The 113,424-nt window shown below is 72.7% G+C and carries 99 protein-coding genes and 2 pseudogenes (1 of these 101 cut by a window edge); 52 read left to right on the forward strand and 49 right to left on the reverse strand.

What is annotated here, in order from left to right; translation table 11 throughout:
• Positions 1-226: 226 nt before the first annotated feature.
• On the forward strand, positions 227-1,945 hold the full coding sequence (locus tag ACA514_RS03640; protein WP_375039535.1) for an amidohydrolase family protein: 1,719 nt from the start codon (positions 227-229) through the stop codon (positions 1,943-1,945).
• Positions 1,942-3,519 carry an AMP-binding protein gene (locus tag ACA514_RS03645; protein WP_375039536.1) on the forward strand — a complete coding sequence of 526 codons (1,578 nt, stop codon included), beginning with the start codon at positions 1,942-1,944 and terminating at the stop codon, positions 3,517-3,519. Before ACA514_RS03640 ends, ACA514_RS03645 begins: the two co-directional genes overlap by 4 nt.
• Here the strand turns inward: ACA514_RS03645 and ACA514_RS03650 are convergent.
• The 3 genes from ACA514_RS03650 to ACA514_RS03660 all read right to left on the reverse strand — a co-directional run bounded on the left by ACA514_RS03650 (position 3,506) and on the right by ACA514_RS03660 (position 5,697).
• Positions 3,506-4,120 carry a TMEM175 family protein gene (locus ACA514_RS03650; protein WP_375039537.1) on the reverse strand — a complete coding sequence of 205 codons (615 nt, stop codon included), beginning with the start codon at positions 4,118-4,120 and terminating at the stop codon, positions 3,506-3,508. The two genes, ACA514_RS03645 and ACA514_RS03650, sit on opposite strands and share 14 nt — an antisense overlap.
• A gap of 93 nt (positions 4,121-4,213) precedes the next feature.
• Complete coding sequence (locus tag ACA514_RS03655; RefSeq protein WP_375039538.1) at positions 4,214-4,762, reverse strand: RNA polymerase sigma factor; 549 nt, start codon at positions 4,760-4,762, stop codon at positions 4,214-4,216.
• A 98-nt stretch (positions 4,763-4,860) separates the two neighbouring features.
• Positions 4,861-5,697 carry a hypothetical protein gene (locus ACA514_RS03660; protein WP_375039539.1) on the reverse strand — a complete coding sequence of 279 codons (837 nt, stop codon included), beginning with the start codon at positions 5,695-5,697 and terminating at the stop codon, positions 4,861-4,863.
• Positions 5,698-6,032: 335 nt separating this feature from the next.
• Here ACA514_RS03660 and ACA514_RS03665 point away from each other — a divergent pair, with 335 nt between their 5' ends.
• From ACA514_RS03665 to ACA514_RS03685, 5 genes are all read left to right on the forward strand, one after another.
• On the forward strand, positions 6,033-6,404 hold the full coding sequence (locus ACA514_RS03665) for a hypothetical protein (RefSeq protein WP_375039540.1): 372 nt from the start codon (positions 6,033-6,035) through the stop codon (positions 6,402-6,404).
• Between the two features lie 8 nt (positions 6,405-6,412).
• Positions 6,413-7,447: a peptidoglycan-binding protein gene (locus ACA514_RS03670; RefSeq protein ID WP_375039541.1), complete on the forward strand. Its 1,035-nt coding sequence runs from the start codon at positions 6,413-6,415 to the stop codon at positions 7,445-7,447.
• The gene (locus ACA514_RS03675) at positions 7,444-8,142 is read left to right on the forward strand and encodes an ABC transporter ATP-binding protein (protein WP_375039542.1); all 699 of its coding nucleotides are present in this window, start codon (positions 7,444-7,446) and stop codon (positions 8,140-8,142) included. The genes ACA514_RS03670 and ACA514_RS03675 overlap by 4 nt, the downstream gene beginning before the upstream one ends.
• Positions 8,139-9,329 carry an ABC transporter permease gene (locus tag ACA514_RS03680; RefSeq protein WP_375039543.1) on the forward strand — a complete coding sequence of 397 codons (1,191 nt, stop codon included), beginning with the start codon at positions 8,139-8,141 and terminating at the stop codon, positions 9,327-9,329. Before ACA514_RS03675 ends, ACA514_RS03680 begins: the two co-directional genes overlap by 4 nt.
• 81 nt (positions 9,330-9,410) lie before the next feature.
• Positions 9,411-9,773, forward strand: a complete 363-nt coding sequence (locus ACA514_RS03685) for a hypothetical protein (protein WP_375039544.1) — start codon at positions 9,411-9,413, stop codon at positions 9,771-9,773.
• 3 nt (positions 9,774-9,776) lie between these two features.
• Here ACA514_RS03685 and efeU read toward each other — a convergent pair whose 3' ends face one another.
• The 4 genes from efeU to ACA514_RS03705 all read right to left on the reverse strand — a co-directional run bounded on the left by efeU (position 9,777) and on the right by ACA514_RS03705 (position 13,516).
• A complete protein-coding gene (efeU, locus tag ACA514_RS03690) occupies positions 9,777-10,646 on the reverse strand; it encodes an iron uptake transporter permease EfeU (RefSeq protein ID WP_375039545.1) in 870 nt (289 codons plus the stop codon).
• A gap of 244 nt (positions 10,647-10,890) precedes the next feature.
• Complete coding sequence (locus ACA514_RS03695; RefSeq protein WP_375039832.1) at positions 10,891-12,126, reverse strand: HRDC domain-containing protein; 1,236 nt, start codon at positions 12,124-12,126, stop codon at positions 10,891-10,893.
• A 480-nt stretch (positions 12,127-12,606) separates the two neighbouring features.
• The gene (locus ACA514_RS03700) at positions 12,607-13,173 is read right to left on the reverse strand and encodes a DUF3000 domain-containing protein (protein WP_375039546.1); all 567 of its coding nucleotides are present in this window, start codon (positions 13,171-13,173) and stop codon (positions 12,607-12,609) included.
• A 133-nt stretch (positions 13,174-13,306) separates the two neighbouring features.
• A complete protein-coding gene (locus ACA514_RS03705; RefSeq protein ID WP_375039547.1) occupies positions 13,307-13,516 on the reverse strand; it encodes a hypothetical protein in 210 nt (69 codons plus the stop codon).
• 272 nt (positions 13,517-13,788) lie between these two features.
• On the opposite strand from ACA514_RS03705, the gene hemE reads away from it, so the two are divergent.
• A complete protein-coding gene (gene hemE, locus ACA514_RS03710) occupies positions 13,789-14,796 on the forward strand; it encodes a uroporphyrinogen decarboxylase (RefSeq protein ID WP_375039833.1) in 1,008 nt (335 codons plus the stop codon).
• An 8-nt stretch (positions 14,797-14,804) separates the two neighbouring features.
• Here the strand turns inward: hemE and ACA514_RS03715 are convergent, their stop codons facing one another.
• On the reverse strand, positions 14,805-15,851 hold the full coding sequence (locus ACA514_RS03715) for a DUF4349 domain-containing protein (protein ID WP_375039548.1): 1,047 nt from the start codon (positions 15,849-15,851) through the stop codon (positions 14,805-14,807).
• 129 nt (positions 15,852-15,980) lie between these two features.
• Positions 15,981-17,090 carry a hypothetical protein gene (locus ACA514_RS03720; protein ID WP_375039549.1) on the reverse strand — a complete coding sequence of 370 codons (1,110 nt, stop codon included), beginning with the start codon at positions 17,088-17,090 and terminating at the stop codon, positions 15,981-15,983.
• Positions 17,091-17,206: 116 nt separating this feature from the next.
• Between ACA514_RS03720 and hemG the strand changes: the two genes are divergently transcribed.
• The 3 genes from hemG to ACA514_RS03735 all read left to right on the forward strand — a co-directional run bounded on the left by hemG (position 17,207) and on the right by ACA514_RS03735 (position 20,034).
• On the forward strand, positions 17,207-18,697 hold the full coding sequence (hemG, locus tag ACA514_RS03725; RefSeq protein ID WP_375039550.1) for a protoporphyrinogen oxidase: 1,491 nt from the start codon (positions 17,207-17,209) through the stop codon (positions 18,695-18,697).
• Positions 18,648-19,352 carry a hydrogen peroxide-dependent heme synthase gene (hemQ, locus tag ACA514_RS03730; RefSeq protein WP_375039551.1) on the forward strand — a complete coding sequence of 235 codons (705 nt, stop codon included), beginning with the start codon at positions 18,648-18,650 and terminating at the stop codon, positions 19,350-19,352. Before hemG ends, hemQ begins: the two co-directional genes overlap by 50 nt.
• 88 nt (positions 19,353-19,440) lie before the next feature.
• Positions 19,441-20,034 (forward strand): hypothetical protein, encoded by a 594-nt coding sequence (locus ACA514_RS03735; RefSeq protein WP_375039552.1) that lies wholly within the window; start codon positions 19,441-19,443, stop codon positions 20,032-20,034.
• A 13-nt stretch (positions 20,035-20,047) separates the two neighbouring features.
• On the opposite strand, the gene ACA514_RS03740 is transcribed toward ACA514_RS03735, so the two are convergent.
• Both ACA514_RS03740 and msrB read right to left on the reverse strand, forming a co-directional pair.
• Entirely contained in the window at positions 20,048-20,608 is a 561-nt protein-coding gene (locus tag ACA514_RS03740; RefSeq protein ID WP_375039553.1) for a TIGR04222 domain-containing membrane protein, read from the reverse strand.
• A 31-nt stretch (positions 20,609-20,639) separates the two neighbouring features.
• On the reverse strand, positions 20,640-21,041 hold the full coding sequence (msrB, locus tag ACA514_RS03745; protein WP_375039554.1) for a peptide-methionine (R)-S-oxide reductase MsrB: 402 nt from the start codon (positions 21,039-21,041) through the stop codon (positions 20,640-20,642).
• A gap of 64 nt (positions 21,042-21,105) precedes the next feature.
• Here msrB and ACA514_RS03750 point away from each other — a divergent pair, with 64 nt between their 5' ends.
• The 3 genes from ACA514_RS03750 (at position 21,106) to ACA514_RS03760 (ending at position 25,009) form a co-directional block, all read left to right on the forward strand.
• Positions 21,106-22,191, forward strand: coding sequence for a DNA polymerase domain-containing protein (locus ACA514_RS03750; protein WP_375039555.1), 1,086 nt, complete (start codon positions 21,106-21,108; stop codon positions 22,189-22,191).
• Positions 22,192-22,260: 69 nt separating this feature from the next.
• Complete coding sequence (locus tag ACA514_RS03755; protein WP_375039556.1) at positions 22,261-23,043, forward strand: MBL fold metallo-hydrolase; 783 nt, start codon at positions 22,261-22,263, stop codon at positions 23,041-23,043.
• 43 nt (positions 23,044-23,086) lie between these two features.
• Positions 23,087-25,009 carry a sensor histidine kinase gene (locus ACA514_RS03760; protein ID WP_375039557.1) on the forward strand — a complete coding sequence of 641 codons (1,923 nt, stop codon included), beginning with the start codon at positions 23,087-23,089 and terminating at the stop codon, positions 25,007-25,009.
• Between the two features lie 44 nt (positions 25,010-25,053).
• On the opposite strand, the gene ACA514_RS03765 is transcribed toward ACA514_RS03760, so the two are convergent.
• A complete protein-coding gene (locus tag ACA514_RS03765; protein ID WP_375039558.1) occupies positions 25,054-27,027 on the reverse strand; it encodes a Xaa-Pro dipeptidyl-peptidase in 1,974 nt (657 codons plus the stop codon).
• A 151-nt stretch (positions 27,028-27,178) separates the two neighbouring features.
• Entirely contained in the window at positions 27,179-28,864 is a 1,686-nt protein-coding gene (gene leuA / locus ACA514_RS03770; protein ID WP_375039834.1) for a 2-isopropylmalate synthase, read from the reverse strand.
• Between the two features lie 305 nt (positions 28,865-29,169).
• On the opposite strand from leuA, the gene ACA514_RS03775 reads away from it, so the two are divergent.
• Entirely contained in the window at positions 29,170-29,865 is a 696-nt protein-coding gene (locus tag ACA514_RS03775; protein WP_375039559.1) for a FadR/GntR family transcriptional regulator, read from the forward strand.
• Here the strand turns inward: ACA514_RS03775 and ACA514_RS03780 are convergent.
• Positions 29,840-32,242, reverse strand: a complete 2,403-nt coding sequence (locus ACA514_RS03780) for a HelD family protein (RefSeq protein ID WP_375039561.1) — start codon at positions 32,240-32,242, stop codon at positions 29,840-29,842. The genes ACA514_RS03775 and ACA514_RS03780 overlap by 26 nt on opposite strands.
• Positions 32,243-32,450: 208 nt before the next feature.
• Here ACA514_RS03780 and ACA514_RS03785 point away from each other — a divergent pair, with 208 nt between their 5' ends.
• The gene (locus ACA514_RS03785; protein WP_375039562.1) at positions 32,451-34,127 is read left to right on the forward strand and encodes an alkaline phosphatase D family protein; all 1,677 of its coding nucleotides are present in this window, start codon (positions 32,451-32,453) and stop codon (positions 34,125-34,127) included.
• Positions 34,128-34,151: 24 nt separating this feature from the next.
• On the opposite strand, the gene ACA514_RS03790 is transcribed toward ACA514_RS03785, so the two are convergent.
• Positions 34,152-35,243 carry an ATP-dependent DNA ligase gene (locus ACA514_RS03790; RefSeq protein ID WP_375039563.1) on the reverse strand — a complete coding sequence of 364 codons (1,092 nt, stop codon included), beginning with the start codon at positions 35,241-35,243 and terminating at the stop codon, positions 34,152-34,154.
• A 62-nt stretch (positions 35,244-35,305) separates the two neighbouring features.
• Here ACA514_RS03790 and ACA514_RS03795 point away from each other — a divergent pair, with 62 nt between their 5' ends.
• On the forward strand, positions 35,306-36,007 hold the full coding sequence (locus ACA514_RS03795) for a dihydrofolate reductase family protein (protein ID WP_375039564.1): 702 nt from the start codon (positions 35,306-35,308) through the stop codon (positions 36,005-36,007).
• On the opposite strand, the gene ACA514_RS03800 is transcribed toward ACA514_RS03795, so the two are convergent.
• Positions 35,989-36,711, reverse strand: coding sequence for a pyrimidine reductase family protein (locus ACA514_RS03800; RefSeq protein ID WP_375039565.1), 723 nt, complete (start codon positions 36,709-36,711; stop codon positions 35,989-35,991). The genes ACA514_RS03795 and ACA514_RS03800 overlap by 19 nt on opposite strands.
• Before the next feature lie 156 nt (positions 36,712-36,867).
• Here ACA514_RS03800 and ACA514_RS03805 point away from each other — a divergent pair, with 156 nt between their 5' ends.
• Positions 36,868-37,269 (forward strand): hypothetical protein, encoded by a 402-nt coding sequence (locus ACA514_RS03805; protein WP_344282159.1) that lies wholly within the window; start codon positions 36,868-36,870, stop codon positions 37,267-37,269.
• 3 nt (positions 37,270-37,272) lie between these two features.
• Here the strand turns inward: ACA514_RS03805 and glgX are convergent, their stop codons facing one another.
• The 4 genes from glgX to ACA514_RS03825 all read right to left on the reverse strand — a co-directional run bounded on the left by glgX (position 37,273) and on the right by ACA514_RS03825 (position 42,427).
• On the reverse strand, positions 37,273-39,363 hold the full coding sequence (gene glgX / locus ACA514_RS03810; protein ID WP_375039566.1) for a glycogen debranching protein GlgX: 2,091 nt from the start codon (positions 39,361-39,363) through the stop codon (positions 37,273-37,275).
• Positions 39,364-39,470: 107 nt separating this feature from the next.
• Positions 39,471-40,001, reverse strand: a complete 531-nt coding sequence (locus tag ACA514_RS03815; protein ID WP_375039567.1) for a GNAT family N-acetyltransferase — start codon at positions 39,999-40,001, stop codon at positions 39,471-39,473.
• 39 nt (positions 40,002-40,040) lie between these two features.
• Positions 40,041-40,604, reverse strand: a complete 564-nt coding sequence (locus ACA514_RS03820; protein WP_375039568.1) for a DUF4262 domain-containing protein — start codon at positions 40,602-40,604, stop codon at positions 40,041-40,043.
• A 74-nt stretch (positions 40,605-40,678) separates the two neighbouring features.
• A complete protein-coding gene (locus ACA514_RS03825; RefSeq protein ID WP_375039569.1) occupies positions 40,679-42,427 on the reverse strand; it encodes a CocE/NonD family hydrolase in 1,749 nt (582 codons plus the stop codon).
• A 351-nt stretch (positions 42,428-42,778) separates the two neighbouring features.
• Between ACA514_RS03825 and ACA514_RS03830 the strand changes: the two genes are divergently transcribed.
• Positions 42,779-43,102, forward strand: coding sequence for an Lsr2 family protein (locus ACA514_RS03830; RefSeq protein WP_375039570.1), 324 nt, complete (start codon positions 42,779-42,781; stop codon positions 43,100-43,102).
• 322 nt (positions 43,103-43,424) lie between these two features.
• On the opposite strand, the gene ACA514_RS03835 is transcribed toward ACA514_RS03830, so the two are convergent.
• A complete protein-coding gene (locus tag ACA514_RS03835) occupies positions 43,425-43,883 on the reverse strand; it encodes a CBS domain-containing protein (RefSeq protein ID WP_375039571.1) in 459 nt (152 codons plus the stop codon).
• A 181-nt stretch (positions 43,884-44,064) separates the two neighbouring features.
• Here ACA514_RS03835 and ACA514_RS03840 point away from each other — a divergent pair, with 181 nt between their 5' ends.
• From ACA514_RS03840 to ACA514_RS03855, 4 genes are all read left to right on the forward strand, one after another.
• Positions 44,065-45,345, forward strand: coding sequence for an ArsB/NhaD family transporter (locus ACA514_RS03840; RefSeq protein ID WP_375039572.1), 1,281 nt, complete (start codon positions 44,065-44,067; stop codon positions 45,343-45,345).
• A 106-nt stretch (positions 45,346-45,451) separates the two neighbouring features.
• Positions 45,452-46,072: an RNA polymerase sigma factor gene (locus ACA514_RS03845; protein WP_375039573.1), complete on the forward strand. Its 621-nt coding sequence runs from the start codon at positions 45,452-45,454 to the stop codon at positions 46,070-46,072.
• The gene (locus ACA514_RS03850; protein WP_375039574.1) at positions 46,065-47,003 is read left to right on the forward strand and encodes a CU044_5270 family protein; all 939 of its coding nucleotides are present in this window, start codon (positions 46,065-46,067) and stop codon (positions 47,001-47,003) included. The genes ACA514_RS03845 and ACA514_RS03850 overlap by 8 nt, the downstream gene beginning before the upstream one ends.
• A 142-nt stretch (positions 47,004-47,145) precedes the next feature.
• Entirely contained in the window at positions 47,146-48,015 is an 870-nt protein-coding gene (locus ACA514_RS03855; protein WP_375039575.1) for a hypothetical protein, read from the forward strand.
• Here ACA514_RS03855 and ACA514_RS03860 read toward each other — a convergent pair.
• Positions 48,012-49,214 carry an MFS transporter gene (locus ACA514_RS03860; protein WP_375039576.1) on the reverse strand — a complete coding sequence of 401 codons (1,203 nt, stop codon included), beginning with the start codon at positions 49,212-49,214 and terminating at the stop codon, positions 48,012-48,014. The genes ACA514_RS03855 and ACA514_RS03860 overlap by 4 nt on opposite strands.
• Before the next feature lie 73 nt (positions 49,215-49,287).
• Between ACA514_RS03860 and ACA514_RS03865 the strand changes: the two genes are divergently transcribed.
• Positions 49,288-50,046 carry a DeoR/GlpR family DNA-binding transcription regulator gene (locus ACA514_RS03865; protein ID WP_375039577.1) on the forward strand — a complete coding sequence of 253 codons (759 nt, stop codon included), beginning with the start codon at positions 49,288-49,290 and terminating at the stop codon, positions 50,044-50,046.
• 58 nt (positions 50,047-50,104) lie between these two features.
• Here ACA514_RS03865 and ACA514_RS03870 read toward each other — a convergent pair whose 3' ends face one another.
• The 8 genes from ACA514_RS03870 to ACA514_RS03905 all read right to left on the reverse strand — a co-directional run bounded on the left by ACA514_RS03870 (position 50,105) and on the right by ACA514_RS03905 (position 59,597).
• The gene (locus ACA514_RS03870; RefSeq protein WP_375039578.1) at positions 50,105-51,688 is read right to left on the reverse strand and encodes a carbohydrate-binding protein; all 1,584 of its coding nucleotides are present in this window, start codon (positions 51,686-51,688) and stop codon (positions 50,105-50,107) included.
• 185 nt (positions 51,689-51,873) lie between these two features.
• Positions 51,874-52,929: a dienelactone hydrolase family protein gene (locus ACA514_RS03875; protein ID WP_375039579.1), complete on the reverse strand. Its 1,056-nt coding sequence runs from the start codon at positions 52,927-52,929 to the stop codon at positions 51,874-51,876.
• Positions 52,929-54,212 (reverse strand): Gfo/Idh/MocA family protein, encoded by a 1,284-nt coding sequence (locus ACA514_RS03880; RefSeq protein ID WP_375039580.1) that lies wholly within the window; start codon positions 54,210-54,212, stop codon positions 52,929-52,931. The genes ACA514_RS03875 and ACA514_RS03880 overlap by 1 nt, the downstream gene beginning before the upstream one ends.
• A 118-nt stretch (positions 54,213-54,330) precedes the next feature.
• Positions 54,331-55,593, reverse strand: coding sequence for an ABC transporter substrate-binding protein (locus ACA514_RS03885; protein WP_375039581.1), 1,263 nt, complete (start codon positions 55,591-55,593; stop codon positions 54,331-54,333).
• A gap of 42 nt (positions 55,594-55,635) precedes the next feature.
• A complete protein-coding gene (locus tag ACA514_RS03890) occupies positions 55,636-56,496 on the reverse strand; it encodes a carbohydrate ABC transporter permease (protein WP_375039582.1) in 861 nt (286 codons plus the stop codon).
• Entirely contained in the window at positions 56,480-57,472 is a 993-nt protein-coding gene (locus ACA514_RS03895) for a carbohydrate ABC transporter permease (RefSeq protein ID WP_375039583.1), read from the reverse strand. The genes ACA514_RS03890 and ACA514_RS03895 overlap by 17 nt, the downstream gene beginning before the upstream one ends.
• A 185-nt stretch (positions 57,473-57,657) precedes the next feature.
• Positions 57,658-58,638, reverse strand: a complete 981-nt coding sequence (locus ACA514_RS03900) for an aldose epimerase family protein (RefSeq protein WP_375039584.1) — start codon at positions 58,636-58,638, stop codon at positions 57,658-57,660.
• The gene (locus ACA514_RS03905) at positions 58,635-59,597 is read right to left on the reverse strand and encodes a LacI family DNA-binding transcriptional regulator (RefSeq protein ID WP_375039585.1); all 963 of its coding nucleotides are present in this window, start codon (positions 59,595-59,597) and stop codon (positions 58,635-58,637) included. The genes ACA514_RS03900 and ACA514_RS03905 overlap by 4 nt, the downstream gene beginning before the upstream one ends.
• A 145-nt stretch (positions 59,598-59,742) precedes the next feature.
• Here ACA514_RS03905 and ACA514_RS03910 point away from each other — a divergent pair, with 145 nt between their 5' ends.
• The 4 genes from ACA514_RS03910 to ACA514_RS03925 are packed head-to-tail and all read left to right on the forward strand — an operon-like array spanning position 59,743 to position 65,777.
• Positions 59,743-60,633 carry an NAD-dependent epimerase/dehydratase family protein gene (locus tag ACA514_RS03910; protein WP_375039586.1) on the forward strand — a complete coding sequence of 297 codons (891 nt, stop codon included), beginning with the start codon at positions 59,743-59,745 and terminating at the stop codon, positions 60,631-60,633.
• A gap of 10 nt (positions 60,634-60,643) precedes the next feature.
• On the forward strand, positions 60,644-61,699 hold the full coding sequence (locus ACA514_RS03915) for a mandelate racemase/muconate lactonizing enzyme family protein (RefSeq protein WP_375039587.1): 1,056 nt from the start codon (positions 60,644-60,646) through the stop codon (positions 61,697-61,699).
• Complete coding sequence (locus ACA514_RS03920) at positions 61,696-63,600, forward strand: DUF6807 family protein (protein WP_375039588.1); 1,905 nt, start codon at positions 61,696-61,698, stop codon at positions 63,598-63,600. The genes ACA514_RS03915 and ACA514_RS03920 overlap by 4 nt, the downstream gene beginning before the upstream one ends.
• Positions 63,597-65,777 (forward strand): aldehyde dehydrogenase family protein, encoded by a 2,181-nt coding sequence (locus tag ACA514_RS03925; RefSeq protein ID WP_375039589.1) that lies wholly within the window; start codon positions 63,597-63,599, stop codon positions 65,775-65,777. The genes ACA514_RS03920 and ACA514_RS03925 overlap by 4 nt, the downstream gene beginning before the upstream one ends.
• Before the next feature lie 9 nt (positions 65,778-65,786).
• Here the strand turns inward: ACA514_RS03925 and ACA514_RS03930 are convergent, their stop codons facing one another.
• Entirely contained in the window at positions 65,787-66,695 is a 909-nt protein-coding gene (locus ACA514_RS03930) for a LysR family transcriptional regulator (protein WP_375039590.1), read from the reverse strand.
• A 124-nt stretch (positions 66,696-66,819) separates the two neighbouring features.
• On the opposite strand from ACA514_RS03930, the gene ACA514_RS03935 reads away from it, so the two are divergent.
• Positions 66,820-67,230, forward strand: coding sequence for a tautomerase family protein (locus ACA514_RS03935; protein WP_375039591.1), 411 nt, complete (start codon positions 66,820-66,822; stop codon positions 67,228-67,230).
• A gap of 33 nt (positions 67,231-67,263) precedes the next feature.
• Here the strand turns inward: ACA514_RS03935 and ACA514_RS03940 are convergent, their stop codons facing one another.
• A complete protein-coding gene (locus ACA514_RS03940) occupies positions 67,264-68,130 on the reverse strand; it encodes a mycofactocin-coupled SDR family oxidoreductase (RefSeq protein ID WP_375039592.1) in 867 nt (288 codons plus the stop codon).
• A gap of 114 nt (positions 68,131-68,244) precedes the next feature.
• Here ACA514_RS03940 and ACA514_RS03945 point away from each other — a divergent pair, with 114 nt between their 5' ends.
• A complete protein-coding gene (locus tag ACA514_RS03945) occupies positions 68,245-68,796 on the forward strand; it encodes a TetR/AcrR family transcriptional regulator (protein ID WP_375039593.1) in 552 nt (183 codons plus the stop codon).
• 19 nt (positions 68,797-68,815) lie between these two features.
• Here the strand turns inward: ACA514_RS03945 and ACA514_RS03950 are convergent, their stop codons facing one another.
• On the reverse strand, positions 68,816-69,661 hold the full coding sequence (locus ACA514_RS03950; protein ID WP_375039835.1) for a helix-turn-helix transcriptional regulator: 846 nt from the start codon (positions 69,659-69,661) through the stop codon (positions 68,816-68,818).
• Between the two features lie 179 nt (positions 69,662-69,840).
• On the opposite strand from ACA514_RS03950, the gene ACA514_RS03955 reads away from it, so the two are divergent.
• A complete protein-coding gene (locus ACA514_RS03955) occupies positions 69,841-70,785 on the forward strand; it encodes an SDR family oxidoreductase (protein ID WP_375039594.1) in 945 nt (314 codons plus the stop codon).
• A gap of 84 nt (positions 70,786-70,869) precedes the next feature.
• Here ACA514_RS03955 and ACA514_RS03960 read toward each other — a convergent pair whose 3' ends face one another.
• Positions 70,870-71,772 (reverse strand): AraC family transcriptional regulator, encoded by a 903-nt coding sequence (locus ACA514_RS03960; protein WP_375039595.1) that lies wholly within the window; start codon positions 71,770-71,772, stop codon positions 70,870-70,872.
• A gap of 130 nt (positions 71,773-71,902) precedes the next feature.
• Here ACA514_RS03960 and ACA514_RS03965 point away from each other — a divergent pair, with 130 nt between their 5' ends.
• The 3 genes from ACA514_RS03965 to ACA514_RS03975 all read left to right on the forward strand — a co-directional run bounded on the left by ACA514_RS03965 (position 71,903) and on the right by ACA514_RS03975 (position 74,888).
• Complete coding sequence (locus ACA514_RS03965; RefSeq protein WP_375039596.1) at positions 71,903-72,895, forward strand: zinc-dependent alcohol dehydrogenase family protein; 993 nt, start codon at positions 71,903-71,905, stop codon at positions 72,893-72,895.
• A gap of 91 nt (positions 72,896-72,986) precedes the next feature.
• Positions 72,987-73,733, forward strand: a complete 747-nt coding sequence (locus tag ACA514_RS03970) for an SDR family oxidoreductase (RefSeq protein WP_375039597.1) — start codon at positions 72,987-72,989, stop codon at positions 73,731-73,733.
• Positions 73,734-73,832: 99 nt separating this feature from the next.
• Positions 73,833-74,888, forward strand: a complete 1,056-nt coding sequence (locus ACA514_RS03975) for a sigma-70 family RNA polymerase sigma factor (protein ID WP_375039598.1) — start codon at positions 73,833-73,835, stop codon at positions 74,886-74,888.
• Here the strand turns inward: ACA514_RS03975 and ACA514_RS03980 are convergent.
• From ACA514_RS03980 to ACA514_RS04000, 5 genes are all read right to left on the reverse strand, one after another.
• Complete coding sequence (locus ACA514_RS03980; protein WP_375039599.1) at positions 74,878-77,073, reverse strand: glycoside hydrolase family 3 C-terminal domain-containing protein; 2,196 nt, start codon at positions 77,071-77,073, stop codon at positions 74,878-74,880. The two genes, ACA514_RS03975 and ACA514_RS03980, sit on opposite strands and share 11 nt — an antisense overlap.
• A 152-nt stretch (positions 77,074-77,225) precedes the next feature.
• The gene (locus ACA514_RS03985; protein ID WP_375039600.1) at positions 77,226-78,494 is read right to left on the reverse strand and encodes an extracellular solute-binding protein; all 1,269 of its coding nucleotides are present in this window, start codon (positions 78,492-78,494) and stop codon (positions 77,226-77,228) included.
• A gap of 9 nt (positions 78,495-78,503) precedes the next feature.
• Entirely contained in the window at positions 78,504-81,278 is a 2,775-nt protein-coding gene (locus tag ACA514_RS03990) for a family 78 glycoside hydrolase catalytic domain (protein ID WP_375039601.1), read from the reverse strand.
• Between the two features lie 11 nt (positions 81,279-81,289).
• Positions 81,290-82,111, reverse strand: coding sequence for a carbohydrate ABC transporter permease (locus tag ACA514_RS03995; protein WP_375039602.1), 822 nt, complete (start codon positions 82,109-82,111; stop codon positions 81,290-81,292).
• Positions 82,108-83,034, reverse strand: coding sequence for a carbohydrate ABC transporter permease (locus ACA514_RS04000; RefSeq protein WP_375039603.1), 927 nt, complete (start codon positions 83,032-83,034; stop codon positions 82,108-82,110). Before ACA514_RS04000 ends, ACA514_RS03995 begins: the two co-directional genes overlap by 4 nt.
• Positions 83,035-83,225: 191 nt before the next feature.
• On the opposite strand from ACA514_RS04000, the gene ACA514_RS04005 reads away from it, so the two are divergent.
• The 5 genes from ACA514_RS04005 to ACA514_RS04025 all read left to right on the forward strand — a co-directional run bounded on the left by ACA514_RS04005 (position 83,226) and on the right by ACA514_RS04025 (position 87,861).
• Positions 83,226-84,149: a helix-turn-helix domain-containing protein gene (locus ACA514_RS04005; RefSeq protein ID WP_375039604.1), complete on the forward strand. Its 924-nt coding sequence runs from the start codon at positions 83,226-83,228 to the stop codon at positions 84,147-84,149.
• A gap of 112 nt (positions 84,150-84,261) precedes the next feature.
• Positions 84,262-85,266 (forward strand): PDR/VanB family oxidoreductase, encoded by a 1,005-nt coding sequence (locus tag ACA514_RS04010; protein WP_375039605.1) that lies wholly within the window; start codon positions 84,262-84,264, stop codon positions 85,264-85,266.
• A 17-nt stretch (positions 85,267-85,283) separates the two neighbouring features.
• Positions 85,284-86,480 (forward strand): cytochrome P450, encoded by a 1,197-nt coding sequence (locus tag ACA514_RS04015; RefSeq protein WP_375039606.1) that lies wholly within the window; start codon positions 85,284-85,286, stop codon positions 86,478-86,480.
• Between the two features lie 46 nt (positions 86,481-86,526).
• Positions 86,527-87,609 carry an S-(hydroxymethyl)mycothiol dehydrogenase gene (locus ACA514_RS04020; protein ID WP_375039607.1) on the forward strand — a complete coding sequence of 361 codons (1,083 nt, stop codon included), beginning with the start codon at positions 86,527-86,529 and terminating at the stop codon, positions 87,607-87,609.
• A gap of 24 nt (positions 87,610-87,633) precedes the next feature.
• Positions 87,634-87,861, forward strand: a complete 228-nt coding sequence (locus tag ACA514_RS04025; protein WP_375039608.1) for a hypothetical protein — start codon at positions 87,634-87,636, stop codon at positions 87,859-87,861.
• Positions 87,862-87,874: 13 nt separating this feature from the next.
• Here the strand turns inward: ACA514_RS04025 and ACA514_RS04030 are convergent, their stop codons facing one another.
• Entirely contained in the window at positions 87,875-88,345 is a 471-nt protein-coding gene (locus tag ACA514_RS04030) for a MarR family winged helix-turn-helix transcriptional regulator (RefSeq protein ID WP_375039609.1), read from the reverse strand.
• 203 nt (positions 88,346-88,548) lie between these two features.
• On the opposite strand from ACA514_RS04030, the gene ACA514_RS04035 reads away from it, so the two are divergent.
• The 5 genes from ACA514_RS04035 (at position 88,549) to ACA514_RS04055 (ending at position 92,980) form a co-directional block, all read left to right on the forward strand.
• The gene (locus ACA514_RS04035; RefSeq protein WP_375039610.1) at positions 88,549-89,658 is read left to right on the forward strand and encodes a homogentisate 1,2-dioxygenase; all 1,110 of its coding nucleotides are present in this window, start codon (positions 88,549-88,551) and stop codon (positions 89,656-89,658) included.
• A 37-nt stretch (positions 89,659-89,695) separates the two neighbouring features.
• Positions 89,696-90,667, forward strand: coding sequence for a hypothetical protein (locus ACA514_RS04040; RefSeq protein ID WP_375039611.1), 972 nt, complete (start codon positions 89,696-89,698; stop codon positions 90,665-90,667).
• Positions 90,664-91,548, forward strand: coding sequence for an LLM class flavin-dependent oxidoreductase (locus tag ACA514_RS04045; RefSeq protein ID WP_375039612.1), 885 nt, complete (start codon positions 90,664-90,666; stop codon positions 91,546-91,548). The genes ACA514_RS04040 and ACA514_RS04045 overlap by 4 nt, the downstream gene beginning before the upstream one ends.
• A 62-nt stretch (positions 91,549-91,610) precedes the next feature.
• On the forward strand, positions 91,611-92,327 hold the full coding sequence (locus ACA514_RS04050; protein WP_375039613.1) for a class II aldolase/adducin family protein: 717 nt from the start codon (positions 91,611-91,613) through the stop codon (positions 92,325-92,327).
• Positions 92,328-92,341: 14 nt separating this feature from the next.
• Positions 92,342-92,980: an MBL fold metallo-hydrolase gene (locus ACA514_RS04055; protein ID WP_375039614.1), complete on the forward strand. Its 639-nt coding sequence runs from the start codon at positions 92,342-92,344 to the stop codon at positions 92,978-92,980.
• A 576-nt stretch (positions 92,981-93,556) separates the two neighbouring features.
• Here the strand turns inward: ACA514_RS04055 and ACA514_RS04060 are convergent.
• Positions 93,557-93,958 (reverse strand): hypothetical protein, encoded by a 402-nt coding sequence (locus ACA514_RS04060; protein ID WP_375039615.1) that lies wholly within the window; start codon positions 93,956-93,958, stop codon positions 93,557-93,559.
• 249 nt (positions 93,959-94,207) lie between these two features.
• The gene (locus ACA514_RS04065) at positions 94,208-94,810 is read right to left on the reverse strand and encodes a TetR/AcrR family transcriptional regulator (RefSeq protein WP_375039616.1); all 603 of its coding nucleotides are present in this window, start codon (positions 94,808-94,810) and stop codon (positions 94,208-94,210) included.
• Positions 94,811-94,927: 117 nt separating this feature from the next.
• Here ACA514_RS04065 and ACA514_RS04070 point away from each other — a divergent pair, with 117 nt between their 5' ends.
• The 5 genes from ACA514_RS04070 to ACA514_RS04090 all read left to right on the forward strand — a co-directional run bounded on the left by ACA514_RS04070 (position 94,928) and on the right by ACA514_RS04090 (position 98,612).
• Complete coding sequence (locus tag ACA514_RS04070) at positions 94,928-95,830, forward strand: SDR family oxidoreductase (RefSeq protein WP_375039617.1); 903 nt, start codon at positions 94,928-94,930, stop codon at positions 95,828-95,830.
• Positions 95,827-97,014: an MFS transporter gene (locus ACA514_RS04075; RefSeq protein WP_375039618.1), complete on the forward strand. Its 1,188-nt coding sequence runs from the start codon at positions 95,827-95,829 to the stop codon at positions 97,012-97,014. The genes ACA514_RS04070 and ACA514_RS04075 overlap by 4 nt, the downstream gene beginning before the upstream one ends.
• 221 nt (positions 97,015-97,235) lie before the next feature.
• Positions 97,236-97,712, forward strand: a complete 477-nt coding sequence (locus ACA514_RS04080; protein WP_375039619.1) for an STAS domain-containing protein — start codon at positions 97,236-97,238, stop codon at positions 97,710-97,712.
• Entirely contained in the window at positions 97,709-98,089 is a 381-nt protein-coding gene (locus ACA514_RS04085) for a TetR family transcriptional regulator C-terminal domain-containing protein (RefSeq protein WP_375039620.1), read from the forward strand. The genes ACA514_RS04080 and ACA514_RS04085 overlap by 4 nt, the downstream gene beginning before the upstream one ends.
• Before the next feature lie 121 nt (positions 98,090-98,210).
• On the forward strand, positions 98,211-98,612 hold the full coding sequence (locus ACA514_RS04090) for a hypothetical protein (protein WP_375039621.1): 402 nt from the start codon (positions 98,211-98,213) through the stop codon (positions 98,610-98,612).
• Between the two features lie 21 nt (positions 98,613-98,633).
• Here the strand turns inward: ACA514_RS04090 and ACA514_RS04095 are convergent, their stop codons facing one another.
• The 3 genes from ACA514_RS04095 to ACA514_RS04105 form a co-directional block, all read right to left on the reverse strand.
• A complete protein-coding gene (locus ACA514_RS04095; RefSeq protein ID WP_375039622.1) occupies positions 98,634-100,070 on the reverse strand; it encodes a hypothetical protein in 1,437 nt (478 codons plus the stop codon).
• Positions 100,067-101,797: an NAD(P)/FAD-dependent oxidoreductase gene (locus ACA514_RS04100; protein ID WP_375039623.1), complete on the reverse strand. Its 1,731-nt coding sequence runs from the start codon at positions 101,795-101,797 to the stop codon at positions 100,067-100,069. The genes ACA514_RS04095 and ACA514_RS04100 overlap by 4 nt, the downstream gene beginning before the upstream one ends.
• Before the next feature lie 404 nt (positions 101,798-102,201).
• Positions 102,202-102,942 carry an amidase family protein gene (locus ACA514_RS04105; protein WP_375039624.1) on the reverse strand — a complete coding sequence of 247 codons (741 nt, stop codon included), beginning with the start codon at positions 102,940-102,942 and terminating at the stop codon, positions 102,202-102,204.
• Between the two features lie 107 nt (positions 102,943-103,049).
• Here ACA514_RS04105 and ACA514_RS04110 point away from each other — a divergent pair, with 107 nt between their 5' ends.
• The 3 genes and pseudogenes from ACA514_RS04110 to ACA514_RS04120 form a co-directional block, all read left to right on the forward strand.
• Positions 103,050-103,430 carry a Tn3 family transposase gene (locus ACA514_RS04110; RefSeq protein ID WP_375039625.1) on the forward strand — a complete coding sequence of 127 codons (381 nt, stop codon included), beginning with the start codon at positions 103,050-103,052 and terminating at the stop codon, positions 103,428-103,430.
• 123 nt (positions 103,431-103,553) lie between these two features.
• Positions 103,554-103,985, forward strand: a pseudogene (locus ACA514_RS04115) (alpha/beta fold hydrolase); the annotation flags it as partial.
• A gap of 469 nt (positions 103,986-104,454) precedes the next feature.
• A pseudogene (locus ACA514_RS04120) lies at positions 104,455-104,827 on the forward strand (IS5/IS1182 family transposase); the annotation flags it as partial.
• A 75-nt stretch (positions 104,828-104,902) separates the two neighbouring features.
• On the opposite strand, the gene ACA514_RS04125 reads toward ACA514_RS04120, so the two are convergent.
• The 4 genes in view from ACA514_RS04125 to ACA514_RS04140 are tightly spaced (at most 2 nt apart) and all read right to left on the reverse strand, a layout consistent with a single transcriptional unit that may run on beyond the window.
• Positions 104,903-105,673 carry an ABC transporter permease gene (locus ACA514_RS04125; protein ID WP_375039626.1) on the reverse strand — a complete coding sequence of 257 codons (771 nt, stop codon included), beginning with the start codon at positions 105,671-105,673 and terminating at the stop codon, positions 104,903-104,905.
• Complete coding sequence (locus tag ACA514_RS04130; RefSeq protein WP_375039627.1) at positions 105,673-106,629, reverse strand: ABC transporter ATP-binding protein; 957 nt, start codon at positions 106,627-106,629, stop codon at positions 105,673-105,675. The genes ACA514_RS04125 and ACA514_RS04130 overlap by 1 nt, the downstream gene beginning before the upstream one ends.
• A gap of 2 nt (positions 106,630-106,631) precedes the next feature.
• Complete coding sequence (locus ACA514_RS04135; RefSeq protein WP_375039628.1) at positions 106,632-109,700, reverse strand: beta-ketoacyl synthase N-terminal-like domain-containing protein; 3,069 nt, start codon at positions 109,698-109,700, stop codon at positions 106,632-106,634.
• On the reverse strand, positions 109,697-113,424 hold the 3' portion of the coding sequence (locus ACA514_RS04140; RefSeq protein ID WP_375039629.1) for a type I polyketide synthase. Its footprint extends 1,813 nt past the window's final position; the window shows 3,728 of its 5,541 coding nt (coding positions 1,814-5,541); the start codon falls outside the window, past its right edge — the gene reads right to left on this strand; its stop codon occupies positions 109,697-109,699. Before ACA514_RS04140 ends, ACA514_RS04135 begins: the two co-directional genes overlap by 4 nt.

Below are 113,424 nucleotides of genomic sequence, written 5' to 3' on the forward strand. Positions count from 1 at the left end.
TCCTTGTCGGCGTACCCGCCCATCTGGCCTGAAACCGGGCATATCGGGCAAAGATCGGGTCATGTCCCGCGGAACCCAACGGGAGGCCCTCTTGCCGCCGGTCCCCGGCGCCGTCACGATGGCAGGAAACGGCCAATCGCTTGTTTGGGTTGAGACGCTCGTCTAGGCATAAGTCTCAGAGGATTCCGCCGGTTCGGTGCGCAGGCGCCGGGAGGAGTGGCCCCGCATGGATGATCTGGTGATCAGGAACGCCCGGGTCGTGGACGGCACCGGAGCGGCCCCCTACCACGCGGACGTCGCCGTCACCGGCGACCGGATCACCGCCGTCGGCCGCGACACGGGCCCCGGCCGCCGCACGGTCGACGCCGACGGCGCCCTGCTCACCCCCGGCTTCGTCGACATCCACACCCACTACGACGGGCAGGCCACCTGGGACCCGATCCTGGCCCCGTCGTCCTGGCACGGCGTCACCACGGTCGTCATGGGCAACTGCGGCGTCGGGTTCGCCCCGGCCCGGCGCGACCGGCACGACTGGCTGATCGGCCTGATGGAGGGCGTCGAGGACATCCCCGGCAGCGCCCTCGCCGAAGGCATCACCTGGGAGTGGGAGAGCTTCCCCGAGTTCCTCGACGCGCTCGGCCGGACGACCCGCACCATGGACATCGGCACGCAGGTCCCGCACGGCGCCGTCCGCGCGTACGTCATGGGCGAGCGCGGCGCCCGCAACGAACCCGCCACCGCCGACGACATCGCCGCGATGAAGGCGATCGTCAAGGAGGGCGTCGCCGCCGGCGCGCTCGGCTTCTCCACCTCCCGCACCCTCGCCCACCGGGCCATCGACGGCGAGCCGGTGCCCGGCACGTTCGCCGCCGAGGACGAGCTGTTCGGGATCGGCGAGGCGCTGCGCGAACTCGGCACCGGGGTCTACGAGATCGCGCCCGTCGGCGCCGCCGGCGAGGACATCGACTCACCGCCGGACGAGGTCCGCTGGATGCGGCGGCTGTCGGAGGCGATCGACCGGCCGGTGTCCTTCGCGCTGCTGCAGGTGGACGCCGCGCCCGACCTGTGGCGCGAGCTGATGGAGCTGTCGGCCGGCACCGACGCCCGGCTGCACCCGCAGGTCGCGGGCCGCCCGTTCGGGATGCTGATCGGGCTGGAGACGCTGCACGCGTTCGGCGACCACCCGACGTACGTGTCCGAACTGTCGCTGCTGCCGCTGCCGGAGCGGGTGGCCCGGATGCGCGACCCCGCCGTCCGGGCGCGGATCCTCGCCGAGCGTCCGGACGAGGAGAACCTGCTGGCCGGGATGGTCCGCGGCTGCCTGGACCGGCTGTTCCCGCTGGACGACGACCGTCCCGACTACGAGCCGGCGCCGCAGGACTCGGTGGCCGCCCGCGCCGCCGCCACCGGACGCGACCCGCTGGAAATGCTGTACGACCTGCTGCTGGAGGACGACGGCCGCAACCTGATGCTGCTGCCGCTGCTGAACTACTCCGAGCGCAGCCTCGACGCCGTCCGCGAGATGCTCACCCATCCGCGGGCCGTGCTCGGCCTCGGCGACGGCGGCGCGCACTGCGGCTTCATCTGCGACGCGTCCCTGCCCACCACCATGCTCAGCCACTGGGCGCGCGACCGGCGGCGCGGCGAGACGCTGCCGCTGGAGCACGTGGTGCGGCTGATGACCCGCGACACCGCCCGGCTGTACGGGCTGGCCGACCGCGGCGTCATCGCCGAGGGCATGAAGGCCGACCTCAACCTCATCGACTTCGACCGCGTCGCCAACCGCCGCCCGGAGATGCTGTACGACCTGCCCGCGGGCGGGCGGCGCCTCGTCCAGCGCGCCGACGGGTACCTCGCCACCTTCGTCTCCGGCACGCAGGTCTTCGCCGACGGCGAGCACACCGGCGAACTGCCGGGCCGGCTGGTGCGGGGAGCGCGCTCGTGACGCGGCGCTCGTTCAACCTCGCGGACCTCTTCGAGGTGGTGGCCGGCGCCTGCCCCGACCGCACCGCGCTGGTCGCGGGCCCGGTGCGGCTGACCTACGCGGAACTCGACGCGCGCGCGAACCGGGTGGCGCACCACCTGGCCGGCGCGGGCGTGGAACCGGGCGACCGCGTCGGGATCCTGTCCTACAACCGGGCCGAGTGGGCCGAGACGATGCTCGGCTGCTTCAAGCTCCGCGCCGCCCCCGTCAACGTCAACTACCGGTACGTCGCCGGCGAGCTCGCGCACCTGCTCGGCGACGCCGGATGCGTCGCGCTGGTCGCCGAACGCACGCTGCTCGGCAATGTCGACCGCGCTCGGCTGCCCGCGCTGCGGCACGTCGTCGCCATCGACGACGGCTCCGGCCCGTCCGCCGACGCCGAGTACGAGAAGGCGCTGGCCGCCGCGTCCCCCGAACCGGACTTCGGGCCGCGCTCGTCCGACGACCCCTACCTCCTCTACACCGGCGGCACCACCGGCCTCCCCAAGGGCGTCCTGTGGAGGTCGGAGGACATCTTCTTCGCGGCCCTCGGCGGCGGCACCTACGGCGGCGGCTCGACCATCGCGTCCCCGGAGGAACTGGCCGGATGCGCCGAACGTGAACCGATGCGCGTCCAGGTGCACGCCCCGCTCATGCACGGCGGCGGCCAGTGGATGACGCTGATCGCGCTCACCACGGGCGGCACGGCGATCCTGTGGACCGGACGGCACTTCGACGCGCGCTCCGCGCTGGAGCTCGCCGCCCGCGAGCGCAGCCAGGTCTTCATGCTGGTCGGCAACGGGATGGCCGGTCCGGTCGCGGACGAGCTGGCCACCGGCCGGCACCGCGACCTGGAGATCTTCGGGTTCGGGTCGGGCGGCGCGCCGCTGTCGTCCGCCGTCAAGGAGCGGCTGGAGGCCGCGCTGCCCGGCGTCTACATCTCCGACAACCTCGGCGGCACCGAGACCGGCGCGATGGGCGTCAGCGAAGGCGACGGCCGCTTCCGGCTCGCCTCCGACTTCGCGATCCTCGACGCGGACCTGCGCCCGGTGCCGCCCGGCGGCGAGGGACTGGTGGCCCGCACCGGCCACATCCCCCTCGCCTACTGGGGCGACGAGGAGAAGACGGCCGCGACCTTCGTCCGCGACCCGGACGGGCGGCGGTGGGCCCTGCAGGGCGACCACGCCCGCGTCGAGGACGACGGCACCGTCACCCTGCTGGGCCGCGGCTCGCTGGTCATCAACACCGGCGGCGAGAAGGTGTTCGCCGAGGAGGTCGAGACGGTCCTGCGCGGCCACCCCGCCGTCGCGGACGCCGTCGTCGTCGGCGCCGCCGACCCGAGATTCGGCCACCGCGTCGCCGCCGTCCTCACCTGGGCGGACGGGGCGCCCGCCGACGAGGAGGCCCTCACCGCGCACTGCCGGGCCCGCCTCGCCGGCTACAAGGTGCCGCGCCTCTACCGGTTCGTGGACGCCGTGCGCCGCACCCCCGTCGGCAAACCCGACTACGCCTGGGCCCGCTCCCTCGTCGCCGAGGACGAGGTCAGACCCCGATGAGCCGCCAGCCCCTCGTCACCACCGGCTCCAGGAACAGCAGCAGGAACCCGTAGTAGGACACGTCGGGGAACAGCACGGCCAGCACGAGCGCCACGAGCAGCAGCAGCACGGTGGAGAGCCCGCCGCGGACCGCGCCGATCGTCGGTGGATCGTCCTCGGACGCGACGTCGGAGTCCCGGTAGGAGATCACCGTGATCACCGTCTGGCACACCGCGGCGGCGAGGACGTTGCCGATGTAGACCGCGATGGTGAAGCGGTCGTGCGAGGAGTAGGAGGCGACCATCTCGGTCGTGAACGGCAGCAGGACGATGGCCAGCACCCAGCCCGCGTTCCAAAGGATCAGCGGGCGCGTGTAGCCGCGGACGTGCTCGAACGCCCCGTGGTGCACGAGCCACAACCGGATGATCACGGCGAAGCTGAGCAGGAAGCTGTAGATCTGCGCCTTGTGGTCGGTGAAGACCTCGCTGGACGCCCCGTGCGCGTGGACCGTCTCCGGGACCACGTCGACCAGGGGCAGCACCAGCAGGGTCACGGCGATCGCCACGACCGCGTCGGTGAACAGGACCAGCCGGTCGGGGTCCCGGGAGATCGCTCGCGACATGGAGCGTGATCCTACTAGCGGCGCAGGCACGTGGAGGACGCGGTCCTGACCCGCCGCGGAGACCGGACGAGGCGGCCCGGCCTCCGCGCCGGATCAGGAACGGGCGCCCGGCCCGCTCACCCGGCCGGCCGCGACCAGGCTGCCCCACCCGGTGACCTGGCCCTTCTTCACCGCCGGCGCACCGGCGTGATCGCGGACGGCGATGAACCGGAACCCCAGCCGCGAGCGGACGGTGCCCACCGGCACCCCCAGCGCCAGCGGGGCCTGTAGCCGTTCGGCGGACACCCGCTCGGCGGAGCGCTCCTCGAACCCCTCGCCCGCGTCCCCCCGCTCCGCGGCGCGCGCGGCCAGCCGGTTCCGCCGGACCTCGGCCCGCCGGTGCGCGCCGACCGCCCGCGTCGCGATCCCGTACAGCCACGGCCGCGCGTCCGGCCGGGTCCCGTCGTAGCGTCCGCGCTTGCGGAACGCCGTCAGGAACGTCTCGGCGACGACGTCCTCGGCCATCCCGGAACCGAGCCGCCGTGCCACGTACCGGTGGATCTCGTCGCCGTGCCGGTCGAACAGCACCGCGAACCGCTCGGGACTGCCCACCGACTCCGCCAGCAGCTCGGCGTCCGTCTCCGCGTCCGGTGGCCCGGTCAACTTCGACCACGTCCGTTCATGGGCGAACTTCCTTTCGGGAGTGAACTCACCCCTACTCGTCCGCCCGCCCCGACCCGGTTCCCCCCTTTTCCGGCCGTCTAGCGCCGCCAGCACGTATAGGAGACGGTCGCGGTCCCGCCGGGCGAGAAGGACACCGACCCGCCGCCGCCCCCGCCGATGTAGCACAGCACTGTGGGCCGCACCACCACGTTCACCGTCGTCGACCGCCCGGCCGTGAGCGTCCCTCCACCGGACGCGCTGACTCGCCCGCCCCGCGAACGGACCGACGTCACCGCCCAGTGCACCGTCCCGCCCACCGCCGTCAGCCGCACCGGGCACGACCTCGGCAACCCCGCCACGCCGATGCCATGGCACCCGCCGTCGCCCACCGCCAGCCGCCCAGGCCCGGCCTTACGGTGCTTCTTCGGCTTCGCCACGGCAGGCTTGTCGTGCTTCTTCCCGTCCCGCTTCTTCTGCTCGTCCCTCTGCGCCGGCGAGACCGTCACCGAGGGAAGGCTCGGCTCCGGCGTGGCCACCGCCACCGGCGGCGCCGGCTCGGGCTTCCCGCCGCCCCCCGACTCCAGCACCGCGGCGATCCCCGCGACCAGCACCACCGCGGCCGCCGCCCCGATCACCACGATCCGCCGGCGTCCCCGCCGCGCTGGCGCGCGGCACTCGTCCCGCACCAGCTCGTACAGCCAGTCCCGAAACGTTCCCGCGTCCGGGACCTCCACGCCCTTCACCCGCAGCGCGAGCAGGGCCGACCGAACGGCCTCCACCGCCCGCCCATGGTCGCCGAGCAGCCCCTCCGCGTACTCGACGAGCTCGGGCCCGTACACGTTGTAGACATGGCCGACCGCCCCGGGCCGCTGCCCCCGGAGCCCCTCGACCAGCCGGAAGTCCTCGTTCAGCGGGGGAGCGGCATTGCTGGGCACGAGCGGATTATGTCCGACCGACCTCGTTCGGTAATGCTCCTCGAACGCACGCTCTGCACTCCCTCTTTATCACCGAACGAAGAACCGCCCCCCACACTCAGCTACGCCCGACCCCTCACCTCCGGCTAATGCGGGTTTAACCCTGGGGTGGGTTTGGTGGGGTGGCTGGCCCGTGGGGGCGGCGGAGAGGGAGGTGTGCGATGCGGGGTTTTGCCGTTGTTCTTGGGGTCGTTGTTCTTGGGGTTGCTGGATGTGGTGGCGGGAGTAGCGGGGACGGGGTGGCGAGTGTTGGGGGAAGCGCGAAGGCTTCGGCTTCGGCGTCGCCGAGTCGGTCGTTGAGTGCGGAGGACGCGCAGCTGAAGTTCGCGCAGTGCATGCGGCAGAACGGGGTGGACGTGCCGGACCCCGGGAGCGGGCACGCGGAGACGATGCGGATCGAGAAAGGGGTCGGGAAGGAGAAGTTGCAGGCCGCGTTGAAGAAGTGCCAGCCGTGGTTGCAGGCGGGCGGGAAGATGCCCGATCTGAAGGACCCGAAAGTGCGCGACCAGTACGTGAAGTTCGCGCAGTGCATGCGCGAGCACGGGATCGACATGAAGGATCCGGATCCCGACGGGACCATTCAGATTCCGGCGGGGAAGGCGGACCCGGGCACCGTGAACAAGGCGCGGGAGGCGTGCAAGGGGCTCGCGCCGGGGGCCGGGAAGTGAGGCGGGCCGTGGCGGCGGGCGGGGTCGCCGCCGTTGTGGTGGCGGCCGGCGGGGGGGTGCTCGCCTGGACGTCGGGCGGCGGGCGGGACGCGGAGCCGCGCCAGGTGCGGCTCGGGACGGCGGCCGTGACGCGGGGGGATCTCGTGGACACCGAGAAGGTGGACGGGAAACTCACCTACGACGACGAGCGCGAGGTGTGGGCCGGGGCGTCCGGGGTCGTGACGTGGGCGCCGCAGCAGGGGGCGACGGTGAAGCGGGGCGGGACCCTGCTGAAGGTCGCGGGTGATCCGGTCACGTTGATGTACGGGGGCGTGCCGATGTACCGGGTCCTGCGGGACGGTGATTCGGGCAAGGACGTCCGGGAGCTGGAGGAGAACCTGCGGGCTCTGGGGTACGGCGGGATGACCGTGGACGACGAGTTCACGGGTGCGACCGGGACCGCGGTCGAGGAGTGGCAGGACGACCGGGGGCTCGAAGAGACCGGGACGGTCTCGCCGGGCCAGGTGGTGTTCCTCGACGGCGCCGTACGGGTGAAGGACGTGAAGGCGCCCGAGGGGAAGCGGGCCGTGCAGGGGCAGCCGGTGCTGACCGTGGCCGGGACGCGGCGGGTCGTGCACATCGACCTGGACGCCGACAAGCAGGACATGGCACGCAAGGGAGAGAAGGTGCAGGTCGAGCTGCCCGGCGGGACGACCGTGAAGGGGATGGTCAGCAAGGTCGGCAGTGTCGCCGAGACGACGGGGTCGGGGCAGGACCAGAAGACCACCGTGGGCGTCGACGTGTCGCTGAGCGGCAAGAGCACGGGCCGGCTGGACGAGGCGCCGGTCAGCGTGGAGCTGGAGAGCGAGCGGCGGAGGAACGTGTTGTCGGTGCCGGTGGAGGCGCTGCTGGCGCTCAAGGAGGGCGGCTTCGGGCTGGAGGTCGTGGACGGGGCGCGGCGGCGGCTCGTCCCGGTGCGGACGGGGGCGTTCGGCGGCGGGCGGGTCGAGGTCGAGGGCGATGGTGTCCGCGAGGGCGTCCAGGTGGGGGTGCCGGCCGAATGAGGCTCGGAGAGCAGGCCATCGTCGAGCTGGCCGGGGTGACGAAGGAGTACGCGAGCGTCGCGGCCCTGCGGGGCGTGGACCTGGTGATCGGGACGGGGGAGCTGGTCGCGATCGTCGGGCCGTCCGGGTCGGGGAAGTCGACGCTGCTGCACATGATCGGGACGCTGGACCGGCCGACGGCGGGCGGGGTGAGGGTGGCGGGCCACGACGTGGCCGGATTGAGCGACCGGGAGCTGTCGGCGCTGCGGGCCCGGCACATCGGGTTCGTCTTCCAGCAGTTCCATCTCGCGCCGGGCGTCAGCGCTCTCGACAACGTGGCCGACGGCCTGCTTTACAGCGGCAGGGCCCTGAAGGAGCGGAGGAGGCAGGCGGGGGAGGCGCTGGAACGGGTGGGGCTCGCGGACCGGGCCGGGCACCGGCCCCACGAGCTGTCGGGCGGCGAGCAGCAGCGGGTCGCGGTGGCGCGCGCGGTCGCGGGCGGGCCGGACCTGCTGCTGGCCGACGAGCCGACCGGCAACCTCGACACGGCGGCCGGGGCCGGGGTGCTGGCCCTGCTGGACGAGCTGAACCGGTCCGGCACCACCGTCACGGTCATCACGCACGACCTCGACGTGGCGGCCCGCGCGCCGCGGCGGATCAGGGTCCGGGACGGGCTGGTCGTGGCGGACGAGCGGGCGGGGGCGACGAGCCGATGAGCGGGCTCGCTCCGGCGCGGCTCGGGCCGCGGGACGTGGTGCGGGTCGGGCTCGGCGGGCTGCGGGCGCGCCCGGCCCGGGTGGTGCTGTCGGCGCTCGGCATCGCGATCGGGATCGCGACGATGGTCGCGGTCATCGGCATCTCGTCGTCCAGCAAGGAGGACCTGCTGCGGCGGCTGGACCGGCTCGGCACGAACCTGCTGACGGCCAAGCCGGGCAAGACGCTGTTCGGCGACGAGGCGGAACTGCCGGAGACGGCGCCGGAGATGGTCCGCCGGATCGGACCGGTCACCGGCGTCGGCGCGACCGGGTCGGTGGACGCGACGGTGCGCCGCACCGACCGGATCCCGGTGGAGGTCACGCAGGGCATCGCGGTGCAGGCGGCGTCGCCGGACCTGCTCGCGACGCTCGGCACCGGCGTCGCGAGCGGCCGGTGGCCGAACGGCGCGACCGAGCGGTATCCGGGCGTGGTGCTCGGCGCGGAGGCGGCGCGGCGGCTCGGCGTGGACGCGGCGGGCGGCCGGGTGTACGTCGGCGGCCGGTGGTTCGTCGTGCTGGGGGTGCTGCGGCCGGCGGAGCTGGCGCCGGAGATCGACCGGTCCGCGCTGGTCGGCTGGGACGCGGCGGAGCGCTACCTCGGCTTCGACGGCCATCCGACGACGGTCTACGAGCGGTCGGCGGACGCGGCGGTGGACGGCGTCCGGGACGTCCTGGCGCGGACCGTGAACCCGGAGAACCCCGAGGAGGTCGAGGTCAGCCGGCCGTCGGACGCGCTGCAGGCGAAGGCGGAGGCGGCCGGCGCGTTCACCGGGCTGCTGCTCGGGCTGGGCGCGGTGGCGCTGCTGGTCGGCGGCGTCGGGGTGGCGAACACGATGGTGATCTCGGTGCTGGAGCGGCGCCGCGAGATCGGGCTGCGCCGCTCGCTCGGCGCGACGCGCGGCCAGGTCCGCGTCCAGTTCCTGGCCGAGTCGCTGCTGCTGTCGGCGTTCGGCGGGGCGGTGGGGGTGCTGCTCGGCGCGGCGGTGACCGCCGGGTTCGCGGCGGCGAAGGGCTGGCCGCCGGTGGTGCCGGCGTGGGCGCCCGCGGGCGCGCTGGGCGCGACGCTGCTGATCGGGACGGTCGCCGGCCTCTACCCGGCGATGCGGGCGGCGCGGCTGTCGCCGACGGCCGCGCTGGCCACGGTGTGACACGTCCCTGGCCATGATCGGGCGGGCCGGTGCATGATGGGGGCACCGACGACGTCCCTCCCGGGAGGTGCCCGCACAGCCATGCCCGTGCCACGTCCGCTGCGCGAGCGCTGCCGCGAGTTCCTCGGTGCCGACGGAGAGATCCGCTACATCTTCCCCGCGACGGCCTACGGCGGCGGGGCGGGCTACATCTTCGTCGTCACCGACGACCAGGTCGCGGTGATCTCGACCGGTTCGCTGAGCCGCAGCACGCCGAAGAGCATCTGGGGCGCCTACCCGCGCGAGACCCGGATCGGCCCGGTGGAGACGGGCGGCGGCGCGTCGTTCGAGTTCGCCGGCGCCGCGTTCGAGGTGGACGACGAGTACGTCCCGGTCGTCAACGCGGCCGACAGCGAGATCTTCGCCCGCGACAGCCTGCCCCGCGACCCGCTGCCCGATCTCTGACGGTCAGGAGCTCGGCGCCGGCTCGGCGGTCTTCTGCGCGGCGGGCGCCGGCCGGGACGGCCCGGTCTTGCGCAGGAACAGCGCCATCACCGGCACCAGGTACGCCGCCCACATGACCAGCTGCAGCCAGGTGATCTGCGGGGTGACGTTCAGGACGCCCTGCAGGACGGTCTGCAGCCAGTCGCCGGGGGTGCCGAGCTTGTCGAAGAACACGTGCGGTTCGAGCGCGACCGAGTTCAGGCCGGGCAGCACGTCGGCCTCCTGCAGGTCGTGGAAGCCGTAGCCGAACACGCCCGCCGCGACGACGATCAGCGCGCCGCCCGTCCAGGTGAAGAACCGGCCCAGGTTGATCTTGAGGCCGCCGCGGTACAGCAGGTAGCCGAGCACGATCGCGACGACCAGGCCGAGGGCCGCGCCGATGATCGGCTGGGTGGAGCCGCCGGAGGAGCTCTGGATGTTGGTCCACAGGAACAGCACGGTCTCGATGCCCTCGCGGCCGACCGACAGCAGCGCGACGGCGGCGAGCGCGAGCGGCCCGACGTTCAGCGCGCCCTCGAGCCTTCCCTCCAGCTCCGACTTCATGAACCGGGCGGTCTTGCGCATCCAGAAGACCATCCAGGTGACCAGCCCGACCGCGACGATCGACAGGATGCCGCCGAACAGCTCCTGCGTCTTGAACTGCATCTCCGAGGACGCGGCGGTGAGCGCGATGCCGAAGCCGACGGCGAGCGCGACCGCGATCGCGATGCCCGTCCAGACCGGGACGAGGGCCCGGCGGTTGCCGGTCTTCACCAGATAGGCGATGAGGATGCTGACGACCAGGGCGGCCTCCAGTCCTTCGCGCATTCCGATGAGGAAGTTGCCCAGGAGCATCGCTGCCCTCCTCGAGAAACACGGATGGTTTAGGCAAAGCTAACCTAAACCAGTCTGTGCCTCGGCGGCGGCCCCCGCAAGACCCGATCGCCTTACCCGGCCCGGCGGGACGCGCCTGACCGGCCGGAACCCCCGCGCCGGAACCCCCGCGCCGGAACCCCCGCGCCGGAACCCCCGCGCCGGAACCCCCGCGCCGGAACCCCCGCGCCGGGACGCGCGGGGGCGGATCACCGCGTCGGGCGGATCACTGCGCCGGGAAGTCCAGCCGCAGGAACGCGCGCGCGATCGGCTGCGCCGTCAGCTCCACCTGCCAGCGCCGCGCGCCGAGGCCGCGCAGCGCAGCGCCGATCGCCGACGCGGACGGCTCGTCCGGCGGCGTCCACGCCAGCCGTCGGACGAAGTCGGGCTGGATCAGGTTCTCCGACGGCATCGCGTGCTCGTCGGCGAGCGCGGCGACGACGGCGCGGGCGGCGGTCAGCCGCTTGGCGGCCTCCGGGTCGCGGTCGGCCCAGCGGTGCGCGGGCGGCGGCCCGTCGCCGGGCAGGTTCGACTCGGGCAGCTGCCGCTCGGGCACCGCGCGGGCCCGCGACACCGCGCGCAGCCACGCCGACTGGTGCCGGCGGGCGCCGCGGCCCCGCATGGTGGGCAGCGCCTGGAGGTCGGCGGGGGTCTTCGGCGGGTTCAGCGCCAGCTCGACGATCGCCGCGTCCTGCAGCACCCGGCCGGGGGACAGGTCGCGCTCGCGGGCGATCTTGTCGCGGGCCTCCCACACCTCCCGGACGGTCGCCAGGGCGCGCCGGTTGCGGATCCGGTGGATCCCGGACGTGCGGCGCCACGGGTCGGCGCGCGGCGGCTTCGGCGGCGTGGTCAGGATCGCCTCGAACTCCTCCAACGCCCACTCCAGCTTGCCGGCCTCCCGCAGCTCGGCCTCCAGCGCGTCGCGCAGCTCCACCAGCAGCTCGACGTCCAGCGCCGCGTAGCGCAGCCAGTCCTCCGGGAGGGGGCGGGTGGACCAGTCGGCGGCGGAGTGCCCCTTCTCCAGCAGGAACCCGAGCACGTTCTCGACCATGGAGCCGAGGCCGACGCGCGGGTAGCCGAGCAGCCGCCCGGCCAGCTCGGTGTCGAACAGCCGCTTCGGGACGAGGCCGACCTCCGACAGGCAGGGCAGGTCCTGGTTGGCGGCGTGCAGCACCATCTCGGCGTCGGCGAGCGCCGCGTCCAGCGCGGACAGGTCGGGGCACGCGATCGGGTCGATCAGCGCGGTGCCCGCGCCCGCGCGGCGCAGCTGGATCAGGTAGGCGCGCTGCCCGTACCGGTAGCCGGACGCCCGCTCGGCGTCGACGGCGACCGGGCCGGTGCCGGCGGCGAACGCGGCGATGACGCGTTCCAACTCGTCCTGGTCGACCACGACCGCGGGGACGCCCTCGCGCGGCTCCAGCAGCAGGACGGCCGGGGGCCGCTCCTCGCCGTCAGGCTCCACGCCGTCCGCCTTCTCGCCGTCCGGCCGCGCGCCGGCCGTCTTCGCGGGCGCCTGCGCGCCGGGGGCGGGGCCCGGCGCCGCGGCGCCGTTCCCGCCGCCCGGGCCGGGCTCCTCCGCCGGGCCGGACTCCGCGGGCACCGCCTTGCGCGGCCCGCCCGCCTTCTTCCCACCGGCCGGCCGAGCGGCGGCCTCCTCGCCACCGGGGTCCCGGTCGGGACCGGTGGCATGTGTTTCGGACACTCCCACTTTTCCCGTGTTCTCCCCCGCCGCCTCGGTTCCGGACGCTGTGCTCACGTCCCCTACCGTACGTCGCTCCCAGTGCTTCCCGAGGGGGGACGACCCCCCACGCCCCCTGTCGGCTTCGCCGGAGTCTGTGTTGCTCGAGGGGGGACGACCCCCCGCACCCCCCGCCGGCTTCGCCGGGGTCTGTGTTGCTCGAGGGGGGACGACCCCCCGCACCCCCCGCCGGCTTCGCCGGGTTCAGGGGCCCGTGCCGCCCGGCCGGTCCGGCAGCGCGGCGACACCGGCCGGGGGCAGGCCCGCGGTGGTGCACATCACCTCGCACCAGGCCGTGACGTGCCCGGCCAGGTCGTCGCCGGTCGGCGACCAGGAGGCGCGCAGCTCCAGCTCCGTGGTGGACGGTTCGTCGCGCTTGTCGCCGAAGCTCTCCGACACCGCGCGGGTGATCGTCCCGGAGACGCCCGCGTAGCCGGCCGGCTCGAGCGCCTCGAGCAGCCAGTCCCAGGCGACGGAGCCGATCAGCTCGTCGGCGGCGATCTCCGGTTCGAGGTCGGCGCGGATGTAGGCGACGATCCGGAAGCCGTTCGTCCAGCCCTTGGCGCCCTCGGGGTCGTACAGCACGATCAGCCGGCCCATCGCGACCTCGGTGTCGTCGTCGCGGTAGACCGACCCGGACATGGCCGCCGCGTACGGGGCGAGGCTCTGCGGGGCGGGCATGTCCTCCAGGTCGAGCTCGGGGCGGACGCCGGGGCCGTCGAGGATCTCGCGCAGCGTGTCCAGGGCCCGCTGGAAGGCGGGAGGGTTCATGGGCGGACCGGCCTCGGTGCGGGGGCGGGACTCGTGTCGGTGGTGCCGGGACGGGGTGCCGCCGCGTGCGACGGGAGGGTACGGGGGGGATGCAGGCACAGCACAGTGGGTTTCGTCTCGGGGGCCGGGGCGCTCAGGCCACGGCCCGCGTGGATGCGGCCGGCGGTGAGCCGGCGCGGCCGGGCTCCGCGGCGCCGGAGGACCCGGCGGTGGCGGGCCGGGCGGAGGACGCCCGGGGGGCCGTCAGCGGCGGGTCGACCAGGACGGCCGCCCCGCACTCGACGCAGGCCCGCTCGGGGCACTCCGCGCCGTGCCCGTCCGGACACGGCGGCAGCTCGAACATACGTTCATCACCGCAGGTGGAGCAGTACAAGGGGGAACCTCCCTCGGCTATGACACGCATCACGTTCGCACGCGCCGGTGACAGAATGCGGGACTTCGCTCGGCGTGTCCGGAACTTCATGGGTCACCGCCGTCACTTCGGTGTCACCCCGGTGCGTCCGGTACGGGGTTTCGTGGGACCATCGCAACGTGACCGCAGACGCCGCCCATTCCAACGACGCCGCCCCGCATCCCGCTGACAAAAGCGGCCCGCTCGCCGGGAGCCCGTTCCTGCTGGCGTGCCGCCGCCGTCCCGTGCCGCGCACCCCGGTGTGGTTCATGCGCCAGGCGGGCCGGGCGCTGCCAGAGTATCTGCGGATCCGCGAGGGCGTGCCGATGCTGGAGTCGTGCGCCCGCCCGGACATGATCGTGGAGATCACGATGCAGCCGGTGCGGCGGTACGGGGTGGACGCGGCGATCTTCTTCAGCGACATCGTGGTGCCGCTCAAGGCCATCGGCGTCGACCTCGACCTCAAGCCCGGCGTCGGCCCGGTGATCGCCGACCCGATCCGGGACGCGGCGGGACTGGACGCGCTGCGCCCGCTGGAGCCCGGCGACGTGCCCTACGTCACCGAGGCCGTCGAGGGCCTGGTCGGCGAGCTGGGGAGCACGCCGCTGATCGGCTTCGCGGGCGCCCCGTTCACGCTCGCGGCCTACCTCATCGAGGGCGGGCCGTCCAAGAACCACGAGCGCACCAAGGCGATGATGTACGGCGAGCCCGAGCTGTGGGACCGGCTCATGGGCCGGCTCGCCGACATCACGATCGCGTTCCTGAAGGTGCAGGTCGAGGCGGGCGCGAGCGCGATCCAGGTGTTCGACTCCTGGGTCGGCTCGGTCGCGCCGGAGGACTACCGCGCCTCGGTGCTGCCGCACACGAGCCGGATCTTCGCCGAGATCGAGCCGCTCGGCGTGCCGCGCATCCACTTCGGCGTCGGCACCGGCGAGCTGCTCGGCCTGATGGGGGAGGCGGGCGCGGACGTCGTCGGCGTCGACTGGCGCGTCCCGCTGGACGAGGCGGTCCGCCGCGTCGAGCCGGGCAAGGCGCTGCAGGGCAACCTCGACCCGGCGGTGCTGTTCGCGCCGTGGGAGACGGTCGAGCGGCGGGCGCTGGACGTGCTGGCCCGGGGCCGGACGGCCGAGGGCCACATCTTCAACCTCGGCCACGGCGTGCTGCCGTCCACGAACCCGGACGTGCTGACCCGCCTCGTCGACCTGGTCCACGAGGCGAGCTCCGGGGACTGACCGGACGGCTACCCGGCGGGCGGCGCCTCGTCCGGCGCGCGCTCGCCCTCGGAGCCGCCCGCGCCGCCCGGGCCGTTCGCACCCACCGCGGCGGGCTCCCTGGCGGGCTCGCCGGCGGCCTGCTCCGCGGGCCTGCGGACGCGGCGGCGGTTGCGGTAAGCGAGCACCGGCGCGGCGATGATCGCGGCCGCGGCCAGGAAGGGCAGCAGCCAGCCGAGCACGACGGCGACGCCGCCGAGGAAGCCGGTGAAGGCGTGCCATCCGTCGCCGAGCGCGCCGATGAACCCGCCCCGGTCCTCGTGCCGCCGCACGGGCTGGGCCGCGGCCTCCAGCGTGACCGTCACCGTGGCGTACTGGGTGCTCTGGCCCAGCGCCTTCTGGCGCGCCTGCAGCGACTCCAGGTCGGCCTCCCGGGAGGCGATCTCCTGCTCGACGTCGATGACCTCGCCGACCGTCGTGGCCTTGTCCAGGAGCTTGCGGAACGAGGCGAGCGCGGCCTGCGCGGACCGGACCCGGCTGTCGACGTCGGCGACCTCGCCGGTCACGTCGTCGGCCTGCTGGCTCAGCGACAGCTTGGTGCCGAGCTGCTTCGACAGCTGGTCCAGCACGCCCGCGTACCGGTCGGACGGGATCTTCAGCGTGATCGTCGAGCCGGGCGGGTCGCTCGAGCCGGACTCGTGCTCGACGTAACCGCCGGCCGCGGCCGTCAACTGCTTGGCCGTGGACGCGGACGCGTCCACGTTCTTGGCGCGGACCCGCAGCGTCGCCGTGTAGACGACCGCGCGTCCGGCCGGCAGTCGCGGCTGCGCCGAGGCGTTCCCGTTCGTCCCCGCGCCGGGCCTGCCGGCGCCGTTGCGCTCGTCGAGCGCTCCGGCCGCGGCCTTCTGCCCGGCCGACGGGGCCGCCGGGTTGCGGCTCAGGCCGCTCGCCGACGAATCGGATGATCGGGACGACCCGCCGCCTCCGCACGCGGCCAGCGTCCCGGCCAGGACCCCGACCAGCGCGAGGACGATCAGTGCGTACGGGACCCGCCTGACGCTTCTGACGTTCAGCATGAGTCTTGGACGGAGTGGCGCAGATCACCGTTCCGGCGGCCGGGTCGCGATCCGGCCACGGCCCGGGCACACCGGGGTCACGGCCGCCCCGCGCGGCCGTGACCCGGGTGCATCCCGCGCCGGGGCGCGTCAGCCGTCGGCGAGGACGACCGGGCCGCCGATGTTGACGCTGCCGAGCGTCCACAGGGCGCCGGTGCCGGGCACGACCGCCAGCGACGTCGCGTAGATGTTGCTCCGGTTCGGGACGGCGGTGGTCGGCACTCGCGTCCACGTCCCGTCGCTGTAGCGGAGCAGGCCCGGCTTGGCGGGCTCGTCGAGGGAGTGCCCGACGGCCCACAGGGTCCCGTCGTCGCCCTTGGCGATCCGGGTGAGCGCGTTGAGCCCGGCGGGGACCGTGACGTTCGTCCAAGCGGTCCCGTTCCAGTGCATCAGGATGGGCGCGGTCGGTGATGTCGTGTAGCTGATGCCGGTGGCCCACGCGTCGGTGGGGGAGAGGGCGATCATGTCGGTGAAGCTCGTGCCGGGGACGGTCGCGTTCACCGGGACGCTGTGCCAGGACCGTCCGTCCCAGTGCTGTGCCACGGGTGTCCGGTCGTACTGGGAGGCGGTGCCGAGGGTCCAGATGTCGTCGTCGATCCGGATGTAGGACGCGCTGAGGTAGATGTCGGGGAGGGTCGTGATGTGCGCCCATGTGTCGCCGCTCCGGCGGTACACGTCGGTGGCGGTGCTGACCCAGACCCCGGACGCGTCGGCCTGCAGCGACGCGGCGCTAGCCCCGGCGGGCAGAGCCACCTGGGCGAACGCGGAGCCGGTGAAGTGCGCCAGGTAGGGGGTCGTCGAGTTGTCGTCGGCGTACTTGGGGCCGTTGATCCACACGTCCTCGGGACCGGCGGCGTCGACGTCGACGATCGTGCCGTGGTTCGGCAGGCCCTGGAGGTCGTACTCCACCCAGCCGCCGTTCTTCCAGCGGCGCACGACCGGGTTGCCGGGGATGGTCCTGCCCGTCCCCGGGATGGGGCCGGGGACGAGCAGCTCGCCCTGGTTCCCGGCGATCCAGACGCTGTCGGGCGACGCGGCGGCGACGTCGTAGAGGGAGTTGTTCGGCCAGAAGAAGGGCAGCGGCACGGGGGTGAAGCCGCCGCGGGTCGCGGCGGACGCGGGGGCGGCCGGTCCGGCGGTCAGGCCGGCGGCCAGGACCGCCGCGGCCGCGGCGGCGAGAGGGGTCTTCCAGGACATCATGCTTGCCAGTATTCACTGGCGAGGTCATTCGGATCTTGTCATTCCGGGATAGAAACGGCGCCGCGCCGCGGCCGCCCCGGTGCGCGACCTCGCGAAGCGTCTGGGAGGCTGGGCGCATGACCCCGTCTCGACCCGCCGCGCACGCCGTCGTCGTCGGGGGCGGCATCGCGGGCCTCACCGCCGCGCGCGCGCTCGGCCGCGCCGGCGTGCGGGTGACCGTGCTGGAGGGCTCCCCGCGGATCGGCGGCAAGCTGCAGGTCAGCGAGGTCGCCGGCGTCCCGGTGGACGAGGGCGCCGAGGCGATGCTCGCCCGCCGCCCCGAGGGGCTCGGCCTGGTCCGCGACCTCGGCCGCGGCGGCGACCTGGTGCACCCCGGCACGACGTCCTCGGCGATCCTCAGCCGCGGCGCGCTGCGGCCGATCCCGTCCGGCCAGGTGATGGGCGTCCCGTCCGACGTGAAGGCGCTCGCCGCGTCCCAGGTGCTGTCGCCGGCCGGGCTGGCCCGCGTGCCGCTGGACCTGGTGCTGCCCGAGACGCCGCGCGGCGACGACGTGTCGGTCGCCGACTACATCGGCGCGCGGATGGGCCGCGAAGTCGTCGACCGGCTCGTCGAGCCGCTGCTCGGCGGCGTCTACGCCGGACGCGCCGAGCGGCTGTCGTTCGACTCCACGCTGCCCGCCGTCGCCGCCGCAGCGCGCGCCCACCGCTCGCTGATCAACGCCGTCCAGGGCATCCGGGAGTCGGCGCCGAAGGACCCCGGCCCGGTCTTCGCGACCCTGCCCGGCGGGCTCGGCACGCTGCCGCCGCTGGTCGCGGCCGACGTCGAGGCGGCCGGCGGGACGGTCCGGGTGAACGCGACGGTCCGCGAGCTGCGGCGCCGCCCCGGCGGCTGGCGGCTCACCGTCGGGTCCGCGCGCGCCCCCGAGTACGTCGACGCCGACGCCGTCGTGATCGCGGTGCCCGCGGCGCCCGCGTCCCGGCTGCTGAGCTTCGAGGTGCCCGCCGCCGGACGCGCGCTCGCCGGCATCGAGTACGCGAGCATGGCGATCGTCACCCTGGTCTACCAGGCCTCGGCGTTCCCGAAGCCGCCGGAGGGCAGCGGATACCTCGTCCCGGGCGTGGAGAGCGACACCGAGGCGGGCGGCCGGGGCGTCAAGGCCGTCACCTTCAGCTCGGTAAAATGGCCCCATCTGCGCGACCGCGACCCGGGCGTGATCGCCGTCCGGTGCTCCATCGGCCGGTTCGGCGAGGAGCACGTGCTCCAGCGGCCCGACGGCGAGCTGAAGGCCGCCGCGATGGCGGAGCTGGCCGCCACCGCCGGCGTCACCGAGCTGCCCGTCGAGGGCCGGGTGACCCGCTGGGGCGGGGGCCTGCCGCAGTACAACGTGGGCCACGCCGACCGCGTGGCCGGGGTCCGCGCCGCGGTCGCCCGCGAGCCGGGGCTCGCCGTCGCCGGCGCGGCCTACGACGGCCTGGGGATCCCCGCGTGCATCGCCTCGGCGACCGCGGCGGCCGACCGGGTGCTGGACCATCTGCGCAGTCGAGGAGGAACCAACGATGTCAGGCACGGAGCCGGCGGCGAGGCCGAAGGCACGCGAACTCAATAACGTCATCCGCTACACGATGTGGTCGGTGTTCAAGGTGCGCGACACCGGCGCCCTCGGCGAGCAGCACGCCGCCGAGGTGCAGGACCTTCTCGACCAGATGGCCGAGAAGGACGTCACCACCCGCGGCTGCTACGACGTCGCGGGCCTGCGCGCGGACGCCGACTACATGTTCTGGTGGCACGCGCCCAGCTCCGACGACCTCCAGGAGGTCTACACCCGGTTCCGCCGCACCGCCGTGGGCCGGGCGAGCGAGCCCGTGTGGTCGCAGATGGCGCTGCACCGGCCCGCCGAGTTCAACAAGAGCCACATCCCGGCGTTCCTCGCCGACGAGGAGCCGCGCGGCTACGTGTGCGTGTACCCGTTCGTCCGGTCCTTCGAGTGGTACCTGCTGCCGGACGAGGAGCGCCGCGCGATGCTCGCCGAGCACGGCAAGATGGCGCGCGACTACCCCGACGTCCGCGCCAACACGGTGTCGGCGTTCGCGCTGGGCGACTACGAGTGGATGCTGGCGTTCGAGGCCGACGAGCTGCACCGCATCGTCGACCTGATGCGGCACCTGCGCGGCGCGCGCGCCCGGCTGCACACGCGGGAGGAGATCCCCTTCTACACCGGCAGGCGCAAGCCTCTCGCCGAACTCGTTTCCCACCTCCCGTAACGGCGCATCCGGGATCTTGCCCAACGGGAACGTACAGATCCCTAGGATCCGCCCAGAATCCGGACGCAACGGCAGTAAAGTGCCGCCCGTGAACGAGACTCCCGCCGATCCCTCGCGCGGGCGGCACGCCAAGCCGCCGTCCGAGCTGTCCGCCCGCTGGAACCGGATGCTCGCGGCGGCGGCGCGCCGGCACGGGCGGCGCCGGCTGGTCGCGGCCGGCGCCGGGACCGCGGTCGCGGCGGTCGCGGCCTCGCTCGCCGCGCTCGCGCTGACCGGCGGCGGCTCCTCGCCCGCGCCCCGGGCGGCCGCCGCCGCGCACACCTCCCGCCCGGCGCCGTCCTCCGCCGGGGCGACGCTCGCCGCGGCCGGGGACCCCGACGAACTCTCCTCCGACGCGCTGCCGTACCTGCGGTCCAAGGACCCGGGCGGCGAGATCGTCAAGCACGTCACCGACATCCGGCGCAGCGGGACGTTCGTCCGCGTCTACACCGACCTCGGCGAGGACGACGAGAACTCCAAGCCCGCGGTCTCGCTGTGCGAATGGACCACGAGCTACCTGGAGGACGGCGGCGACGACGAGCCGCGCGTGTTCGTGCACGGCAAGAGCAGCGACAACGGCAGCGTCGTCCTCGCCAACAAGCAGAGCGACGACGACGACTGCGAGGTGCCGGACACGCCCTAGACGGGCCGCCGCGTCAGGGACCGTACTGGGTGTCCGAGAGGTTGCTGGACTCGAGGTCGTGGCCGCGCCGCCGGCCCTGGTCCAGCTTCAGGGGCTTCGGGTCCTTGGTCAGCAGGATCTCGCGGAGCCTGGCCTCCTCGACGCCGTCCGGGCCGAGCGCGGCGCACCGCCCCGGGGCGTCCGGCGGGAGGTCCTCGACGGCGCGGCGCCGCGCGGCCCGCCCGGCGCGGGTGGGCCGGAGCGCGCCGCGCAGGCCGGCCCGGAGCAGCCCCGCCTCCTTGAGCGCGTCCGCGATCGCGAGCACCTCGTCCGACGCGGCCGCCGCCCGGAGGAGGTCCCCCAGCACGATGCCCGCGTTGGGGACGCGTGCCAGGAGCGCGGCCTGGACCGGGTCGCCCGCCTCCCGGTCGACGGCCTGCACCCGGTGCGTCCCCCGGGAGACCCGGACGTGGCGCCCCTCGTGCAGGGCGACCAGGGCGGTCTGGACGACCCGGACGGCGCCGCCGGTCAGGAAGGCGGTCTCGTAGGGACCGTGCTCGCCCATGGTGGCCTCCCGCGGGGCGTCGTCGTCCATTGGGACGCGCGAGGCGGCCCCGCGGTTGCGGTCATTCCGCGGGTTCGAGCGTCAGCGAGACCGAGTTGATGCAGTACCGGTCGTCGGTCGGGGTGCCGTACCCCTCGCCGTGGAAGACGTGGCCGAGGTGGGAGTCGCAGGTCGCGCAGCGCACCTCGGTCCGGACCATGCCGAGGGTGCGGTCCTCGATCAGGGTGACCGCGTCGGAGTCGGACGGCGCGTAGAACGACGGCCAGCCGCAGTGGCTCTCGAACTTGGTCTCCGACCGGAACAGCTCCGTCCCGCAGGCGCGGCACCGGTACACGCCGACCGTCTTCGTGTCGGTGTACTCGCCGGTGAAGGGCTTCTCGGTGCCCGCCTCGCGGAGCACGCGGAACTCCTCCGGGCTGAGCCGGGCCCGCCATTCTTCCTCGCTCTTGCGGATCTTCTCCATGCTTCGAAGGTACCCGGCGGGGCCGTCCCCGGAGACTGTCGCATCCCTGGGTTAACGTGCAGTCATGGCCTCGCCCTTCATCGAGATCCCGGTAGGGGATCGGCTCGTCAAGGTGACCAATCCCGACAAGGTCTACTTCCCCGAGCACGGCTACACCAAGCGGCAGCTCGTGGAGTACTACATCGCCGTGGGGGAGGGCATCCTGCGGGCCACCCGCGACCGGCCCACCACGCTCGAACGCTGGCCGGCCGGCGTCTTCGAGGGCGCCAAGATGGCCACCCGCGAGGACTACGCGCGCGGCCAGGCCGGCTTCGGCGCCGGCAAGTCCGACGCCTTCTACCAGAAGCGCGTCCCCAAGGGCGCGCCCGAGTGGGTGCGGACGTCCCGGATCGCGTTCCCGAGCGGCCGGTCCGCCGACGAGGTCCGGCCCACCGAGGTCGCCGTGATCGCCTGGGCCGCCAACCTCGGCACGCTGACCTTCCATCCGTGGCCGGTCCGCGACGGCGATGTCGACCACCCCGACGAGCTGCGCATCGACCTCGACCCGCAGCCGGGGACCGACTTCTCCGACGCCGTCCGGGTGGCGCTCGGCCCGGCCCGCGACCTGCTGTCCGAGCTGGGCATGACGGGGTTCGTGAAGACCTCCGGCAAGGGCGGCGTGCACATCTACGTGCGGATCGAGCCGCGCTGGACGTTCACCGAGGTCCGCCGGGCCGCGCTGGCGTTCGGCCGCGAGGTGGAGCGCCGCGTCCCCGACGAGGTCACCACGCGGTGGTGGAAGGAGGAGCGGGGCGAGCAGATCTTCATCGACTTCAACCAGAACGCGCGCGACCGGACGATCGCGTCGGCCTACAGCGTCCGGCCCGCGCCGCACGCTCCCGTCTCCGCGCCGGTGACGTGGGACGAGCTGGCCGACGCCGACCCGCACGACTTCACGATCGCCACCATGCCCGACCGCTTCGCCAAGGTCGGCGACCTGCACGCGGCCATCGACGACGAGGCGTTCGCCCTCGACCCGCTGCTGGAGCTGGCCGACCGTGACGAGCGCGACCACGGGCTCGGTGACATGCCGTATCCGCCCAACTACCCTAAGATGCCGGGCGAGCCCAAGCGGGTGCAGCCCAGCAAGGACACCGGCAAGCCCTCCTGACCGGGAATTTCCGGCCCCGCCGTGGGCTTGCGTGATCGACACGTCCGCGACGACCGGAAGGCGACCCCCATGCCCGAGCACTCCCCAGCAGGCCGGGCGCTGACCGTCCGCTACCTCGGCGGGCCGACGGCGCTCCTGGAGATCGGCGGTGTGCGGCTGCTGGTCGACCCGACGTTCGACGCGCCCGGCGAGCACCCGATCGGCGACCGGGCGCTGACCAAGACGATGGACGCGGTCGCCGGCCCGGACGAGATCGGCCCGGTCGACGCGGTGCTGCTCTCGCACGACCAGCACCCCGACAACCTCGACGACGGCGGCCGCGCCTACGTGGAGCGGGCGCCGCTGACCCTGTCCACGGAGGCCGCCGCCGAGCGGCTCGGCGGGACCGTCCGGGCGCTGCCGAACTGGGAGCACGCCGAGCTGCCCCGTCCCGGCGGCGGCACGCTGCGGATCACCGGCGTGCCCGCGCGGCACGGGCCGGACGGCACCGAGCACCTGACCGGGCCCGTCACGGGGTTCGTGCTGACCGGCGACGGGCTGCCCACCACCTACGTGAGCGGCGACAACGCGTCCCTGGACGTGGTCCGCGAGATCGCCGGCCGGTTCGCGCCGTTCGACGTGGCGCTGCTGTTCGCCGGCGCCGCCCGGACGCCGCTGGTGGACGGCGACCTGACGCTGGGCAGCGCCGCGGCGGCGGAGGCCGCGGCGATCCTGCGCGCCCGGGAGGTCGTCCCGCTGCACTTCGAGGGCTGGACGCACTTCTCGCAGGGCCGCGACACCCTGACCGGGCCGTTCGCGTCCTTCCCCGGCGGGTTCCATCTCCTCGACCCGGGCCAGGAGATCGCCCTGTAGCGCCCTATCTGGACATTTCCCCAGGTAAGGGTAGATTTCCGCCATGCAGCGTGTGGCGGCGGTCGTCCCGCGGGTGGCGCAGGCCGTCATCGCGATCGTGACGATCGGATTCTTCTTCGGCGGTTTCGTCGGGATCATGACGTCGGACCAGCCGCCGTCCCGGCGCGTCGTGCCGCTGGTGCTGCTCGCCGCGCTGCTCGTGCTGCACCTGCGCAACTGCGTGCGGCGGCTGGACGGCGGCCGGCCCGCCGGGTGGCCGTGGACGCTGGCCGCGCAGGCCGTCCTGACGTTCGTCCCGATGATCTGGTACTCGTCGACCTGGTACGGCAACGTCGGGTTCCTGTGCGGCGCGGTGCTGCTGCTCGTCCGCCCCGGACGGCTCGCCTGGGCCGGGTTCGCCGCGGTGCTCGCCGCCGACCTGCCGCTCTCGCTGGCCGAGCGCCCCACGGTCGCCGAGGCCCTGTACTTCCTCATCGGGCAGGCCGCGTTCGTCGGCGTCGCCGTCTACGGCATGGCGCGGCTGGCCGACCTGGTCGCCGCGCTGGAGGAGACCCTCCCGGCGCTGCCCGCGGCGCGGGTCACGCAGGAGCGGCTGGCGTTCACCCGGCGGCTGCAGGAGAACATCGGCGTCGCGCTTGCCGGGACGATCGAGCGGGGCGAGCACGCCCTCACCCTGATCGGGGACCGCCCGGACGAGGCGCGCGCCCTCCTGGACGACGGGGTGCGCGGTGCGCGGACGGCCCTCGCCACGACCCGCCGCGTCGCCCACGAGTACCTCGCCCGGCTGGACGATCCGGCCGAGCCGGCGCGGGCGCGGACCGTCGCCGGGGACCTGACCACCCGCAGGGTCGCGGTGCTCGGCGCCGCGACGCTCGGGCTGATGATCGTCCCGTACCCGCTGCGGTTCCTGGCGCGCGGCGATCACGCCGCCCGGTCGTCGGCGCTGTTCGTCCTGCTGCTCGCCGCGTACATCGTGCTGTACGTGTACGGGTGCCTGCGGGCGTACGGGCGTCCGCTGGGCGCGGTGCGGCGGTACGGGGTCCTCGGCGGGCTGGTCGTCCTGACGTTCGCGCCGATGCCGTTCTACGGGCCGACGACCTGGGCCGTCCTGCCGTTCCTGCCGGGCGCGGCGGCGGTGCTGCTGGGCCGGCGGTCGCGGTGGCCGGTGGTCGCCGTGCTGGTCTGCCAGGACGTCCCGTTCGGCATCTGGGGCACCGCCCATTGGGGCACCGTCTACTTCATGGTCTGGACGGCCGAACGCGCGGCCCTGGTGTACGGCATCGCGCGGATGGCCGGATTCACCGCGACGCTTCAGGACGCGCGCGAGGAGATGGCCGCCGCGGCGGTCGTGCGGGAGCGGCTGCGGTTCTCCCGGGACCTGCACGACCTGCTCGGCTACAGCCTGTCGACGGTCGTGGTGAAGAACGAGGTGGCCGCGCGGCTGCTCGCGGACCGGCCGGACGAGGCGCGCGCCCAGCTTGCCGAGGCGATCGGGATGTCCCGCCAGGCACTGGACGACCTGACCGGCGTCACCAGCGGCTTCCGGGACATGTCGGTCGCCGCGGAGGCCGGGGCGGCGCGGACGACGCTCGCCGCGGTCGGCATCGAGGTAACGCACGCGGTGGACGTCCCGGACCTGCCGGCGGACCTGGACACCGTCCTCGCCACCGTGCTGCGCGAGGGGGTCACGAACATCCTGCGGCACAGCCGGGCGACCCGCTGCTCGATCGAGGCGGCCGTCATCGACGGCGTCGCGCGGCTGCGGCTCACCAACGACGGGGTGGACGGCCCACCCGTCCCCGCCCCGGAGCGGGCGGCCCCGGGCGGTATCGGGCTGCCCAGCCTGGGCGAGCGGGTGGCGGCCCGGGGCGGCGTGCTGACGGCGGAGCGGACCGGCGGCGGCTTCGTCCTGAGCGTGGAGGCGCCGGTGCGCGCGGAGCTGACGGCCGAGGTCGCCGCACGCTGAAGCCGCCGCCCCCGGGGATGCGGGGCGGCGGCCTCGTTCTCGCGTCAGTACAGGTTGCGCTCCTGCCGCGGCAGGGTCACGTTCGACGGGCCGGTCCACGCGGCCTTCGGCGCGGGGACGTCCAGCGCGCTCATCCCGTCCTGCCCGGCGACGACCGGGAAGCGGATCGAGCTCGCCGACAGGTCGACGGTGACCGCGGCGCCGGTCGGCGTCTCGGTGGTGTTGTCGGCGTCGGTGCCGGCCAGGACCAGCGCGAGGCGGTGCCCCTTCTTCAGCTGGTACTCCTGGCTGAGCGTCTGCCAGCGGACGCTGTAGTACCGGCCCGGCTCGGCCGGCTTCGGGTCGCCGAGCGACGCGGCGTTCTGCACGTCCAGCCAGCCGCGCCCCACGACGTTCACCGGCGAGGCCACCGTGTTGACCTGCGTCTGCCTGTAGCAGGCGTCGTCGGCGGCGGTGCTCTCACCGTGGCAGTCCTCGGTGGTCAGCGTCCTGATCCCGGACCCGGCGCCGAGGTAGTCGACGCGGGTGTCGGTGCCGTAGTCGACCAGCAGCGCGGTCAGGTTCGCGGTCGGCTTGTCCAGCTTGACCGACAGCCGCACGTCCGGCGTGCCGGACAGCCGCCCGGTCTGCGGGAGCGGGCCCGACACGTACGCGAGCCGGAACGGCTTCGCGGTGGTCGGGTCGGACACCATGTCGCCCTCGGTGTAGCCGGCGTTCTGCGGACCGGCGGCGTCGGTGAACGACGCGGTCGTGCCCGCCGGGGCGCGCTGGTCGCCGAGCGAGCCGTCGGCGCGGGGCCGCAGGACGACGCTCTTCGCGCCGGCCGCCGGCCAGTCCGGCTGCGTGATCCACTGGTCCGGGCCGACCTCGATGTCGGCGCGCGGCTCCGTCAGCACGTCGTTCGGGATCTTCATCAGCTCGTGGTCGAACCACTTGTGCAGCGTGTTCACCCAGTCGTCGCGGCGGATGTCGAACGGGTCGACGTGGCCGCGCTGGTGCAGCCACACCTTGCGGGTGATGCCGCGCTGCGCGAGCGCCTGCCACCACTGCGCGAACTGGTTGTCCTTGACGTTCAGGTCGTTGACGCCGTGGACGGCGAAGATGCTCGCGTGGACGGCGCCGACGTGCGTCACCGAACCGCGCAGGTAGTTCGCCGTCTTCCAATAGGCGTTGTAGTCGCCGGTCGCGTCGTCCTCGCCCTTGTCGAGGCCGGCGTTGACGGCGGCGCACTTGGCGGGCGGGTCGGTGTCGACCACGTCGGCCAGGCCCGGCTGCTCGTCCGTCCAGTACTTCACGCCGTTCATCCGGCTGTAGTCGTACCAGCTGCTGATCGCGGAGATCGGGACGATCGTGTCGAGGCCCTGCACGCCGGTCGCGGCGACGCCGTTGGCCAGCGTCCCGTCGTACGACTTGCCGATCATGCCGGTGTGGCCGGTGGTCCAGGTCGCCTTGACCGGCGTGCCGTCCGGCTTGAACGCCTCGGCGCGGCCGTTGAGCCAGTCGACGACGGCCTTGCCGCCGAGGACGTCGGACGGGCCGCCGCTGACCGGGCAGCCGTCGGAGCGGGTCGTCCCGTCCATGTCGACGGCGAGGAACGCGTAGCCGCGCGGCACGAAGTAGTTGTCGTAGAACAGCGGGAACTTCACCGGGTTCCCGTTGGCGTCGTAGGTCTTCTTCTCGCTCTCGTTGCCGCGCCCGAGGTTGTCGTAGTACGGGCTCTCGTCCATGACGACCGGCACCTTGAGGCCCTGCTCGGTCTCCTTGGGCCGGACGATGTCGACGTTGACGCGGTCGGGCTTGCCGTCCTGGTCGCCGTCCACGCTGGACTGGACGTACACGTGCTCGCGGATCGCGTCCTTGTAGGAGAAGACCGGCTGCGTGACGCCGTCCTTCACCACGATCTTGGGGACGGTCCGGGCCATCGCCGTCGCGCCGCCGCCCGCGACGGCGACGGCCGCCGCGGTGAGCGCGGCGAGCGCCGCCGTCCGCCGGGTCCGTCTCAGGGATCGCCTGGCCAACCCGCACCTCCGGGAAGTGAGCAAATGATCTCTACGGGGGCACAGGCTCCTCGCGGATCGGCGCCGGGTAAACGGCGCCGATCCGGCGAACTCGACCCTCATTTGGTCACAAACTGCCCTTGCGGCGCGGCGGCCCGCGCGCCGGTCGCGCTCAGCCGGCCTTGGCCCGGTTCACCGCGGACAGCACGGCCTGCACCGACGCGGTGAGCACCGACGTGTCGCGGCCCGCGCCCCAGCAGGTCACGCCGTCGACGCGGCACTCGGCGTAGGCCACGGCGGGGGAGTCGTGGCCTGATTCGGTCGAGTGCTCGACGTACTGCAGCACGTCCACCTTCACCCCGGCGGCGGCCAGCGCGTCGGCGAGCGCCGCCAACGGCCCGTTGCCCGCACCGGTGTACTCGCGCTCGCGGCCGTCCACCCGCAGCACGCCCGTGAAGTCGTGCCGCGCCGGGCCGGTGTGGGACGTCCGCCACTCGGCGAGCGCGACGGGGCCCGTCCGGTCGACGTACTCGGCGCGGAACAGCTCCCACAGCTCCCCGGCGGTGATCTCCTCGCCGCTGCCGTCCGTCGCCCGCTGGACGATCCGCGAGAACTCGATCTGCAGGCGGCGCGGCAGCTCCAGCCCGTAACCGGTGTGCAGCAGGTAGGCGATGCCGCCCTTGCCCGACTGGCTGTTGACCCGGATGACCGCCTCGTAGCCGCGTCCCACGTCGGCGGGGTCGATCGGCAGGTACGGGACCTCCCACGGCGCCCGCTCCGCCGGGACGCCCAGCTCGGCGGCGCGCGCCGCGTGGTGCGCCATGCCCTTGGAGATCGCGTCCTGGTGCGTGCCGGAGAACGCGGTGTACACCAGGTCGCCGCCGTACGGGTGCCGCTCGTGGACGGGCAGCCGGTTGCAGTGCTCGACCGTGCGCCGGATCTCGTCGATGTCGGCGAAGTCGACCCGCGGGTCGACGCCCTGCGCGTGCAGGTTCAGCGCGAGCGTGACCAGGTCGACGTTCCCGGTCCGCTCGCCGTTGCCGAACAGGCAGCCCTCGACCCGCTGCGCGCCGGCCAGCACCGCCAGCTCCGCGCAGGCCACGCCCGTCCCGCGGTCGTTGTGCGGATGGACCGACAGGATCACCGCGTCCCGCCGGGCCAGGTTCCGGTGCATGAACTCGATCTGGTCGGCGTACACGTTCGGCGTCGCGATCTCCACGGTCGCCGGCAGGTTCAGGATCACCGGGCGGTCGTGCGAGGCGTCCCACAGCGCCGTGACCGCGTCGCACACCTCCAGCGCGTACTCCGGCTCGGTGACGTTGAACGTCTCGGGCGAGAACTCGAACCGCACGCCCGGCCGGCCCTCCGCGAGGCGCGCCACGTCGGCCGCGCCGTCCAGGATCAGCGTGCGGACGCCGTCGCGGTCCTGCCTGAGCACGACGTCGCGCCACGTCGGCCCGGTCGCGGTGTACAGGTGGACGACTGCGCGCGGCATGCCCTCGATGGACGCGAACGTCCGCTCGATCAGGTCGCGGCGCGCGGGCGTGAACACGACCGGCGTCACGTCGTCCGGTACGGCGCCCGAGGTGGCCAGGTGCCGCACGAAGTCGAAGTCGGTCCGGCTCGCCGACGGATAGCCGACCTCGATCTCCTTGAACCCCATCGTCACGAAGAGGTCGAACATCCGGCGCTTGCGGGCCGGGTCCATCGGCTCGGCCAGCGCCTGGTTGCCGTCGCGCAGGTCGACCGGCACCCACAGGGGGGCGCGCTCGATGCGCCGCGACGGCCACGTCCGCTCGACGTCGGGGACGGGCGAGGGGACCCGGTCGTGGGCCGACCGGTAGCGGTGCGACGGCATGGCGCTGCCGCGCTGCGGATTCCAGAAGGGCGCGCCGTCCGCGACGGGGCCGGACGGTGTGCGCAGGGTGGGGAAGGCGGTGGCTGTGGGCTCGTTCAAGGCCGTGGTCCTCGCTGATCGCTGGACGACCGGCAGCACCGGACCCCGCGGCGGGGTGCCGGTCGGATCAGGCCCCGCCGCGGCGACCGAGAAGAAGGCCCCGCCACGACATGGCCGCCACTCTAACCACACCTCAACTCCTCAGACAAGCTGAGTTCCTGTGGAGGCGCTAGCGTAGGGGCACCGACCAGAAGGGAAGACCGCGCATGCCGCTCGGCCCGCTCCGCCGCAGCCCGCTCGTCGAGCAGGCCGCCGAGCGGCTCCGCGACCAGATCACCGGCGGCTCCTGGCCGGTCGGCACCCGGCTCCCCGGCGAGACCACGCTCGCCAGGGAGCTCGGCGTCGGCCGCTCCACCGTCCGCGAGGCGCTGCGCGCCCTCGCCGGCGCCGGCCTCGTCCAGGCCCGCCAGGGCGCCGGCGTCTTCGTCACCGCGACCGAGCCCGACGAGGACTTCACCGCCCGGCTCCGCCGCGCCTCCGTCGCCGACGTCTACGAGATCCGCATGATGATCGAGGTCCGCGCGACCGAGCTGGCCGCCGAGCGCCGCACCGGAGCCGACCTCGCCGCCCTCGACGCCGCCCTCGACGCTCGCGCCGAGGCGTTCGCCGGCCCGTCCCTGGAGGCCTTCCTGGACGCCGACATCGCGCTGCACGCCGCCGTGATCGCCGCCGCGCACAACCCCGTCCTGGTCGACCTGCACGCCGAGTTCGTCCCGGTGCTGCGCGCCGGCCTGCTCGACCTGGTCACCCTCGTCGACGTCCGCGCGTCCGACGAGGCCCACGGCCGGGCCGCGCACGCCGCCCTGGTGGAGGCGATCCGCGCCCGCGACCCCGGCACCGCCGGCCGCATCATCACCGCCGAACTCGCCCAGACCCTCACCCGGCTGCAAGGCTCCCGCTGAGCAGCGGCGGGAGATCGTCGTCGTGGACGATCGTCAGGCGGCGGGTCGGGCGCGTCAGGGCGACGTAGAGGTCCTGGCCGCCCTTCGGGGACTCGGCGAGCATCCCGGCCGGGTCGACGACGATGACCGAGTCGAACTCCAGGCCCTTGGCCTCCTCGGCGGTGAGCACCACGGTGGGGGAGTCGAGGGCCTCCGGCGTGGCGCCGACGGCGGCGTCCGGCAGGACCGCCAGGACGGGCGCGTGCCGCGCCCCCGACGTGATCACCGCGAGACGTCCCTCGTCGCCGTCGCCGAACTCGGCCAGCTCGTCGCGGACGAGGCCGGGCAGGGCGTCGACCGGCAGCGCGACCGCGCGGGGCGGCGGGCCGTCGTCGCGGACGGGCTCGGGCGGCGTCTGGTCCGGCGCGACGGCGGCGAGGACGTCGGAGGCGACCCGCATGATGGCGGCCGGCGTCCGGTAGTTGACCATCAGGCGCTGCTCGCGCCAGCGGCCCGGCACGTAGCGGTCGAGCATCTGCCCCCAGGACGCGGCGCCCGCCGCGCTGCCGGTCTGCGCGATGTCGCCGACGACGGTGAGGGACCGGGTCGGGACGCGGCGCATCACCGTCCGCCAGGCCATCTCCGACAGCTCCTGCGCCTCGTCCACGATGACGTGGCCGTAGGCCCACTGGCGGTCCGCCATCGCGCGCTGCGCCGTGGTGAGGGGCGGGCCGCCGTCGCCGTGCCGCTCCGCCAGCTCGCTCGCCGAGATCAGGTCGCCGATGGGGATCATGTTGGTGCCGCCGGTCGACTGCATGACCTCGGCGGCGTAGCGCGCCTCCTCCGCGCGGGCCGCGTCGGCGGCGCGCCGGCGGGCCCTCTCGGCGGAGTCGTCCACGCCGAGGAGCTCGGCGGCCTCGTCCAGGAGGGGGACGTCCGCCACCGTCCACGGGGAGCCGGCCGGACGGTGCAGGAGGGCGCAGCCGGGCAGGCCGGCCCGGGCGCCGAGACGGGCGAGGGCGTCGGGGGAGGCGAAGAGGTCGGTCAGGAGCCGCTCGGGCGTCAGCTCGGGCCACAGCTCGTCGAGGGCCTTCCGGACGGCCGGCTCCTGCCAGAGGGCCTCCTTGGCCAGGCGGAGGTCCGTCTCGTCCAGGAGGGGGCCGTCCTCGGCCTCGTCGAGGAGTTCCTGCAGCCAGTCCGGGTACCCGTCGGGTCCGGCGAGCTCCTCCAGGGGCTCGTCCATCATGCGCTCGTACTGCTCCGCCCGGTTCACGGCGAGCGCCTCCAGCATGTCGTGGACGAAGCGGCGCCGCTGGACGTTGTGGGGGAGGTGCAGGTCGCGGGCATGATCGCGGATCTGCTCGCACTTCTCCTCGTCCACGACGAGGGTGAGGCCGTCGGTGTCGATCCGCAAGCCGCCCGAGGGCACGCGCTGCCGGTCGTGGACCGCGGCCCGCACGACGTCGGCCATGCGGCGGTCGCCCTTCAGGACGGCGACCTCGGGGGCGTCCCTCGCGGTCGCCTTGAGGCCGGGGTGGAGCTCGCCGACCGTGGCCAGCACCACGTCGGTCTCGCCGAGGCCGGGCAGCACCTGCTCGATGTAGCGCAGGAACGTCGCGTTCGGGCCCACGATGAGCACGCCGCGCCGCTCCAGCACGTCGCGGTGGGTGTAGAGGAGGTAGGCGGCGCGGTGCAGCGCGGCGACGGTCTTGCCGGTGCCCGGACCGCCCTGCACGACGAGCACGCCCTGCAGGCCCGAGCGGATGACCTGGTCCTGCTCCTCCTGGATGGTCGCGACGACGTCGCTCATCCGGCCCGTCCGGCCGCGGCGCAGCGTGGCCAGCAGCGCGGCCTCGCCGACGATGCCGTGGCGCTCCGCCTCGTCCAGCCCCTCCAGGTCGAACACCTCGTCGTCCAGCCGGAGGACCTCGCGGTGCCGCAGGTGCAGGTGGCGGCGGCGGGCGAGCGTGCCGGGCGCGCCCGGCGTGGCGGTGTAGAACGGGCGGGCCGCCGCCGCGCGCCAGTCGATCAGGATCGGCTCGTGCTCCTCGTCGCGCAGCCCGATCCGGCCGATGTAGAAGGTGTCGCCGGGGCCGTCGGCGTCGGCGCGGTGGTCGATGCGGCCGAAGCAGAGTCCTTCCTCGACGCCGCTCAGCCGGGCCAGCCGGCGCGCGGCCTCCTCGGTCGCGACGGCGCTCTCCACCCGGGCCTGCAGCACGCTCCCGCCACCGGCGGCCGGCCCCTGGCGCAGCGCCGTCTCGGCCTTGCCGCGCTCCTCGTCGAGCCGCTCGTACAGGCGGCTCACGTACTCCTGCTCGGTGCGCACGGCGGAACGGCGGGCGGCCTCCGCGGCCTCCGCGCCGGCGGGCTTGACAGGTGCCGCTTGACGATGTCCCATGCCTCGGCTACACTCCTATTCATAGGGTGCGGTTTGTTGTGCGCAGTTTGTAAGCTGCCAGCCTACCACCGACCCTTCGCGCGCGCATGCGGGGCGCAAAAGATCATCTCTGTTGCGGCGGACGTCACCCGCGCGGTGCCTCCAGGTCACCGGCCGGGGCGAGGCTTTCGGCGATCACCGCCGGAACCCCCGAAAGGTCACCGCCCCCATGGCCGCACCCGCACGCCCCCTGAGCAGGAGATCCTTCCTCGTCGCCGGCGGCCTGACGGCCGGCGTCCTCGCCGTCCCGGGCATCGCCGAGGCCGCCGCCCCCCGGCTGCGCACCGCGGCGCCCGGTGACCCGTTCACCCTCGGCGTCGCGTCCGGCGACCCGGCCCCCGACGGCTTCGTCCTGTGGACGCGGCTGGCCCTCGACCCGCACGCCGAGGACGGCCTCGGCGGCATGCCGGCCAAGTCCGTCCCGGTGAAGTGGGAGGTCGCCACCGACGAGAGGTTCAAGCGGATCGAGCGGCGCGGCACCGCCACCGCCCGCCCCGAGGCCGCGCACTCCGTGCACGTCGAGCTGAAGGGCCTGCGCCACGGACGCGACTACTGGTACCGCTTCCGCACCGGCACCCACGTCTCGCCGGCCGGCCGCGCCCTCACCGCCCCGCGCGCCGACTCGTTCGGCCCCGCCCTGACGATGGCCTTCGTCTCCTGCGCCCAGTACGAGCACGGCTACTTCACCTCGTACCGGCGGCTCGCCGAGGACCACCCCGACCTGGTCCTGCACCTGGGCGACTACCAGTACGAGTACAAGAAGGGCGTCTACAACAGCACGGGCGGCAACATCCGCGACCACGACGGCCCCGAGACGGTCACGCTGGCGAACTACCGGCAGCGGCACGCCCAGTACAAGTCCGACACCGACCTGCAGGCCGCGCACGCCGCCGCGCCCTGGCTCGTCGTCTTCGACGACCACGAGGTCGAGAACAACTGGGCCGGCTACATCCCCGAAGAAGGCTCCGACACCCCCACCTACGAGGCGTTCCGCGCCCGCCGCGCCGCCGCGTTCCAGGCCTACTACGAGAACATGCCGCTGCGCCGGTCCTCGATCCCGCACGGCCCGGACATCCAGATCTACCGGCGGGTCCGCTGGGGCAAACTCGCCAACTTCCACATGCTCGACACCCGCCAGTTCCGCGACGACCAGGGCTGCGGCGACGGCTACAAGGACTGCCCCGAGGCCACCGACCCCAAGCGCAGCATCACCGGCGACGCGCAGGAGAAGTGGCTGCTCGACGGGTTCCGCAAATCGGACGCCCGCTGGGACGTCATCGGCCAGCAGGTCTTCTTCGCCCAGCGCGACAACACCGACGGGCCTGTCAAGAAGACCTCGATGGACGCCTGGGACGGCTACGTCGCCTCCCGCGACCGCATCACCAAGGGCTGGGTGGACGCCGGCGTCCGCAACCCCGTCGTGCTCACCGGCGACGTCCACGCCCACTGGGCGAGCGACCTCAAGGCGAACTACGACGACCCGGACTCGGCGACGGTCGGCTCCGAGCTGGTGTGCTCGTCCATCAGCACCACCGGCGACGGCGCCGACTCCGACCCCGCCGGCCAGCCCTTCATCAAGATCAACCCGCACCTGAAGTTCTACAACAACCAGCGCGGCTACGTCCTGACGAAGATCGGCAAGGAGGAGCTGAAGGCCGACTTCAGGACGGTCGCGTCCGTCCGGACGCAGGGCTCCCCGGTGTCGACCAAGGCGACGTTCGTCATCGAGGACCGCGTCCCCGGTGTCAGGCAGACCTACCTGCGCCCCTACGCCGCGCCGAAGATGACCGCGCAGTCCGACCGGTCCGTCATCGACCAGACCATCCGCAACGAGACCCAGCCCTGACCCCGGGCGCGCGCGGCCCCCGCGTCACCGATCGGCGCGGGGGCTGGTGGCGGGGCCGTTGAGGATGTCGTCGAGGTCGTAGGCGACCGGGACCTCCAGCTGCTCGTAGGTGCACGACCGGGGAGTCCGGTCGGGGCGCCAGTTGCGGAACCGGGCGGTGTGCCGGAACCGGTTGCCCTCCATCGCCTCGTACGCCACCTCGACGACCAGGTCCGGGCGCAGCGCCACCCAGCTCAGGTCCTTCTTGCCCGTCCACCGGGAGACCGCGCCGGGCATGCGGTCGGCGGTCGCCTCGGACTGCCGGGCCCACTCCGCCCACGGATGGCCCGACAGGTCCTCCATGCGGTAGGGCTGGAGCTCCTCGACCAGCTCGGCGCGGCGCTTCATGCTGAACGAGGCCGCCACGCCGACGTGCTGCAGGTTGCCGTCGTCGTTGTAGAGGCCGAGCAGCAGCGACCCGACGATCGGCCCCGACTTGTGCCAGCGGAAGCCCGCCACCACGCAGTCGCAGGTGCGCTCGTGCTTGACCTTGAACAGCACCCGCTTGTCGGGCTGGTACTCGGTGTCGCGCGGCTTGGCGACCACCCCGTCCAGCCCGGCGCCCTCGAACTCGTCGAACCAGCGCAGCGCCAGGTCGTAGGAGTCGGACGCGGGCGTCACGTGGATCGGCGGCTTGGCGCCCGCCAGCGTCTCGACCAGCCGCCGCCGGCGCTCGCCGAGCGGCGTCTCCATGAGCGACTCGTCGCCGAGGGCGAGCAGGTCGAAGGCGATGAACGAGGCCGGCGTCTCCTCCGCCAGCAGCTTGATCCGCGACGCGGCCGGGTGGATGCGCTGCTGCAGGGCCTCGAAGTCCAGCCGGGTCCCGCGCGGCAGGACGATCTCGCCGTCGACCACGCACCGCTCCGGCAGCTCCCGCTTCACCGCCTCGACGACCTCGGGGAAGTACCGGGTGAGCGGCTTCTCGCCGCGGCTGGACAGCTCGACCTCGTCACCGTCGCGGAAGACGATGCAGCGGAAGCCGTCCCATTTCGGCTCGTAGAGCAGGTCGCCCTGGGGCATGGTCTTGACGGCCTTGGCCAGCATCGGCGGCAGCGGCGGGCTGATCGGCAGGTCCATGCCCCCATCTTGCGCCCCGGCACCGACAAAACGGAGCACCGGGGCTCGATAACCTGCAGGTCATGCGTCGTCTGCTGCCCGAGCCCACCATCGATGGCGTCGATCCGTACGAGGCGTACGGCGACGCGCCCGCGCTGCGGCTCGGCCTGGTGATGAGCGCCGACGGGACGGTCACCGACGCCGAGGGGTGGACGGACGGCCTCGGCGGCGCCGCCGACTTCCGGGTGTTCCGGACGCTCCGTGCCCTGGCCGACGCCATCCTCGTCGGCGCCGCGACCGTCCGGACCGGACGGCTCGGGCCCGCCCGCCTACGGGAGGACCTGCGCGCGCGCCGGGGCGGCCCGCCCGCACCCATCGTCGTGGTGAGCCGCTCGCTCGACCTTGATTGGACGCTGCCGCTGTTCACCGAGGCCGAGACCCCGACCATCGTGGTGACGTCACGAAGCGCGCGCGACCGGGTCCCGGCGGGGATTCCGGTCGTCGCGGCGGGAGACGACGAGGTCGACCTGCCCGAAGCCGTCCGCGTCCTGCGCGAGGACCTCGGCCATGAGCGGCTGCTGTGCGAGGGCGGTCCGGCATTGGCCACGGCGCTCATCCGGGCGTCGCTGGTGGACGAGCTGTGCCTGAACATCGCGCCGACGCTGCTCGGAAGCCCGCGCCACACGCGCATGCTCGGCGTGCTCGACGCCGAAGTGCCCGTCGAGCCCACCGCCGTCCACCTGGACGAAGGCGTCCTTTTCGTCCGTTACCGGCTGCGCGCGTAGCGCAGGAACAGGAACTCGTCCTCCTCCAGCGCGTGCTCGAGCCGGAACTCCGGCGGGACCGGGACCGGCGGGCCGTTCAGGATCCGCGTCGGGTGCCCGGCGAGCAGCATCGGGCTCAGCGTCAGGCACAGCTCGTCCAGCAGCCCGGCCGCCACGATCTGCGCCAGCACCCCGGGGCCGCCCTCGCACAGCAGCCGCCGGAAGCCGCGCGACTCCAGCTCCCGGACGGCGACGGCGAAGTCGAGCGAGTCCTCGCCCGCGATGATGACGTCGGCGCGCTCCTTCGCGGCCCGCAGCCGGGCCGGATCGGCGGTCGCGGTCGCGAGCACGATCGTCGGGACGGCGGCCTCGGTGAACAGGGGCGCGTCGAAGTCCAGGTCGAGCGTGCGGGACACGACCGCGAGCGGCGGCACCGGGGGCCGCCCCTCCCGCACGCCGTTCCAGCTCTCGCGCGGCTTGACCGGCCCGTATCCCTCGGCCCGGACCGTCTGGGCGCCGACGATGACCGCGTCGGCGAGGCCGCGCAGCAGCAGGAACAGCTCCTGGTCGGCGGGGTTGCCGAGCCCGCCGCTGCGCTCCTCGCGCTGCGCCGCCCCGTCCAGGCTGGCGACCATGTTGGCGCGCAGCCACGTCCCGCCGCCCGGCGGGTAGGCGTAGCGCTCGGCGAGGTCGACCGGTTCCGGGGATGGCGTCAGGGTCCGCATAGAAGTCACAAGTTACTGCACCGCGAGGCAAGGTCGATCTGACCGTTTCGCTTACGCAGCGTACGGCAATATGCACGAATCCGTCATGGCGCGGCGGCCGGCACGCGACACTTGGTCCGGGGACGGACCGTAGAACTGCACCGAAGGGAGCGGGGGGTGGAGTTCGCCGCACTTGCCGCGTGGGTCCTCGCCGCCACGGCCGGCGGCTACCTGCTGATCAAATGGCTGACGAGCGGGGGGCGGGGCACGAAGGTGACCCGGTTCCCGGTCCTGGTGGTCATCGGCCATCCGCTGGCCGCCGTGCTGGGGCTCTGCGTCTGGATCGGCTACCTGGTGACCGCGAGCGCCGCCTACGCCTGGGTCGCGTTCGCCGCGCTGCTGGTCGTCATCCTGCAGGGGTTCATGCTGCTGACGCGCTGGCTCGTCGGGGGCGGCGGCCGGCACGCGCGCGGCCGCGACCAGACGTTCCCGGCCGCCGCCGTGGCCTTCCACGGCCTGATCGCGGTCACGACGTTCGTCCTGGTCTTCCTCACCGCCATGGAGGTGAGTCGGACCTGAGGGCTAGCCCCGCTTCAGCGCCGCCAGGGAGCGGGCGGGGAGGGCGATCTCGTCGCGGGCCTTGACGCGGGGGCGCTCGCCCACGGCGGCGGGGTCGGCGGTGTCCAGCACGAACTCCCAGCGATCGCCGTACTCGGCGCCGGGGAGGGTGAACTCGACGGCCTCGGACCCGGCGTTGACCAGCAGCAGGAACGAGTCGTCGCGGACGCGGCGGCCGCGCGGGTCGGGCTCGGAGATCGCGTCGCCGTTGAGGAACACGCCGAGGGACTTGGCGAAGCCGACGTTCCAGTCCTGGTCGGTCATGCTCTCGCCGGCGGGGGTGAGCCAGGCGATGTCGGCGGCGGCGCCGGTGCCGGTGCCGGTGAAGAAGCGGCGGCGCCGGAACACCGGGTGGTCGTGCCGCAGCCGCGACAGGATCCGGATGAACTCCATGTCGCCGGGGTCGTCCCAGTGCACCCACGCCAGCTCGTTGTCCTGGCAGTAGGCGTTGTTGTTGCCGCGCTGGGTGCGGCCCAGCTCGTCGCCGTGCAGCAGCATCGGGACGCCCTGCGACAGGAACAGGGTGGCCAGGAAGTTGCGGCGCTGGCGGGCCCGCAGTTCCAGCACGCCGGGGTCGCCGGTGGGGCCCTCGTGCCCGCAGTTCCAGGACCGGTTGTCGTCGCTGCCGTCCCGGTTGGACTCGCCGTTGGCCTCGTTGTGCTTGTGGTCGTAGCTGACGAGGTCGGCGAGCGTGAACCCGTCGTGGCAGGTCACGAAGTTGATGGACGCGAACGGGCGGCGCGCGCTGTGCTCGTACAGGTCGGAGGAGCCGGTCAGCCGGGACGCGAACTCCGGCATCGTCGCGTACGAGCCGCGCCAGAAGTCGCGGACGGTGTCGCGGTACTTGCCGTTCCACTCCGTCCACAGCGGCGGGAAGTTGCCGACCTGGTAGCCGCCCTCGCCGACGTCCCACGGCTCGGCGATCAGCTTCACCTGGGAGACGACCGGGTCCTGCTGGACGAGGTCGAAGAACGCGGCGAGCCGGTCGACGTCGTGCAGCTCGCGGGCCAGCGCGGAGGCGAGGTCGAACCGGAACCCGTCGACGTGCATCTCCAGGATCCAGTAGCGCAGCGAATCCATGATGAGCTGCAGCGCGTGCGGGTTGCGGACGTTGAGGGAGTTGCCGCAGCCGGTGTAGTCGAGGTGGTAGCGCTTGTCGTCGTCGCGGAGCCGGTAGTAGGACGCGTTGTCGATGCCGCGGAACGACAGCGTCGGCCCGAGGTGGTCGCCCTCGGCGGTGTGGTTGTAGACGACGTCCAGGATGACCTCGATGCCCGCCTCGTGCAGGGCGCGGACCATCGCCTTGAACTCCAGCACCTGCTCGCCGGCCTGCCCGGAGGAGCTGTAGGCGTTGTGCGGGGCGAAGAACCCGATCGTGTTGTAGCCCCAGTAGTTGTCGAGGCCGCGCGCCACCAGCGCGTGCTCGGGGATCGACTGGTGCACCGGCATCAGCTCGACGGCCGTCACGCCGAGGTCGACGAGATGGTCGACCATCACCGGGTGCCCGAGGCCCGCGTAGGTGCCGCGCTGCTCCTCCGGGATGCCCGGGTGCAGCTTCGTCAGGCCCTTGACGTGCGCCTCGTAGATGACGCTCTCGTGGTACGGGACGCGCGGCGGCCGGTCGTCGCCCCAGTCGAAGAACGGGTTGATGACGACGTTCTTCGGCATGTACGGGGCGCTGTCGTCCTCGTTCAGCGCGTCCGGGTCGGCGAACCGGTAGGAGAACAGCGACTCGTGCCAGCGGACCTCGCCCTCGACGGCCTTGCCGTACGGGTCCAGCAGCAGTTTCGCCGGGTTGCAGCGGTCCCCGTCGCGCGGGCTGAACGGCCCGTGCACCCGGTACCCGTAGCGCTGCCCGGGCCCGACGCCGGGCAGGTACCCGTGCCAGACGAACCCGTCCACCTCGGGCAGCTCCCGCCGCGTCTCGGTCCCGTCGGCGCCGAACAGGCACAGCTCGACCCGCCGGGCCACCTCCGAGAACAGCGCGAAGTTCGTGCCGGTGCCGTCCCAGGTGGCGCCCAGCGGGTAAGGATCCCCGGGCCAGACCTCCCGCATGTGCTCCCTCTCGTCGACCGACCGATGCCGCCTGCCCCGCAGCGCGTTCCCCGTCGATTCTGGCTTACTCCCGCTCTTCCCGCCCGCCACGGTCCGATATCAGAGTGTCACGGCGCCGGTTCCGCGCCGGGCGGGCGCCAGATCGTCTCGCCGTCGGCGGTCTCGTCGGTGGGGCGCAGCCCGAGGCGGGACGCGACGGCCGCCGACGCCCGGTTGCCGGGGTGGATGGCCGCGGCGACCTCGGTGATGCCGTGCCCGGTGAGCCAGCCGACCAGCGCGCGGGCGGCCTCGGTGGCGAAGCCGAACCCCTGGTACGGCATGCCGACCACCCAGGCGACCGAGGCCTGCGGGCCGCCCGTCGCGGGGGTGACGGTCGCCTGGACGTAGCCGACGGCCTGCCCGTCGCGGACGCGCCGGACGATCCAGTTGAGCCAGTACTCCTGGTGGAAGGGCGCGGGCCCGGCGACCAGGTGCTCGTAGCGGGCGCGCAGCTCCTCGAGGGTGAGCGGCTCCCCGCCGATGTAGGTGTGCAGGCGCGGGTCGTCCAGGACCGGGGCCATCTCGTCGGCATGGTGGACCGCCAGCGGCTCCAGGACGAGGCGCTGGGTCCGGATGGTCTCGGCGATCGGCCCGTACACCCGCCGATCGTATGCCCTGCTCGCCGGATCGTGCCGGTTTCACCCGCGCCCGGCCGCGAAGCGCCGGGTCCAGACCCCGGCGGGGTGCTGGGACGGGGCGAGCCACAGCCACGGCTGGGAGTGCCGGAACGGCAGTTCGGTGCCGGGCTGCCAGGGGAACAGGCCCTCGGCGTTGGGCCAGACGACCTGCAGGAACGGCAGCGGCGGGCGGCGGTAGAAGGCGACGGCGCCGCGGAACGGCCCCTCGTACCAGCGCGGGTCGACGGTGCGGAACGCGGCGGTCTGGCCGCGGACGGCGCCGTCGCGGCGCTCGCCGGCGGCGGGCGGGCGGCCGCCCGCCGCCTCCCGGCCGAGGGCGTTGAGCACCTCCTCGGTCTCGTACACGTCGCCGCCGAACAGCGCCAGCTCGGGCGCGCGGTGGCTGTGCCACAGGCCGATCGTGTACGCCCAGCCGGGGCCGTCGGCGTCGGGCTGGACCAGGACGACGCTCCACCCGTACTGGGTGACGTGCACGATGGTGCGGAGCTGGAAGTTGTCCAGGCTGTCGCGGTCCCCGTAGTCGCGGCAGATCACGCACGTGCACGAGGGGCGATCGTCGGACATGCCGCCAGCTTACGATCATTTCGTCCGCCGGTCCGCCCGTGCGCGGGCGAACCGGCGACGGTCCCCGTTACGTCCTACCGAAGGGTCGGCAGGGTGAGCGCGCCGGGGTCGGCGGGGCCGGTGCGGACGGTGACCGGCAGCACGCTCCGGTTGCCCAGGTAGGACAGGTCGCTGGAGGCGATGGCGACGCGCAGCCGGTGTCCCTTGGCGAACCGGTGCACGATCGAGGGCAGCTGGACGGTGAGCGGCTCGCGGACGTCGGCGACCCGCACGGGCGAGACGAGCCGGTGGACGAGCGACACCGAGCCGTCCGGCGCGACGTCGTACAGCTTGGCGAACAGGATGAGGCGGCCGTTGACGCCGGACCGCTGCGACCGGACGGCGGCGGGGGAGTCCAGCCGGACCTTCAGGGTGGGGGAGCCGGCCACGTCGGTGTCGGCGGCGAGCGGGGCGCCCGTCCAGGCGACGTAGGTTCCGGGGGTGTCGGCGGGCGCGACGTCGTCCAGGCCGAGGGCGCCCTGCACGGCGGAGACCTCGGAGAACGACGTGGGGATCCACGGCAGGTTGCCGTAGCTCGCGCTGCCCGCCACCACGGACTTCCGGTCGCCGACCAGCTTGTCCTTGCCGGACAGATAGAGCGTCTGCGGCCGGGCGGCGGCGGTGCCGTACGCGGGCGCGGCGTTGCCCTGGTACTTCACCCAGGGGCGGAAGTACGCGAACGCCGGGCCGGTGCCGGTGGAGCGGCCCTTGAGGTAGTGGTCGAACCAGGCGGCGACGCGCTGCCCGACGTAGCTGCCGGACGGGTCGGCGAGGTCGCCGTCGCCGGGGACCTGCCCGCCGCTGTGCCCCGGCGACTGCCAGATCATCTTCACCGGGGTGTGCTGCGCGGCGAGCTGCCGGTAGGTGGCGGTGCCCTCCTGGAGGTCGAAGAGGCTGTCGGTCTCGCCCTGGACGACCAGCGTCGGCACCTTGATCTTCGGAATGTAGGACGCGACGGACGCGGCCTTCATGTACGCCATGCTCGCCTGCTGCGGCACGCCGAAGACCAGGCTCTCGCCGACGGCCTGGCACAGGATCGTCGGGAAGTTCGGGCAGCCGACCAGCCGGCCGGGGTCGACCTGGCCGTTGGTGAGCCCGGCCGAGACGCCCTCGCCGAAGAACCCGAGGGCCCAGACGAGCTTGGTGACGCCCGGGTCGGTGCTGAGCCTCCCGTCCACCAGCTGGTTGTTGGGCGCGAGCGAGTACCGCAGGTCCCGCCAGGTGATCATCGGGACGATCGTGTCGATGCGGCGGTCGACGCCGGCGGCGGCGAACTGGATCTGCCCGCCGTAGGAGCCGCCGACCATGCCGACGCGCGGGTCCCCGGCGCCGTCGAGCTTCACCGCGGTCAGCTTCGTCCCGTCCTTGGCGGCCTTCTTCCCGGCGAGGAAGTCGACCAGCTGGCTCGCGGCCGCCCCGTCCCAGTCGGGGTGGTCGAGGGTGATGCGGCAACCGCTGCCGCCGAAGCCGAGGCCGGAGTAGGACAGCACGGCGTAGCCGCGCTGCGCGTAGGTCTCGGCGAACCCGGCCTGGTCGTCCTTGGAGCCGCCGAAGCCGTTGGTGGTCAGGACGGCCGGCACCCGGTTCGCGGCGGACGCGGCGGACGGCAGGTAGAGGTCGCCGACGACGTCGCAGTGCTGGTCGTGCGTGGGACCGACCGTGACGTCGAAGTGCAGCGTCTTCGTCGTGTAGGCGTCGGCCGCATGGGCGGGCAGGGTACTCGCGCCGCCGGCCGCGACGAGGGCGGCCAGCGAGGTGGACAGGACGGCGCGGCGGCGCGGCATGGGGCGGCTCCGGGACCAGGGGGGAACAGGGGGCTGATCTTTACTACCGTCTGGTAAGACAGCTGTCCAGATGCGAAGGTGAAGTTTCTTCGGACCCGCTCGCGCGGCGCGTCCCGGCGCGTCCCTGGGGCGTCCCGGGGGCGGCGCGCGGCGCCCGGGTGCGGCCCCGCGGGTCAGCCGTGCTTGGCGCCGCGCTGACCCCGGCATCGGATTCGCCGCCGCCGCCATGCCCGCGCATGGCGAAATCCTCACCTGTTGGGGAAATACATTAATCGGGGTTCCGCCAATACCGCGGCCGCCGAGCATCTACTATTCTTCGAACTGACCAATAAAACGGAACGGAGACGGCTCATGGCACAGAAGGTCCAGGTCTCGCTGGTCGATGACCTCGATGGCGGTACGGCGGTGGAAACGGTGTCGTTCGCGCTCGACGGCAGGGCGTACGAGATCGACCTGAACAAGAAGAACGCGGCGAAGCTGCGCAAGGTCGTCGCGCCCTTCCAGGAGAAGGCGCGCAAGGCGCGCCCGGCGGGCCGCAAGGCCGCGACGCGGACGGCGAGCAACCGCGAGCGCAGCGCGGAGATCCGCGAGTGGGCCAGGTCGGCGGGCATCCCGGTCAACGACCGCGGCCGCATCCCGGCGAACGTCGTCCAGCAGTACGAGGCGGCTCACTGAGCACCCTTCCCGGCCGCTTCGCACCCGGCCGCAGAGGCGGCGATCCGCCTTTCCCGAGTGCCGCCGGCGGTCCTATTTTCCCGGGACGGCCGCGGCGAAGGAACCGCACGCGAGAGCAGATCTGCAACATCCGGCCACCGGGCCCCGCAATGGGCTGACGCCGGGCACCGGGGCGGTTCCGAGCGCGGTGCCCGCCGCCCGGACGGCCGCCCGCGCGAGCGCCATTTCCGCACCCGGCCGGCGCGCGGGAGCCGATTCCGCCGGGTAAGCCGAGGGCCGCGCCGCCACGCACCCGCGCCCCCGCGGTCAGGCGGTCAGGCGGTCAGGCGGGAAGGACGCGGGTGAGCAGGTCGGCGACGGTGACCGCGCCGATCATGGGCGCGTCGGTGCTGCGCGGGTCGCCGGAGACCGCGACGATCGGGCTGCGGGCGCCCGCCATCACGCTGGCGATCTCCATGACGGTCGCGTCGGCGTCCACGACGGGCGGCGGCGTCCGCTTCGCGGGCAGCAGGTCGGCGACGCGCTTGCCGGCGAGCCGCTCGCAGAGCCGGTCGGCGTGCCCCTCGTCGTAGGCGCGGGCGAGCGCCGGGTCGTCGCGCACGTACTGCGGGATGAGCGCGCCGAGCAGCTGGGAGCCGGGCAGCACCGCCTTCGGCCGGCGCCGCTCGTCGACCACGATCAGCCCGAGCAGCCGGTGCCCGGCCAGCAGTCGGGCGGCGTCCAGCGCGCTGGTGTCCATGGTGACGGTGGGGTAGTCGACGGCGAGTTCTCCGGCGCGCACACCACGACCGTAGCAGGCGCCCGGCCGCGGACCCCGCCGCCCGTCACGGCCGGTCAAGCGGGTGGTCACCGCCCTCCTGCGTGGAAAACGCACCGGAATCCCGTTAGGGTCGGTGAACGGTGAGCCGGGAAGTCTGGTCGGCGTCGTGCCGTCGACCCCGAAAAGACTCCCAGGAGCCGCCTTGGCCACCGCAGCCGCAGTCACGATCTTCGTCGTCGCGTACGTCCTGATCGCGTCGGAGAAGGTCCCGCGGACGGCGGTCGCGCTCGGCGGCGCGGCACTGATGCTGCTGCTGCACATCACCGACGCCGGCACGGCGTTCTTCTCCGAGCGGACCGGCGTCGACTGGAACGTGGTGTTCCTGCTGCTCGGGATGATGGTGATCGTCTCGGTGCTGCGGCAGACCGGGGTGTTCGAGTACGTGGCCATCTGGGCGGCGAAACGGGCGCGCGGGAAGCCGTACCGGCTGATGGTGATGCTGGTGGTCATCACCGCGGGCGCGTCGGCGCTGCTGGACAACGTCACCACCGTGCTGCTGGTCGTCCCGGTCACCTTCCTGGTGTGCGAGCGGCTCGGCCTGGACGTCGTCCCGTACCTGATGGCCGAGGTGATGGCGTCCAACATCGGCGGCACCGCGACGCTGGTCGGCGACCCGCCCAACATCATCATCGCCAGCCGCGGCGGGCTGACCTTCAACGAGTTCCTGGTGAACCTCGCGCCGCTGGTCGTCGGGCTGGTCGCCGTGTTCTGCCTGCTGTGCCGGTGGCTGTTCCGGTCCGCGTTCGTCTACGACCCGGACCGCGCGGCCGAGGTGATGGCGCTGCGGGAGAAGGAGGCCATCACCGACCGGCGGCTGCTGTGGCAGGGGCTGGCCGTCCTCGTCGCGGTGATCGCGGCGTTCGTGCTGCATCCCGTCCTGGACTACGAGCCGTCGGTCGTCGCGCTGCTGGGCGCCGGGCTGCTCGTCGCCGCCACGAAGGTCACCACCGAGCAGGCGCTGGCGGAGGTCGAGTGGCCGACGCTGGTGTTCTTCGCGGGGCTGTTCATCATGGTCGGCGGGCTGGTCGAGACCGGCGTCATCGCGGACGTGTCGCGGGCCGCCACCGACCTCACCGGCGGAAACCTCGGCGCCGCGTCGATGCTGCTGCTGGGGGCGTCGGGCCTGCTGTCGGCGATCGTGGACAACATCCCCTACGTCGCGACGATGAGCCCGATCGTCTCCGACCTCGTCCAGCAGCACCCGGGCACCGAGGGGCACGTGCTGTGGTGGGCGCTGGCCCTCGGCTCCGACCTCGGCGGCAACGCCACCGCGATCGGCGCGAGCGCCAACGTGGTCGTGCTCGGCATCGCCGCGCGCAACGGCACTCCCATCGGCTTCTGGACGTTCACCCGCTACGGGCTGATCGTCACCGCGGTCACCGTCGCGCTGTGCGCCCCCTACCTGTGGCTGCGCTACCTGTGACGGGCCGCCCGGGGCCGCGTTCGCGCACCGCCGCGGCCCGGAGGGACCCGTACCCGGCCCGGCGGGCAACAACGGGTGATCAGACCTCGACCCGAGAGGCCCGCCCATGCCGTCCACAAGCCGGTCTTCGCCGGCCCGTCCCGCGCCGGCGCCCGCCGCCGAGCCGACCGACGCGTCGCTCATCGCCGCGTCCCGCACCGATCCCGAGCGGTTCGCCGCGCTGTTCCGCCGGCACGCCCCGGCGATCATGCGCTACACGGCGCGGCGCCTCGGCCCGGATCCCGCCGAGGACATCGTCGCCGAGACGTTCCTGGTCGCCTTCGGCCGCCGCGCGTCCTACGACCCGGCGCGCCCGGACGCGCGGCCGTGGCTGTACGGGATCGCCACCAACCTGATCCGCCGGCACCGCCGCACCGAGGTGCGGGCGCTGCGCGCGCTGGCGCGCGGCGGCCTGGACCCGGTCACCGAACCGTTCACCGACGCCGTCGAGGACCGCGTGCACGCCGGCGTCCGGTCCCGGGCGCTCGCCGGCGCGATCGCCGCGCTGCCCGCCGCGCAGCGGGAGGTCCTGCTGCTGGTGACGTGGGCCGGGCTGACCTACGACGAGGTCGCCGAGGCGGTCGGCGTCCCGGCCGGCACCGTCCGCTCGCGGATGAACCGGATCCGCCGCAAGCTCCGCGACGCGCTCGGCGACGCCGCCCCCTCCGAGGAGACCCACGATGGATGAGCTGACGATGGTGGAGCGGCTGCGCTCCGAGATTCCCGAGGACATCGACGTGACCGCCGCCGAACGCCGGTGGCGCGACCGGGCACTCGCGGCCCCCGTGCGGCGGCGGCGCGCCCGCCGTCCGCTGCTGCTGTCCGGGGTCGCCGCCGCGGCCTGCGCGGGCGCGGTGGCGGTCGTGGCGGTGACGTACCGGCCGGCGGAGCCGGACGCGCCGGCGGCCAACGTGGCGGCCGTGCTCGACCAGGCCGCCGACCGCGCCGCCGCCGACCCCGTCCCGCGGCCGGACCAGTTCGTCTACCAGGACACGGTCGAGGTGCGCCGGGTCATGAACAAGGGACGCTGGTACAGGGACCGTAACGAGTCGTGGATCTCCGTAGGCGGGACGGCGCCCAGCCTCGTCCGGCTGAAGAACTGGATCCAGCCCAGGCCGGACGAGCACATCCCGCTGGACAGCGACAGCACCCTCACCCCGTGCGGGCCGGTGGCGCCGATCAACCGGCCCTACCTCGGTGACCTCCCCGCCGATCCGGACGCCCTGCTCCGCCTGCTGGCGCGGCAGGGGGACGGCACGCGGGCCGAGCGGCAGTGGGAGGCCGCCTCCGACCTGATCGACCGGCCCGCGCCCCCGGGGGTGCGCGCGGCGCTGTTCCGCGCCATCGCCCGGATCCAGGGCGTCCGGCTGCGGACCGACTCCGTGGACGCGGCCGGGCGGCACGGCGTCGCGGTCACCCGCACCAGGAACGGCGTCCGCGAAGAGCTGGTCTTCGACGCCGCGTCCCACCGCTACCTCGGCAGCCGGGACATCGTCACCCGCTCCAGCGACCAGCTCGGGGCGCGGGGCTCGGTCCTGTTCGCCAGTGCCCTGGTGCGCACCGCGATCGTCGACAAGGCCCCGAGGGCGCGTCCCGGAGCCGCGATCGACGCCTGCTGACCGGATGCGGCCCGCGCCCGTCCGTCCGTCCCAGGACGTGCGGGTGCGGGCCGATTCGTCCGGGAAAGGGCGGAACGTTGGGGAAGGGCGGCGCTATCGTGTCGCCTGACCCCCGCGCTGACCACCTCGTACAGGAGCCTCCATGGGCTACCCCCCGCCGCCTCCGGCCCGGCCCGGCCCCGGCGGCCCGTACCATCCCGGCTACGGGCCGGGAGGCTACGGCGCTCCGGCGCCCGGCGGCCCGCCCCCTCCGCCGTACGCGCCGCCGCAGCCCGCCTACCCGCCGAACGGGTACGCGCCCGCCGGGTACCCGCAGCAGGCCGGCTACCCGGCGCCGCAGCAGGCCGGGTACCCCGCACCCCAGCAGGGCGGATACCCGCAGCAGCAGCCGCCCGCGCAGTACGGAGCGCCCGCCGACCTCTACGGCTCGCCGATCCTCGTCTACGACCAGCCGGCGCAGTTCTTCTCGACGGAGGCCAACTACACGATCTGGAGCCCGCAGGGGCAGCCGGCGGCGCACGTCCGGGAGCAGGGCGTGAGCGGGGCGAAGAAGGCGCTGCGCGTCGTCAACCAGTCGAGCCAGAGCAAGGCCGAGCGGAAGCTGACGATCTTCCGCCCGGACGGCGTGCCGTACTTCCACTTCTACAAGCCGTACGGGTTCATGGGCACGCCCAAGATGCAGGTGCTGACGGCCCAGGGCGGCCTCATCGGGCATCTGCGCAAGCGGGCGATGCGGGGCTGGGAGATCCTCACCGCGCAGGAGCAGCAGCTCGGCTACTACGAGCTGCTCAGCGGCCGCATCACCGACTGGCAGCAGCAGGAGGTCGCCCGGATCCAGCGCGGCTTCGAGGGGATGGGCGAGCTGCTGTCGCAGATGTTCACCGGCGCCGACCGGTACGTGCTGCGGATGCACGCGCCGCTGCAGGAGCCGATGCGCACGCTCGTCCTGGCCTGCCCGCTCGCGTTCGACACCGCCGTCTCCCAGAACCGCAGCATCGGCGGCTGGCTCTAGCCGCCGCCACCGCTCGCCGCGTCCGCGACCGGTTCCGGGGCTGTGTCCGGCGCGCTCGGGCGCGGGCGCAGGACCCCGGCCGCCGCGGCGGCGACCGCGCAGCACGCCACGGGCAGGAAGAACGTGAGGTTGAGCGGCATGAGTCCGGTCAGCGGCCCGATGACGGCCGGGCCGGCGAGCATGCCGAGGTAGCCGATGCCCGCGACGCGGGAGACGTTGACGCCGGCGGCGTCCCGGTCGGTGTGGCCGGCGGCGCTGAACAGCTGCGGCACGCAGCCCGACAGCCCGGCCCCGAGCACCGCCCATCCGGCCAGCGCCAGGGGGATCCAGGGGGACAGGGCGGCGGCGGTGAGCCCGAGCGCGGCGGCCGACGCCCCGTAGCGCAGCACGGCGACCGGGCCCAGCCGGGCGGCCGCCCGGTCGGCGAGCAGCCGGCCGATCGTCATCGTGGTGGCGAAGGCGCCGTAGGCGAGCGCGGCGGTGGCGGCGGACGCGTCCAGGACGCGGCGCAGGTGCAGCGCGCTCCAGTCGTTGGCCACGCCCTCGCACAGCATGATCATCAGCGCCAGTACGGCGAGCGCCCAGATCCGCCAGGGAGCGCGCCGCCGGACGCGCGGCGCGCCGGTCCGCGCGTCGCCGTCCGGCCGCAGCAGCGCGGGCGCCGCCGCGAAGGCGGCGGCCAGGCCGAGGACCGCCACGGCGCCGAGCGTGGCCGCCGGGCGCAGGCCCAGGCCGAGCGTGCACGCGCCCACCAGCGACGCGAGGACGCCGCCGATGGAGTACGTCGCGTGGAACGCCGACATGACGGGCCGCCCGTACCCCCGTTCGAGTTGGACGGCGTGCGCGTTCATGCCGACGTTCAGGCCGCCGCCGTTGCAGGCGCCGAGCACCAGCAGCGCCGCCCCGAGCGTCCAGGCGTTCGAGGCCAGGCCCGGCCCGACGACCGCGACGCTGCTCAATGCCGCGCTGGCCGGGACGACCTTGCGCGCGCCGAAGCGGTCGGTGAGCGGGCCGATGAGCTGCATGCCCGCGAAGGAGCCGGCGCCGAGCAGCAGCAGGAGCCGGCCGAGCGCGGCGTGGCCGATCCCCGCCTGGTGCTCGATGCTGGGGATGTGCACGACCCACATCCCCAGCAAGAACCCGGACAGGCCGAAGTAGGCGAAGGTGGCCCGCCGGCCCGCCCGCAGCGTTGGTTCCATAACACGAACATAACGAACATTTCGGGCTAGTAGTACCTTGTGTTCCGAACATCGATGGTGTTCGATCGCGGGTATGGCGGACGCGGAACGGCTGAGACGGATCACCGCGGCGGTGCGCGACGCGGGCAGCATGGGCGTCGCGGAACTCGCCGGGCTCACCGGCGCCTCGGAGATGACCATCCGCCGCGACCTCGACCACCTCGCCGCCCAGGGCGTGCTCGAACGCTACCGGGGCGGGGCGCGGAGCCTGCTGCTGCGCGGCGAGGAGCCGCCCTTCGCGGTGCGCGTCCAGGAGGACGTCGAGGCCAAGCGCCGCATCGCCGCCGAGGCCGCCGCGCTCGTCGCCGACGGCGAGTCCGTCGTCCTCGACAGCGGCACCACCTGCCTGGCGGTCGCCCGGGCGCTGGAGCCCCGGCGGCTGACCGTCGTGCCGCTGTCCCTGCACGCGGTCAACGCGCTGTCCGCGGCCCCGCGGCTGACGCTGCTGGTGCCCGGCGGCCGGCCGCGCCCGGGCGAGCTGGCGCTCACCGGCCCGCTGGCCGAGGCGTCGCTGGCCGCCCTGCGCTTCGACACCGCGATCATCGGCTGCTGCGGGCTGACCGCGGACGACGGCCTGACCGCCCACGACCTGGAGGACGCCGCCGTCAAGCGCGCCGCGATCGCCTCCGCCCACCGCGTCATCGCCGTCACCGAGGCCGCCAAGCTCTCCCGCACCGCGCTCGCGTTCGTCGGGCCCGTCTCCGACCTGGACGCCGTCGTCACCGACGACTCCGCCCCCGCCGACCAGGTCGCCCGGCTGGAGGCGGCGGGCGTGACGGTGCGCACCGTTTGACGCCCCGCTCGCCTGGCGCCCCCGCCCGCCGCGCGGGCGGGGGCGCCGGACGCGAGGGTTACGGCGTCACCGCCTTCCCGCCGAAGGTCACGACGAGGCGGCCGTCCGAGGCGAACGACCAGCCGAGGGCGCCCGCGTAGGACGAGCAGCGCGACCCGTTGACCCCGGACCAGAACTGGTTCGAGCCGTCCGCGTCGCCGACGACCTTGTCGTTCGACCCGCCGCCCGCGAACCGGCACGAGGTGTTGTTCCGGAACACCGAGGTGCCGGTGTCGAAGGAGAAGTTGCGCTCGCTGTTGTCGATGCTCACGTTGTCCGATACCGACATCGTGCCCGGGTTGCTGTTGTAGGTGAACCCGTGGTGCCCGTTGCCGTAGGCGATGCTGCGCCGCACGACGTGGTTCACCGCGATCTTGTCGCCGCCGAGCTTGTAGCCGTTGCGGTCGCCGTTCCCGTTCTGCGTTCCGTCGGTGAGGGTGCCGTTCCCGTAGGAAAGGGAATCCTCGATGGTGACCGGTCCGATGGCGCCGGTGTCGGTCTTGGTGTAGAGGTCCCAGCCGTCGTCGATGTTGTTGTGGGAGACGTCGTAGCGGAAGACGTTCCCGGTCCCGACGGTGAGTTTCGCGGCGAAGCCGTCGGCGTCCTCGCCGTCGGAATCGGAATTGTCATGCGACTCCGCACTCACGACGAGGTTGCCGGACGGCCATTGGTCGCGGGGCGTGCCGGAGGACGTCCGGGAGATCTGCAGGCCCGTGTCGCGGTTGAAACGCGTCACCGTGCGCTCGATGACATTGCCGCTGCCGCCGACGAAGATGCCGTTGTCGCCGGCGTGCTCCACGACGATGCCGGAGACGTGCCAGTAGGAGCCGTTCACCTGCAGGCCGCGGTTGGCGGGGTCCTCGGTCTGGGCCGCGAAGTTCAGCACCGGCGTCTCGCCCGGGTACGCGGACAGCCGCGTCCGGGCGCCGGAGGTGCCGTCCTCGCCCGCCGGAATGGTGATCGTCTGCGAGTAGCGGTACGTCCCGCCGCGCATGTAGATGGTGCCGCCGGGAGCGATGCGGCCGATCGCCGAGGCGAGCGTCGTCGGGTCGGACTGCGTTCCGGCCGCGCCGTCGGAGCCGCCGGGCGCGACGTAGAGCGCGTCGCCGCCGGTCGGCGGCGGAGTGTCGCCGCCCGGTTCGGCGTCGATGTAGTCGAGGTTGGCCAGGCCGTCGCCGCCGGTCGGCGTGAACCGGACGGTGTTGCCGCCGGCCTTCACCGGCACCGTGATCGTCTTGGTCGCCCACGTGTCCCAGGAGCCGGTGCTCTCGAACGACACCGCCGGGGCCGCCGAGCCGTTCACCGCGACGTCCGCGGGCCGCGCGGCGGACGTCCCGTTGGCGAAGCGGACGTGCAGCGTCGCCGTGCCCGCGGCCGAGGCGTCCACGGTGAACTGGGCGTAGGCGCCGGCCTTGTTGTCGCCGTTGCAGAACCCGCTGCCGGAGAATCCGCCGTGGTTGGAGTCGATGGTCCCGCTGCACGAGGCCGGGGAGCTCTCGGCCTCGTAGCGGGTCGTGGTGGCGGCCTGCGCCGCGTTGGCGGACAGTGCCACCAGCGCGCCGGCGAGCAGTCCGCCGCACGCGATGACGGGGGTGGTTCGCATTTTTCCCTCCAGTTCGACTGGTCCGGAAACGCGCGATGGCCATCGGCGATGAAAGCGCTTTCCATCAAGGTAGGCGCCTGTCATCGACCCCGTCAACGGACTGCAATTGTTTCATGAATTGCCTGAGGCGGGGAGGAGAAACAGCCGGAACGTTCCAATATTGGCATGGAGGAAATGCCGAGGGTTTATCGGCTGTGCCGGTGGATTCCGGAGAGCCAGCCGAACGCCGCCTCCTGCATAGGGCGGTCGAACAGATGGGGAGCGTCGAAGAAGGCACCGGTATAGCGGTCGGGTGCCTTCCGGTAGGCCGCGGTCAGCTGGCGGTGGGCGCGCCGCATTCCTTCGGCGGGGAAGAGCGGATCCGCCTCCGCGTACAGGACCATCAGCGGGGCGGGAGCGCGGGCGGCGAGCACGCCGGGCCAGTCGGCCAGGCGGGTCAGGCCAGGTGGGAACAGCATCCAGGAGTGCGCGGCGACGTGCTCCTCGCGCAGGTCACGGAACGAGCTGACCGCCGCCGCCGCGACGACGGCGCCGATCTCCGGGTCGAGGGCGCCGAGGAGCGCGGCGCGCACCCCGCCGCCCGACAGCCCGATCGTGGCGACCGAACCGATGTCGGGGCGGGAGCGCAGGTACGCCGCGGCGGCGAGGTCCTCGGAGGCCAGCACGCCGGCGAACGAGGTGCCGAGCACGGTGCACGCCTTCGCCAGGACGTGCTCGTGGTCGCGTGCGGCGCGGTCGTAACGGTCGGCCTCGTCCGCTTCGGCGCCGGACTCCAGTGGCAGCGGGAAGCGGCGGCCGCCCCAGGCGAAGACGTCGTGGGCCAGCACGGCGAAACCCCGCCGCGCCAGCTCGTTCGCGTAGGCGCGGCCGCCGTAGATCCGCGCGCGCAGGCGGACGACCTCCGCGGCGGGCGGCTCCGGACCGTCGGCGATCTTGTCCTTGCCCGCCCACTTCATGCCCGCGTGGCAGTGCATCGCGACGACGCCCGGCAGCGGGCCCGCGGCGCCGCGCGGGCGGAGCAGGAAGGCGCGGGTGCGCGGGCCGAACCCGACCGTCCAGGACAGCTCCTCGCCCTCCAGGTCCGCGCCGGTCCAGCGGCGCTCGATCCGGACGTCGCGGGCCTTCAGCTCCAGGACGCCGAGCGCGTCGCGCAGGCGTCCGGGCAGGTCCGGGCCCGGCGGAGGGAACAGGCCGCGGTCGCGCGCGGCGATCTCCGCCAGGCCCGGGAACCCCCCGAGCATCAGGACGCCTGCCGGGTCCCGCCGGCCGTGAGGGCGACGGGGGCGCCGGTCGCCGCGGAACGGTCGGCCGACACGCCGATCATCACGCTCGCGACGCCCGCGCGGTAGCCGGCCTGGCGCGCGAGCGGGTCGTCCGACGGGCCCCGGAACACGTCGTCCAGCAGCAGGGCGTCGCCGCCGCCGTGCGCGCCCGCGCCCCGCTCGATCCCGATCTCCTCGGGTTCATGCCAGTGCCGGTGCAGGACGAGCCGCTCGGACGCGCCCGCGGCGTGCTCCTTGCCGGACGCGGTCGGGTCGATCGCGGCGTGCGGCGGCGTCCACGCCCGCTCGACGACGTCCAGCTCCAGCCGTCCGGCGGTGCCGTTGAACACGGCCCGGTACCCCTCGGCGGGGGCGTGCGCGTTGAGCGAGTAGGTGAGCAGTGCCCCGCCCTCGTAGCGGACGAGGACGGACATGTTGTCGTCGATGGTGATGCCCTCGCCGAAAACGTCCTGGTCGCGGAGGTAGCCGTCCTCGTGTTCGGCGTCCAGGTACAGGCGCTTCAGCCGCGGGTCGGCGGACAGGTCCAGCAGGAACGGATCGGTGCCGAGCCCCGGCGCGTTCCGGGCCCGGACGGGCCGGCCGGTGAGCCCGCGTGCGCGCGCGTTGCCCGCGCCGTAGAAGCGCAGCGAGGTCTGCGCGTAGACGGAGGCGGCGGCGTCGGCGAGCCACCAGTTCACCAGGTCGAAGTGGTGGGTGGCCTTGTGCACCAGCAGGCCGCCCGAGTTCGCCTTGTCGCGGTGCCAGCGGCGGAAGTAGTCGGCCCCGTGGATGGTGTCGAGCGCCCAGTCGAAGTGCACCGAGGTGACCTCGCCGATCGCGCCGGCGGCGAGCAGCCGCCGGACGGCGCTGTTGCGCGGCGAGTAGCGGTAGTTGAACGTGACGACGAGCCGGCCGGTGCTCCGCTCGGCCGCCTCGATGATCGCCGCGCAGTCCGCGGCGGTGGTGCACAGCGGCTTCTCGACGACGACGTCCTTGCCCGCGTCGAGGGCCGCGACGACGTAGCGGGCATGGGCGGCGTCGACGGTGGCGACGACGACCGCGTCGGCGAGCTCGAGCATCTTGCCGAACTCCTCGGGCGCGAAGCACGGCACGTCCCGTCCGATGCGGTCCAGGTAGTAGGCCAGGCGCGTGCGGTTCGGATCGCAGAGCGCGGCGATCTCCCCGGTGTCGCTCCACTCGCCGAGCAGCGCGTCGACGTACATCTGCGCCCGGTGGCCGAGCCCGACGAAGGCGTATCGCATGGTGCGGGAACTCCAGTGCTGGGAGGTGGCGCCGTGGGGGGGGGGGTGGCGCGGTGCGGCCCGGCCCCGGGGGGGGGCGGGCCGCACGGCTCGTCATCGTGTCAGCGGCGGCCGGAGGTCACTGGCCGAGGGCGTTGTTGGCCTCCTTGATGAAGGTCTTGGCCGCGTCGTCCGGCTTGGCCTTGCCGAACAGCACCGAGTCGGTGGCGCGCTTGAGGATGTCCTCCATCTCCATCGCGCCCTTCGGGGGGATGACGATCGGGCTCAGCTCGCCCTTGATCGAGTCCATGAAGGCCGCCACCTTCTGGTCGGCGGGGGACAGCTTGCCCTTGATCGCGGCGAGGACCTTGGCGTTGGTGGGCAGCCCGCGGTCGCTGAGCACGATCGCGCCGGCCTCGGGGTCGTTGATCATGAAGTTGATGAACTTCGCGGCGGCCTCGGAGTGCTTGGTCCGGGACGAGACCGTGTAGTACATCGCCGGCTGCAGGAACATCCCGGACGCGCTCGCGCCCGGCGCCTTCGGCATCCGCAGCAGCTCCAGGTTCTGGCCGGAGCCCTTGGACAGCGCGTCGAGCTGGTTGCTCCACCAGCTGCCGTAGACGCTCTTGTTGGTGGAGAGCAGCGCCTGGTCGGGCTTCGTGCCGGTCTCCAGCATCTTGGCGGCGCCGGGGCCGGCCTTGGTGGCGATGATCTTCTGGATCAGCGCCCACCAGTCCTTGACGGTCTGCTCGGACAGCCCGATCTTGCCGTTCGCGTAGAACGGCTCGCCGCGCTGCGCGGCGAAGACCTGCAGCCATCCCGGGTTCTCGTTGTACTCGGTGCCCCAGACCTGGCCGCCGCTCTTCTGCGTCATCTTCTGGGAGGCCGCGACGTAGTCGTCCCACGTCCACGTCTTGTCGTCGGGCATCTTCTGGCCCTCCTTCTCCAGGAGGTCCTTGTTGACGATCATCGGCCACGTGTTGGCGCCGGTGGGGACCGCGTACTGCTTGCCGTCCAGCTGCCCGGCCTTCAGCACGTTCTGGTCGAGGTCGGCGGTGTCGACCTTGCCCTTCAGGTCGGACAGGACGCCGCGGCCGGCGTACTCGGCCAGCCCCCGGATCTCGATCGACATCACGTCCGGGGCGTCCCCGGCCGCGGTCTTGGTGGCGAGCTTCTCGTAGTAGCTGTCGAAGTCGGAGAAGTCGCCCTCGACGTCGACCGCCGGGTTCTTCTTCTCGAAGGCGGCGATGGCCGACTCGGTCAGCTTCTGCCGGGAGTCGCTGCCCCAGTAGGAGAAGACGATCTTCGTCTTGCCGCCGGATCCGCCGTCGTCGCCGCCTCCGCAGGCGGTGGCCGATACCGCGACCATGGTGAGGGCGGTGGCCGCCAGGATGCGTTTCACTGTTCTTACCTCCGGACAGGGGGTGGGGAGGAAGCGGGGGGCTTACTTGAAACCGGTGGTCGCCATTCCGCGGACGAGGTACTTCTGGCCGGCCAGGAAGAAGCCGAAGATCGGGCCGAGCGAGACGATCGACATCGCGAACATCGGCCCCCATGACGATTCGCCGCTGGAGTCCAGGAACTGGCGCAGCGCGACGGGCGCGGTGAGCTTGTCGGAACTGGTGAGGTAGAGGTTCTGGGTGAAGAAGTCGTTCCACGTCCAGATGAACGTGAAGATCGCGGTGGTGGCCAGCGCGGGCACGCACAGCGGCAGGATGACCTGCACGAACGTGCGCCAGTGGCCGGCGCCGTCGATCGCGGCGGCCTCGTCCAGCTCCCGGGGCAGGGTGCGGATGAACTGCACCATCAGGAAGATGAAGAACGCGTCGGTGGCCAGGAACTTCGGCAGCACGATGGGCCAGATCGTGTTGATCCAGCCGATCTTGCTGAACATGATGTACTGCGGCACGACGGTCACGTGGTGCGGCAGCATGATCGACAGCAGCATGACCGTGAACCACAGCTTCTTCAGCGGGAACTCCAGCCGGGCGAACGCGTACGCCGCCAGCGAGCAGGCCACCAGGTTGCCGACGACCGCCAGCACCGTGATGACCGCGGAGTTCCACAGGTAGTAGCCGAAGGAGTGGGTGAGCGCGGTCCAGCCGCCGGAGTAGTTCGCGCCGGTGACCTCGTGCGGCAGCAGTCCCGGCTCCCGGAAGATCAGGTTCTCCGGCTTGATCGAGCTGGAGAACATCCAGAGCAGCGGGTAGAGCATGAACAGCCCGAACACGATCAGCAGCACGTGCCTGGTCAGCCGGGACGCGGGCCGGAACAGCACCGGCACGCGCTTACTTTTCGTCGCCATAGAAGACCCAGAATCGAGACATGAGGAAGTTGACGGCGGTCAGCGCGCCGATGATGAGCAGCAGCACCCAGGCCATGGCGGCCGCGTAGCCCATCTCGTAGTTCTTGAAGCCCTTGATGTAGAGGTAGAGCGTGTAGAAGAGGGTCGAGTCGACCGGCCCGCCGTTGCCGCCGCTGACGACGAACGCCTGCGTGAACGACTGGAACGACTTGATCAGCTCCAGCACGGCGTTGAAGAAGATGATCGGGGTGAGCAGCGGCAGCGTGATCGAGCGGAACCGCCGCCACCGGCCGGCCCCGTCCACGCGGGACGCCTCGTACAGCTCGCGCGGGATCTGCCGGAGGCCGGCCAGGAAGATGACCATCGGCGCGCCGAACGTCCACACGTGCAGGATGATCAGCGTCCACAGCGCGGTGTCGGGGCTGGTGACCCAGCCCTCGCCGTGGTAGCCGAACCAGCCGAGGAACGTGTTGACGATCCCGTCGGTCCCGAAGATCTTCTTCCACAGGATGGAGATCGCGACGCTGCCGCCGAGCAGCGACGGCAGGTAGAAGACCGAGCGGTAGAACGGCAGGCCGCGCAGCCCCTTGTCCATCACCATCGCCAGCCCGAGGGCGAAGGCGAGCTGGAGCGGGACGGACACGACGACGTAGACGGTCGTGACCTTGAGGGAATGGATGAACCGGTCGTCGGCCGTGAACATCTTGTGGTAGTTGTCCAGGCCGATCCAGTGCGGCGCGGTCAGCATGCTGTAGTCGTTGAACGACAGGTACAGCGTGGCGATCATCGGGCCGAGCGTGATGGCGAACAGCCCGATGAACCAGGGGGCCAGGAACAGGTAGCCGGCCCATGCCTGTGAGCGTGCGCGCGAGCTCTTGCGGCGGCGGGGGCGGCGCGCGCCCTGCCGCGTGCGGGGCGTGACCGCGGGCTCGGCCGTCCCCGTCGCCGTGCCGGCCTCTGCGGGCCTCAGCGTCATCACTGGCCCTTCGTTGAGCGGGTGGGTGAGATAGCGCTTTCTTATAGCCACCTCGGAGATGACGTCAACCCTTTGCAGTGAGTTTCCTCACGACCGACGTCGAGCCGCAATCGAATAAACCGAGGTCAGAGCCCATTTGGACGCAAAGCATCAGCACCATAACGTTCGGGCCTGCATGCTCGTTACTACAAACGGTTGCAGTCGCGGGCAGCGCTGAAGCGGTAGGTCGTGACCGAGCGGTGCTCCTGTCCGGGCCGCAGCACCGCGGACGGGAACGCCGGCCGGTTCGGCGCGTCGGGGAAGCGCTGGGTCTCCAGGCACAGGCCCGCGAACGGCCCGAACGGGGTGGCGACGCCGTCCAGCATGTGCCCGGTGTAGAACTGCACGCCCGGTTCGGTGGTGGCGACCTCCATCGACCGCCCGCTCGCCGGATCGGTCACCGTGACCCCGCCCCGGAGCACGAAGCAGTGGTCGTAGCGGCCGTCGCGGCGCGCGTCCACCCGGGCGGGGGCGGTGAAGTCGAACGGCGTCCCGGCCACCGGCGCCAGCTCCCCGGTGGGGATCTTGCCCTCGTCGACCGGCAGGTAGCGGTCGGCCTCCATCGCCACCACGTGGCGGCGCACGTCGCCCGAGTCCGCCAGGTTGAAGTAGCTGTGGTTGGTCAGGTTGACCACCGTCGGGGCGTCGGTCGTGGCCCGGTACTCCAGCCGCAGCGCGTCGCCGTCCAGCGCGTACCGGACGCGGGCCCGCAGCTCTCCCGGATAGCCCTCCTCGCCGTCGGGGCTCACCAGGCTCAGCTCCACCTCCTCCGGACCGGCCGACTCGACCCGCCACACCCGCTTGTCGAAGCCGCGGACGCCGCCGTGCAGGCTGTGCTCGCCGTCGTTGACCGCGAGCCGGTACTCCGCGCCGTCGAGGGTGAACCTGCCGCGCGCGATGCGGTTGCCGTACCGGCCGACGACCGCGCCGAAGTACCGGCTGCGGTGCAGGTAGTCCTGGAGCGTGGGCAGGCCGAGCACGACGTCGGTGCCGTCGGCGATCCGGAGCCGCTGGAGGGTCGCGCCATAGGTCAGGACGGCGGCGCGCAGCCGTCCGTTGTCCAGCACGTGCCGGTGGACCTTCTCGCCTTCGGGGGTGACGCCGAAGGCGACGTCGGGAAGCGTCATGGCAATCCTTTCGGGGGTGCGGTGGACTCGCGGACCACCAGGTGGGTCTCCAGGACGGTGGCGGCGCTCATCGACTTGACGAGCAGGTCGACGGCCATGCGCCCGGCGTCGGCCGTGGGCATGGCGACCGTGGTGAGCTTGGGCCGGTGCAGGCGCCCGGTGATGCTGTCGTCGATGCCGATCACGCTGACGTCGCCGGGCACCCGGACGCCCCGCTCCTCCAGGCCCTCGATGAGCCCGATCGCGACGAGGTCGTTGTAGGCCAGCACGCCGGTCACCCCCGCCGCGGCCACCTGCTCGGCGGCGGCGACGCCGCCCTGCTCGGTGGGCGCGTTCGGGCCGATGACGGTCGTCTCGAGGCCGGGCATGCCGGTGACGGCGCGGCGGATCTCGCCGCTGGTCCACGAGCCGGCCGGGCCGGACACCAGGGCGACGCGCCGGTGGCCGAGCCCGGTGAGGTGCTCCATCGCGGTGCGGGCGCCGTGCGCGACGTCCATGACGACGGTCGGCACCCCGCGCAGCCGCCGGTTGACCAGGACGAACGGGATCGCCTCGGCGAGCTTGCCGAGCGCCTTGTTCGACAGCCGGGGGCTGCACAGCACGATGCCGTCGACCTGCTTGGAGAACGCCAGCACGAGGTCCTGCTCCTCGACCGGGTCCTCGTCGGTGTCGGCGACGAACAGGTGGTAGTCCTGGCCGCGGGCGGCGGCCTGCGCCGCCTTGATCAGCGGGGGGAAGAACGGGTTCGCCAGGTCGGCCACGATCAGCCCGAGGTTGCCGGTCCGGCCCGTGGTGAGCGAGCGGGCCGCCCGGTTGGGCCGGTAGCCGAGCTCCTCGGCCGCCGCCAGCACCCGGGTCCGGGTCTCGGCGTTCACCATGTGCGGCGCGGAGAACGTCCGCGACACCGTCGACACGTGCACGCCGCAGGCATGGGCGACGTCCCGGATAGTCACTGCCATGTCAGACACCTTAACGCAACCGTTTGCACAATGAGAGTGATCAATGAAGCTGTTTGTGCTGGTCGAACGCCGCTCGCTTGACGGCGGCCAGAACTGGCGCGATCGTTACTGCAACTGTTTGCAGCACCCCCAGGAGGTTCGAGCGGTGAGCAGAGTGCTCGTCACCGGAAGCGCCGGCCGCATGGGCCGCAGTGTCGTCAGCACGCTGGCGGCCGCCGGACACGAGGTGATCGGCGTCGACAGCGCCCCGGAGGGCACGCCCCGGGACGCCGCCGAAACCCTACCGGCCGACCTCACGGATCTGGGCGAGGCCCACTCGGTCCTCGCCCGGTTCCGGCCGGAGGCGGTCGTGCACCTCGCCGCCATCGCGGTGCCGTTCGGCCGGACGGACGCCACGATCTTCCGGGTCAACACCCGGCTCGCCTTCAACGTCTGCGCGGCCTCGGTGGCGCTGGGCGTGCCGAAACTGGTCCTCGCCAGCAGCCCGACGGTGATGGGCTACGGCGCTCCGGGCGGCTGGGTCCCCGCCTACCTGCCGCTGGACGAGGAGCATCCGACCGCGCCCTGGAACGTCTACAGCCTGTCGAAACTGGTCGCCGAGCAGACCATGCAGGCGTTCGCCCGCGGCGGCGCCGGCACCAGGATGGCGGCGGTCCGCCCCTGCTTCGTCGTCGCGCCCGAGGAGTGGGAGGGCGCGCCCACCCAGTCGGGGCACACCCTGCGGGAACGGCTGGACCGGCCCGACATCGGCAGCGTCTCCCTGTTCAACTACCTCGACGCCCGCGACGCCGGCGAGTTCGTCGACGCCCTCCTCGCCCGGCTGCCGGAGCTGGAGCGCAACGGCGAGGTGTTCTTCGCCGGCGCCGGCGACGCGCTGGCCCGCGAGCCGCTGGCCGAGCTGCTGCCCCGCTTCTTCCCCGCGACCGCGGAAACGGCCCGCGCGCTCACCGGCACGTCCCCGGCCTTCTCCGCCGCCAAGGCCGAGCGGCTGCTCGGCTGGTCCGCCAAGCGCAGCTGGCGCACCGAGCTCGCCTGAGGAGGCCCGCATGATCAAGGATCTGTCGGTCGCGCTCCGCTCGGTGCCGCTGCCCAGGCCCTGGGGGCCGGACGTGCCCCGCAACCACGTCCTGCTCGTCACGCTCGCGCTGGACGACGGCCGGTCGGGCACCGGGATCTCCTGGACCCCGCAGATCGGGGCCCATGCGGTCAAGGCGCTGCTGGAGCACGACGTCCGCGACGCGGTGATCGGGCTCCCGGCGCATCCCGGCGTGGTGTGGGACAGGCTGTCGGCCCATCTCGCCGAGACGGGGCGGTCCGGGATCGTCCCGATCGCGATGGCCGGCGTCGACCTCGCCCTGTGGGACCTGGAGTGCGGCGAACGCTCGCTCGTGGACGTCCTCGGCCCGCGGCGTGAGAGCGTCCCCGTTTACGGCAGCGGGGTCAACCTGCACTACACGCTGGACGAGCTGACCGCGCAGGCCGCGCGGTGGGCCGCCGCCGGGTACCCCGCCGTCAAGATCAAGGTCGGGCGGCCCTCGCTCGCCGAGGACGTCGCGCGGGTCGCCGCCGTCCGCGAGGTCATCGGCCCGGACACCGCCCTGATGATCGACGCCAACCAGCGCTGGGACCTGCACCGGGCCCGGACCGCGCTCCGCGCGCTGGAGCGCTTCGAGCCGTCCTGGATCGAGGAGCCGCTGCCCGCCGACGACCTCGCCGCCCACGTGGAGCTGCGCCGGAGCACCGGCACGCCGATCGCGGTCGGCGAGAACGTCGCCACCGCGCACGGCTTCCGCGACCTGCTGACCGCCGGCGCCTGCGACGTGGTCCAGCCGAACGTGGTGCGGGTCGGCGGCATCACCCCGTTCCTGCGCATCGCCGATCTCGCCCGGGTCTTCGACGTGCCGGTCTACCCGCACCTGCTCACCGAGCTGTCGGGGCAGCTGGCGCTCGCCCTGCACCATCCCGCGATGGTCGAGCGGGTGGAGGACGCGTCGCTCGCCGACCTCGGGCTGCTCGCCGACCCGTCCCCGGTGGAGATCAGCGGCGCGGAGCTGCGGGCGACGGGCGCACCGACACGATGGTCGGCAGGGAGGTCGGAGTGAAGCCGGTACGGATCGTCGTCGCCGGGGTCAACGGCTACGGGCGCAACCATCTGGAGAACGTCGGACGGCTCGCCGCGCTGGGCCGGGCCGAGCTGGCCGGGGTGTGCGACGTCCGCCCGCCCGCCGGGCTCGGCGTGCCCGTCTCGGCCGACCTGCCCGCGCTGATCCGGGAGACCGGCGCGGAGATCGCGGTCATCGCGACCCCGATCCACACCCACGCCCCGCTGGCCGTGGCCGCGCTCCAGGCCGGGGCGCACGTGCTGCTGGAGAAGCCGCCCGCGCCGTCGGTCGAGGAGTTCGCCGCGATCGCCGCCGCGGTGGCCGGGACGGGGCGGGCCTGCCAGGTCGGCTTCCAGTCGCTCGGCTCGGACGCGATCCCGGCCGCCCGCGAAGTGCTCGGCGAGCCGATCCGCGGCATCGGGGTGGCCGGGGCGTGGACGCGCCCGTTCGGCTACTACACCCGCTCGGCATGGGCGGGGCACCGCCGGCTGGACGGCGTCGACGTGATGGACGGCGCCCTGACCAACCCGTTCGCCCATGCCGTGGCGACCGCCCTGGCCGTGGCCGGCGCGGACACGGCCGATTCGATCGCCGGCATCGAGCTGGAGTTGCACCGCGCCAACGCCATCGAGTCCGACGACACCTCCAGCGCGCGGCTCCGGCTCACCGGCGGGACGGTCATCGCGATCACCGTCTCGCTGTGCTCCGAACGCCCGCGCACCGAGCCCTACCTGCACCTGCACGGCGAGCGGAGTTCGGCCCGGCTCTTCTACACCCTCGACGAGATCGAGGTCGGCGGGGTCAGAACCGGTTACGGCCGGGCCGACCTGCTCGCCAACCTCATCGCGCACGTGCGCGACGGCGCGGACCTCCTGGTCCCGCTCGCCCGCACCGGCGGCTTCACCCGGCTGCTCGACGCGATCCGGCTCGCCCCCGGACCGCGGCCGATCGACCCGCGGTTCGTCCGGACCGAACCGTCCCGCCTGGTGCTGCCCGGGATCGAGGACCTGGCCGTGCGGGCGGCGCGCGACCTGAAGACGCTCTCCGAACTGGGCTTCCCCGAGAGCCTCGGTTCGCGGCCGGAGCCGTGGCCCGAGCCGGTGCTGCGGGTGGACGGGCGGGACGTCGCCGCCTACACCGAGCGCGGCGACCTCCAGGCCACCGACGCCCCGCGACCCCACCTGCATCCCGTCCGGACGCTCGGCGGGACGGTCGTCACCGAGGTCCAGCCGGACGACCACGTCCACCACTTCGGGGCGGGCGTGGCGATCTCGGACGTCGACGGGGTCAACTTCTGGGGCGGCTCGACCTATGTACGCGACGTGGGGCCGAAGATGCTGCCCAACCACGGGCGGCAGCGGCGGCGCACGCTCCGTCCCGTCGACGGCGGCTACGCGGAGAGCCTCGACTGGGTCGGCCCGGACGGCACCGTCCTGGCCGCCGAGGAGCGCACGCTCACCGCCCGTCCCGTGGACGGCGGCTGGGCGCTGGACTTCGCGTTCGCGCTGACCGGACGGACGGGGCGCCCGCTCGTCCTGCAGAGCTCGGCGTGCAAGGGCCGCACCGGCGCCGGTTACGGCGGCTTCTTCTGGCGCGCACCGAAGGACGCCACCGGACTGGCCGTCTTCACCGGTGAGGCGTCCGGCGAGGAGGCCGTCCACGGCAGCGTCACCCCGTGGCTGGCGCTGACCTCGGACGCGTGGAGCCTGCTGTTCGTCCAGACCGCCGGGCTCGACCCGTGGTTCGTGCGGGTCGCCGAGTATCCGGGCGTCGGGCCCGCGCCGGCGTGGGACGAGCCGCTGACCGTCCCCGACCGGCTCGAACGCGCGGTCACCGTGGTGGTCGCCGACGGTCGGCTCACCCCCGGCCGGGCCCGGGACCTCGTCGAAGGAGCGGCATGAGGATCTTCATCGCGGGCGACTCGACGGCCGCCGACTACCCGTCCGGCCAGGCGCCGCAGGCCGGCTGGGGCCAGGCGCTCGCCGCGTTCCTGGACGTCACGGTCGTCAACGCGGCCCATCCCGGCGCCAGCGTGCGCAGCTCGATCGAACGGCTCGGCATGCACGACCGGATCATGTCCGGGATCGGCGCGGACGACGTACTGCTGATCGGCTTCGGCCACAACGACGGCAGGCACGACCAGGGAAGGTTCGGCGCCGCCTACGACGCCTACACCGCCGGGCTTCGCCGGTACGTCGAGGACGCGCTGTCCCGGGGAGCCCGGCCGGTGCTGGTGACGCCCGTCGAGCGCCGCGTCCACGACGGGACGTCCACGCACGGCGAGTACCCGGCGGCGATGAGGGCGCTCGCCGCCGCCGCGCGGATCCCGCTGATCGACCTGCAGGCCGCCAGCGCGCGGCGGTGGCGCGAGCTCGGCGCCGACGCCACGAAGGAGCTGTTCCTGTGGCTCGGCCCGCACCCCAACTACCCGCGCGGCAGCGCCGACGACACCCACTTCACCGCGGCGGGCGCCATCGAGGTCGCCCGGCTGCTGCTGGACGAGGCCGGACCGCTGCTGCCGCCCGCCGCCCGCACCCCCGTCGACCTGACCTGGAGGACGCCCATGCCCGTCCGGAGCATCGACGCCCGCTCCGGCGAGCGCCGCAAGGAGTACGCCACGGCCACCCCGCAGGAGGTCGGCGCGGTCTGCCGCCGCGCCGCCGACCTGCTGCCCGTCCTCGACGATGCCGGGCCGCGGGGCCGCGCGGCGCTGCTGGAGGCGATGGCCGAAGCGCTGGACGCCCGCGCGGCCGGACTGGCCGCGGCGGCCGACGCCGAGACCGCCCTCGGCGAGGCGCGGCTGACCGGCGAGGTGGCCCGCACCAGCGGCCAGCTCCGCCTGTTCGCCGAGGTGCTGCGCGAAGGGTCGTTCCTGGACGTCCGCCTCGACTCCGCCGACCCCACCGCCACCCCGCCCGCGCCCGACCTGCGCCGGATGAACGTCCCGCTGGGCGTCGTCGGCGTGTTCTCCGCGTCGAACTTCCCGTTCGCGTTCAGCGTCGGCGGCGGCGACACCGCCAGCGCCCTCGCGGCGGGCTGCACCGTGGTCGTCAAGGCCCACGAGCTGCACCCGGAGACCTCCGCCCTGACGCTCGACGCGCTGCGCGCGGGCGCCGTCGCGGCCGGCTTCCCCGAGGACGTGGTGCAACTGGTGCACGGGCGCGAGGCGGGCACCGCCCTCGTCCAGGACGGCAGGGTGAAGGCGATCGGCTTCACCGGCTCGGTGCGGGGCGGCCGATTCCTGCACGACCTGGCGATGGCCCGTGCCGAGCCGATCCCGTTCTACGGCGAGCTGGGCAGCCTCAACCCGCTCGTCGTGACGCCGGGCGCGGCGAAGGCCCGCCTGACGGAGATCGCGGGCGGCCTCGCGGCGTCCGCGACGCTCGGCGCCGGGCAGTTCTGCGTCAAGCCCGGCCTCGTCCTGGCCCCCGCCGGGTCCGGCCTCGCCGAGGCGATGGCCGGGCACTTCACTGCCCTCGCTCCGCAGACGCTGCTCGGCGACGCGATCCGCACCGCCTTCACCGAAGGCGCGGCCGAACGCTCGTCCATCCCGGGCCTGCGCGCCGTCGCGACCGGACGAACGGGCGCGGACCGCCAGGTCGCCGCCCGCCTCATGGCGGGCCCCGTCTCCCTCCTCGGCTCGTCCGAACTCCTCCTGGAGGAATGCTTCGGGCCGATGACCGTCGTCCTGGAGTACGCGGGCGAGGAGGACCTGGCCGAGGCCCTCGCCGCCGCCCCCGGCAGCCTCACGGTCACCCTGCACAGCGAGCCCCACGAGACCGGCCTCGCCGGACGGCTGGCCGCCCTGGCCCGCGACCGCGCGGGCCGTCTCGTCTTCGACGCCTACCCCACGGGCGTCACCGTCGGCTGGGCGCAGCAGCACGGCGGGCCCTATCCCGCCACCACCGCCCCCACCACGACCTCCGTCGGCACGGCCGCCATCGACCGCTTCCTCCGCCCCGTCACCTACCAGAACTGCCCGCCGCCGCTCCTCCCGCCGGCCCTCCGCGACGACAACCCGTGGCACCTCCCTCGCCGCCACGACGGCACCCTGGTCCTCCCCGCCGCCACCGCCTGAGCGCGAGCGCTACCCGGCCATCCCGGCGGCCTGCCGGCGCAGCGCGTCCGCGACCGCCCGCACCGGAGCCGCGACGGGCCCCGGCATCCGCACCAGGCTGACCCGCCGCACCTCCTCCGCGACGCCCTCGACGTGCACGAACCGCACGCCGGGCGGAGCGGCGGGCAGCAGCACCGGCGGCGCCGTCGTGATGCCCGCACCCGCCGCGACCAGCTGGAACTTCGTCAGCCAGTCGCGCGCGACGTGGCCGACCCTGGGCCGCCCGGGCAGGCCCGGCCACACCCCGAGCAGCGGCTCGCCCGCGCCGGCCGGCGCGGCGATCCACGCCTCCCCGGCGAGCTCCTCGGCGCCGACGCGGTCGCGTCCCGCGAACCGGCCCGCGGCCGGCACCGCCACGGCCAGGCGCGTCTCCAGCAGCGGCTCGGCGTGCAGCGGCGGATCGTCGGTGTCGGGCGACCGGTGCGGGGGCCGCGAGGACAGCAGCGCGAGATCGACGGTGCCGGCGCGCAGCGCCCGCACCAGCGAGGGGGTCGTCCCCTCCCGCGTCGTCACCTGCGGGCGGGGATCCTCCCGGCGCAGCGCCGCCAGGGCCCCGGCCACCAGGGGCGCCCCCGCGGCCGGGAAGAACCCGAGCCGCACGCGGCCGCCGGCGTCCGGCGTTCCGCGCAGGTCGCGGCCGGCCGCCTCCAGGGCGTCGAGGGCGACCACCGCGTGCCGCAGCAGGGTGCGGCCCGGGCCGGTCAGCCGCACGCCCCCGGGGTGGCGGTCGAAGAGCCGGGTGCCGGACGCCTGCTCCAGGGCGGCCACCTGCCGCGAGACGGCCGACTGCGTGTACCCGAGCGCCTCCGCCGCGGCCGTGAACGTGCCCCGCTCCGCCACCTCGCGCAGCACCCGCAGCCCGGCCACCGTGAAGTCCATGAGTAAAGAGCATATCCAGCATGCCGAACATTCGTTGGCGGAATGCCTCCGGGGCCTCCTAGCGTGCAAGGCACACGCCCGCACGGCACACCGTCCGGGCGGATCCGACGAACAAGGGATCGCCATGCCACTGATCAACGTCTACTTGCGCCGGGGGACCGCCGCCGGATTCCGCCGCGACGTCTCCGAGGCGATCCACGCCGCCATGGTCGCCGTCCTGAAGATCCCCCAGGACGACCAGTTCCACGTCTTCCACGAGGTCGCGCCCGAGGACCTCGTCGTCCAGCCGGTCGTGTTCGGCCTGCCGCGCGGCGAGCGCACCATGTTCATCTCGCTGTCGTTCAACCAGCGCCCCGCCGAGCAGAAGGCCGAACTGTTCCGGACGATCGTCGCCAACCTCCAGCGGACCGCCGGCGTCCCCGAGGAGGACGTCATGCTCGTGGCGTTCGAGACCGCGAGCGAGAACTGGTGGGCCGCCGGCCGCGTCGTCGATCCCGCGACCGGCTACGACGAGCGCATGACCGGCACCGGCTAGGACCGGGATCGCTCGTCAGCGCGGCGCCGCGGGTCAGGCGGGGGCGCCGGACGTCGTCGTCGGCAGCAGCGCCCCCGCCTCGACCTTCAGCTGCTGGCCGGTGATGTAGCGGGAGGCGTCGGAGGCCAGGAACAGGACGGCCTCGGAGACGTCCTTCGGGTCGATCGTGGTGACCGGCAGCTTGTGCGCCGAGCGGAACAGCGGCTCGGCGTCCTCGCGGGACGGGTGCTCCAGGTCGGGGCGGAACAGCCGGTACATCATGTCGTTCTGGAGCATGTCGGTGTCGATGTTGCCGGGGTGCACGGCGTTGACGCGGATGTTGCCCGGCGCCAGCTGGAGGGCCAGGTCGTGGACGAACCGGGCCACCGCGCGCTTCGCGTGCGCGTAGCCGGCGCCGCCGGGGCCGGCCGCCGAACCGTCCACCGAGCCCTGCAGCATCGCGGCCATCGAGCCGATGCAGACGATCGACGCACCGGCCGTCAGGTACGGGTAGGCGGCCTCCACGGTGTTGATGACGCCGACCAAGTCCACCGCGACGGCGTCGAACCAGCGGGTCGCCTCGGTGGCGGCGCCGAGCGGGCTGATGCCGGCGTTGGCGACGACCACGTCCAGGCGGCCCAGTTCGGCGACGCCGTCGGCGAGCGCCGCGCCGAGCTGCGAGCGTTCGCGGACGTCGGCGGCCCGGGTGACGATGCGGCGGCCCTGCTCCTCGACCAGCCGCGCGGTCTCGGCGAGGTCGGCGCCGGTGGCCAGCGGGTAGGGCACCGACTCGATCTGCGTGCAGATGTCGATCGCGATGACGTCCGCGCCTTCGGCCGCCAGCCGCACCGCGTGGCCGCGTCCCTGGCCCCGGGCCGCGCCCGTGACGAACGCGACCTTGCCCTCCATGCTCCCGGCCATGCCGTCCTCCACTTCCCGGCGACGGCGCACGCACCGTGGGAACCGCATGTGCCGCGACCGACCGATGTGTTCGGCAAACCTACCGTATTGGTCGGTCGACGGTAAGATGCCGAGGTGGCGAACCGCGGGACCAGGCAGCAGGCCGACGACGGCATCCTCGACAAGGCGGCGGCGCTGTTCGCGCGCCACGGCTACACGCAGACCTCCGTGCAGGCCGTCGCGGACTCGGTCGGGCTCTCCAAGGCGGGCCTGCTGCACCACTTCCCGAGCAAGGAGGCGCTGCGGACGGCCGTCGTGGCGCGCATCCAGTCGCTGGAGCAGGAGGTCCTCGACCAGGTCGCCGAGATCCCGCTCGGCCCGGCGCGCGACCGCGTCGTGCTGGAGACCCTCTACGACCAGGCCATCGCGCGGCCCGGCCTGGTGGCCCTGGCCATCGGCTATTTCGCCTCCCTCGACGCCGCCGCCTCGGAGGCCGACCGGGAGCTCCTCAACAGCCGCGTCCTGGCGGCCTTCGGCGGCGACACCTCCTCCACCGAACGCGTCCTGCGCGTCACCGGCGCGGTCGGGGCACTCTCGCTGCTGGTCCTCACCGTCCACCAGGCCGGGAAGAACAGCGCCTGGCGCGGCCACGTCATCGCCACGAGCATGGGAGCGCTGGGCCACTGATGGCGCGGGCTTGCGCCTGTCAGACAGCGCCGAGCGGGTGCGCGCCGATGACGGAAAGCAGCTGCAGCTTCTCGTGACTCTCGCTGCCCGGGATCGCGGTGTAGACGAGCAGGTGGTGCGACTGGTGCGGGTCCAACAGCGTCTGGCAGTTCAGTTCCAACGCGCCGACCTCGGGGTGGACGAAGCGCTTGACCTCGTTCGGGCGGACGCCGACCTCGTGGTCGTTCCACACGTCCCGGAACTCTCCGCTCTGGTCGAGGAGCAGGTCCGCGTAGTGCGCCGCCCGGCTGCCCGGGCCCCGCAGCGTGGCGATCTCGCGCAGGCCGGAGGCGAACATCCGGGAGAGGAAGCGGTGGTCTTCGGGCGCGTACGGCCGCCGGCTGTCGGGGTCGGTGAACCAGCGGTAGCCGAGGCTGCGCGCAGGGCCGGTGTACCGGGTCGTGTCGCCGGTCAGCGAAACGCCGAGCGCGGTCTGCCGCAAGGTCTCGCCGAGCTCGGTGACGATCTCGGCGGGAGTGTCGTGCAGGCGGTCGAAGATGCGCAGCAGGCCCGGGCTGACGTGCTCGCTGTCGGCGCCCCGCGCGGGCGGGTTGTGGCCGGCGAGACGGAACAGATGGTCGCGTTCGTCGAGGGAGAGGTGCAGGCCCTGCGCGATCGAGGCGATCATCTGCTCGGACGGCTGCGGACCCCGCTCCCGCTCCAGCCGCGCGTAGTAGTCGGTCGACATGTGGCAGAGCGCGGCCACCTCCTCGCGCCGCAACCCGTTGGTCCTGCGGCGCTGTCCGCGCGGAAGGCCGACGTCCTCGGGCTGCAGCGCCTCCCGGCGGCGCCGCAGGAACTCCGCCAGTCCCGTCCGATCGATCACCATGCATGCCCTCCCGAGGTGCTGCCTCCTTTCTAGCGGCCGCAGGTCAAGGCAGCCACGGATCGTCGATCCCCCTCTTGCCGAGCCTCGTCCCCGGCATCAGCGGATCGACGGTCCCTGGATGGCGGCGGCCGCCTCCGTGACGGTGGAGAAGGCGACAAGACCTCAGGGAGTGAACCGTGCCACGAAAGCAGATCGACATCACCGTCCCCGACCTGTCCGGCAAACGCGCCGTCGTCACCGGAGCGAGCGACGGCATCGGACTCGGCATCGCCACCAGGCTCGCCGCCGCCGGCGCCGAGGTCATCATGCCCGTCCGCAACCCGCGCAAGGGCGAGGCCGCGATCGCCGCGATCCGCCGGCAGACCCCGGACGCGGCCGTGTCGCTACGCGAACTCGACCTCTCCTCACTCGCCTCCATCGCCGCGTTGGGCAAGACCCTGCTGGACGAGGACCGCCCCATCCACATCCTCATCAACAACGCCGGCATCATGACCCCGCCCGACCGGCGGACGACCGCCGACGGATTCGAGCTGCAGTTCGGCACGAACCACCTCGGCCACTTCGCCCTCGCCGGGACCCTGCTGCCGCTGCTGCGCGCCGGCCGCGCACGGGTGACCTCGCAGGTCAGCGTCGCGGCCGGCCGGGGCGCCGTCAACTGGGACGACCTGAACTGGGAACGCTCCTACAACGGCATGCGCGCCTACCGGCAGTCCAAGATCGCGCTCGGGCTCTTCGGCCTCGAACTCGACCGGCGCAGCCGGGCGGGCGGCTGGGGCATCACGAGCGACCTCTCGCACCCGGGGGTCGCCCCGACCAACCTGCTCGCCGCCCGCCCCGAGCTCGGCCGCGACAAGGAGACCGCGGGCCGCAGGATCATCCGCGCCCTGTCCGAACGGGGCATCCTCCTCGGAACCACCGAGACCGCGAAACTCCCCGCCCTCTACGCCGCCACGTCCCCCCACGCCGAACGCGGCGGCTTCTACGGCCCCCGCGGCCCCGGACACCTGGGCGGCCCTCCCGCAGAACAGAAGCTCTACAGCCCCTTGCGCAGCCACGAGGAAGCCCAACGCGTATGGCAGGCCTCCGAAGAACTGACCCGAGTGACCATCCCCAACACCTGAGGGCGGCCCCGGCCGGCCGCTAACCGATCCGGGCGCAACCGCCCCTGCTCCACGCCGCGATGCGCAAACCTCGGCACGGCGTCGCTAAGGGTGCGTGCTGCGGTAGCGGCCGGGGGTGATGCCGTACTGGCGCTTGAACGCGGCGGCGAACGCGACATCGGACGAGTAGCCGACCTGCCGGGCCACCGTGAGCAGCGAGGTGTCGCTCTCGCGGAGCAGCCGTGCGGCGATCGTCATGCGCCACCAGGTCAGGTAGGTCAGCGGAGGCTGCCCGACCAGCGTGGTGAACCGCACGGCGAAGGCCGCGCGGGACAGCCCCGCCCGCCTGCCGAGCTCGGCCACCGTCCATGGCCGGTCGGGACGATCGTGGATGGCAGTGAGGGCGGTCGCGATCGCCGTGTCGGTCAGCGCGGCCGTCCAGCCGGTGGCCGCCGGGTCCTCGGCGCGCTCCTCGAACCAGGCGCGGAGGATGTACAGCAGCAGCGTGTCGAGCAGCGCCGGCACGATGGCGCCCGCACCGGGGCGAGACCGTCCCATCTCGGCGCCGAGCAGGTCGACGGCGGTGCGCAGGGCGGCGTGGTGCCCGATCCGGGCGGGCAGATGGGCGACGGGCGGGACCTCCGACAGCAGGGGGTGCGCCCTGCTGCCGTCCAGCAGATAGGCGCCGCACAGCACGACCGTGACGGCGCCATCGCCGTCCAGCGGGGCCTCGGGGTTCCGCATATCGAACTCGCGCAGCGGAGTGGCGGGGCTGTCGGCCAGCCCGTGCGTGCCGGCGCCGCGCAAGAACGCCACGTCGCCCGCGCCGAGTTGGAAGGGCGGCGCGTCGTCCGGCGGAATGAGCCAGCACGAGCCCTGCAGGACGACATGGAAGGCGCAGCCGTCGCCGCCGGCGAAGCGCATGCCCCACGGGGCGCGCAGCCGGTGCCGGTTGGCGTGCGGCCTGCCGGTGTGCATGGCGGTGATCGCGTCACTGAGGACGTCCATGGCATCAGTCTAAAGGCCAAGACGATCAATAGGTAAGGGAAGACGATTACTTATTGAACGTATCGGTCGCGCCTTCCTAATGTATAAGTCCCCGCCCGCTGCGACACGGGCGCCGACTAAGGGAGCCGCAATGACCAGAACCGTGCTTTTCGACGAAATCGGCGGGCCGGAGGTGCTCCGGTTGAAGGAGACGGAGCTCGGCGACCCGGGAAAGGGAGAGGTCCGCGTTCGGGTCGACGCGATCGGCCTGAACCGTGCGGAGGCGCTCTTCCGGTCCGGTGCCTATGTCTACCCGCCCGACCTTCCCGGATCCGGGCTCGGATACGAGGCCGCCGGCGTCGTGGAGGCCGTCGGCGAGGGCGTCGAGGACCTCGCACCCGGCGACGCGGTCAGCACGGTGCCCCGCTTCCTGATGACCGAGTACGGCACCTACGGTGAGTCGACGATCCTTCCCGCGCACGCCCTGGTACGCCGCCCCGACGGCGTCGACGCGGTGACCGGCGCCGCCACCTGGATGTCCTACACCACCGCCTACGGCCTCCTGGTGGAGTTCGGCGGCGCCCGTCCCGGCGACACCGTGCTCATCAATGCGGCTTCCAGCAGTACCGGATTGGCGGCCATCCAGGTCGCCAACCACATCGGCGCCATTCCCATCGCCACCACCCGAACCAGCGCCAAGAAGCAGCGCCTCCAGGACGCCGGTGCCGCCCACGTCATCGCCACCGAAGAGGAGGATCTCGTCAAAGAGGTGCACGCTGTGACCGACGGTCAGGGAGTGCGATTGGCCGTCGACGCCATCATGGGGCCGGCGGTCAACACCCTTGTCCAAGCCGTCGCACCGGACGGCGACCTGCTGTTCTACGGCTGGCTGGACCCGACTCCCGCACCCATGCCCCTTGCACCCGATTTCCTGGGCCGCAACATCCGGACCTACGCCTTCACCGAACTCACCCTGGACAGCTCCCGGCTGCACCGCGCCAAGCACTTCATCGGTGCCGGACTGAGCGCCGGCTCTCTGGCCCCCGTGATCGACCGGACCTTCGCCCTGAGCGACGTCGTCGCGGCCCACCGCCACCTGGAGTCCAACACCCAGTTCGGCAAGATCGTCCTGACCGTCGAGTGACGCAGGTCACGTGAAATGAAGGCGCCTCGGCCGCTGGATCCCGGCGCCTCTCCGGATCTGTACCTGTAGAAGCCGATCTGAGGAGGCGGACATGCTCATTGAAGGATCCGTGGCGCTGGTGACCGGCGCCAACCGGGGCATCGGCCGCGCGATCACCGAAGCGCTGCTGGAGCGCGGTTCCACCAAGGTCTACGCCGCGGCGCGCGACCCGAAGACGCTCGAGGCGCTGCGCGAGCGCCACGGCCTCCGCCTGGTCCCGGTGCGGCTGGACGTCACGGACGCGGATCAGGTCGCCGCGGCGGCACACCTGGCCGCGGACGTCGACCTGCTGGTCAACAACGCGGGCGCGTTCGAGCCGACGGACCTGGCCGACGAGGCGATCGTCGACGTGGCCCGGCGCGAGATGGAGGTCAACTACTTCGGGGTCCTGCGGATGGTGCGGAGCTTCGCGGACACGCTGGCGCGGAGCGGCGGCGCCATCGTCAACATCGCCTCGGCGGCCGGGCTCAGCAACGTGCCGCTCCAGCCGACGTACAGCGCCTCCAAGGCCGCGCAGCACTCGCTGACCCAGGCCGCCCGCGCACTGCTGGCGGCCCGGGCGGTGGCGGTGCACGGCGTCTACTCGGGGCCGGTCGACACCGACATGACCGCGGACCTCCCGCCCCAGTTCGAGAAGGCCCCGGCCGAGGACGTCGCGAAGGCGATCCTCGACGGCGTCGAGTCAGGCGACGAGGACATCTTCCCCGACCAGTTCGCCGCGGCCTTCGGAGCGCGGTTCCACTCTTCGCCGAAGAACGTGGAACGGCAGATGGCGGCGCTGGTCGCGGTCCCGGCGTAAAGCGGTTCGCGGCGCCGTCCGCGGGCGGCTCCGTACGACACGGCCATGTCGTACGGGGCCGGCCGCGAGCGCGCCGAACGCATGTGAAGGAGCCGGAAAATGCAACGAGCCATGGACAAGTTCGCCGGCGACGAGCGGGCCTACGCCGAGCTGGTCGAACCGTATCGCGGTGCGCTCCACGCCCACTGCTACCGGATGCTCGGCTCGGTCCACGATGCCGAGGACGCCGTGCAGGAGGCGCTGCTGCGCGCGTGGCGGAGCCTGCCGTCGTTCGAGGGCCGAAGCTCGCTGCGCTCGTGGCTGTACACGATCGCGACGAACGTCTGCCTGCGGGCGATCGAGCGGCGGCCGAGGCGTGTGCTGCCGATCGACTACGGTCCACCGGCCGATCCGCACCGGCCGCTCGGGGAGCCGCCGGCCGAATCGAGCTGGATCGAGCCGTATCCCGACGAGCGGCTCGCTCTCGCCGAGGGCCTCGCCGGCCCCGAGGCCCGCTACGAGCAGCGCGAGAGCGTCGAGCTCGCGTTCATCGCGGCGCTCCAGCGCCTGCCCGCCCGCCAGCGGGCGGTGCTGATCCTCCGCGACGTGCTCGGATTCTCCGGCGCCGAGGTCGCCGCGGTTCTCCGGACGACCCCGGCGTCGGTGTACAGCGCACTGCAGCGCGCCCACAGAACCGTCGACCACCGCCTCTCCGAACCCAGTCAGCAGGCGACGCTCGGCTCGCTCGGTGACGCACGCCTGCGAGAGATCGTCGACCGGTACGTCCGGGCTTGGGAGCAGCACGACGTCGGCGCGATCGTGGCCATGCTGGCCGACGGCGCGACGATCGCGATGCCTCCGACCGCGACCTGGTACAGCGGCCGCGACGCGGTCGCGGCGTTCCTCCGGTCCAGGCCCCTGGACGGCAGCCTGAAGTGGCGGCTGACCCCTACCCGCGCGAACGGCCAGCTCGCCGCCCGGGCCGATCTCTGGGACCCCGCGGTCGGCCGCTTCCGGCAGCACCACACCACGGTGCTCACGATGCGCGGCGAGCTGATCGCGCAGATCGACACCTTCCTCGAGCCATGGGCTCTGACGCTGGACGCACCAGCGAGCAACGCCTGCCGACGGGACCGCACACCGTCACACGGTCATTTGCGCGGTGTCAGCGGGTGAAGGTGGTGGTGAGGGGGAGGTCGCGGGACGAGCCGCCGACCTGGAGGGTGTAGGTGCCCGCCGTGGTCGTCCACGCGTGGGTGGAAGGGTTCCAGTACGACAGCGGATGGGCGGGACCGTCGGCCTTGAGGTGGACGGTCACGGCTCGGGTCTGGCCGGGCTTGAGCGCGGCCTGCGCGTAGCCGACCAGCCGTTTGCCTGGTTCACCGGCGCCGGCGGGCAGTGTCAGGTAGACCTGCCCGGTTTCGGTTCCGGCCCGGGCGCCGGTGTTGCTGATGTTGAAGGTGACGTTGTAGGTGTTGGCGCCGGCCTTGCTGACGCGCAGGTTCTTGTACAGGTAGGAGGTGTAGGACAGGCCGTATCCGAAGGGGTAGAGCGGCGTGATGCGCCGGTTGTCGTACCAGCGGTAGCCGACCTTGAGGCCTTCGGTGTAGTCGACCTGGCGGATGCTGGTCTGGTCGTCGGGTGGGCGGGTGGTGCCGCCGTCGGCGAAGGTGCCGGGGTATTGGGCGGGGGTGCGGGTCGGCAGGTCGGCCGGTGACTTGGGGAAGGTCATCGGGAGCTTGCCGGAGGGGTTGTCGTCGCCCCACAGCAGGCGTGCGATGGCGGTGCCCTGCTGGTCGCCGGCGTACCAGGTCTCCAGGATGCCTTTGACCTTGTCCTGCCAGGGCATCAGGACGGGCCCGCCGGTCTGCAGGACGGCGATGGTGTCGGGGTTGGCGTCGGCGACGGCGGAGATGAGGGCGTCGCCGTTGCCGTCGAGGTCGAGGTCGGGGCGATCGGCGAACTCGCCTTCGGTGTAATGGCCCAGGACGATGGCGACGTCGGCGGCCTTGGCGTCCGCGGCCGCCGCGGCGGGGTCCTTACCGTTGTTGAAGGTGACGGTGCCGCCGTTGGCGGTGACGCGTGCGGTGATGGCGTCCAGGGCGGCGACGGGCTTGGGGCAGGCGACGGAGGGCGCGCCCATGAACTGCGAGGCGCAGGCGGTGGCGGCGCTCACGCCGTCGGTCGCGGTGGTGGACGCGGTCGGTCCGATGACGGCGACCTTGAGTGGCTTGGCGGGCAGGGGAAGGGTGTTGTTCTGGTTCTTCAGGAGGACCGAGCCTTGGGTGGCCACGGCGAGGGAGACGGCCTTGTGGGCGGCGGTGGAGACGTCGGCGGCCGGGGTGGCGGGGACGGGGTGGTCGAACAGTCCGGCCTGGATGTAGGAGCGGACGACGCGGAAGGCGGCCTGGTCGACCTGCGCCGCAGTGATCTTGCCGTCGTTGATCGCCGCGGTGATGCCGGCGGGACTGTAGTAGATCGGCTTGTTGAGTTCCTGGTCCAGGCCGGCGTTCAGGGACGGGGCGGTGGAGTGGACGGCCCAGAAGTCGGAGACGACGAAGCCGCTGAACCCGAGGCTGTTCTTGAGGGCGTCTTTGAGCAGGTCGTTCTCGCAGGCGTAGGTGCCGTTGATCTGGTTGTAGGAGCACATGACGCCGCCGGGCCGGCCGTCGCGGACGGCGATCTCGAAAGGCAGGTCGTAGATCTGCCTGCGGGTGCGCTCGTCGATGTTGGAGGAGCTGAGGGTGCGGTCGGTTTCCTGCTCGTTGCCGACGTAGTGCTTCAGCACCGCCATGGTGGGTTTGGCGGGATCGCCCTTCTGCAGCCCTTGGATGCCCTGGGCGGCCAGGTTGCCGCTGAGCAGCGGGTCCTCGCCGAGGTATTCGGAGGTGCGGCCCGCCAGGGGGGTGCGTCCGCCGGAGACGCCGGGGGCCAGCACGACGGCTTTGCCCTTGTCGAAGGCTTCTTCGGCTTGGGCGGTGGCCTTGGTCCGGGCGAGCTGGTCGTTCCAGGTGGAGGCCAGTGAGATGGGCGCAGGGAACGCGGTGACGCCGGTGGATCCGCGGACGCCGTCAGGGCCGTCGGTGTAGGTGATGGCGGGGGTGCAGGGGAGCTGTGCCGGGTAGGTGACGCCGTCGAAGGTGGTCTGGCCGGGTTGCGTGGCGGCCTGCTCGTCCAGCCACCGGATCTTCTGTCCGAGCGTGCTGCCGTCCAGCAGCAGCCGGGCCCGCTGGTCGGCGGTCTTGCCGGTGTCCATCCACGGGCACTCGGCGAGCGACGGACGCCCGGTCCGCGCGGCTGCGGCCGGACCCGTCGGCGCCGCCACGGCTGCCACAGCGGTGGCGGCCACCAGGATCGTCACGGCGCTGGCTGGACGCGGGGGTCTGCGCATGCGGGATGAGCGGGGGTGCATCAGTACTCCTCAGGGGTGGATGAGGTGGTGGCTGTGGCGAAGCGGGGCCCGCCGTGCGGTGCGGCCGGGGACCGGACCGCACGGCGGGATGGGGGCGGCCGCTACTTCTGCGCGTACGCCTCGTCCATCTGCTTGAGGACCTTGGCCGGGTCGGCCTTTCCGGCGAACAGGTTCTGCACGCCGGTGAAGTGGGCCTGCTGGACCTTGGGGTTGGGCCACAGCTGGTCCATGAACGGGACGGTCTTGCCCGCCTTCTGGAAGTCGATGAGCGGCTGGAGCGCGGGGTCGGCGGTGAACTGGGCGTTGGGGATGCTGGGCAGGTTGCCGGTGGCGCTCGCGTAGAGGTTCATCGCTTCGGGGGTGGCGAGGAAGTCGATGAACTTGGAGGCCAGGTCCTTGTTCCTGGCCTTGGCGTTGAGGGCGAACGCGCCGCCGGCGGCGCCGGGCATGCGGGTGTCGGCGGCGTTGTCGGTGGCGGGCACCGGGAACATGCCGAACTGCGTGCCCTGCGGCGCTTCGGACTTGAGCTGGTTGAGCGTGGAGGTGACCTGGACGGCGGCGACGGCCTTGCCCTTGGCGAGCTGGGACACCGAGCTCTCGAAGGAGGTGCCGAGCGGGTCCTTGGAGAAGCAGCCGCGCTTGTTCATCTCCAGGTACTCGTCCATCGCCGTCTTCCACCCGGAGCCGGCGAAGGTCGCCGAGCCCGCCTTCATCTTCTGGTCGAAGTCGGGCGTGGTCGCGTAGACGGTGGTGGGGACGAGCGCGTAGTCGACGAGCTGGGTGACCCAGTCGGTCTGGTTGCCGAGGGCGAAGGCGACCTTGCCCTTCGCCTTGGCGGTGTCGCAGAACGCGAGGGTCTCGGTCCAGGTGGTGGGGATCTTGGCGCCGGTCTCGTCCAGGGCCTTCTTGTTGTAGAGGGCGCCGATGCCGACGAAGGTGAGCGGGACGACGTAGGTCTTGCCGCCGACCTGGGTGACGGGCTTGATGCCGGAGGGGATCTGGGACGTCCAGGATCGTCCGGACAGGTCGGCGAGGTAGCCGGTGGGGGCGAGCACCTCGATGGCGCCGGGGTTGCCGTTGCCGGGCCAGGCGAAGAACACGTCCGGCGCGGTGCCGGACGACAGCTGGGTGCGCAGCGTGCCCTGGTACTGGTCGGTGTCGGCGTAGGAGGCGGTGATGTCCACGCCGGCGTTGTGCTGCTTGAACGCCTTGATGACCGCTTCGGTGCCGGCGCGGTCGGTGGCGACGGCCGACACGCGCAGGCTCTTGGAGCCGCCGGAGTTCGCGTTGGTGCCGCTGCTGCACGCGGCGGCGGACAGGGCGACGGCCGAGACCGCGCAGGCGGCGGCCAAGCCATTGATCTTGGACATGGGTCTTCCTCAGGGGGTGGGCAGGTCCTGGGTCAGGACGGGGGACAGGGACGGGGACGGGCCGGCGGCGGGGGGCGTCGCACTGAAGTCGTAGCGGCCGCCGCGAAGGCGGACGGTCACGGAACGGCCGGAGCGCTCGATGACGCGGAGTCCCTCGACCGCCGCCAGCGGCGCGCCGCCTTCGGACACCCCTTCGGGGGCCCCGGTCGGCACGGTCAGCACGGCGTCGACGCCGGGCGGGACGGCGACCTGGAGACGAAGCCGGCCCGCTTCCAGGGACCAGCCGCATTCCACGGTTCCGCGGGCGGTCTCCTGGCGGGCGCGGGCCCAGGTGAGCCGTCCGCCGACCGCGGGGGCGAGGCGGAGTTCGCGGTAGGCGACCGATCCGGGGGCCTGGCCGATGCCGGCGACGCCGCCGTACAGCCATTCGCCGACCGAGCCGAGGCTGTAGTGGTTGAAGGAGTTCATCGCGGGCGGCTTGATGCCGTGCTCCTCGGTCCAGCCGTCCCAGCGCTCCCAGATCGTGGTGGCGCCGTGCCGGATGGAGTACGCCCAGGACGGATAGGTGTCCTGGTGCAGCAGGGCGTAGGCCAGATCGTGGCGGCCGTGCGCGGCGAGGACCGGGCACAGCAGCGCGACGCCGACGAAGCCGGTGGTCAGGTGGTGGTCGCGGGCTTCGATGTCGGCGGCGAGCCGGTTCACCGCGGCCGGGACGGCGTGTTCGGGGAGCAGGCCGAAGGCCAGGGCGAGCAGGTAGCCGGTCTGGGTGCCGCCCGCCACGTGCCCTTCGCCGGCGTCGACGAAGGCGTCGATGAACGCGTCCCGGATGGCGGTGTGGAGAGCACCGTAATGCTTGGCGTCGGACTCGGCGCCGAGGACTTCGGCGGTCCTCGCGACGAGTTCGGTGCTGCGCGCGAAGTAGGCGGTCGCCAGGACGTCGCGCGGGGTTTCGGCGTTGACCTGGAGCCAGTCGCCGTAGTGGTTGCCGACGCGGTGCCGCCACAGCAGGCCGGGATTGTTGCGGTGGACATGGTCGACCCACGCCTTCATGGCGGGGAAGCCGCGCTCCAGCACCCGCCGGTCGCCGTACTCCCGGTACAGGTGCCAGGGGATGATCACGCCGCCGTCGCCCCAGGCGGGCGCGCCCTCGCGGGTCATGCACAGTTCCGGGGCGACGTCGGGGAACGCGCCGTCGGCGTGCTGGGCGTCGACCACGTCGCGCATCCAGCGGGCGAAGAACGCGGCGACGTCGGCGTTGCGGCAGGCGGTGGGCAGGAACACCTGCGCGTCGGCCAGCCAGCCGAGCCGCTCGTCGCGCTGCGGGCAGTCGGTCGGGACGGACACGAAGTTGCCGCGCTGCCCCCACCGGATGTTGGACTGCAACCGCATGACGGTCTCGTCCGAGCACGCGAACTCGCCCGTCCACGGGGTGTCGCTGTGCAGGACGCGGCCGGTGACGTCCTGCCCGGCCAGGTCGCCGGGGTGGCCGGTGACCTCGACGTAGCGGAAGCCGTGGAAGGTGAAGCGCGGTTCGAACACCTCGACGTCGCGTCCGGCGGTCACGTAGACGTCGGTGGCCTCGGCGGTGCGGAGGTTGTCGACGTAGAGTTCGCCGTCGTCGAGGATCTCGGCGTGCCGGAGCCGGATCCGGCTGCCGGACGGTGCGCCGCGGACGGTCAGCCGGACGCGTCCGACCATGTTCTGCCCGAGGTCGACGATGAACCGGCCGTCCGCGCGGCGCTCCACCGAGCGGGCGGGCAGCTCCTCCAGCACCCGGACCGGGCGGTCGGGCGCCGCCCGCAGGACGCCGGTGTCGGTGCCCGCGACCAGGACGGGCCGCCAGCCGCCGTCGTCGAAGCCGGGCTCGTCCCAGCCGGGCGGCTCGCGGCGGGCGTCGACGTACTCGCCCATGAGCAGGTCGGAGTGCCGGATCGGCCCGGGGTGCTCGCGCCAGTCGCCGTCCGACAGCACCCAGCGGCGCGACCCGTCGGCGAAGTCCAGCAGGAGCTGGACGATCAGCTGCGGCGCCTCGCCGTAGTGCTGGGCGTGCCGCCGCGAGTCGAAGCCGACGAAGCCGCTCCACCAGCCGTCGGCCAGGACCGCGCCGACCACGTTGCCGCCCTCGCGCAGCAGGTCGCCGACGTCGTAGGTCTGGTACAGGACGCGGTGCCGGTACTCGGTCCATCCCGGGGCGAGTTCCGCGTCGCCGGCCCGCCGGCCGTTGAGGCGCAGTTCGTACAGGCCGCGCGCGCTGACGTAGGCACGGGCTCGCACCAGCGGCTTGTCGATGGTGAAGGCGCGCCGCAGATGCGGGCAGGGGGCCAGGTGGCGGGTGCGTTCCGTGCGGTCCTCGACGGCCGGCGGGTCCTGCGGCGGCGCCGCGTCCTGATCGCGGGCGATCCAGGCCGCTTTCCACTCGTCCGGGTGCAGCAGTCCGGTCTCGAACCACGAGGCCGCCGTGCCGCCCTCCGCGCCGTCGACGTCCCAGACGGTGACGCGCCAGTGGTAGCGGGTCGAGGACTGCAGCGGCGGCCCGTCGTAGGGGATCAGCAGCGTGTCGGTACCGGTCACGCGTCCGGTGTCCCAGAGCAGGCGGCCGGCGCGCAGGTCGGCCTCCGACAGCGCGACCGTGAGCCGGTAGGCGCTCTGGGCATCGCCTCGCCGCGCCGATCGCAGCTTCCACGACAGGCGGGGGGTCGGTTCGTCGAGGCCGAGAGGCTCGTCGAGCTGCTCGCAGGTGAGCCCGTAAGGCGTCAGCGACACGGTGGTCGGGGGCGCGGTCATCGGGGGCACGGTCATCCCTTCAGCCCTCCGGCGAAGCCCTTGATGATGTGCCGCTGCATGACGAAATAGACCGCCAGGATCGGGAGCATCGCCAGCACCAGGCCCGCGAACACCAGGTTCCATTGCGAGACGTACTGGCCGAGGAAGCCGAAGATGGCGACGGGGATCGTCTGCTGGTCGCTGCCGCTGAGATACAGGAAAGGAGTCAAGAAGTCATTCCAGACGAAGATGGCGTTGAGGATGATGACCGTCCCGGTGATGGGGCGGAGCAGAGGGAAAAGGACGCGCCAGAAGACCTGCATCGGCTGGGCGCCGTCGATGAGCGCGGCCTCTTCGTAATCGCGGGGGATCGCCCGCAGGAACCCCGTGTAGAGGAAGGTCGCGAAAGGGATCTGCAGGCCGCTGTAGAACAGCACCAGCGACCACAGCGTCCCCAGCAGATGCAGGTCGCGGATCGTCTGGTACAGGGGCAGCAGCGCCAGCTGGAAGGGCAGCAGAAGGCCCAGCATGACCAGCCAGAACAGCCACCGCGACCAGCGGGCCGTCACCCGCGCGAGCGGGTAGGCGGCCATGGCCGACAGCACCACGATCAACGCCACGCTCAAGGCGGTGACGATGACGCTGTTGACGATCGCGCCGGCGAGTCCGGCGTCCCGCCAGGCGTCGGCGTAGTTCCGGAGAGTGGGGGACGTCGTCGGCATGACCACCGAGGAGCCGTCGTGCGGATCCCGCAGCGAGAGATTCACCAGGATGTAAAGCGGGAACGCCATCACCACGGTGACCGCGATCATCAGGATCTCGCGCAGCAGGGTGCGCGCCGAATAGCGGTTCACCGGGCCGACCTCTCCTGCCGCCGCAGCAGCCCGTACTGGCCACTGGAAATGACCGCGACGAAGACGGTGAGCACGATCGCGATCGCGACGCTGTAGCCGTACTCGTTGAACTGGAAGGCGTTCTTGTAGATGAGCGTCGACAGCGTCTCGGTCGAATTCCCCGGCCCGCCGCCGGTCATCACCCACACCTGGTCGAACAGTTTCAGGCCACCAATGATCGACAGCATCAGGTTGATGGTGGTCGCGGGCGCCAGCAGGGGGAGCACGATGCTGCGGAACCGCTGCCAGGCGCTCGCCCCGTCGACCGCCGCGGCCTCGTAGATCTCGGTGGGGATGCCCTGCAGCCCCGCCAGGAAGATGACCATCGAATAGCCGGCGAACTGCCAGACGATCACACCGATCACGCTGCCCAGCGCCAGATTCCCCTGGCCCAGCCAGTTCTGCCGCCAGGATCCCAGGCCGACCCCGTCCAGCAGGCCGTTGATCGCCCCGTCCGGCGCCAGCATGTACTTCCACAGCGCCGCGGTCACCACCGGCGTCATCACCGCCGGGGCGAACAGCAGCACCCGCAGCACGAACCGGCTCCTGATCAGGCTGTGCACGCCCATCGCCAGCGCCAGCCCCAGCGCGTTCTGGACCACGGTGATCGCCACCGCGATGACCAGCGTCTGCCGGAGCGCGCCGCGCGCCGCCGGATCCGACCACATCTGCCGGAAGTTGCCGAGGCCCACGAAATGCCTGGCCGGGTTCAGGCCGTCCCAGTCGGTGAAGGCGAAGCCCGCTCCCTTGAAGCTCGGCACCAGCACCACGAACACGTAGAGCACGAGCGCGGGAAGCACGAACCACGCAGGTGTCCGTGCGCCCGGCCGCCGGTGCGGCGACCACCTCGGGCGCGTCACCTCCAGGGTGTGTCGCGCGGACATCAGCACCTCCCAGCGCCCTGCGCGCATGGCGCACGGCGGATGACGATCTCGTTTCGGACGGGTGAACCACGTCACCGGCTAGTGAGGGATGGTGCGCCCGCAGTCATGGCCGCCGATAGCCCGCAATGGTCCTGCGGTAGCACGATGTTCACCCCACCTCGCCGGCACGCGGACGGGCTAGGGTGCCCGCCATGGAAGAACCGCCCGTCGGGACGGCCAAGGGATTGCTGTACTTCACCGACGGCTCCCTGGCCTACGCCGGCCACTATCTGCACCAGGGGCACCACCCGGTCCACACGCACAGCTTCATGGAGATCGCCGTGGTCACCGGCGGCCGGGGCATGCACCGGTCGCTCGACGGACGCAGAAGTCTCCAGGTCGGGGAGGTCGTGCTGCTCCGGCCGGGGGTCTGGCACGGCTACGAGGACTGCCAGGACCTGGACCTGTACAACTGCTGCTTCAGCACCGAGCTCCTGCACCGCGAACTCGCCTGGACCCGCGAGGACCCGCTCCTCGGATACCTGCTGTGGACCGCGCCCAACTCCATGCAGCGCCGCGGCATGCTCACCACGCGGCTCGACTCACAAGCGCTCAAAGCGTCGGTCGTTCACCTCGACGCGCTCGACCGGCTCAGCCGCCAGAGCATCGACCACCACCGCGGCGACATCATCGGCCGCCTCACGCTGTTCCTGAGCCACCTCGCCCGCGCCGTCGCCGAGCACCGCGCGCCCGGATCAGGGGCCGCCCACCCCGCGGTGGTGCAGGCGATGCGGCTGCTGGAGGCGCGCATGGCGCACCGCTGGACGCTCACCGAACTCGCCGACGAACTGCACCTGTCGCCCCGCTACCTGGTGCGGATCTTCAAGACCACGACCGGCCTGCCCCCGATGGCCTACCTCGCCCAGCACCGCGTCGAGACCGCCGCCTCGCTGCTGCTGCACACCGACCAGTCGATCACCCAGATCGGCCAGGCCGTCGGCTGGGCCGACCAGAACTACTTCGCCCGCCGCTTCAAAGCCCACTACGGGCTGTCGGCCACCACCTACCGGCAGCGTTTCACCCACAACGCCGTCGGCCTGCGGCCGTCCGCACGCGTCTCCTCGCGGGCGTGTTGACGGCAAGGCGGCCTCGCCACTTTTCCTCTCATCCAATGAGAAAGCCGTGGTCGGCGGAAACCCGCTCGGATGATGCTCGGAAATCCACCCCTGGATTGCGAGGAACGTCCTCATGGCGATCGACATGCCCGCGGCGGACGCGCCGTCCGCCTCCCGGCCCGCGGCGGCGAACCCGTCCAGCGTGACGGATCTGCTGGTCGCGGCCAAGACCCCGGCCTCCGACGGCGTGGTGACGCTGGCCCTGGCGCGCCCGGACGGCGGGCGGCTGCCGGACTGGGCGCCCGGCGCGCACATCGACCTCGTCCTTCCGAACGGCCTGACCCGGCAGTACTCGCTGTGCGGCGACCGCTGGGACGCCCGCACCTACCGGATCGGCGTGCTGCGCGAGCCCGCCGGCCGCGGCGGGTCGGCCTTCGTCCACGAGGAACTGGAGGCCGGTGACCTGGTCGGACTCGGCGGGCCGCGCAACAACTTCCGCCTGGTCCCCGCCGAGCGGTACCTGTTCGTGGCCGGCGGGATCGGGATCACCCCGCTGCTGCCCATGATCGCCCAGACGGAGCTGCTGGGCATCGAGTGGCGGCTGCTGTACGGCGGGCGCACCCGCTCCTCGATGGCGTTCCTGGACGAACTCGCCCCCTACGGCGACAAGGTCACCGTGAGCCCCGAAGATGAGCACGGCCTCCTTGATCTCGACGCCTGGCTGCCCGCGACGCCGGAGGGCATCAAGGTGTACTGCTGCGGGCCCGGCGCGCTGCTGGACGCGGTGGAGCGACGATGCGCCGCCTGGCCACCCGGCCGCCTGCGCACGGAACGCTTCGTCGCCGCCGATCAGAACAGGACCTCCGCCGACACGTCCTTCGAGGTGGAGCTGCGAAGGACCGGCCGGACCCTCAGCGTCGCCCGCGACCAGTCGCTCCTGCAGGCGCTCGGCGACGCGGGCGTGCCCGTCCTGTCGTCGTGCCGCCAAGGACTGTGCGGGACCTGCGAGACGACCGTCCTGGACGGCGTGCCCGACCACCGCGACTCGCTGCTGGACGAGACCGAACGCGCAGCCGGCGACTGCATGTTCGTGTGCGTGTCCCGCTCCAACAGCCCCCGCCTCGTCCTCGACCTGTGACCTGCGAGGAGAACCCGATGACCGTCACCACCGCAACACCGTCGCTGAGCGCCGACCCCTTCGACGAGGAGATCCTGCAAGACCCGCTGGCGTTCCAGGCCGAACTGCGCGACGCCGGCCCCGTCGTCCATCTGCCCCGGTACGACGTCTACGGCCTCGCCCGCTACGAGCAGGTCCACACCGCGCTGACCGACTGGCAGTCCTTCCAGTCCGGCGCGGGAGTCGGACTCGCCAACTTCCGCCACGAGAAGCCGTGGCGCCCGCCGAGCCTCCTGCTGGAGGCCGACCCGCCCCGCCACGACGCCCCGCGAGCCGTCCTGACCAAGATCCTCGGCCCGCGCGCGCTGCGGCGGCTCCGCGAAGCGTGGCACGCCGACGCCGAAGCCCTCGTCGACGAGGTGCTCACCGACACCGAGTTCGACGCGGTGCCGGCGCTGGCCCAGGCGTTCCCGCTGCGGGTGTTCCCCGACGCGGTCGGCCTGCCCCGCGACGGCCGCGAGCACCTCCTCCCGTACGGCGACCACGCTTTCAACGCCTTCGGCCCGCAGAACGCCCTGGTCGCCAAGGGCACGCCGCGGGTCGCCGAACTGTCGGGCCGGGTGAACGCGCAGTGCGCCCGCGACAACCTCACCGGCGGCGGGTTCGGCGCCCAGATCTGGGCGGCGGCCGACCACGGCGACATCACCCACGAGCAGGCCCCCCTCGTCGTCCGCTCGCTGCTGACCGCCGGCGTCGACACCACCGTCCACGCGCTGGCCGCCATCGTCTACGCCTTCGCCACCCACCCCGACCAGTGGCAACGCCTCCGCCGCGACCCTGCGCTCGCGCGCGTCGCGTTCGACGAGGCGGTGCGATGGGAGTCTCCCGTCCAGACCTTCTTCCGCACCGCCACCACCGACGTCGAGATCGCCGGCACCGCCATCCCCGAAGGCAAGAAGATCCTGATGTTCCTCGGCGCCGCCAACCGCGACCCGCGCCGCTGGACCTCGCCCGACGCCTTCGACCTGTCCCGCGACCCGTCCGCGCACGTCGGCTTCGGGATGGGCCTGCACCAGTGCGTCGGCCAGCACGTCGCCCGCCTGGAAGCCGAAGCGCTGTTGACCGCCCTGGTCCGCCGCGTCCGCCACATCGAACTGACCGCGACGCCGGCGCGCCACCTCAACAACACCTTGCGCTCCTGGGCCTCGATGCCCGTCCGCATCGACCGAGCCTGACTCCGGCTCTTCACGCCCGACCAGCCGTTCACGAGAAAGAAGCAGAATGCAGGAAGTACGTGGCGTCGTCGCCACCGCCAAAGGAAAGCCCGTCTCGGTGGAGACGATCCTGATCCCCGATCCGGGTCCGGGTGAGGCGGTGGTGAAGGTGCAGGCGTGCGGGGTGTGTCATACCGATCTGCATTACCGCGAGGGTGGGATCAATGATGAGTTCCCGTTCCTGCTCGGGCATGAGGCCGCGGGTGTGGTGGAGTCGGTCGGTGAGGGTGTCACCGAGGTGGCGCCGGGCGATTTCGTGGTGTTGAACTGGCGTGCGGTGTGCGGGCAGTGCCGGGCGTGTCTGCGCGGCCGTCCGTGGTACTGCTTCAACACCCATAACGCCGCCCAGAAGATGACCCTGGCCGACGGCACCGAGCTGTCGCCCGCGTTGGGCATCGGGGCGTTCGCCGACAAGACCCTGGTGGCGGCCGGGCAGTGCACCAAGGTCGACCCGGCCGCCAAGCCGGAAGTGGCGGGGCTGCTGGGCTGCGGCGTCATGGCGGGTCTGGGCGCGGCGATCAACACCGGGAATGTGGGGCGCGGTGATGCGGTGGCGGTGATCGGCTGCGGCGGGGTCGGCGCGGCGGCGGTGCTGGGCGCGCGGCTGGCGGGCGCGGCGAAGATCATCGCGATCGACCTGGACGAGCGCAAGCTGGCCACCGCGTCCTCGCTCGGCGCGACTGACACCATCCATGCCAAGGGCGCTGATGTGGTGGCGGCGGTGCAGGAGCTGACCGGCGGGTTCGGCGCGGACGTGGTGATCGACGCGGTCGGCCGCCCGGAGACCTACCAGCAGGCGTTCTACGCCCGTGACCTGGCCGGCACCGTCGTGCTGGTCGGCGTCCCGACCCCGGAGATGACGCTGGAGCTGCCGCTGCTGGATGTCTTCGGGCGCGGCGGGTCGCTCAAGTCGTCGTGGTACGGCGACTGCCTGCCCTCCCGCGACTTCCCCATGCTCATCGACCTGTACCTGCAAGACCGCCTCGACCTGGACGCCTTCGTGTCCGAGACCATCGAACTGGACGCCGTCGAAGCCGCGTTCGACAAGATGTACCACGGCGACGTCCTGCGCTCAGTCGTGGTTCTGTAACCGGTCGCGGTCCGCGCGCTGCTCATGGAGCGCGGGCCGGTCAGCGAATCGGGCGGTCCCGCGGAGTCGGCGCTCCAGGCCTCCGGCCTGGGCTACACCTTCCTGCGGCCGAACTTCTACATGCCGAATTTCAGCCGCGCGTACCGGAACGGCGGCGCGGAGACCGTCACCACGACGATCCGCGATCTCACCGGCGGCGAGCCGACGACCTTCGAGCAGTTCGTCCGCGACCATCGCGCCGCCTTCCTCTGAGCCGCGGACCCGTTCAACGTCCTTGTGACAGCCAGGGGCGGCCCGTCTCGGCGCTGTCCCGTGCGAGCAGCTGTGTTACGGCCGCGGTCAGGAGCGTCCTGTCGGCCGGCCGCACCTCCTCGAGCAGCGTCTCCAGCCGCGTGATCACGTCCTGATGGGCTTCTTCGGCGAGCCGGGTGCCCTGCTCGGTCAGCGCGATCCGCCAGGCTCGCCGGTCGGCGGGGTCGGGGTGGCGCGCGATGAGGGCGCGGCGCTCGACCCGGTCGACCAGTCCGCTGACGCCGGATCTCTCCAGGTTCAGCAGACGGCGCAACTCGGTCATCCCGAGGGGGCCGTCGACGAGCAGGCACAGCAGGTGGGTCTGCTGCGGGGTCAGGCCGTGGTCGCGGCTGACGTCGGCGAACACATGCTGCACGAGGTGCGACAGCCGCACCAGGGCGGCGGCCGTCCCGAGTCGCGCGCCGGCCTCCGCGGTCGTGTTCATGGGCACCTCCGGCCTCCGATGGTAGTTGACATTCGTTCGTAGTGCGCACTACTTTCGTTCGCGTAACGAACAGTCCGCATTGCGAGCAGTCCGCATTGCGAACAAGCTGCCGTCCGTGGACGCCGCCGGCCGGAGCCGCGGCACGGCGGACGCGCTCGCCGGCCGCCGCGGCAACGGGCGGCCTCCCCAGAAAGGAAGAGCCGATGGGCGTGTTCCGAGAATCCAAGGGCGTCGTCTCGCGCCAAGGGCAGGCGCAACGCCCTGCCGGAACCTACGAGGACCAGTACAGCCGGCACGGCTTCGCCGGCGACCAGGCCATGCTGTACCGGCGGCACCCGGCGACCGCCTGGACCCGCATCGAGGGCGACTTCAGGAACACGGTCGCGGACGTCGGGGCGCTGGATCTCCCCGACGCCACCGACCCGCGGGCGCTGCCGACCAAGCTGATGTACAACGACGACGTCGCGGTCTACGCCTCGCGGCGCTCCGAGCCGATGCCGTTCTCCTACCGCAACGCCGACGGCGACGACCTGATCTTCGTGCAGCGCGGCACCGGACGGCTCGCGACGGACTTCGGACCCCTCGACTTCCAGGCCGGCGACTACCTCGCCGTCCCCAAGGGGATCACCTACCGGCTGGAGCCCGACAGCCGGGACAACATCTTCTACGTCGTCCAGACGACCGGGCCTCTCGGCTTTCCCGAACGCGGGCTGCTCGGCCAGTACGTGCCGTTCGACTACGGCGTTCTGCAGACCCCCGAACCGCACCCGGCCGAGGACGCCGAGGACGCGGAAGGCGGGGAATGGGAGGTCGTCGTCAAGCGGGGCGACCGGCTCAGTTCGATCTTCTACCCGTTCGACCCGTTCGACGCCGTGGGCTGGCAGGGCAGCACGGCCCCGTTCAAGCTCAGCATGTACGACATCCGGTCCATCTCGGCGGAGCGGCTGGACATCCCGCCCAGCGGTTACACCACGTTCACCGCCCCCGGCTGCCTGATCTGCACGTTCACGCCGCGTCCGATGCAGAGCGACCCCGACTCCTCGTTCGTGCCGCCCTACCACCGCAACGTCGACTACGACGAGATCGCGTTCGTGGTGGGGACGGAGGGCGAGCAGGCCGGCGCGGGCCCGCGCGACGGGACCCTCTACCTCAACCCGCAGGGCGCGCACCACGGCCCCGACGCCAATCCCTTCAGCAGCGCCGAGCGGCCCCGGCGGTTCACCACGTACCTGCTCAACATCGACGTGGAGCGCCCGCTGACGATCACCTCGGCCTACGAGACCCACGCCCGGGACCAGCAGGAACAGGCATGACGACGGCCCCGGCATCCCAGAAGGAGGAACACGCGCAATGACCAGGACCGTGAAGACGGCCGCGAGCCTCGTGGGCTCATTGTGGTGGGAGGTCGCCGACAGCCTGGGGCGGGTCGTGCCGTCCGAGGGCGTCCGGCTCGACATCGACTGGTCCCGCTACGACCATCTGAACGTGCGGGCCGTCGCCGCCGGCGAATGCGAGATCGGCGTGACGATGCCGCCGTTCGTGGACTGGGCCGTCCGCGGCCGGGGACCGCTCGCCGACCTGGACGCCGGGCACCTGCGGGTCATCGCCGCGGTCAACCTCTCCACCTGGCTGGTGGCCGCGGTCGACGCGGAGTCCGGCGTCCGGACGCTGCGGGAGATCGGTGAGAAGAGGTTCCCCTGGAAGCCGATCACGCCGCCCGGCGACCAGCTGCTGCGGGCGTGGGGCGAACGCATCCTGGAACTGCACGGCTTCTCCACGCAGGCTCTGCGGGACTGGGGAGGCGATGACCCGCCGCCCTATGCCCGGGATCTCAGGCACGAGCCCGCCGAGGACGGCCTGCCCGCCCAGTGGATCGCCGACCGGGCCTCGGGGCCGCTGAGCGGCTACACCCACCACCAGCTGGAGAACGGCCTGGCCAATGGCGTGTTCATGTTCGTCAACCTCGCCTCGCCGTGGACGAACGTGCTGGCCAACGTGCGCACGATGAACTTCCTCGACCTGGAGGACGATGCGCTGCGGGCGGTGGCGGATGACTTCGGGGCCCAGCTCGTTCCCCTCCCGGAGCGGCTGTATCCGGGCGTCGACAGGACCATCCCGACCATCGGCTGGCGGCACCAGTACGTGTACGGGCGCGAGGACACCGACCCCGAACTCGTCCGCGCGATCCTGCGCGCCCTCGAGCGGCCCGAGTTCCTCGACAACGCCATGGGCATCTCCTACACGGCGGTCGAACCGGACCTGGTGCCCGGCGTCGAACTGCACCCCGCCGCCCTCGACTGGTACCGGGACCGGCGGAAGTGAGCGCGATCCGAGGGCAGCGGGTCGGCTTCGGCGCGACCTACGGCCTGGAACCCTTCGACCCCGCCCGGCTGGCCGACGACGTGCGCCGCGCCGAGGCGCTGGGCTACGACATGTTCTGCTTCAGCGACCACCTGAACACCGTCCACCCCACCCTCGAAACCTGGACCGCGCTGACATGGGCGGCCGCGGCCACCGAGCGCATCGAAGTCATGACCAACGTGCTCGGGCTGCCCTACCGCCATCCTGCGGTCACCGCGAAGATGGCCGAGACCCTCGACCGGCTCTCGGGAGGGCGGCTCGTCCTCGGCCTGGGCACCGGCGGCTACGACCGCGAGTTCTCCGGATTCGGGCTGGCCGAACGCACCCCGGGGCAGAAGGTCGCCGCGCTCGGCGAGGCCCTGGAGATCGTCCGCGACCTGTGGCATGAGCCGGAGGTGTCCTTCGGCGGCGACCACTTCCACCTCGACGGGGCGCGCATCGAGCCCAGGCCGTCCCGTCACATCCCGATCTGGCTGGGGTCCTACGGTCCGCGGGCGCTCCGGCTGACCGGCCGCACCGCCGACGGCTGGATCCCCTCCCTGACGCGGTTGAGCCTGGACGAGGCGGTGGCGCTGCGGGACACCGTGCGGGGCGCGGCCCGGTCCGCGGGCCGCGACCCCGACGAGATCACCTGCGCCGCCAACATCGTCGTCGCCTTCGGCACCCCGGACCCGGCACCGCCCGCGGAGATCACCGGCGGCGCCGAGGCGATCGCCGAGCGGGTCACCGCGATCGTCAGAGCCGGCTTCACCTTCGTCAACGCGATGTTCCGCGACGCGGAGTCCCGCGAGCGCTTCGCCGTCGAGGTGATCCCGCTGGTCCGCGAAGCCACCGACCACTGATCGAGGACGCGGCCGGACGGCGCCGTTCGCCCGGTCCGGCCGCCGCACGAAAGGAGCCGCCGATGACGTCCACCACCGCCGCGATCGGCCTCGTGGTGCGGGCCGGGCGAGCGCTGGCCGCCGCGGGACTGACCGACATGGTGTGGGGGCACGCCGCCGTCCGCGACCCGGAAGGACGCGGAGTGTGGATGAAGGCCGCCGGCTGGGGTTTCGAGGAGACCGACGCCGACCGCGTCGTCCTGGTGGCATGGGACGGCGAGGTCCTCGCGGGCGACGGCCCGCGGCACATCGAGTACCCCATCCACACCGAGATCATGGCCGCGCGCGAGGACGTCGGCTGCGTCGTCCACACGCACGCGCCCGCGCTCAGCGCCTTCGCCTCGCTGGACGAGCCGATCCGGCCGATCTCCCATGACGGCGTGCTGTTCTGCGACCCCCGGATTCCGCGCTTCACCCGCACGGGCGCCCTGATTGCCGACGCCGCACTCGGCCGGGCCCTGGCCGGCACGCTGGACGGCGGCATCGCGTGCCTGCTCCCGCAGCACGGCGCCGTCACCGCCGGACCCGACGCCGCCACCGCCGTCATGTACGCGGTCCTGCTCGAACGCGCCTGCCGGACCCAGCTGATGGCCCTGGCGGCGGGCGGCCCGCGCGTGTGGTCCGACGAGGCGGAGACCGCCTTCAAACGGGACCAGGTATGGAACCCCGCCCAGCGCACCGCCGGCTGGCACTACCTCGTCCGGCGAGCAGCCGCGGCACCCCGCGCACCTTCGACATGACCGGAGCCGCCACCATGCAGATCACACATTTCGGGCACGCCTGCGTCCTGCTGGACTTCGGTGACCGGAACAGGATCCTGATCGACCCCGGCACCTACTCCGCCGGATTCGAGACCGTCCGCGACCTCGCCGCCGTCCTGGTCACCCACGAGCACCCCGACCATCTCGACCTCGACCGGCTGCCGCGACTCCTCCGCGACAACCCGCGCGCCCAGCTGATCGTCGACCCCGGCAGCGCGCGACGCCTCGCAGACGCCGGCATCGACCACCACACCGTCACCCCGGGACAGACCCTCGACCGCGGCACCTCGATCGAGGTGCTCGGCGGCGACCACGCAGTGATCCACCCCGACCTCCCCGCGGTCGCCAACAACGGATACCTCCTCCAGGACCTGGTCCTGCACCCGGGCGACGCCTTCGACACCCCGCCCGGCAACGTCAAGGTCCTGCTGCTTCCCACCGCAGGGCCCTGGATGAAACTGAGCGACGGCATCGACCACATGCGCGCCCTCGAACCCGAACTCGTCATACCGATCCACCAGGCAGGCCTCGCACCGGTCCACCAGCAACTGCACTACCAACTCTTCAAGGCCCTTGCCCCAAAGCGAACCCAGATCGAAATCCTGGAACACGGAACCACCTTCACCTACTGAGACCGACGATGCGCGCCGATTCCCATCGGCGACCCGGGCGGCCGTCCCCGACCATGCAGCGGGCCAGGCGAAGTTGGCCGGTCTCGCTCACCGGAGCGTTACGCCGGGGGATGAGGGCCGCCCGGGTGCCGGTACAGATGCCACAATCCACACCGAACCCGTAGTTTCAAGATCACCGGCTGCCTCCCGCCACGTCCACAACCTCAAATGCCCGCGCGGTACGCGGTGGTGAGCGCCCCCAGCACCGGCGGCCGTACCATCCTCACCGATTCCGGGGTCGCCCCAGCGTCACAATCCGCTGCGAACGCCAAAGGCTCGGGGGAAGTGGGAGTCTGGCGGGAGGCTCCTTGGTGCGGGCCGTTGCCGTTTGCGATGGGTCGGGCGCAGGGGGGTAGGGATTTCCAGGAGACCCCAGGAGTCCGTCTTCCAGCGGAGGTGACGGGATGACTGGTTGTGGCCTCGAGAAGCAGGACCGTTTGTGCGCCGGTTCGAGCGACGGTCGGGACCCGCGAGGTGATGATATTGATGAGATTCAGCGACGGTGGCGTGGCGGTGGATAGGTGAAGCGATGTGGGGTTACCGCGGTCGAGGGATCGCGTTGATCACGCAGCGGTTCGACTCACCAGTTCGGATTCGGCCCCGCCCCCACCTCCTCACGACGTAGAGGGGGCGAGGGAGGCTGGGGGCGGAGCCGCTCGATGTCTCCGCGATGGACCACGCTTGGTCCACCTCCTGCCGATCCACCGAACCGGCACCGCGGTCGGAGGGCTGTCCGAACTCCCGCTCCAGTTTGCGGTGGATGTCGGCGTGGAAGTCGTACAGCAGGTCGAGCAGGGAATCGGCGCAGCGGACGGCCTCGCCGCAGTGTCCGTCGGACACGCGCACCCGGAAGACTGTCGTGCGGCCCGCCGCGAGTTCGGTCAGCCGGTAGCAGCCAAATGTCCCGCCGAGGACGACGTCATCGTCGAGGAGGAGCACCAGCGGGAGCAGGACGGCTCCCCACGCTCTTCCTCATCGCTTGTCACGCTCGCAGCATCGCATCGATCACCGGCTTGAACGGCTCCAGCAGCGACACCCGCGGCTCCGTCTTCTTGCGCGGCTTCGGCCACGCCGAGTCCAGCACGCCTGCGAGGGACAGGGCGGTGTCACAGGCGGTCGGGCCACGGAAACCACCAGCGGCCTCCAGGCAATGGCGGGCAGGGCGCCGATCCGTGCGGCGGTGGCCGGTCAGTGGGGCCGGAGCGCGTCCAGGGCGGCGTCGACGCCGGCCGCGAGTCGGCTCTCATCGGCCGTGGCGCGCGAGACCAGGGCCGAGCCCTGGAACAGCACGAGCAGCAGCTGGGCCTGCGCCTCGGGCGTCGCGCTCGCGGTGACCTCGCCCGCCGCCTGGGCGCGCAGCAGGGCGTCGCTCACCACGGTGATGAACCCGTCGTAGGCGGCGGCCGCCAGGGCGCGGGCCGCCTCATCGCCGGGGAGGAGTTCGGCGGTCGTGTTCCCCACGAGACAGCCCCGCCGGCCTTCGGTCCCGTCGGGTGCGCCGGTGAGCGCGGCCGGCTCAAGAAGCATGCGCCGCAGCACGGGCAGGACCGGGCCGGATTCGAGCATCGCCTCGAGCTGCTCGCGGTTCCGCCTGGCGTACAGCTCCACCGCCTTGAGGTAGAGGCCGTGCTTGTCACCGAACGCCGCGTACAGGCTTCCCCGCTGCACCGCCAGCTCATCGACGAGGTCCTGTACCGAGGTCCCCGCGTAGCCACGCGACCAGAACACGTCCAGCGCCCGCGCCAGCGCCTCTTGCGTGTCGAAGGCGCGGGGGCGACCGGTGCGAGCCATGGCACTGAGCCTACGACTTCTTGACTCCTCGTTCAAGAAGAGCGTACGGTCGCCGCAGCGGACTTCTTGAACGCTTGCACGGAATTTGTTGCACCTCATGCGAAGAGGGAGATGGTCATGCGCGTGTTCGTCACCGGGGCATCGGGCTTCATCGGCTCGGCGGTCGTCACCGAGCTGATCGGCGCGGGCCACCACGTCGTCGGCCTGGCCCGCTCACCGGCGTCGGCCGCCCGGCTGTCCGCTCTCGCCGCCGAGGCCGTCGAGGCCCCACTCGCGGATCTGGACCGCCTCCACGCGGCCGCCGCCTCCTCCGACGGGGTGATCCACCTGGCGTACCGGCACGGCGACCCGTACGAGCAGGCCGCCGAGACCGATCGCGTCGCCATCGAGACACTCGGCGACGCACTGGCGGGCTCCGGCCGGCCCCTGGTCGTCACGTCCGGCACGCTCGTGCTCCCCGCGGGCCGCGTCGGCACGGAGAACGACAAGCCCGACCCGGCGGCACTCGGCGGCGCACGCGGTGCCGGGGAACGCGCGGCCCTGGCCGGTGCCGCCCGTGGCGTGCGCGCAAGCGTGGTGCGCCTGGCCCCCTGCGTGCACGAGAAGGTACGGCGCGGGTTCGCCGGAGCACTCATCGACATCGCCGAGAGGACCGGTGTCGCCGGTTACCTCGGGGACGGCTCGCAACGCTGGCCCGCCCTGCACCGGCAGGACGCCGCCCGGCTCTACCGTCTCGGGGTGGAGAGCGCACCGGCCGGGTCGATCCTGCACGGCGTCGGCGAACAGGGCGTGCCGCTGCGGTTGATCGCCGAACTCATCGGCGGCCGACTCGGCCTGCCGGTACGAGCGATCCCGGACGTCGACGCCGAGGCGCACTTCGGCTGGCTGGCCACCATCGCCGGCTCCGACGCGCCGGCGGTGAGCACCGCCACTCAGGAACTCCTCTCCTGGAGCCCCAGGCACCCCGGCCTGCTCCACGACCTCCAGCACGGCCACTTCTTCGAGGAGGCACAGCGATGAGCACGACCGCCGAGCCCGCGCGTGAGCGGGCCCGCGCGACGGCGGCGCCGAGCACCCGTACTCTGCGCCTGTTCGACCTGCTGATCCTGTCGATCGGCACGTTCACCCTGGGGGTCGACGGGTTCGTCCTGTCCGGACTGCTCCCGCAGGTCGCCGCGTCGCTCCACGTCTCTCCCGGCACGGCCGGGCAGCTCACCACCCTGTTCGCGCTCGTCTACGCGGTGGGCTCGCCGATCATCGCCACCCTGGCCGGCAACTGGGACCGTCGCCTGCTGCTCGCCACCGGGATGGCGGTGTTCGTGGCCGGGGTGATGGTGCAGGCCATCGGCCCCACCTTCTCCGCCGTCGCGGCGGGACGCGTGCTCGCCGCGCTCGGCGCGGCCGGCTACCAGGCCACCGCCTACAGCACCGCCGGGATCCTCAGCGACGACGAGCACCGCGCCCGGTCGCTGGCCGTCGTCGCCGGCGGCAGCTCGGTCGCCATCGTCGCCGGTCTGCCGTTCGGCATCCTCGTCGGCCAGACCTGGGGCTGGCGCGTCGCAATGTGGGTGCTGGTCGCCCTCGCCGGCCTGTCCGCCCTGGCCGTCGGCCTGCTCCCCGCCGTCCACGCGCCGCGCCTGTCCCTGCGCCGGCGAGCCGGCGCGCTCACCGACCGCCGGGTACTCGCAATCCTGGCCGGCACCGTCACCGTGCTGACCCCCGGCTTCCTCGTCATCGCCTACCTTCCGGCGATCATGCGCAGCTCCGGCGCCTGGGTCGTGGCCGCGATGCTCGTCTACGGTGCCGGGCAGGTCACCGGGACGATCCTCGTCCCGCGGCTCATCCGCCGGCGTGGCGCCCGCACCGCACTGTTGGCGGGAGCCTGCGGCGTCACCGTCGTCACCGCCCTGCTCACGGCGACCCGCATGAGCGCCCTCGCCGCGACCATGACCATGGCCCCGCTCGGCCTCGCCATCGGCCTGACCGTCGTCCCCCAGCAGCATCGGCTCTTCGCGGACGTACCGCGGCTCGCGCCGGTCGCCGTCGGCCTCAACGGCTCGGCGATCTACGTCGGCAGCGCCCTCGGCGCCGGCCTCGGCGGCCTCGCCCTCGTCACCGGCGGCAGCACCGCGCCCACCATCACGGCCGCCGCCGTCGGACTGCTCGCCACCCTCCTCACCGCCACAACGGTCCGCAGCGCATAGACGCCCGCATCGACGCTGGGCATCCGAGGCGAGCATCCACAGCCGTCATTTCGCGCACCGTCGTGGAGCGAGGGCGACAACAGCTATCCGCGGAGAGCGCTGCGACTCTCGGCAGCAACGTCCTCGCTGTTGCCCAATCTCATCGACATGGAACGGCCACGGGTATCGGCGTTGGCGGAACTCATCGAGAAACGTTGCTGATAGACGCAAACAGAACCAGGATGACCGTGACGCCGGATGGGGCGTCGTCGGCATCGTCGTTGGCGTCAGAGTCGTCTGTGTCCAAACTGGGCGCGGGCGTGAAACAGATCGGATTGTGGCTGGTGGTCGAGGTGACCAGGGAGCTGGACCTGGCCACCGCCCCGGGGCTGCTCGACCAGGTCGGTCGGCTGATCGCGTTGACGGCGTCGCCGTGCATCGCGCTGGAGATGTCCGGGGTCACCTTCTGTGATTCTTCGGGGATCAACGCGGTGGTCCGGTTGTGGAAGCGCATCAGGGCCACCGGCGGACAGATCATGGTGCTGTGCCCGCGCCCCCGACTGGCCGAGCTGCTGGCCAGGACCGGCGTGGACAGTCCAAGGACGAGCTGTTCACCGCGGTCCTGCGGCACCAGGACGAGATCGGCCGGAAGGAGGTGGCGCGGTTGCGCGCCGCCCGGAAGGAGCCCGCCGCGGCCCGTGCCGACCCCGCCGAGATGATCGTCGAAGTGGTCCGGCACAACGCCACCGTGCCCGGCCTGGTGCAGCTGGCGGCGTGTTTCTCAGCGGAGGCGTCCGACCCCGCCCATCCGGCCCACACCTTCTTCCGCGAGCGCTACGGCGCCTACCGCACGGACACCGCCGCGACCGTCCGGAACATGCAGGAACAGGGACGGCTCCCCCCGCACTTCGACCCCGACCGCGTCTCCGTCATGCTCAACGCGCTCGTCGAAGGACTCCAGATCCTCTGGATGCACGACCCGGACGTGGACATGGCGGACCACGTCGCCTACTTCTGGGAGCTGATCGGCCCGCCCGACGGCCCCGTGGCCGCCGATCCGCCGGTCCCTGGCCACCTTGGGCAAGGCGGTAGGTGACCGGCCGTTCCCGTCGTACACTCCGGTTCCGGGAACCGACCGAACTCGTGCGGTTCCAATTGATCCGTGGAGGCGGGGTATGGCCGTGCCACGAGGTATGGGAATCCTTTTTCGTGTACTCGTGGCCGCCGGACTCGCGGCCGACGCGTGGATCCACTGGCGGTTCGCGCCCGACATGGCCCCCGGGCCCCACGCCCCCGGCGGCACCATCGCGGGGGACGACCTGTTCCGCGCCCAGGCGATCGCCGCGGCCCTCGCCGGACTGCTCGTCCTCGTGATCGCGAACAGATGGACGTATGCGATCGCGTTCCTGGTCGCCGCCAGCGCCGCGGGCGCCGTCCTGCTCTATTACTCCGTGGACTTCGGGCGGCTCGGCCCGATCCCGCGCATGTACGACCCGGCCTGGTCCAGCGACAAGACGATCAGCCTTTCGGGCGAGGTCGTGGCCGCGCTCGCCGCTCTGGCCGGCTTCCTCACGTTCCGCGCCCCGGAGCGGCACCGCGCCACGTCCTCGTCCCGCTGAGACCCGTACGCCCCCGCGCGATCAGACGGCGACCAGCACCGGGATGGTCAGAGCGATGAGGACGGTGAGGATCCAGAGGGCGGGGGCGGAGCCGAGGATCTGCTCGCGGCGGATCGTGGCGCGGGCGGCCTCGGTCTGGCTGCGTGCGACCCACCACGGATTCTCCCGGTGTTCCAGCCAGGCGTAGACGGCGCCCAGCCCGGCACCGTACGCGAGATGCCCGACCAGGCCGGGGAAGGCCGTGGCGATGCCCGAGGCGCTCCACCGCGGCGGCTGGCCGAGGAGGACGGGCAGCAGGGTCAGCGCACCGAGCACCCACCAGAAGAAGCCGTACGACAGGCCCCAGCCGACCCCTGAGGCGAGGTCGTAGCTGCGCCGGCGGAACAGCAGCGCGTAGGAGACGCCGATCAGCTGGGCGATGACGAGGTGGATGATCCACCCGGCGACGGCTCCGCGGGCCCCGACCAGCCGGGCCACCGTGGGCAGCACGTCCACCGTTCCCCATACGAAGCCGAAGACGATCCCGCCGGCGAGCCCGGACAGCGCGCCGTAGCCGACCGCCCGCAGACCGCGCGTGCCGGCCTCGTGGTGCCGGAGCCGGACGTCGTCGACGAACAGGCCGCGGGCGAGCGAGCCGAGCCAGCCGAAGACCGCGGCGATCCCGGCGCCCGCCAGCAGGTACGGCGGCAGTCTGCTGGTGGCGGCCGCGACGTCCGGCTGCGTCCAGTGCAGCGTGCCGTCGCCGACGAGGGCCCGGAGGGTGAGATCGGCGACGACCCACCACAGGAATCCGTAGGCGGTACCGCGGACGAGCGCGGGACCGGTTCCCTCGGCCCGGCCGGTGAACACGAGCGGATAGCCGATGCCCATGCATATCGCCACGGCGGGCAGCCAGCCCAGCCTCGCTCCCGCGCCGATCCCGAAGGCCGCCACGAGGAGGCCGGCGACGATCGCGGCGGCGAGCAGGCCGCGCAGCAGGGTCCTCGGCCGCACGTGGTCGTCGGCGGCGAACCGGCCGTCACGGTGCAGGAGGGCGAAGACGACGGCGGTGACCGCACCGTAGTAGAGATGTCCGAGCAGGCTCGGCACGGCGGCCTGCGCGGTCTGCAGGCTCCAGGTCATCGGGGTTCCCGAGAGCAGGGGCAGCAGGGTCAGCGCCCCCAGGAACCACCAGAACACGCCGTAGGCCAGGCCCCAGAACAGCAGCTCGCTGGACCTGGTCCGCTGGTGCACGACGAGCAGCCCGAACCCGGCGCCCACCAGCGCCGCGATTACCATGTGCAGCGTGAAGCCGACCCCGGCCGAGCCGGACCGGACGAGCAGGGCGACGGTCCCGAGTTGCCCGAGCGAGCGCATCGCCGCACCGAAGGCCAGGCCCCCGGCGATTCCGGCGAGCGCTCCGGGCAGGGCGCCCTGGCGGAGGTACGGCCCCCGAACCGCGAGGCCGGCGGCCGTCATGGGACGTCCCGGACGGGCACCGAGGGCGTCTCGGGGTGGCCGGTGGTGACGACGATGTCGCGGGGGAAGACCAGGTCGAGACCCCAGTCGAGGAGCACGCGCACGCGGCGCTCCAGCCCCGGGAGTTTCGCCAGATAGATGCCGCGCCAGAGCAGCCAGGCGCTCAGGCCGGAGAAGGGCCGCCCGCGGATCTCGCCGGCGGCGGTGCGGTGGCCGAGCGCGACGAATATGCCGATGGTGGTGAAGCGGAACGGCTTGGGGCGGCGGCCCCTCAGTACCGCGGCGATGTTGTCGGCGACCGCCTTGCCCTCGCGCATGGCGTGCTGAGCGGTCGGCGGGTAGGGCGCGCCGTCCTCGGCGGGGATCTGGGCGCAGTCGCCGATCGCCCAGACGCCCTCCAGTTCGAAGGCGCGCAGCATGCGGTCGACGACGACCGAGCCGCCGCGGCCGCGTTCGCCCGGCAGGGACCTCAGCAGCGGGCTCGGCCGGTTGCCCGCGGTCCAGACGAACGTCGACGTCGGGATCACCGAGCCGTCGCCCAGCCGTACGTCGCGGTCGGTGGCGCCGCTCGCGCGGACGCCGAGGCGGAACTCGATCCCGCGGGCCCGCAGTTTCCCGAGCGCGTAGTCCCCCAGGCGGTCCGACAGTTCGGGCAGGATGCGCTTGCCCGAGTGGACGAGGACGAAGCGCGGCTCGTCCGGGCGAATGCCCGGGTAGAAGTGGAGCACGCCGTGGGTGAGGTCGTACAGTTCCGCGGCCGCCTCCGTCCCGGCGAACCCGCCGCCCGCCACGACGAAGGTCAGCAGGCGGGTCCGCTCGGCGGGATCGGTCTCCTGGTCGGCGCGCTCCAGCAGGGTCAGCACACGGTCGCGCAGGCGCGCCGCGTCGGCGAGCGACTTGAGCGTGAACGCGTTCTCGGCCAGGCCCGGCAGGTCCAGGAAGTGCGGGACGGACCCGACCGCCAGGACGAGATGGTCGTAGGCGACGGCCTCCCCGGTCCCCAGCCGGACGAGGCGCCGCGCGACGTCGATCTCGGCGACGCGGCCGTGCCGGAACCGCGTATGGGCCACGGCCGCGCGGACCGGCGTACTGATGTGCTGGGCTTCCAGTCCGCCGGACGCGACCTCGGCGAGCATCGGCGTGAAGAGCAGGAAGTTGGAGTCGCTGATCAGCGTCACCCCGACGCGCTGGCTCCGCAGGTTCAGCCGCTCGAACCGGCGGGCCGCGCTGACACCGCCGAATCCGCCCCCGACGATCACCACATGCGGCAGCGGGGGTTCGGCGGGGCGAAGGGCCGCGCGTCCGCTGAGGCGGGTCGTGGCCAGATGGAAGAGGGCCCCCGCGAGGGCACCTTGGAGCAACGACCCGACCAGTTCCGGATAGGCGGCCGTGGCCGCCGCGACCGACCAGGTCGGGGTGTCGCCGTTGAGCAGCGGGTCCACGGTCAGCCACCAGACGACCCAGCCGAGCAGTCCCAGCAGCAGCCCGGCCGACGCGGACACCGCCGGTCCGAAGGGCCGCCGCCCGACGATCGCGCCGAGCGCCGCGCCCGTGACGCTGGCGTATGCGGCGAAGACGGCCCAGCCGTACGTGCCATGCTGCGCGACCGGATCCTGCCATGCCATGAGCGCGCCCAAAAGCAGCCCCGACAGCAGCCCGCTCACCACTCCGCTGAGCAGCCGGACGCCGCCGCCGGGCGCCGTCGGCAAGTACTCCTGCAGGCCCATGCCGCATCACCGTCCCACTTCGTAAAGCGGGCGCCTTCTCGTCCCTCGGCGGTCCCGCCCCAGCGTCGCACGAACCGCCCGGCTTGTCCTGCGGCGACCGCCACTATCCCGATGACCCGCGAAGTGCTTGCAGGAGTTCGGAGATGACGGACGGATCGGGCGTGTGGGCATGGAGAGCGCGACGCGGGCGGCGAGGCCGGCCGCCCGGGACCAGATCGTCGCGGCGGCCTCCGCCGGGGTGCCCACGACGGCGATGCGGTCGAGGAGGGCGTCAGGGATCAAGGACGCGAGTTCGTCCCAGCGACCGTCCCGGCTCCTGACCAACAACCGACCGGCCAGCGGCGACAGCGAGCCGGTTCGGGCGGAGTTACCGCCGTCGGTCGTTCGGACGTTGGAAGCGGCCGCTATCTAGTCGGAGGGCTTGACTGAGCTGAAAGGCTTGGCCGTTTCGAGCTGTGCGGCGATGTTGACGAGCTGGTCCTCCCGGCCGTAGGCGGTGACGAGTTGGACGCCGACGGGCAGTCCGGCGCGTTCCAGTGCAGCGGGAGGCTGATCGCGGGCTGGCCGACGAGGTTGAAAGCGCGGGTGAAGGCCGTGTACTTCGCCTGCAGGTGGCGGTTGGCCAGCGGGTCGCCGGGGGCGGGTGTGAAGGTGTCGAGGGGCGCGGGTGGTTCGCCGGTGGTCGGGGCGAGCAGCAGGTCGTGGCCATCGGCCCACCACTGGTGCATGGCGCGCCGATGGCGGGTGAAGGCGGCCAGGGCCTGGGCGTACTCCACCGCGCCGGCTTCGCGTCCCTTCCCGCACGCGAGCGCCCAGGGGTGGTGCTCCACGTCGTCGGGGGTGGCCTCGCGTCCGAGTGTCTCGGAAAGCCGAGCGATCATCTGGGCCATATGACTCGAGGCCACGATGTTGAGCCGCTCGGTGATCGTGGGATCACCGAGGGCGGTGGGGAAGGCCGGCTCAACGTGGTGGCCCAGCGCCTGCAGGAGATGAGCGGTCTGGCGTACGGCCTGGGCGCAGTCGGGATGGACGGCACCGCCGCAGGGATAGTGGTCGAGCAGCCCGATGCGCAGTGGGCCGGAGTCACCGGACAGTTTCTGGAGGTAGGGTCGGCGGCGTGCGGGCGTGGTGACCGTGTCGCCCACGCCGGGGCCGTGTACCGCGTTCGTCACGGCGAGCTCGGCGCGGCCGCGGCGTAGCCGACGACCGCTCCGGGCCAGCGGGCCATCTCGTTCTCGATCTGCGCAGGACCGTGCACTTCGCGAAATACCTGTCGGACCCGGCCTTCAGAAGGAAGATCTCGCGGCAACTTAACAAGGGCGAGAGCTTGCATGCGCTGACCTGCACCACGCGCAGCAGGACACGGCGTCATCAATGTCGACGTCAAGGCGGAACTGGCCAAGCTCGATACCAACCCGTGAAGGGCTGCCAGAGCGATTTGTTCCAGGTCGGCCTGGAGTGCGCGGAGGCTCGCGGTGCGCAGGTCGCGCAGGTGTGCGGCGATGTCGGCGGACTGCGGGGAGCAGTTGCTCGCCGAGCTGATCAGCATGCAGCCGTGCGGGCGGTCCGGGCGGGTGTAGGCGGCGGCCGCCTCGTGCAGCAGCCGCTGGACGGCGGCGCGGCTGCATGCTGATCAGCTCGGCCAGCGCGTGATGGGCGAAGGCGGCATATGTGGCCAGGTAGCGGTCGAGTGCCTCCAGGAACAGAGCTCGTTTGTCGCCGAACGCGGCGTACAAGCTGAGGTAGCGTCGTAGCCGTGCTCCCAGAACACGGGGTTCAAGCAGGTGGTGGAGATCGTGCGCAAGGAGGGCAAGGCGGTCGCGGCCCGGCGCTGCGCGCGGCTGGCGCTGCACGCCCTCCCCACAGCGGGGGCGCGCGGCTGCCCGGCCGCGCCGGCGAGCCACCGCTGCTCATCCACGGCTCCAACATCGCCACTGGCCTGCGCCCGCTGGCCACCGCGCTGAGCTGCAGCGCACCTTCGGTCAGCCTGCTACACTACCACCGGCGCGGAATGGGCGGCAGCACCGGCCGCGGCGGACCATTCAGCATCGAACAGGACGCCGCCGACGCCCTCGGCCTGCTGGACGCCCTCGACCTGCCCTCCGCCCACATCGCGGGATACTCCTATGGCGCGCCGGTCGCCGTTCAGGCCGCGCTCACCGCGCCCAAGCGGACCTGCAGCCTCATCCTGCTGGAGCCGATCCTCAAACAAGTGCCCAGCGCCGCCGGGTTCTTCAGCGGCATGCACCACGTCATGGACCGCTACAGCACCGGCGACACGGCGGCGCGGTCACCGCCACCTTCGCCTCACTCGGCGGCGACAACTGGCCAGAACTCATCGCAACTGCCGGAGCCGACGCCTTCGGCGCGGCCGTCCGCGACACCGAAATCTTCTACCGGGGAGAAAGGCCGTCCCTGGACGCCTGGAGGTTCGACCCCGGCCTCGCCTCCGCCGTGCGATCACCCGTCCTCTCCGTCCTCGGAATGCGCAGCGGACCGTTCTTCACCGAAGGCCGCGACCCCATCCACCAACATTTCCCGCAGTGCACGGACGCCGACATCCCAGGCGCCAACCACCTGCTCAACCTCCAAGCCTCCGAACTCATCGCCTCCGAGGTCACCCATTTCCTCGTCGATGATGGAGCGACTGGTTCCGGACCTGGCGGCAGTTACCGTCGGTGTTCAAGGCATCCTGGCAGACGGTGCACCATCGCTTCACCGAGTGGAGCGCCGCGCGCGTGTGGGCCAAGCTGCATCGGGTGCTGCTGGACGAGCTGGGTGCGGCCGGTGAGCTGGACTGGTCGCGGTGCGCGATCGACTCGGTCAGCTTCCAGGCGGCCAAAGGGGGAGTTGACCGGCCCGAATCCTGTCGACCGCGGCAAGCCTGGATCGAAGTTCCGATTTCTGGTCGATCGGGCTGGTCTGCCGCTGTCTGTGGGAATTTCTGTGGCCAAGACTCACGACAAGCTCGCCTTGGCGCCGCTGGGGCGGAGCATCCCGCCGATCCGAAGGTCCAGAATGCCCGGTCGATCAGTTTGTCCTGTGTAGGGTGACGTCTCCTTACACCCTGGGTACTTGCCTATGCGCGCAGGAGGACAAGCGGTTTCAAGCCCAGGACACCTTGGTGTCGGAGAATCGGAACAGCCGGAGGGTGAGCAGGGCCGTGACGAGGGTGTACGCCCAGAGGACGGCCACGGGCGTGATCGCCGCGCCGAGTCCTCCGGGCGACAGCACGACGTGGTCGAATCCTTGGACGGCCCAGTAGGTGGGAAATGCCGGCGCGGCCGACTGCATCCAGTCCGGCAGCGAAGCTAGTGGGACGAGAGCCCCGCCGATTCCTCCCATCATCAGGCCGCCGAGGTTGCTGATCGCGTTCAGTTGCTGGATGTTCCGCGACAGCGCGGTGACGAGCAGCGAGTAGGAGACGACGAACGCCGACAGCGACAGCGCGACGAGCATGGTGGCGAGCATCGACCCGCGCGGCCGGAACCCGTACAGCGAGGCGGCGAGGGAGAACACCGCGATCTGCTGGAAGGCGACCACCAGCAGCCCGGTCAGCGCCTTGCCTGCCGCGATCTCCCACGACGCGGCCGGGCTGGCGCGCAGGCGATTCCAGGTGCGCCATCCGTGCTCGCGGAAGAAGGAGAAGCCGATCGTGCCGGTGACCGAGAAGGCGAAGACGACCGAGAGTCCCGGCACGGCGAAGAGCACGCCGGAGTCGTCGCCGCGCGCACGCAGGACGGCCTGTGCCGCCGGCGCGACGAAGGCGACGAGGACGATCGGGGTCGCGATGAAGATCAGCAGCACCGATGGTGAACGTCGCAAGAGCCGCAGTTCGTGGTGGCAGATCGCCAGCAGGACGGTCGCACGGCCCATCACACTCTCGCCTCCCGGCTCGCGGGCGGCTCAACGGCGGCGGTGCCGGGGCCGCCCGGCTCGGTCAGGGACAGGAAGACCGCTTCGAGGGTCGGCCGGACGATCTGGACCTGCGCCAGCGAGCCCGAGCGGGCGGTGAGGTCTGGCAGCAGCCGTTCCATCGTCCCGGACGGATCGCGGGTGGCGACGCGCACGGTGTTCGGTGCCACGAGCGTGGCGCTCTCCTGCGGGTGGAGGGGCAGCGAAGGCGGCGGCCCGTCGAAGCGGATTTCCAGGCCGGTGTCCCCGTGGGCGTTCAGCAGGTCGGCGCACGTACCGGCCGCGGTGACACGGCCGCGGTTCATGATGACCACGTCGGCGTGCAGGGCCTCCACTTCGTGCAGGTAGTGGGTCGTGTACAGGATCGCGCTCCCCGCCGCGGCGAGCTCCCGGACGGTGTCGGTGATCGCGTTGCGGGACTGGACGTCGGCGCCGACCGTCGGCTCGTCCAGCAGGATCAGTGCTCTCCCGCCCATCAGGGCCATGGCCGTGTGGACCCGGCGCTGCTGCCCGCCGGACAGGGTCCGGCACGGACGGCGCAGGAAGTCGGTGAGCGCGAGCCGCTCGGCGACGTCGCGGACACGTGCCGGGCGGTCGCGGCCGGGTACCCGCGCGAGGCGGGCCATGAGGTCCAGGTTCTCCTCCGGCGTGAGCGTGAGGTAGAGACCGAGGTCCTGCGGCGCGATCCCGAGGTTCGCGCGGGCGCGCCGCGCATGGCGGGCCATGTCGGTACCGCAGACTCGGACCCGGCCGCCGTCCGGCCGCAGGAGGCCCGCGACGATCGAGATGAAGGTGGACTTGCCCGCGCCGTTGCGGCCGAGGAGTGCGACGACCTGTCCGGCGGCGACGCGCAGGTCCATGCCGTCCAGCACCCGCACGGGCCCGAAGCTCTTGGAGACGGTCTCGGCGTCGAGCATCGTCAGATGTCCGCGTGTTCGTGCAGGGCGGCGACGAGGCGGCCGGCGGCCGCGTCCATGAAGTCCGCGCGGAAGCGGTCGCGGCTGTAGGCGAGCGTCGTGTGCAGTGTGTCCCCGATGATCACGGCCTTCAGTTCGATGAGCCTGCTGATGGGGATGCGGCGGTCGGGGAAGGCGCGTGCCTGGGTGGCCGCGTAGCGCACCGGCCCACCGGCGCCGCCGTCCAGGCGGCCGGTGTAGTTCACCGAGATCTCGGAGCGTCCGGTGAGGTCGCGGGCCCCCTCCTCGGTGAGGTGGCGGAGCGCGCCGTAGCCGGAGCCGTGGTCCGGGACTCCGGTCAGCCGCCGCCGCACCCCCTCCAGCGAGACGGACGGGCCGATCGGGACGACGACCGGATAGACGCTGGTGAACCAGCCCATGGTCCAGGCGAGGTCCAGGTCGGGCGAGGTGGACCGGCGTCCGTGGTCCCGGAGGTCCACCCGGATCTCACCTTCGGGCACCCAGTCGGAGAGGCTGGTGAGGAGGGCCGTCAGCAGGAGCGGGACGAGGTCGGGGTCCACGGCCAGAAGGGAGGATGTGGCGGAGGCGTCCAGGGTCGCCGTGCTCGACTGCATGGATCCGAGCAGGGCCGGTCCGTGGTCGTGGTTCACCGGGACCTGCACGGTCTCGGCGGCGTCCTGCTCCGCCCAGTAGGCGAGCTGCGCTCTGACGTCACCACTCGCCGCACGCTTCGCCTCCTGCCTGGCCCAGACCGCGTAGGGCGTGGTCGGTTCCGGCAGTTCCACGGGCTGGGACTCGCTCAGCGCGCGGTACGCCGTGAACAACTCGTAGATCAGCATCCAGATGGAGTGACCGTCGACGGCCAGATGGTGCACCGAGACGAGCACACTGGACGGCCGCCCGGGGCCCCGGTCGCCGACGACCAGGGACACCAGCGGCCCGGTGCGCAGGTCGCGGGCGGCCTGCAGTTCCCCCGCCCTGGACCTGAACATCGCCAGGGCGGCGACATCGGACGAGCGGCTCAGGTCGAGCGACTCGACGTGCGGCGCCGGTCCGGAGCCTGGTGGCGCGAGCGTCTGCCGCCATCCGGACGGCGTTCGCGCGAGGCGCAACCGGAGGGCGTCGTGGCGGTCGACGACCCGGCTGGCGGCCTGAAGGAGCAGGTCGGGGTCGATGCGCTCGTCGCAGTCCAGGAGGGCCTGCGTGTCCCACGCCTCCGGGGCGGGGTCCGCGAGGTGCAGGTAGTGGTACTGCACCGGGGTCAGCGGGACTTCCGACGCGGCATCGACCCCGGCGGCGGATGCGACGGATGCGGCGGCGGACGCGAGCCTGCCGACCATCCCGGCGACCGAAGCCTCCCGCAGGTCCTCGACTCGGAGGTGGACGCCGCGCTCCCTGGCCATGGAGACCACCCGCATCGCCGTGAGGGAGTCGCCGCCGAGCTCGAAGAAGTTGTCCTGGGGGCGCACCTGCCTGCGTCCGAGGGCGCGCTGGAAGACGTCCTGGAGGATCTCCACCACGCCGTCACCGGACGTGGGCGGGATGCCGTCCTCGGCGGATCCGGAAGGCGGGCTCGGTTCGGTCCGGCCTCGCCAGAAGCGTTCATGGCGCCACCGGTCGATGGGGAGCGGATCGTCCGCCGCGGTGGCGGTGGTGTCGTCCTCGCCGGGGAGCGGTCGGGCGCCGGTGTCGAGCCGGGCCTCCTCGATCAGCAGGTGCGCGTTGGTCCCGCCGAAGCCGAAGGAGGAGACCGCCGCGACGCGCGGGTGCGGCGCGGCGTCCCAGCGCGTCGCCTCGGTCGGCACGTAGAAGCCCGTCGGCCCTGGATCGATAGCGGCGTTCCACCGCCGGAAGTGCAGGTTGGGCGGTATCACGCCGCTGCGGACGACGAGCGCCGCCTTGATGAGTCCCGCGATGCCCGCCGCTGCCTCCAGGTGGCCCATGTTCGTCTTCACCGAACCGAGGGCGCATCGTCCGCCGTCCCTCCCGTACACCATCGACAGGGCGTCGAACTCGATCGGGTCGCCGAGCGAGGTGCCCGTCCCGTGGGTCTCGATGAAGCCCACGGACGAGGGCGCGATCCCGGCTTTTGCAAGGGCCTCGGACAGTACGTCGCGCTGCGCGAGGACGGAGGGCGCGGTCAGTCCCTGGGACCGGCCGTCCTGGTTGGTCGCCGATCCCCGCAGCACGGCGACCACCTGGTCCCCGGCGGTGACCGCGTCCACCAGCCGCTTGAGCACGATGACGCCGGCGCCCTCACCGCGGACGATCCCGTCGGCGTCGGCGTCGAACGCTCCGCACCGCCCTTTGGGAGACAGCATCCCCCACTGGGAGAGCGCGACCTGGGTCTCGGGGGCCAGCATCAGGCTGACGCCACCGGCGAGCGCGGTGTCGCACTCGCGCAGCCGCAGCGACTGGCAGGCCAGGTGGACGGCGACCAGGGACGACGAGCAGGCGGTGTCGACCGCCATGCACGGGCCGCTGAGGTCCAGTAGGTACGACAGCCGGCCCGCCGTCACGGAGTGGGCGTTGCCGGTCGTGGTGTAGGCGTCCACTGCGGCGATGTCGTCATGGCCTGTGCGGAGGTAGTCGTTGTAGTAAACGCCGACGAAGACCCCCGTCCGGCTGCCGGCGATCGCCGGCGGCTGAAGGCCGGCGTCGTCCAGGGCCTCCCAGGCGACCTCCAGCAGCAGTCGTTGCTGGGGGTCCATCGCCGCCGCCTCCTGCGGCGTGATCTTGAAGTGTTCGGCGTCGAACCCGGCGACGTCGTCGAGGAACCCGCCGCGGCGGGACGTCGCGCGGCCGGGGACGGGCGCGGAGGCGCCGGCCGGGGCGGTGTCGACGTCCCACCGGTCGGACGGCACGTCGCGGACCGCGTTCCATCCCGCCAGCAGGTTCCGCCAGTAGGAGCGGGGTCCGCTGACCCCGCCGGGGAAGCGGCAGCCGATGCCGACCAGCGCGATGGGCTCGCTCAGCACGGCCTCCGCCGCCCGGTTCATCCGGGCGGCGACCTCGGCGCGCCGGCCGGGGGAGAGGCGGTGGAGTCGTTCGGTGATGCTCGCCGCGGTCATGCCGCATCGCCTCCCAGGGCTTCGATCTCGTCGAGCAGGACCGTGAACGGGCTGTGCTCCGCGGACGCCGGTTCGGCGGTTGTCGGCGCGGCGGTTGTCGGTGTGGCAGTGGTCGGCGCGATCGTCTCCGGAGCCGGCGTGCGGCCGAGCTCCTGCCCGATGCGATGCTCGAGATGGCCGATGATCGCCTCGGTGGTCGGATGGCGCCACAGCAGCGTCGTCGGCAGCCGGATCCCGGTCGCGCGGTCGAGGCGGCGGCAGATGGCGACCGCCATGATCGAGTCGAGCCCGTGCTCGGCGAGCGGAGTGTCGGACTCGAGGTCCCCGGCCGCCGTCCCCATCTCCTCCGCCACCGTCGCGTTGACGAGATCGGCCAGCTCCTGCCGGAGCGCCGTCGCGGACGACCCTGCCCACCGGTCCAGTGCCGCCGGTGGACGCGGCAGCAGATCGTCCGCGGCTCCCGCAACGACAAGGGCGTGGTGCACGCCGCTGCGGTGCACCCGGTCCCACGCGTCGAGCGCCTCTTGCTCCTCAAGCGGCCGCATACCGGTTCGCCGCATCAGCTCCCGGACGGCCGCGCCGCCGGACGTCACCGCCATGCCGAGTCCGCGCCACGGCCCCCAGCCGATGCTCACCGTGTGGCACCCCTCCCGAGACCGGTGCGCGGCCAGCGCGTCCAGGTAAGCATTGGCCGCGGCGTAGGCGCCCTGCCCTGGAACCCCGGCCAGCGCCCCGGCGGACGAGAAGAGCACGAGGAAGTCCAGATCTCCGGGCGGGAAAAGGCGGTGGAGGTGGTCCGCTCCGCCGACCTTGGCGTGCAGGATGTCCCGCATCGCCTGTTCATCGAGCCGGTCGACGGGCAGGTCGGCGGCCGTCCCCGCCGCGTGGACCACGCCGCGGATCGGCGCGTGGGCGCGCAGGACCACCGCGAGCGCATCCAGGTCTCCGACGTCGACCGGTTCGGTCAGCACGGTGACACCCGCGGTCTCCAGGGCGCGGACCGCGTTGATGCGCGTGCGGACGTCCTCGTCGAAAACATCGTCCCAGCATTCCCGCGGTGGAAGCGGCGTCCTCGCGAGCAGGAGGAGCCGTTTGGCCCCGCGGGCCGCCAGATGCTTTGCCGCGATGAGACCGAGGGCGCCGAGACCGCCTGTGACGACGTAGACGCCGTCCGGGTCGCATACCAGGGGCGGACGGCTCTCCAGCGCGCCCAGCGGAACCGGCTCCGGCCGCGTCGCGACACCGTCGCGCACGCCCGTGACGTCCGGCGCCCCGTGCAGCAGCGTCGCAACAACGGCCTTCGCTGACGTCTCCGCGCTGTCATCCGGGTCCAGATCCACGATCCCGCCCCAGTGATCGGGCAACTCGGCGGCCATGACCTGCCCGAGACCCCAGAGTGGGGCCTCCCCGAGGCCCGCGTGGGCGCCCGCCCTTACTCCCGCGGTCAGCACCCACAACCGGCCATGGCCCGCCACCGCTCGCGAGCGGATCGCCTCGACGGCCGAGGCGCAGCGCTGCACCACTGCGTCGACGGTGTCGCCACCACCACCGCCCCCCGCCGGGGAGGGGAGGAGGACGACGGCGTCGGCGGACGCGGCGGTCGCCGGATCATCAGCGAGCACGACCTCGACTCCCTCGTCCTCAAGGTACCGGGCGATCGGCTCGGCCAGCGGATGGGGAGTTCCCGGCAGGACGACCGTCCCGATCGGCCGGCGCGGGCCGTTCGGGCGCGACACCCACTCGATCGTGCGGATCGGCTGGGCCGCCGGAACTCCGGTCACGGAGGGCGGTCCGACCAGGCGCGCGTAACCGACGCCCGTCAGGTACAGCAGGAGGTCGCCGTCGACCGTGGTGACCTCGATGTCGAAACCGGGGACGGTCCCGGCGCCGGGCCGCCGCCGGGAGAGCACGCGGAAGCGTTCCCCTGGTTCGCGCACCGGGCACAGGGCCTCGACGTGCGCCGGGACGAGCAGTTCAGGATGGTGTGCACCGGCCAGTGGAGCCAGTTGCAGGGCCGCGTCCAGTGCGCACGGCAGGCCGCCCGCCGTCGCGGGACTGTTGCTCGCGCCCACGCGCACCTCCGCCATGAGGTGGTCGCCGGTGCGGGCGATCTCGGTGATCCGCCAGGGAAACGCACGGCCCTCGATCCCGAGACCGGACAGGATCCGTTCGAACTCGTCCGGAGACATGAGGCTGCGGCCGGGATCCTCCAACACGCGGCGGGCCTCTGCCGGAGGCGGCGCGCCGACGGCCGTCATGCGCGACGTCGCATGCGTGCTCCATGAGCCGCTGTCCGGGCGGACGGCGAGGTCCAGCCCTTCGTCTCTCGCGATGACCTGTACTTCCGCGGGCCGGTCGAGCGGCACGAACCGGAGCAGGTCCACGGTCGCGAGGGCCGAGCGGCCGAGTTCACCGGCGGCGGCGAGCAGGCTGCCCAGCAGCACCGAAGCCGGCACCACGGGCAGGCCCCGCACGGTGTGCATGCCGGGATAGGGCGGCGAGGCGGGCGACAGCCGGCTCCGCCAGACGTCACAGGCAGGCTGCAGGCCCACGCTGCTGCGCTCGCCCAGAAGCGTGCCCGGAAGGCCCGCCGCGGGCCCCGGGGATGGAGCGGGCGGTCCGGCGGGCTGCTCCGTCGTCCCCGGTTGCGGCCGTGCCGACCCCGGCCGGCGGTGGCGCCAGGCGGCTGTCGGCAGGTCGATGAGACGTCCCCGGGTCGCGGGGCGCGCGAGACCGAGCACCTGCAGGAGGGCGAGGGCACCGTGGAAGGCGGACGTCTCGTCCGGTCCCCGGCGCAAGGTGTGGACCGTGCCGACATCGCCGCCGCCGGCGATCTCGTCTATCGCCGCAAGCAGGACCGGGTGCGGCGCGATCTCGACGAAGACCGTGTGGCCGTCGGTGAGCGCGGCCTCCACCGCGTGCTGGAACCGGACGGGCCGGCGGAGGTTGGCGCTCCAGTAGCCGCCGTCGAATTCGGGCACCGCGTGCGGGTCGGGCAGGACGGTGCCGTAGAAGTCGGCCGACGGACGGCGGACGGTGAGCCGGCCCAGCCCGCTTTCCAGTTCGGCGAGCAGGGGCTCCACCTGAGCGGAATGGGAGGCGACATCGACCGCCACGGCGCGCGCCGGCACCCCGGCCTCCTCGGCGTGGCGCAGCAGCGCGTCGATCCGGGCGGACGGGCCGGTGAGGACGGTCTGCGACGGTGAGGAGTACACGGCGGTCTCGACGCCGGGGAACCGTGCGGCGAGCACGTCGGCGTCCCGCGCAGGCAGCCCGATCACAGCCATGGCTCCCTCGCCGGCAATCCTTTTCATCAGGCGGGAGCGGCGCACGACGACGCGCAGACCGTCCGCCGTGTCGAGCGCTCCGGAGACGACGGCCGCGGCGACCTCTCCCACGGAATGGCCGATCACCGCCGCCGGCTCGGCGCCGTGACCGCGCCAGAGTCGCGACAGTGCGACCTGGACGGCGAACAGCACCGGCTGCACGGCGTCGATCTCCGTCAACTCCCTGCCTGAGAGGAGGACGTCGCGCAGCGAGAAGCCCGCCTCCGCCGCGAACAGCGGCTCCAGGTCGTCCACGGCCGCGGCGAAGATCGGCTCCTCGCCAAGGAGGCGGCGTCCCATGCCGGGCCACTGCGAGCCCTGCCCGGAGAAGACCCACACCGCCCCGGCCGGCGTCGCCGTTCCCAGGGCGGTCAGCGGGTCCTCCCGCCCGTTGGCCA

The sequence above is a fragment of the Actinomadura sp. NTSP31 genome (genome assembly GCF_041951385.1).
Taxonomy (GTDB): Bacteria; Actinomycetota; Actinomycetes; order Streptosporangiales; family Streptosporangiaceae; genus Spirillospora; species Spirillospora napierensis.

Bases quoted from the DNA above. Each gene is read 5' to 3' on its own strand.
- ACA514_RS03675 (WP_375039542.1), top strand. From the start codon at position 7,444: ATGAGGCTCGGAGAGCAGGCCATCGTCGAGCTGGCCGGGGTGACGAAG.
- ACA514_RS03820 (WP_375039568.1), bottom strand. From the start codon at position 40,604: ATGTCCGACGATCGCCCCTCGTGCACGTGCGTGATCTGCCGCGACTAC.
- ACA514_RS03790 (WP_375039563.1), bottom strand. From the start codon at position 35,243: ATGGACCTGCCGATCAGCCCGCCGCTGCCGCCGATGCTGGCCAAGGCC.
- glgX (WP_375039566.1), bottom strand. From the start codon at position 39,363: ATGCGGGAGGTCTGGCCCGGGGATCCTTACCCGCTGGGCGCCACCTGG.
- ACA514_RS03990 (WP_375039601.1), bottom strand. From the start codon at position 81,278: ATGACCGCGCCCCCGACCACCGTGTCGCTGACGCCTTACGGGCTCACC.
- ACA514_RS04065 (WP_375039616.1), bottom strand. From the start codon at position 94,810: ATGGCTCGCACCGGTCGCCCCCGCGCCTTCGACACGCAAGAGGCGCTG.
- hemG (WP_375039550.1), top strand. From the start codon at position 17,207: ATGACCCCGTCTCGACCCGCCGCGCACGCCGTCGTCGTCGGGGGCGGC.
- ACA514_RS04070 (WP_375039617.1), top strand. From the start codon at position 94,928: ATGCGCGTGTTCGTCACCGGGGCATCGGGCTTCATCGGCTCGGCGGTC.
- ACA514_RS03865 (WP_375039577.1), top strand. From the start codon at position 49,288: ATGGCGGACGCGGAACGGCTGAGACGGATCACCGCGGCGGTGCGCGAC.
- ACA514_RS03830 (WP_375039570.1), top strand. From the start codon at position 42,779: ATGGCACAGAAGGTCCAGGTCTCGCTGGTCGATGACCTCGATGGCGGT.
- ACA514_RS03875 (WP_375039579.1), bottom strand. From the start codon at position 52,929: ATGCTCGGGGGGTTCCCGGGCCTGGCGGAGATCGCCGCGCGCGACCGC.
- ACA514_RS04020 (WP_375039607.1), top strand. From the start codon at position 86,527: ATGCAGGAAGTACGTGGCGTCGTCGCCACCGCCAAAGGAAAGCCCGTC.
- ACA514_RS03970 (WP_375039597.1), top strand. From the start codon at position 72,987: ATGCTCATTGAAGGATCCGTGGCGCTGGTGACCGGCGCCAACCGGGGC.
- ACA514_RS03785 (WP_375039562.1), top strand. From the start codon at position 32,451: ATGGCCGCACCCGCACGCCCCCTGAGCAGGAGATCCTTCCTCGTCGCC.
- ACA514_RS04125 (WP_375039626.1), bottom strand. From the start codon at position 105,673: ATGGGCCGTGCGACCGTCCTGCTGGCGATCTGCCACCACGAACTGCGG.
- ACA514_RS03935 (WP_375039591.1), top strand. From the start codon at position 66,820: ATGCCACTGATCAACGTCTACTTGCGCCGGGGGACCGCCGCCGGATTC.
- ACA514_RS04085 (WP_375039620.1), top strand. From the start codon at position 97,709: ATGATCGTCGAAGTGGTCCGGCACAACGCCACCGTGCCCGGCCTGGTG.
- ACA514_RS03845 (WP_375039573.1), top strand. From the start codon at position 45,452: ATGCCGTCCACAAGCCGGTCTTCGCCGGCCCGTCCCGCGCCGGCGCCC.
- ACA514_RS03780 (WP_375039561.1), bottom strand. From the start codon at position 32,242: ATGGGACATCGTCAAGCGGCACCTGTCAAGCCCGCCGGCGCGGAGGCC.
- ACA514_RS04100 (WP_375039623.1), bottom strand. From the start codon at position 101,797: ATGGGCCTGCAGGAGTACTTGCCGACGGCGCCCGGCGGCGGCGTCCGG.
- ACA514_RS03795 (WP_375039564.1), top strand. From the start codon at position 35,306: ATGCGTCGTCTGCTGCCCGAGCCCACCATCGATGGCGTCGATCCGTAC.
- ACA514_RS03740 (WP_375039553.1), bottom strand. From the start codon at position 20,608: ATGGACGACGACGCCCCGCGGGAGGCCACCATGGGCGAGCACGGTCCC.
- leuA (WP_375039834.1), bottom strand. From the start codon at position 28,864: ATGCCGTCGCACCGCTACCGGTCGGCCCACGACCGGGTCCCCTCGCCC.
- ACA514_RS03775 (WP_375039559.1), top strand. From the start codon at position 29,170: ATGCCGCTCGGCCCGCTCCGCCGCAGCCCGCTCGTCGAGCAGGCCGCC.
- ACA514_RS03900 (WP_375039584.1), bottom strand. From the start codon at position 58,638: ATGACGCTTCCCGACGTCGCCTTCGGCGTCACCCCCGAAGGCGAGAAG.
- ACA514_RS03800 (WP_375039565.1), bottom strand. From the start codon at position 36,711: ATGCGGACCCTGACGCCATCCCCGGAACCGGTCGACCTCGCCGAGCGC.
- ACA514_RS03700 (WP_375039546.1), bottom strand. From the start codon at position 13,173: ATGAACCCTCCCGCCTTCCAGCGGGCCCTGGACACGCTGCGCGAGATC.
- ACA514_RS03640 (WP_375039535.1), top strand. From the start codon at position 227: ATGGATGATCTGGTGATCAGGAACGCCCGGGTCGTGGACGGCACCGGA.
- ACA514_RS03680 (WP_375039543.1), top strand. From the start codon at position 8,139: ATGAGCGGGCTCGCTCCGGCGCGGCTCGGGCCGCGGGACGTGGTGCGG.
- ACA514_RS03870 (WP_375039578.1), bottom strand. From the start codon at position 51,688: ATGCGAACCACCCCCGTCATCGCGTGCGGCGGACTGCTCGCCGGCGCG.
- ACA514_RS04135 (WP_375039628.1), bottom strand. From the start codon at position 109,700: ATGACCGCGGCGAGCATCACCGAACGACTCCACCGCCTCTCCCCCGGC.
- ACA514_RS03895 (WP_375039583.1), bottom strand. From the start codon at position 57,472: ATGACGCTGAGGCCCGCAGAGGCCGGCACGGCGACGGGGACGGCCGAG.
- ACA514_RS04030 (WP_375039609.1), bottom strand. From the start codon at position 88,345: ATGAACACGACCGCGGAGGCCGGCGCGCGACTCGGGACGGCCGCCGCC.
- efeU (WP_375039545.1), bottom strand. From the start codon at position 10,646: ATGCTCCTGGGCAACTTCCTCATCGGAATGCGCGAAGGACTGGAGGCC.
- ACA514_RS03825 (WP_375039569.1), bottom strand. From the start codon at position 42,427: ATGCCGCGCCGCCGCGCCGTCCTGTCCACCTCGCTGGCCGCCCTCGTC.
- ACA514_RS04000 (WP_375039603.1), bottom strand. From the start codon at position 83,034: ATGTCCGCGCGACACACCCTGGAGGTGACGCGCCCGAGGTGGTCGCCG.
- ACA514_RS04050 (WP_375039613.1), top strand. From the start codon at position 91,611: ATGACGTCCACCACCGCCGCGATCGGCCTCGTGGTGCGGGCCGGGCGA.
- ACA514_RS03915 (WP_375039587.1), top strand. From the start codon at position 60,644: ATGATCAAGGATCTGTCGGTCGCGCTCCGCTCGGTGCCGCTGCCCAGG.
- ACA514_RS04130 (WP_375039627.1), bottom strand. From the start codon at position 106,629: ATGCTCGACGCCGAGACCGTCTCCAAGAGCTTCGGGCCCGTGCGGGTG.
- ACA514_RS04080 (WP_375039619.1), top strand. From the start codon at position 97,236: ATGACCGTGACGCCGGATGGGGCGTCGTCGGCATCGTCGTTGGCGTCA.
- ACA514_RS04055 (WP_375039614.1), top strand. From the start codon at position 92,342: ATGCAGATCACACATTTCGGGCACGCCTGCGTCCTGCTGGACTTCGGT.
- ACA514_RS04010 (WP_375039605.1), top strand. From the start codon at position 84,262: ATGGCGATCGACATGCCCGCGGCGGACGCGCCGTCCGCCTCCCGGCCC.
- ACA514_RS03750 (WP_375039555.1), top strand. From the start codon at position 21,106: ATGGCCTCGCCCTTCATCGAGATCCCGGTAGGGGATCGGCTCGTCAAG.
- ACA514_RS03705 (WP_375039547.1), bottom strand. From the start codon at position 13,516: ATGTTCGAGCTGCCGCCGTGTCCGGACGGGCACGGCGCGGAGTGCCCC.
- ACA514_RS03965 (WP_375039596.1), top strand. From the start codon at position 71,903: ATGACCAGAACCGTGCTTTTCGACGAAATCGGCGGGCCGGAGGTGCTC.
- ACA514_RS03850 (WP_375039574.1), top strand. From the start codon at position 46,065: ATGGATGAGCTGACGATGGTGGAGCGGCTGCGCTCCGAGATTCCCGAG.
- ACA514_RS04040 (WP_375039611.1), top strand. From the start codon at position 89,696: ATGACCAGGACCGTGAAGACGGCCGCGAGCCTCGTGGGCTCATTGTGG.
- ACA514_RS03880 (WP_375039580.1), bottom strand. From the start codon at position 54,212: ATGCGATACGCCTTCGTCGGGCTCGGCCACCGGGCGCAGATGTACGTC.
- ACA514_RS04075 (WP_375039618.1), top strand. From the start codon at position 95,827: ATGAGCACGACCGCCGAGCCCGCGCGTGAGCGGGCCCGCGCGACGGCG.
- ACA514_RS03860 (WP_375039576.1), bottom strand. From the start codon at position 49,214: ATGGAACCAACGCTGCGGGCGGGCCGGCGGGCCACCTTCGCCTACTTC.
- ACA514_RS03755 (WP_375039556.1), top strand. From the start codon at position 22,261: ATGCCCGAGCACTCCCCAGCAGGCCGGGCGCTGACCGTCCGCTACCTC.
- ACA514_RS03940 (WP_375039592.1), bottom strand. From the start codon at position 68,130: ATGGCCGGGAGCATGGAGGGCAAGGTCGCGTTCGTCACGGGCGCGGCC.
- ACA514_RS03715 (WP_375039548.1), bottom strand. From the start codon at position 15,851: ATGCTGAACGTCAGAAGCGTCAGGCGGGTCCCGTACGCACTGATCGTC.
- ACA514_RS03890 (WP_375039582.1), bottom strand. From the start codon at position 56,496: ATGGCGACGAAAAGTAAGCGCGTGCCGGTGCTGTTCCGGCCCGCGTCC.
- hemQ (WP_375039551.1), top strand. From the start codon at position 18,648: ATGTCAGGCACGGAGCCGGCGGCGAGGCCGAAGGCACGCGAACTCAAT.
- ACA514_RS04015 (WP_375039606.1), top strand. From the start codon at position 85,284: ATGACCGTCACCACCGCAACACCGTCGCTGAGCGCCGACCCCTTCGAC.
- ACA514_RS03685 (WP_375039544.1), top strand. From the start codon at position 9,411: ATGCCCGTGCCACGTCCGCTGCGCGAGCGCTGCCGCGAGTTCCTCGGT.
- ACA514_RS03720 (WP_375039549.1), bottom strand. From the start codon at position 17,090: ATGATGTCCTGGAAGACCCCTCTCGCCGCCGCGGCCGCGGCGGTCCTG.
- ACA514_RS03975 (WP_375039598.1), top strand. From the start codon at position 73,833: ATGCAACGAGCCATGGACAAGTTCGCCGGCGACGAGCGGGCCTACGCC.
- ACA514_RS04095 (WP_375039622.1), bottom strand. From the start codon at position 100,070: ATGACGGCCGCCGGCCTCGCGGTTCGGGGGCCGTACCTCCGCCAGGGC.
- ACA514_RS03930 (WP_375039590.1), bottom strand. From the start codon at position 66,695: ATGGACTTCACGGTGGCCGGGCTGCGGGTGCTGCGCGAGGTGGCGGAG.
- ACA514_RS04025 (WP_375039608.1), top strand. From the start codon at position 87,634: ATGGAGCGCGGGCCGGTCAGCGAATCGGGCGGTCCCGCGGAGTCGGCG.
- ACA514_RS03960 (WP_375039595.1), bottom strand. From the start codon at position 71,772: ATGGACGTCCTCAGTGACGCGATCACCGCCATGCACACCGGCAGGCCG.
- ACA514_RS03650 (WP_375039537.1), bottom strand. From the start codon at position 4,120: ATGTCGCGAGCGATCTCCCGGGACCCCGACCGGCTGGTCCTGTTCACC.
- ACA514_RS04005 (WP_375039604.1), top strand. From the start codon at position 83,226: ATGGAAGAACCGCCCGTCGGGACGGCCAAGGGATTGCTGTACTTCACC.
- ACA514_RS03760 (WP_375039557.1), top strand. From the start codon at position 23,087: ATGCAGCGTGTGGCGGCGGTCGTCCCGCGGGTGGCGCAGGCCGTCATC.
- ACA514_RS04035 (WP_375039610.1), top strand. From the start codon at position 88,549: ATGGGCGTGTTCCGAGAATCCAAGGGCGTCGTCTCGCGCCAAGGGCAG.
- ACA514_RS03855 (WP_375039575.1), top strand. From the start codon at position 47,146: ATGGGCTACCCCCCGCCGCCTCCGGCCCGGCCCGGCCCCGGCGGCCCG.
- msrB (WP_375039554.1), bottom strand. From the start codon at position 21,041: ATGGAGAAGATCCGCAAGAGCGAGGAAGAATGGCGGGCCCGGCTCAGC.
- ACA514_RS03905 (WP_375039585.1), bottom strand. From the start codon at position 59,597: ATGGCAGTGACTATCCGGGACGTCGCCCATGCCTGCGGCGTGCACGTG.
- ACA514_RS03925 (WP_375039589.1), top strand. From the start codon at position 63,597: ATGAGGATCTTCATCGCGGGCGACTCGACGGCCGCCGACTACCCGTCC.
- ACA514_RS03985 (WP_375039600.1), bottom strand. From the start codon at position 78,494: ATGTCCAAGATCAATGGCTTGGCCGCCGCCTGCGCGGTCTCGGCCGTC.